Annotated in this window: 100 protein-coding genes (2 of these 100 cut by a window edge); 80 read left to right on the plus strand and 20 right to left on the minus strand. The window is 67.2% G+C overall.

The features are described from left to right. The 19 genes from C7I84_RS12920 to C7I84_RS13010 form a co-directional block, all read left to right on the plus strand. Positions 1-361 carry the 3' portion of an HAD-IIB family hydrolase gene (locus tag C7I84_RS12920; RefSeq protein ID WP_106772610.1) on the plus strand. 455 nt of this gene lie to the left of the window's left edge, so 361 of the gene's 816 nt are visible here — the last part of the coding sequence; the start codon falls outside the window, past its left edge; it ends in the stop codon at positions 359-361. Then, the gene (gene glpD, locus C7I84_RS12925) at positions 358-1896 is read left to right on the plus strand and encodes a glycerol-3-phosphate dehydrogenase (RefSeq protein WP_106772611.1); all 1539 of its coding nucleotides are present in this window, start codon (positions 358-360) and stop codon (positions 1894-1896) included. The genes C7I84_RS12920 and glpD overlap by 4 nt, the downstream gene beginning before the upstream one ends. Positions 1897-1995: 99 nt before the next feature. Continuing rightward, positions 1996-2883: a carbohydrate ABC transporter permease gene (locus C7I84_RS12930; RefSeq protein WP_106772612.1), complete on the plus strand. Its 888-nt coding sequence runs from the start codon at positions 1996-1998 to the stop codon at positions 2881-2883. Position 2884: 1 nt separating this feature from the next. Then, positions 2885-3766, plus strand: a complete 882-nt coding sequence (locus C7I84_RS12935; RefSeq protein WP_106772613.1) for a carbohydrate ABC transporter permease — start codon at positions 2885-2887, stop codon at positions 3764-3766. A gap of 80 nt (positions 3767-3846) precedes the next feature. Further along, the gene (locus tag C7I84_RS12940; protein WP_106772614.1) at positions 3847-5346 is read left to right on the plus strand and encodes an ABC transporter substrate-binding protein; all 1500 of its coding nucleotides are present in this window, start codon (positions 3847-3849) and stop codon (positions 5344-5346) included. A gap of 226 nt (positions 5347-5572) precedes the next feature. Then, a complete protein-coding gene (locus tag C7I84_RS12945) occupies positions 5573-6298 on the plus strand; it encodes an SDR family oxidoreductase (protein WP_106772615.1) in 726 nt (241 codons plus the stop codon). A gap of 47 nt (positions 6299-6345) precedes the next feature. Beyond that, entirely contained in the window at positions 6346-7410 is a 1065-nt protein-coding gene (locus C7I84_RS12950) for an ABC transporter ATP-binding protein (RefSeq protein ID WP_106772616.1), read from the plus strand. Between the two features lie 249 nt (positions 7411-7659). Then, on the plus strand, positions 7660-8703 hold the full coding sequence (locus C7I84_RS12955; RefSeq protein ID WP_106772617.1) for a glycerol-3-phosphate dehydrogenase: 1044 nt from the start codon (positions 7660-7662) through the stop codon (positions 8701-8703). A gap of 163 nt (positions 8704-8866) precedes the next feature. After that, positions 8867-9655, plus strand: a complete 789-nt coding sequence (locus C7I84_RS12960; RefSeq protein WP_165816063.1) for a FadR/GntR family transcriptional regulator — start codon at positions 8867-8869, stop codon at positions 9653-9655. A 1-nt stretch (position 9656) separates the two neighbouring features. Next, on the plus strand, positions 9657-10643 hold the full coding sequence (denD, locus tag C7I84_RS12965) for a D-erythronate dehydrogenase (protein ID WP_106772618.1): 987 nt from the start codon (positions 9657-9659) through the stop codon (positions 10641-10643). 9 nt (positions 10644-10652) lie between these two features. Then, positions 10653-11909 carry a 3-oxo-tetronate kinase gene (gene otnK, locus C7I84_RS12970; protein ID WP_106772619.1) on the plus strand — a complete coding sequence of 419 codons (1257 nt, stop codon included), beginning with the start codon at positions 10653-10655 and terminating at the stop codon, positions 11907-11909. Beyond that, positions 11906-12541 (plus strand): 3-oxo-tetronate 4-phosphate decarboxylase, encoded by a 636-nt coding sequence (gene otnC, locus C7I84_RS12975; protein ID WP_106772620.1) that lies wholly within the window; start codon positions 11906-11908, stop codon positions 12539-12541. Before otnK ends, otnC begins: the two co-directional genes overlap by 4 nt. Before the next feature lie 7 nt (positions 12542-12548). Next, positions 12549-13322 carry a hydroxypyruvate isomerase family protein gene (locus C7I84_RS12980; RefSeq protein WP_106772621.1) on the plus strand — a complete coding sequence of 258 codons (774 nt, stop codon included), beginning with the start codon at positions 12549-12551 and terminating at the stop codon, positions 13320-13322. A 24-nt stretch (positions 13323-13346) separates the two neighbouring features. Continuing rightward, complete coding sequence (locus C7I84_RS12985) at positions 13347-13757, plus strand: GlcG/HbpS family heme-binding protein (protein WP_106772622.1); 411 nt, start codon at positions 13347-13349, stop codon at positions 13755-13757. A 963-nt stretch (positions 13758-14720) separates the two neighbouring features. Beyond that, a complete protein-coding gene (locus tag C7I84_RS12990; protein WP_106772623.1) occupies positions 14721-16244 on the plus strand; it encodes a sugar ABC transporter ATP-binding protein in 1524 nt (507 codons plus the stop codon). Between the two features lie 13 nt (positions 16245-16257). After that, entirely contained in the window at positions 16258-17328 is a 1071-nt protein-coding gene (locus C7I84_RS12995; protein ID WP_245428423.1) for an ABC transporter permease, read from the plus strand. A gap of 205 nt (positions 17329-17533) precedes the next feature. Next, positions 17534-18529, plus strand: a complete 996-nt coding sequence (locus C7I84_RS13000) for a sugar ABC transporter substrate-binding protein (RefSeq protein ID WP_106772625.1) — start codon at positions 17534-17536, stop codon at positions 18527-18529. Between the two features lie 87 nt (positions 18530-18616). Further along, positions 18617-19852, plus strand: a complete 1236-nt coding sequence (locus C7I84_RS13005; RefSeq protein ID WP_106772709.1) for an LVIVD repeat-containing protein — start codon at positions 18617-18619, stop codon at positions 19850-19852. A gap of 173 nt (positions 19853-20025) precedes the next feature. Continuing rightward, positions 20026-21408, plus strand: coding sequence for an FAD-dependent oxidoreductase (locus C7I84_RS13010; RefSeq protein WP_106772626.1), 1383 nt, complete (start codon positions 20026-20028; stop codon positions 21406-21408). 684 nt (positions 21409-22092) lie between these two features. On the opposite strand, the gene C7I84_RS13015 is transcribed toward C7I84_RS13010, so the two are convergent. From C7I84_RS13015 to C7I84_RS13065, 11 genes are all read right to left on the minus strand, one after another. Next, a complete protein-coding gene (locus C7I84_RS13015; protein ID WP_245428424.1) occupies positions 22093-23898 on the minus strand; it encodes a CoA-transferase in 1806 nt (601 codons plus the stop codon). Beyond that, positions 23895-24695, minus strand: a complete 801-nt coding sequence (locus C7I84_RS13020; protein WP_106772627.1) for an enoyl-CoA hydratase/isomerase family protein — start codon at positions 24693-24695, stop codon at positions 23895-23897. The genes C7I84_RS13015 and C7I84_RS13020 overlap by 4 nt, the downstream gene beginning before the upstream one ends. Before the next feature lie 2 nt (positions 24696-24697). Continuing rightward, positions 24698-25900 carry a CaiB/BaiF CoA transferase family protein gene (locus C7I84_RS13025; RefSeq protein ID WP_106772628.1) on the minus strand — a complete coding sequence of 401 codons (1203 nt, stop codon included), beginning with the start codon at positions 25898-25900 and terminating at the stop codon, positions 24698-24700. A 30-nt stretch (positions 25901-25930) separates the two neighbouring features. Beyond that, positions 25931-26716: an SDR family NAD(P)-dependent oxidoreductase gene (locus tag C7I84_RS13030; RefSeq protein ID WP_106772629.1), complete on the minus strand. Its 786-nt coding sequence runs from the start codon at positions 26714-26716 to the stop codon at positions 25931-25933. Between the two features lie 10 nt (positions 26717-26726). Then, a complete protein-coding gene (locus C7I84_RS13035; RefSeq protein ID WP_106772630.1) occupies positions 26727-27728 on the minus strand; it encodes an ABC transporter permease in 1002 nt (333 codons plus the stop codon). Next, complete coding sequence (locus tag C7I84_RS13040) at positions 27712-29235, minus strand: sugar ABC transporter ATP-binding protein (protein WP_106772631.1); 1524 nt, start codon at positions 29233-29235, stop codon at positions 27712-27714. Before C7I84_RS13040 ends, C7I84_RS13035 begins: the two co-directional genes overlap by 17 nt. After that, the gene (locus C7I84_RS13045) at positions 29225-30211 is read right to left on the minus strand and encodes an ABC transporter permease (RefSeq protein ID WP_106772632.1); all 987 of its coding nucleotides are present in this window, start codon (positions 30209-30211) and stop codon (positions 29225-29227) included. Before C7I84_RS13045 ends, C7I84_RS13040 begins: the two co-directional genes overlap by 11 nt. A 62-nt stretch (positions 30212-30273) precedes the next feature. After that, complete coding sequence (locus C7I84_RS13050) at positions 30274-31305, minus strand: sugar ABC transporter substrate-binding protein (RefSeq protein WP_106772633.1); 1032 nt, start codon at positions 31303-31305, stop codon at positions 30274-30276. Next, the gene (locus C7I84_RS13055; RefSeq protein ID WP_106772634.1) at positions 31302-32168 is read right to left on the minus strand and encodes an IclR family transcriptional regulator; all 867 of its coding nucleotides are present in this window, start codon (positions 32166-32168) and stop codon (positions 31302-31304) included. The genes C7I84_RS13050 and C7I84_RS13055 overlap by 4 nt, the downstream gene beginning before the upstream one ends. Then, positions 32165-33334 carry an ABC transporter substrate-binding protein gene (locus C7I84_RS13060; protein ID WP_106772635.1) on the minus strand — a complete coding sequence of 390 codons (1170 nt, stop codon included), beginning with the start codon at positions 33332-33334 and terminating at the stop codon, positions 32165-32167. The genes C7I84_RS13055 and C7I84_RS13060 overlap by 4 nt, the downstream gene beginning before the upstream one ends. Positions 33335-33527: 193 nt before the next feature. Continuing rightward, positions 33528-34478, minus strand: a complete 951-nt coding sequence (locus tag C7I84_RS13065; RefSeq protein ID WP_106772636.1) for a LysR family transcriptional regulator — start codon at positions 34476-34478, stop codon at positions 33528-33530. A 98-nt stretch (positions 34479-34576) separates the two neighbouring features. Here C7I84_RS13065 and C7I84_RS13070 point away from each other — a divergent pair, with 98 nt between their 5' ends. From C7I84_RS13070 to C7I84_RS13120, 11 genes are all read left to right on the plus strand, one after another. Next, positions 34577-35458: a dioxygenase family protein gene (locus C7I84_RS13070; RefSeq protein WP_106772637.1), complete on the plus strand. Its 882-nt coding sequence runs from the start codon at positions 34577-34579 to the stop codon at positions 35456-35458. Between the two features lie 69 nt (positions 35459-35527). Continuing rightward, complete coding sequence (locus C7I84_RS13075; protein WP_106772638.1) at positions 35528-36475, plus strand: VOC family protein; 948 nt, start codon at positions 35528-35530, stop codon at positions 36473-36475. Positions 36476-36486: 11 nt separating this feature from the next. Continuing rightward, positions 36487-37164 carry an alpha/beta hydrolase gene (locus C7I84_RS13080; protein ID WP_106772639.1) on the plus strand — a complete coding sequence of 226 codons (678 nt, stop codon included), beginning with the start codon at positions 36487-36489 and terminating at the stop codon, positions 37162-37164. Then, positions 37161-38228, plus strand: coding sequence for a maleylacetate reductase (locus C7I84_RS13085; RefSeq protein WP_106772711.1), 1068 nt, complete (start codon positions 37161-37163; stop codon positions 38226-38228). Before C7I84_RS13080 ends, C7I84_RS13085 begins: the two co-directional genes overlap by 4 nt. A 25-nt stretch (positions 38229-38253) precedes the next feature. After that, positions 38254-39555 carry an ABC transporter substrate-binding protein gene (locus tag C7I84_RS13090; RefSeq protein ID WP_106772640.1) on the plus strand — a complete coding sequence of 434 codons (1302 nt, stop codon included), beginning with the start codon at positions 38254-38256 and terminating at the stop codon, positions 39553-39555. Positions 39556-39734: 179 nt separating this feature from the next. Next, positions 39735-40454, plus strand: a complete 720-nt coding sequence (locus C7I84_RS13095) for an ABC transporter ATP-binding protein (protein ID WP_106772641.1) — start codon at positions 39735-39737, stop codon at positions 40452-40454. Beyond that, positions 40454-41161, plus strand: a complete 708-nt coding sequence (locus C7I84_RS13100; RefSeq protein WP_106772642.1) for an ABC transporter ATP-binding protein — start codon at positions 40454-40456, stop codon at positions 41159-41161. Before C7I84_RS13095 ends, C7I84_RS13100 begins: the two co-directional genes overlap by 1 nt. A gap of 367 nt (positions 41162-41528) precedes the next feature. Continuing rightward, positions 41529-42392 (plus strand): branched-chain amino acid ABC transporter permease, encoded by an 864-nt coding sequence (locus C7I84_RS13105; RefSeq protein WP_106772643.1) that lies wholly within the window; start codon positions 41529-41531, stop codon positions 42390-42392. Positions 42393-42687: 295 nt separating this feature from the next. Then, on the plus strand, positions 42688-43773 hold the full coding sequence (locus C7I84_RS13110) for a branched-chain amino acid ABC transporter permease (protein ID WP_106772644.1): 1086 nt from the start codon (positions 42688-42690) through the stop codon (positions 43771-43773). Next, positions 43766-45520 (plus strand): FAD-dependent oxidoreductase, encoded by a 1755-nt coding sequence (locus tag C7I84_RS13115; RefSeq protein ID WP_106772645.1) that lies wholly within the window; start codon positions 43766-43768, stop codon positions 45518-45520. Before C7I84_RS13110 ends, C7I84_RS13115 begins: the two co-directional genes overlap by 8 nt. A gap of 9 nt (positions 45521-45529) precedes the next feature. Beyond that, on the plus strand, positions 45530-46423 hold the full coding sequence (locus tag C7I84_RS13120) for an intradiol ring-cleavage dioxygenase (protein ID WP_106772646.1): 894 nt from the start codon (positions 45530-45532) through the stop codon (positions 46421-46423). Between the two features lie 8 nt (positions 46424-46431). Here C7I84_RS13120 and C7I84_RS13125 read toward each other — a convergent pair whose 3' ends face one another. Then, positions 46432-48096: a XylR N-terminal domain-containing protein gene (locus tag C7I84_RS13125; RefSeq protein WP_106772647.1), complete on the minus strand. Its 1665-nt coding sequence runs from the start codon at positions 48094-48096 to the stop codon at positions 46432-46434. A gap of 327 nt (positions 48097-48423) precedes the next feature. Here C7I84_RS13125 and C7I84_RS13130 point away from each other — a divergent pair, with 327 nt between their 5' ends. From C7I84_RS13130 to C7I84_RS13285, 31 genes are all read left to right on the plus strand, one after another. Then, positions 48424-49242 carry an SDR family NAD(P)-dependent oxidoreductase gene (locus C7I84_RS13130; RefSeq protein WP_106772648.1) on the plus strand — a complete coding sequence of 273 codons (819 nt, stop codon included), beginning with the start codon at positions 48424-48426 and terminating at the stop codon, positions 49240-49242. 71 nt (positions 49243-49313) lie between these two features. After that, positions 49314-50615, plus strand: a complete 1302-nt coding sequence (locus C7I84_RS13135; protein WP_106772649.1) for an ABC transporter substrate-binding protein — start codon at positions 49314-49316, stop codon at positions 50613-50615. Positions 50616-50633: 18 nt separating this feature from the next. After that, positions 50634-51362, plus strand: a complete 729-nt coding sequence (locus tag C7I84_RS13140; protein WP_106772650.1) for an ABC transporter ATP-binding protein — start codon at positions 50634-50636, stop codon at positions 51360-51362. Beyond that, positions 51359-52087, plus strand: coding sequence for an ABC transporter ATP-binding protein (locus C7I84_RS13145; RefSeq protein ID WP_106772651.1), 729 nt, complete (start codon positions 51359-51361; stop codon positions 52085-52087). The genes C7I84_RS13140 and C7I84_RS13145 overlap by 4 nt, the downstream gene beginning before the upstream one ends. Further along, positions 52074-52931: a branched-chain amino acid ABC transporter permease gene (locus C7I84_RS13150; protein ID WP_106772652.1), complete on the plus strand. Its 858-nt coding sequence runs from the start codon at positions 52074-52076 to the stop codon at positions 52929-52931. The genes C7I84_RS13145 and C7I84_RS13150 overlap by 14 nt, the downstream gene beginning before the upstream one ends. A gap of 4 nt (positions 52932-52935) precedes the next feature. Then, positions 52936-53973, plus strand: coding sequence for a branched-chain amino acid ABC transporter permease (locus tag C7I84_RS13155; protein WP_106772653.1), 1038 nt, complete (start codon positions 52936-52938; stop codon positions 53971-53973). Continuing rightward, positions 53970-54983: a zinc-dependent alcohol dehydrogenase gene (locus C7I84_RS13160; RefSeq protein WP_106772654.1), complete on the plus strand. Its 1014-nt coding sequence runs from the start codon at positions 53970-53972 to the stop codon at positions 54981-54983. Before C7I84_RS13155 ends, C7I84_RS13160 begins: the two co-directional genes overlap by 4 nt. A 21-nt stretch (positions 54984-55004) precedes the next feature. Further along, a complete protein-coding gene (locus C7I84_RS13165) occupies positions 55005-55784 on the plus strand; it encodes an alpha/beta fold hydrolase (RefSeq protein ID WP_106772655.1) in 780 nt (259 codons plus the stop codon). 43 nt (positions 55785-55827) lie between these two features. Further along, positions 55828-57054, plus strand: a complete 1227-nt coding sequence (locus tag C7I84_RS13170) for an acyl-CoA dehydrogenase family protein (RefSeq protein WP_106772656.1) — start codon at positions 55828-55830, stop codon at positions 57052-57054. A 68-nt stretch (positions 57055-57122) separates the two neighbouring features. Then, on the plus strand, positions 57123-57662 hold the full coding sequence (locus C7I84_RS13175; RefSeq protein WP_245428425.1) for a flavin reductase family protein: 540 nt from the start codon (positions 57123-57125) through the stop codon (positions 57660-57662). 136 nt (positions 57663-57798) lie between these two features. Continuing rightward, entirely contained in the window at positions 57799-59253 is a 1455-nt protein-coding gene (locus tag C7I84_RS13180; protein ID WP_106772658.1) for an aldehyde dehydrogenase family protein, read from the plus strand. 837 nt (positions 59254-60090) lie between these two features. Beyond that, positions 60091-61104: a substrate-binding domain-containing protein gene (locus tag C7I84_RS13185; RefSeq protein ID WP_106772712.1), complete on the plus strand. Its 1014-nt coding sequence runs from the start codon at positions 60091-60093 to the stop codon at positions 61102-61104. Between the two features lie 142 nt (positions 61105-61246). Beyond that, on the plus strand, positions 61247-62779 hold the full coding sequence (locus tag C7I84_RS13190; RefSeq protein WP_106772659.1) for a sugar ABC transporter ATP-binding protein: 1533 nt from the start codon (positions 61247-61249) through the stop codon (positions 62777-62779). After that, complete coding sequence (locus C7I84_RS13195) at positions 62772-63788, plus strand: ABC transporter permease (RefSeq protein WP_106772713.1); 1017 nt, start codon at positions 62772-62774, stop codon at positions 63786-63788. Before C7I84_RS13190 ends, C7I84_RS13195 begins: the two co-directional genes overlap by 8 nt. A gap of 11 nt (positions 63789-63799) precedes the next feature. Next, entirely contained in the window at positions 63800-64771 is a 972-nt protein-coding gene (locus C7I84_RS13200; protein WP_106772660.1) for a sugar-binding transcriptional regulator, read from the plus strand. A gap of 4 nt (positions 64772-64775) precedes the next feature. Next, a complete protein-coding gene (locus C7I84_RS13205; protein WP_106772661.1) occupies positions 64776-65765 on the plus strand; it encodes an aldo/keto reductase in 990 nt (329 codons plus the stop codon). Positions 65766-65781: 16 nt separating this feature from the next. Next, entirely contained in the window at positions 65782-67557 is a 1776-nt protein-coding gene (locus tag C7I84_RS13210) for a glycerol-3-phosphate dehydrogenase/oxidase (RefSeq protein WP_106772662.1), read from the plus strand. Next, positions 67499-68344 (plus strand): class I fructose-bisphosphate aldolase, encoded by an 846-nt coding sequence (locus C7I84_RS30345; protein WP_106772714.1) that lies wholly within the window; start codon positions 67499-67501, stop codon positions 68342-68344. Before C7I84_RS13210 ends, C7I84_RS30345 begins: the two co-directional genes overlap by 59 nt. Next, a complete protein-coding gene (locus C7I84_RS13220; protein ID WP_106772663.1) occupies positions 68341-69867 on the plus strand; it encodes an FGGY-family carbohydrate kinase in 1527 nt (508 codons plus the stop codon). Before C7I84_RS30345 ends, C7I84_RS13220 begins: the two co-directional genes overlap by 4 nt. Next, on the plus strand, positions 69842-71464 hold the full coding sequence (locus C7I84_RS13225) for a GMC family oxidoreductase (RefSeq protein ID WP_106772664.1): 1623 nt from the start codon (positions 69842-69844) through the stop codon (positions 71462-71464). The genes C7I84_RS13220 and C7I84_RS13225 overlap by 26 nt, the downstream gene beginning before the upstream one ends. A gap of 278 nt (positions 71465-71742) precedes the next feature. Next, positions 71743-72429 (plus strand): helix-turn-helix domain-containing protein, encoded by a 687-nt coding sequence (locus tag C7I84_RS13230; RefSeq protein WP_106772665.1) that lies wholly within the window; start codon positions 71743-71745, stop codon positions 72427-72429. After that, the gene (locus C7I84_RS13235; protein ID WP_106772666.1) at positions 72426-74033 is read left to right on the plus strand and encodes an ABC transporter substrate-binding protein; all 1608 of its coding nucleotides are present in this window, start codon (positions 72426-72428) and stop codon (positions 74031-74033) included. Before C7I84_RS13230 ends, C7I84_RS13235 begins: the two co-directional genes overlap by 4 nt. 64 nt (positions 74034-74097) lie before the next feature. Then, entirely contained in the window at positions 74098-75123 is a 1026-nt protein-coding gene (locus C7I84_RS13240) for an ABC transporter permease (protein ID WP_106772715.1), read from the plus strand. Positions 75124-75577: 454 nt separating this feature from the next. After that, a complete protein-coding gene (locus C7I84_RS13245) occupies positions 75578-76411 on the plus strand; it encodes an ABC transporter permease (RefSeq protein WP_106772667.1) in 834 nt (277 codons plus the stop codon). Continuing rightward, positions 76408-77298 (plus strand): ABC transporter ATP-binding protein, encoded by an 891-nt coding sequence (locus C7I84_RS13250; protein ID WP_106772668.1) that lies wholly within the window; start codon positions 76408-76410, stop codon positions 77296-77298. Before C7I84_RS13245 ends, C7I84_RS13250 begins: the two co-directional genes overlap by 4 nt. A gap of 223 nt (positions 77299-77521) precedes the next feature. Beyond that, positions 77522-78337, plus strand: a complete 816-nt coding sequence (locus C7I84_RS13260) for an ABC transporter ATP-binding protein (protein ID WP_245428426.1) — start codon at positions 77522-77524, stop codon at positions 78335-78337. After that, positions 78324-78824: a GAF domain-containing protein gene (locus C7I84_RS13265; protein ID WP_106772670.1), complete on the plus strand. Its 501-nt coding sequence runs from the start codon at positions 78324-78326 to the stop codon at positions 78822-78824. Before C7I84_RS13260 ends, C7I84_RS13265 begins: the two co-directional genes overlap by 14 nt. Before the next feature lie 2 nt (positions 78825-78826). Continuing rightward, positions 78827-80902 (plus strand): hydantoinase/oxoprolinase family protein, encoded by a 2076-nt coding sequence (locus tag C7I84_RS13270; RefSeq protein WP_106772671.1) that lies wholly within the window; start codon positions 78827-78829, stop codon positions 80900-80902. 11 nt (positions 80903-80913) lie between these two features. Then, positions 80914-82590, plus strand: coding sequence for a hydantoinase B/oxoprolinase family protein (locus C7I84_RS13275; RefSeq protein WP_106772672.1), 1677 nt, complete (start codon positions 80914-80916; stop codon positions 82588-82590). Positions 82591-82867: 277 nt separating this feature from the next. Then, positions 82868-83677, plus strand: a complete 810-nt coding sequence (locus tag C7I84_RS13280) for an aspartate/glutamate racemase family protein (protein ID WP_106772716.1) — start codon at positions 82868-82870, stop codon at positions 83675-83677. 187 nt (positions 83678-83864) lie between these two features. Further along, complete coding sequence (locus tag C7I84_RS13285; protein WP_106772673.1) at positions 83865-84965, plus strand: M24 family metallopeptidase; 1101 nt, start codon at positions 83865-83867, stop codon at positions 84963-84965. A gap of 84 nt (positions 84966-85049) precedes the next feature. On the opposite strand, the gene C7I84_RS13290 is transcribed toward C7I84_RS13285, so the two are convergent. From C7I84_RS13290 to C7I84_RS13305, 4 genes are all read right to left on the minus strand, one after another. Beyond that, positions 85050-85712, minus strand: coding sequence for a hypothetical protein (locus tag C7I84_RS13290; RefSeq protein WP_207770999.1), 663 nt, complete (start codon positions 85710-85712; stop codon positions 85050-85052). A 26-nt stretch (positions 85713-85738) separates the two neighbouring features. Further along, entirely contained in the window at positions 85739-86479 is a 741-nt protein-coding gene (locus tag C7I84_RS13295; RefSeq protein ID WP_106772674.1) for a hypothetical protein, read from the minus strand. A 108-nt stretch (positions 86480-86587) separates the two neighbouring features. After that, a complete protein-coding gene (locus C7I84_RS13300; protein ID WP_245428428.1) occupies positions 86588-88318 on the minus strand; it encodes a glycerol-3-phosphate dehydrogenase/oxidase in 1731 nt (576 codons plus the stop codon). A gap of 1 nt (position 88319) precedes the next feature. Continuing rightward, complete coding sequence (locus C7I84_RS13305) at positions 88320-89357, minus strand: alcohol dehydrogenase catalytic domain-containing protein (protein ID WP_106772675.1); 1038 nt, start codon at positions 89355-89357, stop codon at positions 88320-88322. 267 nt (positions 89358-89624) lie between these two features. Here C7I84_RS13305 and C7I84_RS13310 point away from each other — a divergent pair, with 267 nt between their 5' ends. From C7I84_RS13310 to C7I84_RS13330, 5 genes are all read left to right on the plus strand, one after another. After that, the gene (locus C7I84_RS13310) at positions 89625-90596 is read left to right on the plus strand and encodes a carbohydrate kinase family protein (protein WP_106772676.1); all 972 of its coding nucleotides are present in this window, start codon (positions 89625-89627) and stop codon (positions 90594-90596) included. 125 nt (positions 90597-90721) lie between these two features. Then, positions 90722-91669, plus strand: coding sequence for a substrate-binding domain-containing protein (locus C7I84_RS13315; protein WP_106772677.1), 948 nt, complete (start codon positions 90722-90724; stop codon positions 91667-91669). Positions 91670-91732: 63 nt separating this feature from the next. Next, positions 91733-93223, plus strand: coding sequence for a sugar ABC transporter ATP-binding protein (locus tag C7I84_RS13320; RefSeq protein ID WP_106772678.1), 1491 nt, complete (start codon positions 91733-91735; stop codon positions 93221-93223). Positions 93224-93238: 15 nt separating this feature from the next. Further along, positions 93239-94231: an ABC transporter permease gene (locus tag C7I84_RS13325; RefSeq protein ID WP_106772679.1), complete on the plus strand. Its 993-nt coding sequence runs from the start codon at positions 93239-93241 to the stop codon at positions 94229-94231. 70 nt (positions 94232-94301) lie between these two features. Then, positions 94302-95303, plus strand: a complete 1002-nt coding sequence (locus C7I84_RS13330) for a sugar-binding transcriptional regulator (RefSeq protein ID WP_245428429.1) — start codon at positions 94302-94304, stop codon at positions 95301-95303. A gap of 25 nt (positions 95304-95328) precedes the next feature. Here the strand turns inward: C7I84_RS13330 and C7I84_RS13335 are convergent, their stop codons facing one another. Continuing rightward, positions 95329-96354 carry a sugar-binding transcriptional regulator gene (locus C7I84_RS13335; protein ID WP_245428430.1) on the minus strand — a complete coding sequence of 342 codons (1026 nt, stop codon included), beginning with the start codon at positions 96352-96354 and terminating at the stop codon, positions 95329-95331. 181 nt (positions 96355-96535) lie between these two features. Here C7I84_RS13335 and C7I84_RS13340 point away from each other — a divergent pair, with 181 nt between their 5' ends. The 4 genes from C7I84_RS13340 (at position 96536) to C7I84_RS13355 (ending at position 101374) form a co-directional block, all read left to right on the plus strand. Continuing rightward, complete coding sequence (locus C7I84_RS13340) at positions 96536-97867, plus strand: NAD(P)H-dependent oxidoreductase (protein ID WP_106772681.1); 1332 nt, start codon at positions 96536-96538, stop codon at positions 97865-97867. A gap of 63 nt (positions 97868-97930) precedes the next feature. Beyond that, positions 97931-98959, plus strand: a complete 1029-nt coding sequence (locus C7I84_RS13345) for a thiamine pyrophosphate-dependent dehydrogenase E1 component subunit alpha (RefSeq protein WP_106772682.1) — start codon at positions 97931-97933, stop codon at positions 98957-98959. 24 nt (positions 98960-98983) lie between these two features. Next, positions 98984-99982 (plus strand): alpha-ketoacid dehydrogenase subunit beta, encoded by a 999-nt coding sequence (locus C7I84_RS13350; RefSeq protein ID WP_106772683.1) that lies wholly within the window; start codon positions 98984-98986, stop codon positions 99980-99982. Positions 99983-99985: 3 nt separating this feature from the next. Continuing rightward, positions 99986-101374, plus strand: coding sequence for an acetoin dehydrogenase dihydrolipoyllysine-residue acetyltransferase subunit (locus C7I84_RS13355; RefSeq protein WP_106772684.1), 1389 nt, complete (start codon positions 99986-99988; stop codon positions 101372-101374). A gap of 84 nt (positions 101375-101458) precedes the next feature. On the opposite strand, the gene C7I84_RS13360 is transcribed toward C7I84_RS13355, so the two are convergent. Then, complete coding sequence (locus tag C7I84_RS13360) at positions 101459-102124, minus strand: HAD family hydrolase (protein WP_106772685.1); 666 nt, start codon at positions 102122-102124, stop codon at positions 101459-101461. 225 nt (positions 102125-102349) lie between these two features. On the opposite strand from C7I84_RS13360, the gene C7I84_RS13365 reads away from it, so the two are divergent. The 5 genes from C7I84_RS13365 (at position 102350) to ptsP (ending at position 106980) form a co-directional block, all read left to right on the plus strand. After that, a complete protein-coding gene (locus C7I84_RS13365) occupies positions 102350-102700 on the plus strand; it encodes a transcriptional regulator GutM (protein WP_425351340.1) in 351 nt (116 codons plus the stop codon). 42 nt (positions 102701-102742) lie between these two features. Beyond that, the gene (srlA, locus tag C7I84_RS13370) at positions 102743-103477 is read left to right on the plus strand and encodes a PTS glucitol/sorbitol transporter subunit IIC (RefSeq protein WP_106772719.1); all 735 of its coding nucleotides are present in this window, start codon (positions 102743-102745) and stop codon (positions 103475-103477) included. A 25-nt stretch (positions 103478-103502) separates the two neighbouring features. Then, positions 103503-104504 carry a PTS glucitol/sorbitol transporter subunit IIB gene (gene srlE, locus C7I84_RS13375; protein ID WP_106772687.1) on the plus strand — a complete coding sequence of 334 codons (1002 nt, stop codon included), beginning with the start codon at positions 103503-103505 and terminating at the stop codon, positions 104502-104504. An 86-nt stretch (positions 104505-104590) separates the two neighbouring features. Continuing rightward, entirely contained in the window at positions 104591-104971 is a 381-nt protein-coding gene (locus tag C7I84_RS13380; RefSeq protein WP_106772688.1) for a PTS glucitol/sorbitol transporter subunit IIA, read from the plus strand. Between the two features lie 26 nt (positions 104972-104997). Further along, positions 104998-106980 carry a phosphoenolpyruvate--protein phosphotransferase gene (gene ptsP / locus C7I84_RS13385; RefSeq protein WP_106772689.1) on the plus strand — a complete coding sequence of 661 codons (1983 nt, stop codon included), beginning with the start codon at positions 104998-105000 and terminating at the stop codon, positions 106978-106980. A 46-nt stretch (positions 106981-107026) separates the two neighbouring features. On the opposite strand, the gene C7I84_RS13390 is transcribed toward ptsP, so the two are convergent. Together C7I84_RS13390 and C7I84_RS13395 are read right to left on the minus strand one after the other, a co-directional pair. After that, positions 107027-107863 (minus strand): FadR/GntR family transcriptional regulator, encoded by an 837-nt coding sequence (locus C7I84_RS13390; protein ID WP_106772690.1) that lies wholly within the window; start codon positions 107861-107863, stop codon positions 107027-107029. A 230-nt stretch (positions 107864-108093) separates the two neighbouring features. Beyond that, entirely contained in the window at positions 108094-109488 is a 1395-nt protein-coding gene (locus tag C7I84_RS13395; protein ID WP_106772691.1) for an amidase, read from the minus strand. A 282-nt stretch (positions 109489-109770) separates the two neighbouring features. Here C7I84_RS13395 and C7I84_RS13400 point away from each other — a divergent pair, with 282 nt between their 5' ends. The 5 genes from C7I84_RS13400 to C7I84_RS13420 form a co-directional block, all read left to right on the plus strand. Beyond that, the gene (locus C7I84_RS13400) at positions 109771-111264 is read left to right on the plus strand and encodes an ABC transporter substrate-binding protein (protein ID WP_106772692.1); all 1494 of its coding nucleotides are present in this window, start codon (positions 109771-109773) and stop codon (positions 111262-111264) included. A gap of 115 nt (positions 111265-111379) precedes the next feature. Then, a complete protein-coding gene (locus C7I84_RS13405; RefSeq protein ID WP_106772693.1) occupies positions 111380-112324 on the plus strand; it encodes an ABC transporter permease in 945 nt (314 codons plus the stop codon). Beyond that, positions 112321-113172 (plus strand): ABC transporter permease, encoded by an 852-nt coding sequence (locus tag C7I84_RS13410; protein WP_106772694.1) that lies wholly within the window; start codon positions 112321-112323, stop codon positions 113170-113172. The genes C7I84_RS13405 and C7I84_RS13410 overlap by 4 nt, the downstream gene beginning before the upstream one ends. Next, a complete protein-coding gene (locus C7I84_RS13415) occupies positions 113169-114821 on the plus strand; it encodes a dipeptide ABC transporter ATP-binding protein (protein ID WP_106772695.1) in 1653 nt (550 codons plus the stop codon). The genes C7I84_RS13410 and C7I84_RS13415 overlap by 4 nt, the downstream gene beginning before the upstream one ends. Further along, positions 114818-115343 carry the beginning of a serine hydrolase domain-containing protein gene (locus C7I84_RS13420; protein ID WP_106772696.1) on the plus strand. It continues 716 nt past the right edge of the window, so 526 of the gene's 1242 nt are visible here — the first part of the coding sequence; it begins with the start codon at positions 114818-114820; the stop codon falls past the right edge of the window. The genes C7I84_RS13415 and C7I84_RS13420 overlap by 4 nt, the downstream gene beginning before the upstream one ends.

Raw genomic sequence — 115343 nt, forward strand, 5'->3', positions numbered from 1 at the left:
GGTCCGCATCCGCGAGATCTTCGAGGAAGAGGGCGCCGTCGCCAAGATCTCCTCCATCCATGTCAACGGCTGGTTTGGCCGCTACGACAAGCTGACGATGTCGCGGCGCTTCGCCGCCGACATTTTAGCCATCGACATCGACAGGGATCGCGACAAGATCGTCTTCGTCGGCGACAGCCCCAACGACGCGCCGATGTTCGGCTTCTTCCCCAATGCCTGCGGCGTCGCCAACGTGCTGGCATTCCGCGGCGAGATGGAGGCCGAACCGGCTTACGTCACCAAACGCGAGGGCGGTTTCGGTTTCGTCGAGGTGGCCGACCGGCTGCTCTCGGCGCGTGCCGCGAAGGCTGGTGCCGCATGACGGGCGTCCATGACCTTGCCATCATCGGCGGCGGCATCAACGGATGCGGCATCGCCCGCGATGCGGCGGGGCGTGGACTGAGCGTGTTTTTGTGCGAGCAGGGCGACCTCGGCTCGGCGACGTCTTCTGCCTCGACCAAGCTGATCCATGGCGGGCTGCGCTACCTCGAACATTACGACTTCAAGCTGGTGCGCCATGCGCTGGCCGAGCGCGAGCGGCTGTGGGCGATCGCGCCGCACATCATCTGGCCGCTGCGTTTCGTGCTGCCTCACCGCAAGGGTCTGCGCCCGGCCTGGCTGCTGAGGCTCGGCCTTTTCATCTACGACCATCTCGGCGGCCGCAAGCTGCTGCCGGCGACCCGCACTTTGCGGCTGGCCAGCGATCCGCTCGGCGCGCCGCTGCACGACGTGTCGTCGGTCGGCTTCGAATATTCGGACTGCTGGGTGCAGGACAACCGGCTGGTCGTGCTCAACGCTCGCGACGCCGAATCCAAGGGCGCCGACATCCGCCCGCGCACCCGCTGCACAGCCGCCAAACGCGAGGGCGGGCTGTGGCGGCTGACCCTTCAGGACGCCGACGTCGGCCCGGCCTACACCATCCAGGCGCGCGCCGTCGTCAACGCCGCCGGCCCGTGGGCCGAGCGCGTGCGGTCCTCGGTCGTGCAGGTGGAGGCGCCAGGTGCGCTGCGGCTGGTGCAGGGCTCCCACATCGTGGTGAAGCGCCTTTACGAGCACGATCGCTGCTACATCTTCCAGAATCCGGATGGGCGCATCTTCTTCGCCATTCCCTATGAGGAAGATTTCACCCTCATCGGCACCACCGACCGCGATTTTGCCGGCGAGCCGGGCGCGGTGCGGGCCTCGAACGAAGAGATCGCCTATCTCTGCGATGCGGCGTCCTCCTATTTCCGCAAGGCGGTGACGCCGACCGACGTCGTTTGGAGCTATTCGGGCGTGCGCGCCCTGTTCGACGACGGCGCGGCGAACGCGCAGAAGACCACACGCGACTACGTGCTGGCGCTCGACGCCGGCAGGGATGAGGCGCCGCTGCTGTCGGTGTTCGGCGGCAAGATCACCACCTATCGCTGCCTTGCCGAGGACGCGCTGGAGAAGCTGGCGGCGGTGTTCCCCGACTGGCGGGCGCATGCGGGCTGGACGGCGACGAAACCGCTTCCCGGCGGCGATTTTCCGGTGGACGGCGCCGAGACGCTCGCCCGCCACCTGCGCCAGGACTATCCTTTCCTCGGTGAGCGCGCAGCGCGGCGGCTGGTGCGCCACTACGGCACCGAAGCGCGCATCATCCTCGGCAAGGCAAGGAGTGCGGCCGATCTCGGCCGCGATTTCGGCGGCTCGCTCAGCGAGGCGGAAGTGCGCTTCCTGATCGCTCATGAATATGCCGCAAGCGCCGAGGACATAGTCTGGCGGCGCACCAAGTCGGGCCTCACCATGACGGCCGGAGAGATCGCCGCGCTCGACGCTTGGCTGGAGGATTTCAGGAAACAGACGGAGGCATCGCTGTTGAAGCAGGCGGGCTGAGACGGATGAGCGGGCGGCGGCAGGCCACCCTGAGGAGAAAGAACGCCGGACGCAAACCCCAGGAGGGGGGCCGGCGGTTGTGGAGGAGCAAAAAGCGGGATGAGCGTCGCACAGGTCAAGCGCATCTCGATCTCGGATTCGCCGATACCCTGGCTGCTGCCGCTGGTCAGCCTGCTGGTGGTCTTCACCATCTATCCGCTGATCTACAATATCTGGCTGTCCTTCCACGAGTTCGTGCCGCGCAAGCGGGCGCTGCAGTTCGTCGGCGTCGATAACTGGGTGCAGCTGTGGAACGACGCGCGCTTCTGGAGCTCGCTCGGCGTCACCTTCGCCTATTTCGCCATCGCGCTGGCGTTCGAGCTGGCCCTCGGCATGGCGATCGCGCTGCTGCTCGACGCCGAATTGCCCGGCTTCGGCGCGTTGCGCGCCATCCTGTCGCTGACGCTGGTCATCCCGCCGGCCATCGCCGGCATGATGTTCTTGCTGATGGAGGACCCGCAGTTCGGGGCGCTGACCTACATCCTCAATTCGCTAGGTCTGCTCGACAAGTCGATACCCATCCTCGCCACGTCGTCCACGGCGCTCGCCGGCGTGCTGCTCGCCGAGATCTGGCAATGGACGCCGTTCATGGTGCTGATCTTCCTCGCCGGCCTGCGCTCGCTGCCGACCGAGCCCTACGAGGCGGCGATGATCGACGGCGCCTCGTCGTTCCAGATGTTCCGCCGGCTGACCCTGCCGATGATGTCGCGGGTCATCGCGGTGGCGGTGCTGCTGCGCGGCATCGACCTGTTCCGCGTCTTCGACTACGTCTTCGTCATGACCTCGGGCGGGCCGGGCACCGCCACCTACAGCCTCAGCCTCTATGCCTGGCAACAGACCTTCAGCTTCATCAAATGGGGCTACGGCGCCACCCTCAGCCTTGTCAGCCTGGTGATCATCATGGTGCTCGCCAACATCTTCATCAAAGTCTTCAAGGTGAGGTGGTGACATGCATATGAGCGCCGGCCAGCGGACGCTGCGCACCATCGCCGGGTGGGCGGTGGTCGGGCTGTTCTTCTTCCCCATCTACTTCTGGACGTCGGTCGCGTTCCGCGACGCCAAGGACATCTTCTCCTGGCCGCCGAAATTCTTCGAGTTCCCGCCGACGGTGCGCAATTTCGAGCAGGTGTTCGGCATCTCGCTCGGCTTCGGCTTCGGCAACCAGGACGTGGTGACGCCGGGCGGCGGCAATTTCTACATGGCGCCGCGGCTGTGGGACTCGATCGTGATTGCCTCGATGTCGACGGTGCTGGCGATCGTGGTGGCGACGCTCGCCGCCTACTCGCTGTCGCGCATGGATTTCCGCGGCCGCCACCATTTCGTCAACTGGGTGCTGTCGACGCGCATGATGCCGCCGGTGGCGGTGGCCGTGCCGATGTTCTTCATCTTCAAGCAGTTCAACCTGCTCGACACCTATACCGGCATCATCCTGGTGCACGGGCTGATGAACCTGCCGCTGGCGGTGCTGCTGCTGAAGAGCTTCTTCGACGACATTCCCGCCGAGATCGACGAGAGCGCGCTGCTCGACGGCGCGTCGCGCTGGACCATCTTCCGGCGCATCGTGCTGCCTATGGCCAAGGGCGGCATCGCCGCCACCGCGGTGCTGTGCTTCATCTTCTCGTGGACCGAGTTCCTGTTCGTGCTGACGCTCACCCAGACCAGCATCAAGACGGTGCCGGTGGTGTCGTCCACCTTCGTTACGTCGATCGGCACGGCCTGGGGCAACATGGCCGCCCTCGGCGCCGCGGCGATCGTCCCCGCATTCATCGTCATCATGCTGGTGCAGCGCCATCTGGTGCGCGGCCTCACCATGGGATCGCTGAAGCAGTGATCCGGCGGACATCCGTCCGCCGGCGGAGTTGAAAGAACCGGGAGGCGAGGTCGCCGCCCGAAAAATGGAGGAGAAGAAGGATGAAAGACAAGGACAGAAAGCTCTATCTGTCCTCGCTCACGGACAAGCTCGTCCGTGGCGAGATGGGGCGCCGCGACTTCCTGCGGCTCTCCGGCAAGCTCGGCCTCGGCGCCGGCGCGCTCGGCATGGGCCTCGGCCCGCGGCCGTATTTCGGCGTCTCCAGCGCGCAGGCGCAGGAAGCCGTGCAGCCATCGGCGGACGTCATCGCCTGGCTGAAGGAGGTCGGAAAACCGTTCGCCGGCACCACGCTGAAGCTGGCGACGGAATCGACGCCGCCGTCCAACGCCATCAACTCGCAGCTCAAGAAGTATTTCGAGGAAGCGACCGGCATCAAGGTCGAGATCGAGGTGCTGCCGCTCGAGCAGGTGCTGCAGAAGCTGACGCTCGACGTCGCCTCCTCGCTCGGCACCTACGACCTCTATTACATCGACCAGAGCTGGGCGGCGAGCTTCAGCCAGGACGTGTTCGACCCGCGCGAGCAGATCTCGGCCAAGCCCGACCTTGCCATGCCGAACTACAACATCGACGACTTCCTGCCGGCGCTGGTCGACGGCATCGCAATGTACGAGGGCCGCATGGTCGGCGTGCCCTACGACATCCCGATCTTCATCATGATCTACCGCAAGGACGTCTATGAGGAACTCGGCCTGAAGGCGCCGACCACCTTCGACGAGCTCTACAACAACTCCAAGGCGATCACCGACAAGAAGGGCCCGGACCTCTTCGGCTATGCCGGCCAGATGAAGTCGGGTCACTACGCGCTGGAATGCGAATGGACCTCGATGCTGTGGGGCCATGGCGGCTCGATCTTCCGCAGCGACGGCACCTTCTCCGGCAATGACGAGCAGGGCATCGCGGCGCTCGATTACTACACCAAGCTGCGGGCGATCATGCCTCCGGGCGTCGACGGCTGGACCTGGGACGGCCAGGGCCAGGCGGTGGCGCAGGGCGTCGCGGCGTCGATGCTGTCCTGGGGCGAGTTCTTCCCCTATTTCGACGACCCGACGCAGACTAAGGTGTCGGGCCTGTGCGAGGCGGTCATCCCGCCGCAACCGATCGCGCTGCGCACCGTCAAGGACACCGGCTACGGGGAAATCCCCGGCGTCGGCCACCAGGGCGGCTCGTCGCTGGCGGTGTCGAAATACTCCAAGGCGCCGGACGCCGCCTGGCTGTTCATGCAGTGGGCGACCTGCGCCGACACCCAGGCGCTGATCACCGTGCTCGGCGGCGGCACCGGCCCGACCCGCGCCAGCGTCTATGACGATCCGCGCGTCAAGGCCAATGCCCGCGTCGGCGCCGGCACCACGCGCCACCTGCCGGTGGTGCGCGAGACCATCGCCAAATACATGGGCTCGGAGCCGGACCTGCCGGAATGGGCGCAACTCTCCAGCGACACGATCCCGGTCGGCCTCGGCAAATATTTCGCCGGCGGCTACGGCTCGTCGAAGGAGGCGATGGACGACATCGCCGGCCAGGTGGCAGCGGTGCTCAAGGGCTGACATACGGGCAAGATGGGCGGCCGGCATTCCTGCCGGCCGCCCGTTCGCCCCACCCGCCTCGCTTCGCCCGGCACCCTCCCCATCGAGGGGAGGGAGTGGCGCCAAGCTCGCCGGCCTCCTCCCCCTCGATGGGGGAGGTGGCCCGCAGGGCCGGAGGGGGTGAGACGGTCAACCACAACGGCCGCTGCTATAAGAAGAACAACTACGGAATGCCGAGGAGGAAGATTTGGACAGGAAACCACTGATCGCGATCACCGGCGCCAGCTCCGGCATAGGCGAGGCGACGGCGCGCGCCTTCTCGGCCGCGGGCCATCCGGTGCTGCTGATGGCGCGAAGGCTCGAGCGGCTGAACGCGCTGGGCCTGCCCGATGCCGTCATCCGCCAGGTCGACGTGCGCGACCGCGCCGCGCTCGCCGCAGCCGTGGCCGATGCGGAGGCGGAGCACGGGCCGGTCGACATGATGTTCGCCAATGCCGGCATCGCCCGGCTGGGCGACATCGGCCGCCAGCCGCCGGAAGACTGGGACGAGATGATCGACATCAACACCAAGGGCGTGATGAACACCGTGCACGCCGTGATGTCGGGCATGATGGCGCGCCGGCAGGGCACGCTGGTGATGATGAGCTCGATCGCCGGCCGAAAGGTCTATCCCGACCACACCGTCTATTGCGGCACGAAGTTCTTCGTGCACGCCGTGTCGGAAAGCCTGCGCGAATACCTCGCTCCGCACGACGTGCGCGTTATCGTGGTGTCGCCGGGCATCATCGACACGGAAGTGCTGGACGGGGTGCGCGACGAGACGACGCTAGCCAACTACAAGGCCAACAAGCAGGCGATCGGCGGCGGCATCTCGGCCGATGTCGTCGCAAAACTGATCCTCGACGCCTACGAACTGCCGCAGCGGACGATCGTCCAGGAAATCGTCATCACGCCGACCAGGCAGAAATATTGATCCGTCGGCCGACAGGCCGGCGACAGACGACGGGTGGAGCGCTTTTCATGGCGACAGTGGAATACAAGGGCATCGGAAAATCCTTCGGTGCGGTCAACATCCTGCGCGACGTGTCGTTCCGCATCGAGGACCGCCAGTTCGTCGTGCTGCTAGGCCCGTCGGGCTGCGGCAAGACCACGCTGCTGCGCATGACCGCCGGCCTGGAGAGCGTCAGCGAGGGCGACCTGTCGATCAACGGCAAGCGGGTCAACGACGTCCACCCGCGCGACCGCGACATCGCCATGGTGTTCCAGAACTACGCGCTCTATCCGACCATGAAGGTCTACGAGAACATCTCGTTCAGCCTGGAAGTGGCGAAGATGCCGGTGGCCGAGATCAAGCAGCGGGTCGAGCGCGCCGCCGAGATTCTCAATCTGACGCCGTATCTGCAGCGTTATCCGAAACAGCTTTCCGGTGGCCAGCGGCAGCGTGTGGCGATGGGGCGCGCCATGGTGCGCGAGCCCTCGGTGTTCCTGTTCGACGAGCCGCTCTCCAATCTCGACGCCAAGCTCCGGGCGCATATGCGCACCGAGATCAGGCAATTGCACAACCGGCTGAAGACCACGACCATCTACGTCACCCACGACCAGGTCGAGGCGATGACCATGGCCGACGTCATCGTCGTCATGCGCGCCGGCAAGATCGAGCAGATCGGCTCGCCGGACGACGTCTACGACCGGCCGGCCAGCAAATATGTCGCCGACTTCATCGGTGCCTCGGCGATCAATTTTCTGCCCGGCACGGCCGCGAGCGGGGCGGGCGTGCCCGCCGTCGACACGGCGAGCGGTCGCATCCTGCTGGAGGAAGGCTCCGGTGTAAAACCGGGGCAGCGCGTCGTGCTCGGCCTGCGGCCGACCGACGTTACCGTGGCGGCCGACGGGGCGATTGGCGCCCGCGCCGTGCTTTTGGAACGTCTCGGCCACGATGCGCAATTGTTCTGCGAGGGCCCGGACGGTCGCTTCGTCGCGGTCGTCGACAAGGGGCTGCGCTTCGAGGAAGGCAGCGAGGTCCGCTTCGCCATCCCGCCCTCCAAGGTGCATGTCTTCGACGCCGAGACGGAGGCGCGCATCTGAGGCCCGGCAGGAACCTCTTGGCGGCAAGGCAAGTGCATATGAAATACCCCCACCCCTAACCCCTCCCCACAAGGGGGAGGGGGACTCTGCGGCCTTCCTGCCAAGTAAAATCGCCGACGGTTGGCGCCTAGCGGAGATGCAAGCCAGTCCCCCTCCCCCTTGCGGGGAGGGGTTAGGGGTGGGGGTATTTGAGGTTGTCGGTTACCCGAAGCCGCAGTCGCAAACATGAGAAAATCGTAGGAGCCGCCAATGGCAACGATCCTGATCCTCGGCGCCGGCGTGATGGGCAGCGCGCTGGCCGTGCCCGGCGCCGACAACGGCAACGACGTGCTGCTTGCCGGCACGCCGCTCGATGCCGCGGCGGTGTCCCGCATGAAAACCGCCGGCGGCGTGCACCCGAAACTGGATCATCCGCTGCCCGGCCGGGTCACGCCGTTGGCCGAGGACGAACTCACCGGCGCCCATGTCGAGGCGGCCGACGTCATCGTGGTCGGGGTCAGCAGCCCCGGCATTCCCTGGGCGGTCGAAAAGCTCAACACGCTGATGACCCGCGAGCGGCCGGTCGCCTTCGTCACCAAGGGGCTCGACAGGGTAGGGCCGTCGCTGACGACGCTGGCCGAGTCCTTGCGGCCGCAACTGCCCAAGATGAAGACCTTCATCGGCATCGGCGGCCCGTGCATCGCCCGCGAGCTCGCCAACCGCAACCCGACGGCCAGCGTCTATGCCTCGGCCGACGGCCAGTCCGCGGCAAAGGCTTTTGCCGCGCTGATGGCGACGGAGTATTATCGCCTGTCCACCACCGACGACGTCACCGGCGTCGAAGCCTGCGCGGCGCTGAAGAACTTCTACGCCATCGGCGTCGCCGCCATGCAGACGCGCTATCCCGACGCGACCCGTCCCGACGGCCAGTCGAAGAACCCGACGGCGGCCGCCTTCACCCAGGCCGCGCTGGAGATGGCGCGATTGTGCGAGCGCTTCGGCGGCCGGCGCGACACCGCCTTCGATCTCGCCGGCATCGGCGACCTGCACGTCACTGTCGGCGGGGGGCGTAACAGCAGGCTCGGCCATGGCCTCGGCCTCGGACGCACGGTCTCCGACATGATGGCCGGGGAATTGGCGGGCGAGACGGTCGAAGGCATCGACACGGCCCGCATGCTGTCCGCCTGGCTGGAGCCGGCGCCCGGCCTCGCCGCGCTCGAGCGCGCGCGCTTCCCGCTGGCGCTGGCGATCATCGACGCCGTGTTGCGGGACGAGCCGTTCGCGTTCGATTTCGGGGGCCTCACGGTTTCCTGAGGAGCGCAATCGCATATGGGATTGCCGGAAACCGGAGGACGCGGAAGGTGCCCGGCCCTCGGCGCCTCCCCAGGCCCCAAACACCCCCGGCAAAATAGCGCGTGACAGCGAAATCAAACTGCGCTAACTGGACTACTTAACAGTCCAGTTGACCGGTGACTCGATGGCGATACCGCTCTCTCCGCTGAACGAGGCGATCCACAAGCAGACGGCGAAGGAGATCATCCGCGACAAGATCGTGTCGCTGATCGCCTCGGGGATTCTTCAGGTCGGCGACGAGCTGCCGAGCGAGCGCGAGCTGGCGACCATGCTGGCGGTCAGCCGCGAGACGGTGCGCGGCGCGGTGCAGCGGCTGGCCGGCGAGGGCGTCGTCCAGGTGTCGCAGGGCGCGCGCACCCGCGTCGCCAACGTCAAGGTCGACGTCGGCAAGCAGCGCATCGGCGTCACCGACCCGTCCTCCATCAACGGCTACAGCCTGGAGGCCGTGCACGCCGCCCGCCTGCTGGTCGAGACGGCCGTGGTGGCCGACGCGGCCCGGCATCTGAGCGAGGAGGACATTAGGCGCCTCGACGATTCCATCGACGCGCAGGAGCAGGCCGCCAACGATCCCGTACGCTTCCTGATCTGCGACCGCGAATTCCACCTCACCATCTACTACGCCTGCCAGAACCGGCTGCTCGCCGACTTCGTCGTCGACCTCTACACCTACATGCTCGACCACCGGCGCATCGCCATGGGCAGGCCGGGCGCCATCGAGAAGAGCCTCGAGGACCATCGCTTCATCGTCAGGGCGCTGAAGATGCGCAATCCGGAGGCGGTGGCGGCGGCCTTCTCCGAGCACATCCTGCGCATCCACGACACCAGCCGGGACGTCAACGAAGGCGGGGCGGACATGATCCTGAAGGCCGCCGGCAAGGCCGAGGCCTCGGACGGCGAGAGGGAGCAGGCCTGACATGAACATCCTCGTCGTCGGTGCCGCCGGCATGCTCGGCCGCAAGCTCGTCGCCGCCCTGATCCAGCGCGCGGCCCTGCGCGGCCGGCGCATCGAGACCCTGACGCTGGCCGACATCGTGGAGCCGCAAAGGCCGGACTTCGGCGGCAGGGTCGAGACCGTCGCCGTCGATCTCGCCGCTCCCGAGACGGCGGCGCGGCTGGTTGCGTCGCGGCCCGACGTGATCTTCCATCTCGCCGCGGTGGTATCGGGCGAGGCCGAAGCCGATTTCGACAAGGGATACCAGGTCAATCTCGACGGCACACGCTCGCTGTTCGAGGCGGTCCGCCGGGCTGGCGCCGCCGCGCCCTATTGTCCGCGCGTCGTCTTCACCTCCTCGATCGTGGTGTTCGGCGAGCCGCTGCCCGAGGTGATCGCGGATTCGCACTGCCTGACGCCGCTCACCAGCTACGGCACGCAGAAGGCGATCGGCGAGCTGCTGCTGGCCGACTATTCGCGCCGCGACTTTCTCGACGGCGTCGGCATCCGCCTGCCGACCATCTCGATCCGGCCGGGCAAGCCCAACAAGGCCGCTTCCGGCTTCTTTTCCAGCATCCTGCGCGAGCCGCTGATCGGCCGGGAGGCGGTGCTGCCGGTGGCCGAGACGGTGCGGCACTGGTTCGCCAGCCCGCGCGCCGCGGTCGACTTCATGCTGCACGCCGCCGAGCTCGACTCGGCGCCGCTCGGATCGCAGCGGACCATCACCATGCCCGGCCTGTCGGCCACGGTGGCCGACCAGATCGAGGCGCTGCGCCGGGTGGCAGGCGAGGGCGCGGCACGGCTGATCCGGCGCGAGCCCAATCCGGTGATCGCCGGCATCATCGCCGGCTGGCCCCGCAGCTTCGATGCCCGCCGCGCCGAGGCGTTCGGCTTCCGCGCCGAAAAATCCTTCGACGACATCATCCGCGTCCATATCGAGGACGAGCTTTCCGGCGTCGAGCCGGCTTGAGGCGCGGCCATGCTGCTTGGAGCCGTGGCCGACGACTTCACCGGTGCCAGCGACCTGGCCAACACCCTGGCGCGCGGCGGCATGCGCACAGTGCAGTTCGTCGGCCCTTCGCAGGACAGCGCACCCGCCGACTGCGAGGCCGGCGTGGTGGCGCTGAAGACCCGGTCGATCGAGCCGGGTGAGGCGGTGCGACAGTCGCTTGCGGCGGCGCGCTGGCTGCTCGACCAGGGCTGCCGGCAGATCCTGTTCAAATACTGCTCGACCTTCGATTCGACGCCTGCCGGCAATATCGGCCCCGTCGCCGAGGCGCTGCTCGACCTCACCGGGGCGGAGCTGGCGGTGGCGTGCCCCGCCTTCGCCAAGACCGGGCGGCGGCTGTTCATGGGCCATCTCTTCGTCGGCGACCGGCTCTTGAGCGAATCCGGCATGGAAAACCATCCGCTGACGCCGATGACCGACCCGGACATCCGCCGCTGGCTGCGCCGGCAGACGCAAGGCGAGGTCGGGCTGATCCCGCTCGACACGGTTCGTGACGGCCCGGAGGCGGTCGCCGCCGCCTTCGAGAGCGAGCGCCGCGCCGGCCGCCGGCTGGTGGTCGCCGATGCGACGTCGGACGACGATCTGCTTGCGCTGGGCAAGGCATTGGCTGGTCACCGGCTGATCACCGGCGGATCGGGCATCGCGCTCGGCCTGCCCGACAATTTCCGCGCGCAGGGGCTGCTGTCGGATCGGCCGGCCGAGCTGCCGGTGCCCAGGGGGCCAGGGGCCGTTCTCTGCGGCTCCTGCTCGGCCGCCTCGCGACGGCAGGTGGAAGCCTATCTCGAAACGGTGCCGGGGCTGGCGGTCGAGCCCGCCGACCTGCTGTCGGGCGGCATGTCGGCACTCCAGGCGGCCGACTGGGTGGAGAGCCGGGAGGGCGCAGCGCCGATCGTCTATTCGACCGCCGATCCGACTGTCGTGGCAGCCGCGCAGGCCAGCTTCGGCCGGGCCGAGACCGCGGCGGCGGTCGAACGTTTCTTCGGCGACCTCGCCCGGATGCTGGCCGACCGCGGCGTCCGCCGCATCGCCGTCGGCGGCGGCGAAACGTCCGGAGCGGTGGTCGAGGCGCTCGGCCTGAAAAGCCTCGCCATCGGCGCGGAAATCGATCCCGGCGTTCCGGCGCTGGTCGCCGAACGCGACGGCCCGCTCGGGCTGGCACTCAAGAGCGGCAATTTCGGCGGGCCGCATTTCTTCGCAAAAGCCCTCGACGCAATAGGTTCACCATGACCGACCCCAAGCTCCACGACGCCATCGCCCGCTGGGGAAAATCGCTGTTCGAACGGGGCTTTACCGCCGGTTCCTCCGGCAACATCTCGGTGCGCACCGACGACGGTTATGTCGCCACGCCGACCAATTCCTGCCTGGGATTCCTTGACCCCGGCCGCTTGTCGATCCTCGACGGCGAGGGCCGCCATGTCGCAGGCGACGCGCCGACCAAGGAACTGCCGCTGCATTTCGCCTTCTACCGCAATCGTCCCGAGGCCCGGGCGGTGGTGCATCTGCATTCGACCTACGCGACCGCGCTCTCCTGCCTCGCCGACGTCGATCCGGCCGACGCGGTGCCGCCGATCACGCCCTATGTCGTGATGCGCGTCGGCACCGTGCCGGTCGTCGCCTATACGCGGCCCGGCTCGCCCGAAGTGGCGCCGCTGATCGACGCGGTCGCGCCGCGCCACGCGGCGGTGCTGCTGGAGAATCACGGGCCGGTGGTGTCGGCGTCCTCGCTCGACGCGGCGGTCTATGCGATCGAGGAACTGGAGGAGACGGCGAAGCTCGTCCTGCTGACGCGCGGCATGGCGGTTCGTCTGCTCGACGCTGAAAAAATCGCCGATCTAAAGCAGAATTTCGGGAAAAAGTGATCGCTTTATGCCGCGCTTCTCCGCAAATCTCGGCTTCCTTTGGCCCGATCGACCACTTTTTGAGCGCATCGACGCGGCCGCGGCCGTCGGATTCAGGGCGATCGAGCTGCATTGGCCCTACGACATTCCCGCCGAGCCCTTGCGCGAACGCTGCGAAAATCATGCGCTCACCGTGCTCGGCCTCAACACGCTGATCGACCCCGGAAAGGGCGAATTCGGGCTGGGCGCGGTCGAGGGCCGGCAGGCGGATTTCCAGGCCGGATTCGCCCGGGCCGCCGCCTATGCGCGGGCGATCGGCGCGGGTTCCGTGCATGTGATGGCCGGCGACGTCGCGCCGGATCGCAAGGCCGCTGCGGCCGAACTGTTCGCCGACAATCTGCGCTGGGCGGCCGGGCAAGCGCCGGATCTCACGCTGCTGCTCGAGCCGCTCAATGCGCGCGACCGGCCGGGCTATTTCTATGCGACCGTCGGGGAGGCGGCAGGGGTGATCGCCAAGGTCGGCGCGCCGAACATCAAAATCATGTTCGACGCCTATCATGTCGGTGTCACCGAGGGCGGCGTCGTCGAAAGACTGGAAAGATACCTGCCGCTGGTCGGCCACGTGCAGATCGCCGCGGTGCCGAGCCGCGCCGAGCCGGACGAGGGCGAGGTCGACTACGCCGCTTTCTTCAGGGCGCTGGACCGGCTGGGCTATGGCGGCTGGGTCGGCTGCGAATACCGGCCGCGCGCCGGCACGGACGAAGGGCTGGGCTGGCCGTCCACGCTCGGCGTCGCTTTGTAAAGTCGGAAATTCGGGGGAAGAAAAATGCTCGCAACCAAGACGGCGTTAACCATCGAGGCGGCCAAGGCGATCGCTACGGCCTGTGAAAAGGCGGCGAAGGAACGGAATTTGAAGCTGGTGATCGCCATCGTCGACGACGGCGGCCATCTGGTGCTGCTGCACCGCGACGACGGCGCGCAGGTCGGCAGCGTCGAGATCGCCACGCTCAAGGCGCGCACCGCCGTGCTGTTCAAGCGGCCGACAAAGGCGTTCCAGGACGTGGTCGAAGGGCAGGGGCGCTACGCGCTCTTGTGCATCCCCAACGGCATCCCGCTCGACGGCGGCGTGCTGCTCGAGGCCGGCGGCGAGATCATCGGCGCGATCGGCGTCAGCGGCGAGAGCGACGAGGAAGACGGCGACATCGGCCGCATCGGCGCTGCCGTGCTGGAGGGGTGATCCCAAGGCGTCGAATTCTGGCCGTGCTCGTACCGAGCACACTCCTCTCCGTCTCTCCCTGCCCTGCATGGCGATCGCGCATGGAAATTCTGGAAGCGTCGGCCGGCGCGGCACCCCCACCCCTAACCCCTCCCCTCAGGGGGGCCCTCAAGGGGGAGGGGGACTTTGCGGCCACTATGCAACGCATAACCGTCGACGATTAGTGCTCGGCGGGGACGCCAGCCGGTGCCCCTCCTCCTTGTGGGGAGGGGTTAGGGGTGGGGGTAAACGCATATGCGATATCCCTGCCAGCAATCGCCGTGGCAGCGCCGGCGCTTACCAGATTGGGTTCCTCGCCCTCGAGAGGTGGCGAACTCGAGGGGGAGACGGAGAGAGGGCGTTTATCGGTCAGGTCTACGCCGGCAGAGTTTTGTTCCGCAGCCGACATAGCGCTGTCCGGCAGAATGGGGAGCCAGGCAACGGAAACAGCCAGGCTCCCCCTCCAATCCCTGCGATAGCCCACCGCCCCGCCAGAGAATCCCGGTAGGCGTTGCGGCTGCCTAAGCCGATCGTCGCCGGCGAAGCGGTGCATGTCGACGGCTTCGACGCGGTGGTGGCGGTGATCGGCGCTCGCGCGAGGACCTTTCCATCAATGCCGCGCCCTGCCGGCGCTCGCCAAAAATCCCGGTCGAGCGGGTCGGCGACTGCGCTGCGCCGCGGCTGATCGAGAGCAACATCGCGCGGCCCACCAGCTCGGCCTCGACTTGTAGGAGAAAATCGACTGGTACGGTGTCTCTACCAGTTGACAAGTTTTTTGGAGGCGACTAGCGTGTCCGAACGTTGGGGAGCCAAGGGCGTCAGTTCCTTCCCCGTTGCCGGCCGCCCAAGGCCGGCGGAGGACGTGGGGGGAGGAATGCACGGACAATTGCCGCATGCATTGTCGACCGCCGGTTGCGCCGGGAAGGCGCGCCCGGAGGTTGCGCGATGAGCGTCGCCGAGGTCCTGCGGCCGGATGAGCCCGCGGCCGCCGAATGCCGGCAGGTGCTGGTGGCGCAGGGCATCACGAAGTCATTCCCCGGCGTGCTCGCCCTCGACAATGTCGACTTCGACGTGCGCTCCGGCGAGGTGACTGCGTTGCTTGGCGAGAACGGCGCCGGCAAGTCGACCCTGATCAAGATGATCGCCGGCTTCTATTCGCCGGATCGCGGCGACATCTCCGTCGACGGCGTGCCGCTGCATGCAGACCCGGCCTCGGCGCACCGCATCGGTGTCGCCACCATCCACCAGGACGCGCATCTGGTGCCGGCCATGTCGGTGGCCGAGAACATCATGCTCGGCCGCTGGCCGACGCGCTACGGCTGGCTTTCGGTCGGCCGGCAGCGGCAGCGGGCGCTGGCCGCGCTTGCAAAAGTGGCGCCGCATCTCAACCCGTCGACGCCGGCCGGGCGGCTGTCGCCGGCCGACCAGCAGCTGGTCGAGATCGCCCGCGCCATCTCCGAGGATTCCAAGGTGCTGGTGATGGACGAGCCGACGACATCGCTGTCGCCGCCGGAGATCGACCGCCTGTTTGGCGTCGTCGACGACCTCAAGGCCAAGGGCCTCGGCATCGTCTTCGTCTCGCACTGGCTGGAGGAGGTGTTCCGCATCGCCGACCGCGTGACGGTGCTGCGCGACGGGCGGCTCGTCGGCACGCGCCCGATCGCCGAGCTCGACCACGACAAGGTCATCCGCATGATGGTCGGGCGCGAGGTGCGCGACACGGTGGCCGACACCAGGCCGATCGGCGACGTCGTGCTGTCGGTGAGCAACCTCAGCCGCGCCAATGTGCTCAGCGACATCTCCTTCGAGGTGCGCGCCGGCGAGATCGTCGGCATGTCCGGCCTGGTCGGCGCCGGCCGCAGCGAGCTGGCGGCCTGCATCTTCGGCATCGATCCCTATGACGGTGGCAGCGTCACGATCGCCGGCGAGGCGATCGCTCCCAACGATCCCAAGGCGGCGATCGAGGCCGGCATCGGCCTGGTGCCGGAGGACCGCCGCAAGCAGGCGCTGGTCAGCCTGCTCAGCGTGCGCACCAATGTGACGCTGAGCCTGCTCGACCGCCTGACGAGTTGGGGCCTGCTGTCGACGACGCGCGAGGAGGAGATCGCCGAGCGCCAGATCCGGGCGCTCGCAATCAAGACGCCGTCGTCGAAGACCCGCGTCTCGACGCTGTCCGGCGGCAACCAGCAGAAGGTAGTGCTGGCGCGCTGGCTGGCGCGGCGGCCGAAACTGCTCATCCTCGACGAGCCTACCAAGGGCATCGACGTCGGCGCGAAGTCGGAGATCAGCGAGCTGGTGATCCGGCTCGCCCGCGAGGGCATGGCGATCCTGCTGATCAGCTCGGAGCTGCCGGAGATTCTGGCGCTGAGCGACCGCGTGCTGGTGATGCGGTCGGGCCGTATCTCGGCGTCCCTGTCGCGCGAGCAGGCGACCAGCGAAACGATCATGAGCTATGCGACGACCGGTTGAGGAGACGAGCGACGTGACCTTGGAAAATCCGACCATGACGCAGCGCGCGCCGACGCAACCGGGCGGCCTGGCCGCGCTACGCGGCAAGATCTCCTTCATCGACCTCATGCAGAGCGCGGGGCTGATGGCGGTCATCCTGCTCGGCTGTGCCGTGATGAGTTTCCTCAGCCCGGTCTTCGCCACGGTGCGCAACATCGAGAACGTGCTGCAGTCGGCGACCATCATCGCCGTGGTGGCGATCGGCCAGACCTTCGTCATCCTGGTCGCCGGCATCGACCTGTCGGTGGCGTCGGTGCTGGTGCTGTCCTCGGTGCTGTCGGTCGGGCTGGTGCAGTTCCAGGGCTGGCCGCCAGAGCTTGCCATCCTCGCGGCGCTCGTCGCCGGCCTCGTCATCGGCCTGGTCAACGGGCTCGCCGTCACCAAGCTGAAGATCCCGGCCCTGATCGCCACGCTGGCGACGATGACGATCGCACGCGGGCTCGCCTACATCTATTCGGGCGGCACCAACATCGCCCCGGTGCCGCGCATCTTCGTCGACCTGCAGGCCAGCCGCATCTTCGGCGTGCCGGGCGTCATCGTGCTGACGCTGGCGCTGGCGCTGATCGCCCAGATCGTGCTGTCGCGCACCCAGTTCGGCCGCTCGGTCTACGCCACCGGCGGCAATCCGCTGGCGGCGCGGCTGGCCGGCATCAAGACGGAGCGGGTGATCATCGCCACCTTCATGATCTCGGGCCTGATGGCGGCGATCGCCGGCCTCCTGATCACCGCGCGCTTCGAGGCGGGCGCGGCGACGGCGGCGCAGGGCATGGAGCTTGCCGTCATCGCGGCGGTGGTGATCGGCGGCGTCAGCCTGTTCGGCGGCGAGGGCAACATGGGCGGCATGCTGCTCGGCGTGCTCCTGCTCGGGCTGGTGCAGAACGCCGTCAACCTGCTCAACGTGCCGCCCAACTGGGACTCGGTGGTCAGCGGCCTGGTGATCGCGGCGGCCGCCGCGCTCGACGTCTACCGCCGCAACTATCTCGAGGCAGGCATGCGCAAGAAGGTCATAGCAGCAAAGGCGAGCAAACCGGCCAAGCAGCCCTGACGCAGCAAGCCGCGGCCGCAAGCCGGCCGCGCGGACGAACACGAGACGACCTGCCAAGCGAGCGCCTTCCGGCGAACGGGAGAATTTTTGCGCGCGCGCTCGCCGAGCACAGCGACGGCCGCGGCTCGCGCCGCGACGACTGCCGGGGCGGCCGCTGGCCGCGACGGAGCAATGCCCAACCACGGTCCAACAGGGAGGAGACACCATGGACATCCGCAACAGACTGAAAACGACACGCCGCAACCTGCTCGGCCTTGCCGCCGGGGCGGCGGCGCTCGCGATCGTGCCTTTCGCCGCGCAGGCCGAGGACGGCGTGCTGAAAGGCAAGAACCTCGCCTACATCGCCTTCGGCCTGCAATACGAATACCAGGTCACGCTGGTGAACCGGGTGAAGGAACTCGCCGCCGAGAAGGGGATGAGCATCTCCGTCTATGACGGCAAGGGCGACCCGAGCACGCAGACCACGCAGCTTCTCGACGTGGTCAGCAAGCAGCCCGACATCATCCTGCTCAATCCGGTCGACGCAAAACTGCTGCAGGGCGGCGTGCGCAAGGCCAACGAATCCGGCATCCCGCTGTTCATGCTGGAGAACCTGCCGCCGGAAGGCGAGTGGGTCGCCTACAACACCTTCGACGACGTGGCGGGCGGTGCGGCCGGCGCCGACGCCATCGCCAAGCTGATCGGCGGCAAGGGTCTGGTGCTGGAGGTGCGCGGCGCCATCGGCTCCGGCCAGTCGGAAAAGCGCTACAAGGGTTTCCATGACCAGGTGGCGGCGAAATACCCCGACATCAAGGTGGAGACGCTGAAGGCCGAGTGGACGGCCGACAACGCCCACACCCTGGTGCTCGACGCCTTCACCCGCGACCCCAACGTCGCCGGCATCTGGGCGCACAATGACGAGATGATCCGCGGCGTCGTGTCGGCGCTGCGGCAGATCAACCGGCTGAAGCTCGCCGGCGAGGAAGGCCATGTGCCGACCGTCGGCTTCGACGGCACGCCGCTCGGGCTCGAGCGCATCCGCGAGGGCACACAGGACGCCGATGTCGGCCAGAACCCGTTCTCCATGGCCGAGTCGATCGTCGGCGAGATGGAGAACCATTTCGCCGGCAAGCCGGTCGCCAAGGAGACGCTGATCCAGCCGGTGATGATCTGGAAGGAGAACGTCGACAGCCCGGACAACTGGGGCAACCGCGTCAACTGAGACACATCCTCCCGAGGGCGCGCCGCTTGCAGCGCGTCCCCAGCTGCGACCAACCGAAAGCGAGACCAGCACGTGACCACCGACATCATGAAGCCAGACCACGCGCGCAACATGCGCCTCATCGGCCATAGCGACCAGGGCGGCCTGAGGGACGGCATCCAGGTCATGGTCGAGAACGGCTTCGCCTATGTCGGCCATCTGTTCAGCCAGGGCTTTTCCATCGTCGACGTGCGCGATCCGAAAAACCCGAAGCCGGCCGGCTATGTCGCCGCACCGCCGAACACCTGGAACGTGCATCTGCAGGTCGCCGACAATCTCCTGCTGGTCATCCACGGTAAGGACGTCTTCGCCGATGCGGCGTTTGCCGACGAGGCGAGCTACTACAAGGCCTCCGCCGGCGCCGCGCTCGGCACGGCGATACCCACGGCGGAAAAGACCTGGGATGCCGGGCTTGCCGTCTACGATATCTCGAAGCCGGGCGAGCCGCGGCGTATCGGCTTCATGCCGGTCTCCGGCGGCATCCACCGCATCTGGTGGACCGGCGGGCGCTGGGCCTATGTCTCGGCGCTGCTCGACGGTTTTACCGATTTCATTTTCATGACGGTCGACATGTCCGACCCGGCCAATCCGCGTGAGGCCGGGCGCTACTGGCTGCCCGGCATGAACCTCGCCGCCGGCGAAACGCCGAGCTGGCCGGCGAGCGCCAAATTCGGCCTGCACCACGCGATCGTGCATGGCGACATCGCCTGGGGCGCTTGGCGCGACGCCGGCCTCGTGGTGATGGACGTGACCGACCGCAGCGAGCCTAAGCTGATCGTCCACCGCAACTGGTCGCCGCCGTTCCAGGGCGGAACCCACAACTGCCTGCCGCTGCCCGACCGCGATCTCCTGGTGGTGCTCGACGAGGCGGTGCTCGACGATTTCGAGGACGGGCTGAAGAACATCTGGATCTTCGACGTGAAGGACCCGGCCAATCCGGTCCCCGTCGCCACCATGCCGATTCCAGTCGATGCCGACTATGCGCGCAAGGGCGCGCATTACGGGCCGCACAACATCCACGAGAACCGGCCGGGCACGTTCCAGAGCTCGTCACTGATCTTCTCGACCTGGCAGAACGCCGGCGTGCGCGTCTTCGACATCTCCGACCAGTACCGGCCGAAGGAGGTCGGCGCGCTGGTGCCGCCGCCGCCCGCCGGCATGATGGACAAGCGGCCCGGCAAGAAGCCGATCATCCAGTCCTGCGACATCTTCGTGGAGAAGAGCGGGCTGATCTACGTCACCGACTACAATGCCGGTCTCTATGTGATGGAGTTCAACGGGTGAATATCATGGGCCTCAACGGATGAAGCACCCCCTCACCGACCCTTCGGGCCACCTCTCCCCCCCGGGCAGGGGGAGAGGTGGCCCGAAGGGCCGGTGAGGGGGTGATTGACAACATTTCCAAAGGTCGGAGTTCAAGACCTTCGACTGACCTCGGCTGATTGAAAGGAAACACCATGAACCTGTTCGGTTCCTATGACGTCGTGGTCACCGGCGCGGGCTCGTCCGGCATCGTCGCCGCGATCCGCGCCGCGCGCGAGGGCGCCAAGACCCTGCTGCTCGAAGGCACCGGCTTTCTCGGCGGGCTGATCACCGGCGGGCGGCTGACCAAGCCGACCGGCCTCATCAACTCGGCGATCTTCCACGAGATGCTCGACCGCTGCGTCGGCTACCGCGGCGCCGACGGACGCGTGCGCGAGTCCTACTGGGGCAAATACACCGGCACGTTCGACGCCGAGGTGATGCAGCGCGTCATCATCGAGATGGTGGAGGAGGCCGGCGTCGAGGTGCTGCTGCGCGCCAGCGTCGTCGAGACCGTCATGAAGGACGGTGCGCTGCACGGGCTGATCATCCGCACGAAATCCGGCGAGAGCCTGGTGCTGGCGAAGAGTTTCGTCGATGCATCGGGCGACGGCGACGTGGCGGCACTTGCCGGCGCGGAATTCATGCTCGGCCGCGACGGCGATGGGCTGACGCAGCCGATCACCTCCTATTTCCGCGTGCTCAACGTCAACGTCCCGGCGCTGATCGCCGACTGCAACGCGCATCGCGACGACATGTGGGAGGTCGTCTATCCGAAGGAGGCCGGCGACCGCAACGAGGACTATGCGATGGCGGTGCTGCTGACCGGATTCCAGCAGCGCATCAAGGACAAGGTGGCCGAGGGGTTCGACTGGATCATCCCGAAGGACCACATCACCATGAAGACCGGGCTCATTCCGGGCGAAATTTCCGTCAACGTCACCCGTTTCCAGGGCAACGGGCTCGACGACCGCGATCTTTCCCGCGCCGAGATCGAGATCAGGAAGCAGGCCTATTGCGCCTTCGACTTCCTGCAGCGCTATGTCAGGGGTTTCGAGGACGCCATCTTCCTTGAAGTCGCGCCGAAGCTCGGCATCCGCGAAACCCGCCGCGTCACCGGGCAATATGTGCTGACGGAGCAGGACGTGCGCGGCAACCGGCGCTTCGACGACGCGATCGGGCTGTGCAACTCGCCGGTCGACGTGCATGAGCCCGGCGGCGGCCGCGCCATCATGGATCATGTCGGCATCGGCTACGGTATTCCCTATCGCACGATGATCCCGCTTTCCGTCGACAACCTGATCATGGCCGGGCGCTGTATCTCGGTCGACGCGATCGCCTTCGGCTCGACCCGCAACGTGCCGGCCTGCACCATGACCGGCGAGGCGGCGGCGATCGCCGCGACGTTTGCGGCGCGGCGCGGGGTGGCCGTCTCGGCGGTTCCCGTCGGCGACGTGCAGGCGCGGCTGAAGGAACTCGGCGTCTGGCTGGGCACGCCCGGCGAAGAAGTGCCGGAGGTCTTGCGCAAGGCGGGCTGAGAGCAAAGCGCCAAGGGGACGGTTTATTTTCTTTCCGTAGAAAAGCGGTGCCGCCTCAAGGCTGGTGCTGGCGGAAAAAAGTAACTGTCCCCGGCACTTACCCGCTTTCGCCGCAATCCCGGCGGCGGGCGAGAGACGCGTTTCCGCCGATTTTCATCCCCGCCCTTCCCGCTTCCTCCATAATCCCGGCAGTTCCTCCCGCGGGAACACCGGTCGCGACGGTGGTTTGGTGGGGAGGGACCGGCGCCTCCGGTGCGGGAAGACGTAGCCCGCGCCCGGGGAGGCCCGTCCGAAGGTTCCTCCTCCGCAACTATGTGCGGGGCGCACTGGACGAGTGCTGCGGCATGGCCAGCCGAGGCGACGCAAGAAGCCGGAGCCGGAGCTATAGCGAAGCGGAACGGGACGGTGCCCGAAATCGCCGGCGGGGCGCGAAGACCGCGCCATGTTTTTACTAAAGAGGCTCGGCCCAGCGCCCCGCTTCCCGACTTCTCCCTCCGCGGCAGGGAGCGCTCTTTGAACAACGGCCAGACTGCGAAGGCAGGGCGTGGCGAGGATGAGGCGCGGCTTCTCTTCTCTCGATGGGTGGCCGCGAAGCGCGAGACGGTGGCGTCGACACGCCCGCGGCGCGACATCCTTGATGGTAGCCATGATTCTCCGCGCCGGATTTCTTCCGGCCGCACTACGCTACGGCTGCTCGCGCGCCGCAAGCGCGTCGACCACCGCCCGGTCGGCCGCCAGGATTTCGGCGATGAGCACGCCGCGCTCGCGCGCTCCGACGAATTCGAGCCGGCGCAGCCCGAGCGGGTCGATGCGGCGGCGCAGGATCTCGATCGTCTCGCCATCGGGTGCTGCAATCTCGCCGCAGCGCTCGGCGAAGCGGACGGGGAAGCCGGTCGCCCGGCTGACGGTGTCGCGGCCGACGCCGGGCATCAGCTCGGTGACCACCAGTTCGCCGCTCGCCGGGTCGAGCTCGAACACGCAGAGGTCGGTGAACAGTTTTGTCCCGCTGGTGCGGTAGCCGTGCCTCGCCCGCTCCTCGGCATCGAGCAAGCCGCGCGCCGAGCTGACGATGTCGACCTCGGCGACCAGCGACAGCGGCGAATGGCGGGTGACGTAGAGCACGCAGTCGCGGTGCATGTTGGCGACGTCGGCCATGCCGCCCTGGCCGGGCAAGCGGATGAAGCCGCCCTTGGCGCGGCGGATGGCGATGTTGTTGACGCGGGCGAAGCGGTCGACCTGGGCGGCGGCGATGATCTCGTGGGTGACCGCGCCGGCCTGGTAGAGCGCCGAATAGGTGTCGTCCCCGCCGGCATGCGCGGCCGCGGTCTCCGCATCGAAAACCTCGATCAGCGACAGCAGCAGGGGCGACGGCGCGACGTCGATATGGCCGCAGCTCATGGTGGCAATGATCATGCCGGGGGCATGCGTCGCCTTGGCCAGCCGGTAGGCGACATTGGCGAGCGGCGACACCGCGCCGGCCGAGGCGAAGCTGTCGTTGTCGAGCTCGGCCGCGAGCCGCACCGCCATGACCTCGTCGACCGTTGCCGGCGCGGGTGCGGCATGCACGGCCGGCAGCGGCATGTGGGCGGCGGCAGCGGCGCTGATCCCAGCGGCCTTGCGCAGGCGGATGGGGACACCGTCCTTCGGCAAGGCAAGCCCGTCTGCAAGGGAGGCTCCGCCGGCCAGGACGGAAGCCAGAGCTTCGTAGTCGGTCACATAGTGCGGCAGGCAGGAGGTCGGCCAGGCGCCGCCGGGCACCTTCGCGATGGCGCTGACCTGGTTGCGATAGATCACCGTCTGGCGCCCCATGCCCGCAAGTATGCCCACCGGCACGATCTCGTCCACGGTGACCAAGACCTTGTGCGCCGCGCCGGCCATGGCGAGGTCGAGGGCGCGGGCGCCGACGATCTGCACATTGCCGCTCTCGTCGGCGCGCGGGGCGTGCAGCAGCAGCGTGTCGAGGACGAGCGGCGGGACGGCGCCGACCGGCTCGCCGGTGAGCGGGTCGGCGACGCTGCGCGCCGTCGGCATGCGCTCCATCATCGCCGAGCCCCGCGGCAGCTGGAAGGTGCGGCTGGGCAGGTTCTGCTGGGCGGCGCGCAGCGCCTCGATCATGGCGAGCGCCGTCCAGTCGCGCACCGGCAGGCGCTCGGCCTCCGCCGCCGCCCGGAAGCGCGGCGGCAGGCCGAAAATGTCGAGGCTGGAAAAGCAGATGTCGATCGAGGCGACGGCGTCGGCCTCCAGCAGGATCTCCAGCGGCAGCCCACCCGCCCAGGCGCAGTAGCGCAGGTCGCGCGCCTTGCCACCGGCAACGGCGCGCAGCAGCGCGATCGGCAGCCGGGCGAAATGATGGCCGCCGACGCCCAGCCGGTCGCCGTCCGCGACCATGGCCGCCAGCCCGGCGAGATCGGTGAAGACAGGACGGTTGGGTTTGGTCAGATTTCCGGCCGTATCCCGGTGGGAAGCGCCAGGTTCGCCGGCGCCGGTCACGGCCTGGCTCCCGCCGCCTTCTCGGCCGCCCGCGCCGCGCTCTTCGCGGCAAACTCCCGGACCCGGCGCTGGCCGGTCTCGCCGCGGTAGAGTGTTGCGAGCAGCGCGCGTTCTTGTTCCAAGCCGGCTGCGAGATCGCCGCCGGTGGCGATGGCCGTCAGCCGCTTCATGCCCTCGACCGCCTCGGCCGGCTCGCCGGCGATGGCCTCGGCGATTGCCACCGCCCGCGGCATCAGCTCTTCGGGCGCCACGACGTCATTGACGAGGCCCGGAGCGACAAAATCGGCGGCCGGCACGATGGCACCTGTCATCAGCAGAAAATTGGCGCGGTTGCGGCCGAGCTTGACGACGCTGCGCTGCGTGCCGCCGCCGCCCGGCACGAGGCCGAGCTTGATCTCCGGCAGGCCCATTCTGGCCAGAGAAGAGGCGACGACGATGTCGCAGCACAGCACCAGCTCGAAGCCGCCGCCCAGCGCGAAGCCGTTGACGGCGGCGATGACAGGCTTGCGGCAGCCTTCGATGGCCGCATACATCGCGGTGCCCGCGGCCTGGAAGGCGTCGAACTCCGCCCCGGTCTGCGCGGCATATTCCTTGATGTCGGCGCCGGCCATGAAGGCGCGGCCTTCGCCGGTGACGACGACGCAGCCGACATCGGCATCGCCGGACAGGGCGATGAAGGCGGCAGTGATCTCGGCCTGCATGGCCTTGTTCATGGCGTTGAGCTGGTCGCCGCGCCGGAACGTCACCACGGCGACGCGGCCGTCTTTTTCAACCGACAGCGTCCGGTAAGAGGTCACGGTCAGGCCTCCGCGACCGTCATGTCGCCGGCCGCCTCGAGCGCGGCGATCTCGTCGGCGGGCACGCCGAACTCGGCAAGGATCTCGCGGCCGTGCTGGCCGACCAGCGGCGCCGGGCGGTCGATGGTCGCCGGCGTCTCGCTCATCCTCACCGCGGGGCCGATGACCTTCACCGTGCCGGCCTTCGGATGCTCGTAGCTGGCGATCAGGCCGAGATGGGTGACCTGCGGATCCTCGGCGGCGGCGCGGATGTCGTGGACCGGAGCGCACCAGATGTCGGCGTCCAGCAACTTCTCCAGCAGCTCGCCGCGGCGATATTTGCGCGTCTCGGCATTGACCTTCTCCCACACTTCGTCACGCTTGGCGAAGAGCGTCTCCAGGTCGTCGTAGACGGCGAGATGCGGCGCCTCCAGCACCTGGTAGAGCGTCTTGAACGGGCTCATGGCGATGGTGACGTAGCCGTACCTCGTCTCGTAGACGCCGAACGGCGCCTGCATGCCGGGATGGCCGATGCCGGAATTCGGCCGCACGAAATCCTCGCCGAGATTGAGCACGCCGACATATTCCTGGCCGAGATGGGCGAGCATGCCGGCGAGCAGGTTCACCTCGACCTTCTGGCCCTTGCCGGTCTTTTCGCGATAGTAGAGCGCGGACAGGATGCCGTAGACCATGTTCATGGCGCCGATCTGGTCGGCGAGCCCGGCGCCGGCCGGCACTGGCGCGGCGTCGCCGCGGCCGGTGTTGGCGATCAGCCCGGCCAGGCCCTGGATCAGCATGTCCTGCCCGGGCCGGTCGACATAAGGACCGTCCTCGCCATAACCGGAGCCGGAGCAATAGATGATGCGCGGGTTGACGGCCTTGAAGTCCTCGTAGCCGTAGCCGAGTTTCGCGAGCACGCCGGGGCGGAAATTCTGGACGACGACGTCGGCCTGCTCGGCCATCCTCATCACCAGGGCATGCACCTTGCGGCTTTTCAGATTGAGCGCGATCGACCTTTTGTTTCGGTTCCAGGCGAGGAAGTTGGGGCTTTCCGAGCCACCCACCCATTTGGCGAAGAAGGTCATCGAGCGGAACATGTCGCCGGCGCCGGCGCGCTCGACCTTTATGACGTCGGCGCCCATGTCGGCGAGCAGCTGGGTGGCGAACGGCCCCTGTAGCAGGTGGCTGAAGTCGAGGATCTTTACGCCGGATAGGGCCTTGTCCATGGTCTTTCTCGTGGTTGTCGGTGGCGCCGGTCAGACGAGATCCGGCACGAAGCGGGGCGCGGCGGTGAGGCCGCCGTCGACGCGCAGGTCGGTGCCGGTGGTGAAGCCGGCGGCGTCGCTCGCCAGGTAGACGGCGGCTTCGGCGATCTCGGACGGCCTGCCGATGCGGCCGAGCGGGTGCATCTTCACCCAGGCGCGGGCGATGTGCTCGCCGAGCTCGGCGATCACTTGGTCGTTCATCGGCGTGGCGATAGTGCCGGGCGAGATCGAGTTGACGCGCACATTGTGGGGGCCGAACTCGACCGCCATCTGGCGGGTCATCGAATGGATCGCGCCCTTGGCGCCGGCATAGGCGGTCCAGCCGTCGAGGCCGATATGGCCCTGCGCCGAGGCGAGGTTGATGATCGAGCCGCTCTTCTGGCCGATCATGTGGGGCAGGGCGAACTTGCAGCCGCGGAAGACGCTGGTGAGATTGACCGCGATCAGCCGGTGCCACTGCTCGTCGGTCATCTCGTAGACCGGCATGCCGCCGATCGAGATCGCCGCGTTGTTGACCAGCACGTCGAGCCGGCCGCCCTTCTTCACCGCGGTCTCGATCAGGTTGCGGATGTCGGCCTCGACGGCCACGTCGCAATGGACGTAGTCCGCCGCAAGCCCCTGGCTTCTCAGCCCGGCGGCGAAGGCCTCGCCCTTGGCGTCGGCGATGTCGCTGGCGAAGACATGAGCGCCTTCGCGGGCCATGGCTTCGGCTATGGCGTGGCCGATGCCGTCGGCAGCGCCCGTGACGACCGCGATCTTGCCGTTGAGACGTCCCATGAAATCCTCCTCAGATGCGCCGGCGCTTGAATTCGTCGAAGGCGACGGCGGCGATGATGATGCCGCCGGTAACCACGAGCTGCCACTCGGTGGCAAGGGCCAGCATGCCGAGACCGTTGGATAGAAAGGACAGGATCAGCACACCGAGCGCCATGCCGAACAGGCTGCCGATGCCGCCCGACAGGCTGACGCCGCCGAGCACCACGGCCGCCACCACCTGGAACTCGAAGCCGAGGCCGGCGACATGCACGGCCGAGCCGAGGCGGGAGGCGAGCATGATGCCGGCGACCGTGGCGAGCAGGCCGCTGATGATGAAGCAGGCGAATTTCACCCGCTTGACGCTGTAGCCGGCGAGCCGCGCCACCTCGGGATTGCCACCGACGGCATAGACCTGGCGGCCGAAGGGCCGGTGGCGCATCACATAGGCGAAGGCGAGCAGCAGCACGAAGGCGATCAGCGCGGGGTAGGGGAGCAGGCCCAAGAGCCGGCCGTTGCCTATCTGGAAGAAGCTTTCCAACATCGCTTCGTCGGGGATCGCCGTCTGGCCGGTGTAGAGATAGACGCCGCCGCGGAGGATGAAGAGCGTGCCCAGCGTGACGATCAGCGAGTTGATGCCGAGATAGGCCGAGAGATAGCCGTTGACGGCGCCGACGACGAGGCCGAGCGCCAGGGCCGCGGCGATGCCGAGGAAGAGCGATTCCGTGGCGTTCATGACGACGATCAGCGGGATCGCCACCGCCGCCACCAGCGAGCCCACCGACACGTCGACCTCGCCGGAGATGAAGACGATGGCGACGCCGATGCCGGCCGTCATGGCGAGCGCCGACTGGCCGAGGACGTTGGCGATGTTGCGCGTCGTCAGGAAGGTGTCGGAAGCGATGGAGAAGAAGGCGATGACGACCAGCAGGGAGATCAGCAGCGGGATCTCGCTGCGCCTGAACAGCGCCTTGAGCATGGCCGCCGCCGGAGCGGGCGGCGGGACGGGATGGGCGGCGTCAAGCGATTGCGGCATTGAGGATATTCTCCTGGGTCGCCGCGTCGCGGTCGAAGACGGCGGTGATGCGGCCCTCAGCCATCACGGCGATGCGGTCGGACAGGCCGAGCAGTTCCGGCATCTCGGACGTCATCATGACGACCGCCAAGCCTTCGTTGGCGAGCCGGTCGAGCAGCGCGAAAATCTCGGACTTGGCGCCGACATCGATGCCGCGCGTCGGCTCGTCGACGACGATCACCTTCAGCCCGCGCATCAGCCAGCGGGCGAGCAGCACCTTCTGCTGGTTGCCGCCGGACAGGTTCTTGATCAGCTGGTTGAGCGACGGCGTGCGGACGCGGAACCGGTCGACGAAGCCCTGCACGGCCGCCTTCTCGCGGGTTTCGTCGACGAAGCCGGCGCGGCTGAAGGCGCCGAGCGCGGCGAGGCTCATGTTCTGCTGGACCGAAAGCTCCAGCATCAGGCCCTCGCCCTTGCGGTCCTCGGTGAGCAGGCCGATGCCGAGGCCAGCGCCGGTGCGCGTGTCGTGCGGCTTTAGCGGCCGGCCTGCGACTTCGATCGTGCCGGCGCGGATCGGATCGAAGCCGACGATCGCCTTGGCCAACTCGGTGCGGCCGGCACCCATCAGGCCGAAGAAGCCGAGCACCTCGCCGGCACGCACCTCGAAGGAGACGTCGTCCAGCTTCGCGTCTGTCGACACGCCCTTCACCGACAGCGCGATGTCGCCCTTGGCGTGGCCGCGCGAGCGCGGAAACAGATTGTCGATGCGCCGGCCGATCATGTCTTGGATCAGCGTGTCGTGCGTGTGCTCGCCGATCGGCCTGGTCGAGATGTGGCGGCCGTCGCGCAGCACCGTGACCGTGTCGGCGATCTCGAACACCTCGTCGAGCTTGTGGGTGACGTAGAGCACGGCGATGCCGAGATCGGTGAGGCGGCGGATCACCTTGAACAGCAGCGCCACCTCGTTGGGCGTCAGCGAGGAGGTCGGCTCGTCCATGACGACGATGCGCGCCTCGTGCGCCAGGGCCCGTGCGATCTCGACCATCTGCTGCTGGCTGACCGGCAGGTCGCCGGTGCGTGCCGCCGGGTCGACGTCGAAGCCGATGCGCTCGAACAGCGCCGCCGATTCCGCGCGGATCTTCTTCCAGTCGATCGAGCCGGCGCGCCCGACCGGATGGCGCTCCAGGAAGATGTTCTCCGCCACCGTGAATTCGGAGATCAGCGCGATCTCCTGGAAGACCACCTTGATGCCTTCCGCCAGCGCCTCGCGCGGGTTGCGCAACGCGACCTCGCGGCCGCCAATGTTGATCGAGCCGGCATCCCTGCCATAGACGCCGGCCATGATCTTGATCAGCGTCGACTTGCCGGCACCGTTCTCGCCCATCAGGGCGTGCACCTTGCCGCGGGCGAGCACGAGGTCGACCTCTTCGAGAGCGATGACGCCTGGAAACCGCTTGCCGATGCCATGCATCTCGATGGCGGCACCCGTATGTGCGCCGCCGCGCTCCTGGACCAGTTCAGCGTGCATCGGCGCGCCTCCTGACGATGTCCAGCCAGGTCGCCAGGATGATGACGATGCCGGGCACGACCATTTGCAGGTCCTGGTTCCAGCGCAGGATGATGATGCCGTTGTCGATGACCTTGAGCACCAGCACGCCGAGCAGGGTACCGATCAGCGTGCCGCGGCCACCGGACAGGCTGGTGCCGCCGAGGATGACGGCGGCGATCACGGTGAGCTCGAAGCCGCGGCCGGCGGTCGGCTGGCCGGCATTCATCAGCGAGGCGAGGATCATCCCGGCGACGCCGACCAGCAGGCCGGTGACGACGAAGGCGATCAGCTTCAGCCGCTCGGCGCGCAGGCCGGAGAGCCGCGCGGCGTTCTCGCTGGCGCCGACGGCGTAGAGATAGCGGCCGAAAGTGGTGTAGCGCAGCGCGACGAAGGCGACGACGAAGACGATCGCCGCGATGATGACGGGGATCGGCAGCGGGCCGATATAGCCGGCACCGAGACCGGTGAAGGAAGGCAGGTGGTGGTGGTTCTGCACCGCTTCGCGTGTGTAGAGGAACACGCCGCCCTGCAGCATCATCATGGTGGCGATGGTGCCGATCAGCGAGTTGACCCGCAGGCGGGTGGCGACGATGCCGTTGAACAGCCCGACGGTTCCGGCGAAGGCGAGCGCCGCCAGCACGCCGAGGGTCAGCGACCCCGTGCGGTTGATGACGTCCATGCCGATGCAGCCGACGAATGCCAGCGAGGCGCCGACCGACAGGTCGACCTCGCCGCAGATCAAAAGCATGGTCATGCCGGCGGCGACGATCAGCACCAGCGCGCACTGGCGCAGGATGGCGATGACGTTGGCCTCCGAATAGAACTGCGGCGCGGCGAGCGAGATGGCGATGCACAGCGCCGCCAGGATGCCGATCAGCACGATCTGGCTCCTGTCGGCGAACAGGCCGAAGGCCGTGCCCGGTTTGCGCGTCGATGATAGGGATTCGCTGGTCATGTCGCGGTCCGCGCTTGGCCGGGGCGTCTGACGCCCCGGCGAGACGTTGTCGGCAGCCTACCTTACTGCTTCAGATCGGCGGCGGTCTTCATGCACTTGTCCGGCGCCTGGACGCCGTTGATGCCGTCCCAGTTGACGCTGCGCGTCGTGCCTTCGACGGAATAGAACTTCTTCCAGTCCTCGCCGAGCATCGGCGCGGTCGGGCTGACGATGTGCTCCGGCACTTCCTCGCCGTTGAACACCTTCACGGCCGCGTCGACGGCGGTGAAGCCGACCTTTTCCGGGAACATCGCCGCCTCGATCTTGTAGGACGGCTCGTTCTGCATGGCGTTTATGAAGGCAAGGCCCTCGCCGCCGGTGCCGACGACCAGCAGGCCGTCCTGCGACTTGCCGGCCGCCTTCCATGCCTGGAGGCCGCCGAGCGAGGAGTTGTCGTTGATGCCGTAGATGATGTTGATGTCGGCATTCTGTGCCAGCGCGGCCGACGACACTTCCAGCGCGCGGTCCGGATTGCCGCCGCCATCGAGGTCGTGCACCATGGTCGCGTCGGCGATCTCGGTCTTGATGCCGTCCATGAAGCCCTGCGAGCGCAGCACGGTGGCCGACAGCAGCGGCAGGCCGACATTCATCACCTTGGCGGTGCCGCCGAGATGCTCCTTGGCGTATTTGCCGGCCGCAACGCCGGCGTGGTAGCCGGTGTCGTAGTCGCAGATCGCCACCATGGTGGTCATGCCCTTGACCGGATTGCCTTCCAGCACCAGCGGCATGTTGTCGGCCTTGGCGCGGCGGATCAGTGGCGCGACGCCCTCCTCGTTGACCGGCGTAATGATCAGCACGTCGACACCCTGCGCCATGAAGTCCTCGGCGAACGAGACCTGCTTGGCGACGTCGAGATTGGCGTCCTTGACCTCGATCTCGATACCGAGCTGCTGGCCGCGATCCCTCATGCCCTTGATGACGTTCTGGTACCACTCGTGCGTGGCGTAGTTGACGACGTAGCCGATCTTCTTCGGCGTATTCTGCGCCAGCGCCGTACCGGCGAGCGCACCGAGCGCCACCGATGCCGCGAGCGTGGTCTTCAGCAATTTTCTCATGTCTTCCTCCCTTTGTGACCCGGGCGTTCCGGGTCTTGGTCCGATGGTCTGTCGCCTGAAACTCTTGCCCGTCCCTCGGCGGCTCCCAGGCTGCGCGAGATCTCGATCGCCGCGATGGCGGCCTCCTCCAGCACGGCGAGGCGGTCGAGCCGCGCCTGCTTCTGCGGCAGGTAGGGGACGGTGAGCGCGGCGATGGTCGCGCCGGTATGGTCGCGGATCGGCACGGCGATGTTGGTGCAGCCCTCGACGGCGAGCGAAGCGCGCATCTCGTACCCGTTGGCTAGGATATCGGCGATGCGCTGCTCGACCGCGTCGCGCGGCATCTCGGCCTCGCCGGCCGCCACCAGCCGGTCGACCAGCGCGGCGCGTTCCTGCGGCGGCGTGAAGGCGAGCAGTACGGCGCCCGAGCTGGTCTCCAGGATCGGAAAGTGCGAGCCGAGTGCCACCGAATAGCGCATCGGCAGCGGCGAATCGACCTGCAGCACGATCAGCACGCTGGAGCCGCGCAGCACGACGAGGTGGCAGCTCTGGTTGGCACGCGCGGCAAGGTCGCGCATCACCGGCAGCGCCACGTCGACCAGCCGGTTCACCGGCGGGTGCATATGCGCCAGCTCGAACAGCTTCAGCGACAGCCGGTAGCGATCGGATTTCGTGCGGATCAGATAGCCGCGCCCTTCGAGCAACTGGATGATGCGGTAGACCTCGTGGATCGACCGGCCGAGCGCGGCCGAGATCTCAGTCTGCGTCACGTCCTCGCGGCAGGCGGCCATGAACTCCAGGATGTCGAGCGCCTTCTCGGCGGCCGGCACCTTGTAGTCGCGGCGCGCGATCTCGACGTCGTCATTGGCGGGCTCGACGCTCATACGGCTCTCCGGTCCGGCTGGGCGCCTGCCAGGGACAGCGCGTAGCGGCGATCCAGCCAGCCGGCGAGGGCGGCCGGCGCCATCTCGCCGTCGATGGCGGCAACGATTTTGTGCGTCGCCTCGCGAAAGAAGTCGACGAAACCGGGATGCGTCGGCCTGAGATAGGAGCCGTCGAGGGTGGCGAGCGTATCGCGAAAGAAGCCACGGGTCTGCTCGTTCACGGCGTCGTCGAGCCACGCGGCGCGCGAGCCCGGCTGGCCGCCATGAGCGACGTAGTCGCCGCGCTGGTAGGTTTCGGAGCACAGGAACAGCGCGTATTCGGCCGCCGCATCCGGATGCTTCGAGAAGGCGCTGACGCCGATGCCCGCGCCGCCGAGCAGGGCGCCGCGCGGCGGGCTGCTCGGGACGTCGCCGAAGGCAAGCGCCGGTCCTTCGTGGCGCGCCGCGTAGTTCACATAGCCGAAGGCGTAGGGGACGTAGACCGTGTCGTCATGCGTGACCATGTGGTCGAAGCAGCGGATCGGGTTCCATTCGCGAGAGCCCGGGTGGGCGAGGGCGGCGAGCTCCCGCAGCTCGCCGACAATGCGCTCGACGCTTGTCCGCGGCAGGAAGCCGCCGTTGGCGCCGATCGTCTCGCCGGCGCCGGCGGCGAGCGAGAGCACCAGGCACATGGCGTCGGTCGGCACCAGCGGCAAGGCGATCCACTTGCCGTCACTGCGCAGGTTGCGGGCGAGGTCGAGCACATCGGCATAGCTCGCCGGAAAGCGCTCGGTATAAGCGGCAAGGAGATCGGGGCGGCAGGCGGCGACCTGCGCGGCGGCATCGATCGGCAGCGCCCATTGCCGGCCGAGCGCCTGGTAGGAGCGCCAGGAGGGGCCGACGCTGTCCATTTCGAAGCGCCGCCGCTCGGTTTCAGACAGACAGGCGTCGAAAGGCACCATCAGCCCGGCGGCGGCGATGTCGCCGATGAAGGGATGGTCGAAGATGACGAGATCGTAGCGGCGGACGACCTCCTCAATGCGGCCTTCGCCGAACTCGAACAGGCTGCGGCGATCCCAGGAAATCCGGATGTCGGGATGGCTGGCGCGATAGGGCGCGACACTCGCGTCGAGCGGTCCCCAGCAGCGCCTGTGATCCCAGGCCAGTCCGCGCAGTTCGATTGCCATTCCATCCTCCCGCCCGGCTTTCGCCAGGCAGTCGAACCCTATAGGCCTTTTGCAGATATGCAAATCATTTTTTTATGTGCTGAGCGCAAGCGGCAACTTTCGGTGGCGAAGAGACGCTGTCATGCAGATGAACAGGCCGGCTGGGGAGGCAGGCAGACTAGTGGGCAGGCAGAACGGAGCGGAACCCTAACTGCTACGCGCCCCAGACCACCGCCTGCTCGTGGCGCTTGATCAGGTGGCGCAGCGTCGCGAAGCTGTTGCCGACATGCGCGGCGAAGGCGTCGACCGCCGGCGCGCGCGGCGCGGCGGCCAGCCTGAGCAGCCCGAGCGCGCGTTCCGGCTGCGGGAAGTCGAAGGGCAGCGCGGTGATCGCCTTGTCCCTGCGCAGCGCAAAGACGACGCTGTGCGGCAGCACGGTCAGCGCGTCCGTCGCCTTCATGTAGTTGACGACGCTGAGCGGCGAGCCGCCGGAATAGCGGACGCGGATTTCGCTGACGCCCAGCCACAGCAGGATGCGGTGCAGATCGCTGAGCAGCGGGCTGCCCGACGGCGGCGCGATCCACGGATAGGCGACGAGGTCGGCGGCGGTGATCTTGCGCTTCAGGAGCAGCGGGTGGGTGATGCCGCAGGCGATCACATTGTGCGCCGGCAGGATCTCCTGGAAAGTGAGGCCGGAGCCTTCGTCGAGGATGTCGATCGGGCACACTCCGATATCGATGCGGTCGGCGAGGATGGCGGCGCTGAGGTCGGGCAGGTAGCCGTAGCTCTGGTCGATGCGCACGCTCGGATGCGCATGCTGGAACTCGGCGATCATGCCGGCGATCAGCGCGTCCATGAAAAACGGCACGCCACCGAGCCGCACCACGCCGCCCTGGCCGTGGCGGAAATCGTCGACCAGTTCGGAAGCCTTGCGCGACGCCGCCAGCATGACCTGGCCGTGGTCGGCGAGGGCGCGGCCAAGCGCCGTCGGCTCGAGCGGCCGCCGCCCCTTGTGGAACAGCGGCTCGCCCAGCCGTTTCTCCAGCATGGCCAAGGTGCGCGACACCGCCGGCTGGGTCAGCCCGATCAGCGCCGCGCCTTCGGTGACGCTGCCGGTCTGCACCACGGCGGCCAATTGCACGAGATGGCGTTCGTCAAGCTTCATAGCGATTTGTTATATCGGCCATGCATCAAATCATCAAACGATGAAATCTCCGGTGCTAGTCTTCCAGCCACAAGGTGAGAGGACCTTGGGGAGGAACCATGCCGTCGCAGATCGCCACGCCGACTTTCGGCGAGGAGACGTCGTTCGACATCGTCGCGCAGCGCCTGGCCAAGGCGGATGCGGGCCGGCTGTCGAAAACGCTGATCTCCGCGGTTGCGCATCTCCATCAGCTCGTGCGCGAGATGCGGCCGACGCCGGCCGAGTGGCGCGGCATCGTCGCGTTCCTAACCGAGGTCGGCCATGCCAGCGACGACAAGCGACAGGAATGGGTGCTGCTGTCGGATCTGCTCGGCGTGTCGGCGCTGGTCGAGGAGATCAATGCGCGGCGGCCGCGCGGCGCGACGCCGAACACCGTGCGCGGCCCATTCTACCGGGCCGACGCCCCGCGCCTGCCCAATGGCGCCAATATTTCCCTGGACGCCGCCGGCGAGCGGCTCACCGTGCGTGGAAAGGTGCTCGACCTCGACGGAAAGCCGGTCGCCGGCGCCGTCGTCGAGACGTGGCAGGCAAATGACAAGGGTTTTTACGAGAACCAGCAGCCGGACCTGCAGCCGGAGTTCAACCTGCGCGGCGTCTTCACCACCGACGCCGGCGGCGCGTTCACCTACGCGGCCGTGAAGCCGGCCGGCTATACGGTGCCCGACGATGGACCGGTGGGACGGCTGCTGCGCCTGGTCGGCTGCCCGCTCAGGCGCCCGGCGCATCTTCATTTCGTCGTCAATGCCGAAGGCTTCGAGACGATCACCACGCATGTGTTCGACCGCACCGACGCCGAACTGCACGAGGACCCGCTGTTCGGGGTAAGGCCGGAACTGCTCGGCGACATAAGGCACGAGACCTGCAAGGGCGGGAAAATCGCCTGGGGACTGGATTTCACCTTCGTCATGGTGCGCGCCAGGCCAGGAAGGCGGACGGCATGATCGCAACGAACTTTGCCGGCCGGCAATGGCCGCGCCATCGCTAAACGGTTCAAGCAAAGGGAGGAACCAATGGCCCTGATCAACGGCTACCACCATCTCACCATGAGCGTCGACGGCGCCCAGGAGGACTTCGACTTCTTCACCAAGACGCTCGGCCTGAAATCGGTGAAGAAGACGGTGCTGTTCGACGGCACGACGCCGGTCTATCACCTCTATTACGGCAACGCCGCCGGCGATCCTTCCACCATCGTCACCACTTTCCCGTTCCGCAAGCCCGGCATCTTCGGCCGGCGGGGCACCAACCAGACCAAGGTCATCCAGCTCGCGGTACCGCCCAAAAGCCTGGATTTCTGGGAGGACCGCCTGAATAAGGCCGGCCGCAAGGCGAGCCGGATCGAACGCTTCGGCATCAGGCGCGTCGCGCTCGAGCATCCCTGCGGCATCCCGATCGAGTTGGTGGCGGCGGAGAACGACACGCGCGAGCCGATCATCGCCGACGGCATCAGCGCTGAGAACGGCATCAAGGGCATCTACGGCGTCGGCATCGCGGTGTTCGACAAGACCTCGATGGACGATTTCCTGACCATCGGCATGGGCATCGAGAAGCTCGGCGAGGAGGCTTCGGCGCTGAAGTTCAAGCTGCCGGGCTCCGGCCCGATGGCCTCCGTCGAAGTGCTGCATGAGCCGAACAAGCCGCAGGGAACCTGGACGCTGGCAGGCGGAACCATCCACCATCTCGCGCTCAACACCGGCAACGAGGAGAACCAGCTCAAGCTCAAGGCGCATCTGGAAGGGCTCGGCTTCACCGACGTATCCGACCAGAAGGACCGCAACTACTTCAAGTCCTGTTACGTGCGCTCGCCCGGCGGCGCCCTGTTCGAGATCGCCTGGTCGGTCGAGAAGGGCTGGGCCGTCGACGAGCCGGAGGGCAAGACCGGCCAGACGCTGGTGTTCCCGCCCTGGTTCGAGGACCGCAAGGCCGAAATGGTCGCCGGCCTCGAAAAATTCGAGTGGTAGGAGCGACCAGAATGGCCGCCGTCGCGACACATGGCGCCGCGCTGAGGCTGGGGGCGATGCCCGCCCATGCCGATGCGCTGTGCGTCTTCGTGCACGGCCGCGGCCAGTCGCCGGAGGAGATGGGCGAGCATGTGATCGCCCGTCTGCGCAACGGAAGCACGCATGTCGTGCTGCCGCGCGCCGAAAACTCCGTCTGGTACGACGCGCGTGCCATCGATCCGCTGACGGAGCGGACGGTGGAACAATTGCAGGCGGGGCTGGACGCCATCGACGCGGCGATTGCGCTTGCCGTTGCCGACGGCGCGCCCGGCGACCGGGTGGTGCTCGCCGGCTTCTCGCAGGGGGCATGCCTGGCGCTCGAATACGCGATGCGACGACCCGGCCGGCTGCGCGGGCTGGTGGCCTTCACCGGCTGCCGCGTCGGCGGCCCGTCGCGCGTCGCAGCATCGCCGCTCGCCGGCCTGCCAGTTTACCTCTCCAACGGTGATGCCGATCCGTGGATCCCGCTGGGCGCCTTCCTCGAGGCGGCAGGGGACGTCGCCCAGGCGGGCGCGGCGCTGCGGCTGGAGGTTTTTCCCGGCCGCGTGCACGAGGTGCTCGATGCCGAGGTTTCCGCGCTCGACGCGATGCTGGAGACGGTAGCCGGCGGCCGCGCGGCCTCATGGCCGGCAAGAGGAGCTCCGGCATGACCGCGATAAAATCCTTCGTCTTTCCGGGGCTGCGCTCGCGTGTCGTCTTCGGCCACGGCACGATCGCCGAGACCGGCGCCGAGATCGAAAAGCTCGGTCGCGGCCGCTCGCTGGTGCTGTCGACGCCCAACCAGAAGGCGGACGCCGAGGCGCTGGCCGGCCAGATCGGCGGCTTGTGCGCCGGCCTTTTCACCGACGCCACCATGCACACGCCGGTCGAGGTGACCGAACGGGCACTCGCGGCATTCAAGCAGAGCGGTGCCGACTGCGTCGTGGCACTGGGCGGCGGCTCCACCATCGGACTCGGCAAGGCGATCGCGACGCGCACGGGCGCCGACCAGGTGGTCATCCCCACCACCTATGCCGGTTCGGAGATGACCGACATCCTGGGCGAGACTGCCGGCGGCGAGAAGACGACGCGGCGCGATCCGTCCATCCTGCCGGAAACGGTGATCTACGACGTCGACCTGACGCTCACCCTGCCGCCGGCGCTCACCATCACCTCCGGCCTGAACGCCATGGCGCACGCGGCCGAGGCGCTTTATGCGCGCGACCGCAATCCGATTATCACGCTGATGGCGGCAGACGCGCTCAAGGCGCTCGCCGGTGCGCTGCCGGCGCTGGCGAAGGACGCCGGCGACCGCAAGGCGAGGGCAGGGGCGCTGTACGGCGCCTGGCTGTGCGGCACGGCGCTCGGCGGCGCCTCGATGGCGCTGCACCACAAGCTCTGCCATACGCTCGGCGGCTCCTTCAACACACCGCATGCCGAGACTCATGCGATCCTGCTGCCGCACACGGTCGGCTTCAATTCGGTGGAGGTGCCGGACCTGCTCGCGCCGGTCTCCGACGCGCTCGGCGGCACGCCGGGCGCCGCCCTTTTCGACTTCGCCGGCTCGCTCGGCGCGCCGACGAAGCTCAGGGATTTCGGCCTGACTGAGAGCGATCTCGACCGCGCCGCGCAGATCGCGACCAAGAATCCCTACTGGAATCCACGGCCCTTCGACCGGGAAAGCATCCGCGCGCTGCTGCAGGATGCGTGGGAGGGCCGGCGCCCGCCGCAATGAACGAAAAGCAGCTTGGGAGGAAGCAATGACAAGACTCATTACACAGAGACTGAGCAGAAGGACGCTGCTGAAGAGCGCCGCCGCGACCAGCCTGATCGCCGGCGCATCGGGTTTGCCGATGCCGGCCATCGCCCAGGCGAAGGCGGTGAAGCTCGGTTATGTCAGCCCGCAGACAGGGCCGCTGGCTGCCTTCGCCGAGGCCGACGCCTTCGTGCTGGACGGCCTCAAATCGGTCACCCAGTCGCTCGGTCTCGACGTCCAGGTGATCGTCAAGGACAGCCAGTCCAACCCGAACCGCGCGGCGGAGGTGGCCAAGCAACTCATCGTCGACGACGAGATCAATATCATGCTGGTCGCCTCGACGCCGGAGACGACCAATCCCGTCGCCACCACCTGCGAGGCGGAGGGCATGCCCTGCATCTCCACCAAGGCGCCATGGCAGCCCTGGTTCATCGGCCAGCAGGGCAATCCCGCCGATCCCGGCAGCTGGAAGCCGTTCGACTACGCCTACCACTTCTTCTGGGGGCTGGAGGACGTGATCGCCGTCTTCACTAACATGTGGGCGCAGGTCGAGACCAACAAGAAGGTGGGCGGGCTGTTCCCCAATGACGGCGACGGCAACGCCTGGGGCGACAAGCAGGTCGGCTTCCCGCCGGTGCTGACCGAAAAGGGCTACACGCTCACCGACCCCGGCCGCTATCAGAACCTCACCGACGATTTTTCGGCGCAGATCAACGCCTTCAAGTCGGGCGGCGTCGAGATCATCACCGGTGTGATGATCCCGCCGGACTTCACCACCTTCTGGAACCAGGCCAAGCAGCAGGGTTTCACGCCCAAGGTGGCGTCGATGGGCAAGGCGATCCTGTTCCCGCAGGCGGTCGAGGCGCTCGGCAACCAGGGCAACAACCTGTCGTCGGAGGTCTGGTGGTCGCCCAATCATCCGTTCAAGTCGTCGCTGACCGGCGCCTCGGCGAAGGAACTGGCGGACGGCTTCACCGCCTTCACCAAGCGGCCGTGGACGCAGCCGATCGGCTTCATCCACGCGCTGTTCGAGGTGGCGATCGACGTGGTCAAGCGCGTCGACGACCCGACCGACTCGGAAGCGGTCGTCGAGGCAATCGCCGCGACGAAGCTCGACACCATCGTCGGGCATGTCGAGTGGAACGGTGCCAACCTGCCGCCCTTCGCCGCCAAGAACATCTGCAAGACGCCGCTGGTCGGCGGGCAGTGGCGGCTGAAGGAGGGCGGCGGCTACGACCTCGTCATCACCGACAACCAGACCGCGCCGGAGATTCCGACGGGCGGTAAGATGGAGCCGATTGCGTAAGGCGCAGGCGCCTCCCTCCCCCTTGAGGGGAGGGTGCCGAGCGAAGCGAGGCGGGTGGGGTCCTCGCGGCCAAACTCCACGCCGCTTTGCGCCGGAGCACTGCCGCACTGACCCCACCCCCGGCCGTCGGCCGGACCCTCCCCTCGAGGGGGAGGGAGACGCACACCATCAGGAGAACCATGCCCATCCTCGCCCTCCAAGACGTCTCGAAATCCTTCGGTGCCCTGAAAGTCGCCGATGCGGTTTCGTTCGACCTTGCGGAAGGCGAGGCGCTGGGCATCATCGGCCCGAACGGCGCGGGGAAATCGACGCTGTTCAACCTGATCACCGGCAATATTTCCGCCGACGCCGGCAGCATCCGTTTCGCCGGCGCCGAGGTGACGCGCCAGCCGCCGATGGCGCGCTGCCTCGCCGGCATCGGCCGCACCTTCCAGATTCCGCAGCCATTCGAAAAACTGACGGTGTTCGAGAACCTACTGGTCGCCGCCGCCTTCGGCTCGCGCAAACGCGAGGCGGAGGTCACCGATCGCTGCGCCGACATTTTGGTGGAGACCGGCTTGGCCGAGCGCGCCAACCAGACCGCCGGCAGCCTCGGCCTGCTGCAGCGCAAGCGGCTGGAGTTGGCCCGCGCGCTGGCGACCGACCCGAAGGTACTGCTGCTGGACGAGATCGCCGGCGGGCTGACTGAAGGCGAATGCGAGGCGCTGGTCGGGACGATCCGCGCCGTGCATGGGCGCGGCACCTCCATCGTCTGGATCGAGCATGTGCTGCATGCGCTGAACGCCGTGGTCGGACGGCTGCTGGTGCTCAATTTCGGCAAGGTGATCGGCGTCGGCAAGCCCGACGACATCATGGCCTCGCGCGCGGTGCGCGAGATCTATCTCGGGATCGAGGTCTGATGGCGCTGCTCGAAATCCGTGGGCTGACCGCGCGCTACGGCGACTTCCAGGCGCTGTTCGGCGTCGACATCGCGCTGGAGGCCGGCGAGACGCTCGCCGTCATCGGCGCCAACGGCGCCGGCAAGACGACGCTGATGCGTTCGATCTCCGGCGTGCTCGCCAACGCGCCCGAGCAGATCATGTTCGGCGGCGAGCCGATCGGCGCGCTGGCCGCCCCCGACGTGATGGCGCGCGGCATCGCCATGGTGCCGGAAGGGCGGAAGCTGTTCCCGTCGCTGTCGGTGGAGGAAAACCTGCTCATCGGCAAATATGGCCGCGCCGTCGACGGGCAGTGGTCGCTGGACACGGTTTTCGCCCTCTTCCCGATCCTGAAGGAGCGCCGCAACAGCCCGGCCACGGCGCTGTCGGGCGGCCAGCAGCAGATGGTGGCGATCGGCCGGGCGTTGATGTCCAATCCGCGCGTGCTGCTGTGCGATGAGATCAGCCTGGGGCTGGCGCCCGTCGTCATCCGCGACATCTACGCCGCCTTCCCGGCGATCCGCGCCGCCGGCGCGTCGATCGTCATCGTCGAGCAGGATATCTCGCAGGCGCTGAAGGTGGCGGACCGCGTCTACTGCATGATGGAGGGGCGCGTGACGCTGTCCGGCGCACCGGCCGCGCTGACGCGCGAGGCGATCCACGCGGCGTATTTTGGGGTGCGGGGATGAAGTTCGCACTCCTTCACACCGCCCTCTGTCCTGAGCCCGACGAATGGGCCGGACATCTCCTTCTTGAGGACAGGGCAATCGCATTTGAAGGTACCCCCACCCCTAACCCCTCCCCACAAGGGGGAGGGGGACCTGCTTGCATGCCCGCCGAGCAACAGTCATCGGCGGTTTCGCGGGGCAGGGCCGCCGCAAAGTCCCCCTCCCCCTTGTGGGGAGGGGTTAGGGGTGGGGGTAAGGCGGCGCCAAATTTCGCGCCATACGACATACACGATTGCCCTACCCTTGAGGGGGAGATGTCCGGCCCATTCGACAAGCTCAGGACAGAGGGGGGGCTGCAGCGCTCCAGCCTTGCTTGCGAGGCCGGCCCATGAGCCTGCTCGACACCATCGTCCAGGGCGTCCTGCTCGGCGGGCTCTACGCCCTGTTCGCGGCGGGATTGTCGCTCGTCTTCGGCATCATGCGCCTGGTCAACCTCGCGCATGGCGACCTGATCGTGCTCGCTGCCTTTCTCATCCTGGTGCTGGTCACCGCGCTCGGGCTGAACCCGTTCGTGGCAGCACTCGTGGCCATGCCGCTGATGTTCGCGGCCGGCTGGCTCTTGCAGTCGCAGCTTTTCAACCGCACGCTTGGCCCCGACATATTGCCGCCGCTGCTGGTCACCTTCGGCCTCTCCATCGTCATCCAGAACGCGCTGCTCGAAGGCTTTTCCGCCGACAGCCGCCGCATCTCGGCCGGCGCGCTGGAGACCGCGTCGCTCAAGCTCGGCACGGTCAACGTCGGCGTCATGCCGCTGCTGACATTCCTGTCGGCGGTGCTGGTCATCGTCGGGCTCAACCAACTCTTCTACCGCACCGCGCTCGGCCGCGCCTTCCGCGCCACCTCCGACGACACGGTCACCGCCGGGCTGATGGGGATCAGGCCGCACCGCATCTTCGCCGCCGCCACCGGCATCGCCATGGTGGTCGTCACCATCGCCGCGCTTTATCTCGGCACGCGCGCCAATTTCGACCCGACCATCGGCCCGGCGCGGCTGATCTACGCCTTCGAGGCGGTGATCATCGGAGGGCTTGGATCGCTGTGGGGCACGCTGGCCGGCGGCGTCATCATCGGCGTGGCGCAGACGGTGGGCGCGGCGATCAATCCGGAATGGCAGATTCTGGCGGGGCACGTCGCTTTCCTGGTCGTGCTGCTGATCCGGCCGCGCGGGCTGTTTCCGCGGGCGGTGGATTGAGGATGGCGATGTTTGCACTTCGTCGCACCCCCCTCTGTCCTGCCGGAAGCGAGATGTTTGGCGACACGGTTGAAGGCCTCTGGCGCGGCTTTGACACCCCCATCCCCCTTGAGGGGAGGGGTATGGGGTGGGAGTGCGGCGGATACAGTCGCTCAAAGAGAAATCTGAGCCTTTCGGTACCTCGGGAGGTTTCGCGCGCTCCCGACCCCCACCCCATACCCCTCCCCTCAAGGGGGAGGGGGGCATCGGCGTTGGCGCCCTGCCTTGGTACGACACTTCGAAGCGGGGCGTGGTGATGGACGCCTCGCACCGCCCCTGGAAAGTCGAGACCCGCACCAAGGCCTCCAGCGCCTTTGCGGTCGCTGCCGCCATCGTCGTCGTCGTCGCCATTCTCGCCCCGCTGTTCATCTCGCGCGGCCTGCTCCAGGACCTGTTCTTCATCCTCACCATGCTGACGCTGGCGCAGAGCTGGAACCTGCTCGCCGGCTATGCCGGCCTGGTCTCGGTCGGCCAGCAGGCCTTCGTCGGCTTCGGCGCCTATGCGATGTTCGCCTGCGTCATCCTGCTGGGGCTCGATCCTCTTTCCTCGATCTTGTTGGCCGGCTTTGCCGCCGCGCTGCTCGCCATCCCGACAGGCTTCTTCGCCTTCCGCCTGCAGGGCGCCTATTTCGCCATCGGCACCTGGGTCGTCGCGGAGGTGGTGCGGCTGCTGCTCGCGCAATGGAAGGCGCTGGGCGGCGGCACCGGCACCTCGCTGCCCTCCGGCACGACCCGCGACATGATCGGCGTCGGGCTGGTCGGCGACCTGTTCGGCATGCGCGCCGCGCACGCTTCCGATGTCGTCTGCTACTGGCTGGCGCTGCTGCTTGCCGTCGCCACCATCGGCTTCGTCTACCGGCTGCTGCGCTCGCGCCAGGGGCTGGCGCTGGCCGCCGTGCGCGACAACCAGGAGGCGGCGCGCTCGGTCGGCGTCGATGCGCGCCGCGTCAAGACCTATGTCTATCTGGCCGCTGCCTTCATCACCGGGCTCGCCGGCGCGCTGATCTATGTGCAGAAGGCGCGCATCTCGCCGGACGCGGCCTTCTCCGTCATCGACTGGACGGCCTACGTCATCTTCATCGTCGTCATCGGCGGCATCGGCACCATCGAGGGGCCGATCGTCGGTGTCATCGTCTTCCTGCTGCTGCAGAACATGCTCGCCGACTACGGCTCCTGGTACCTGCTGGTGCTCGGCCTGATCGGCATCGCCATCATGCTGTTCGCGCCGCGCGGCTTGTGGGGCCTCATAGCCGATCGCACCGGACTCCAGTTTTTCCCTATCCGCCGCCGGCTCAGCGGCGGACCCATCAGCTTCACGACCAAGGGAGCGCCGCATGGCTGATATCGATACCGACGTCCTCATCATCGGCACCGGGCCGGCCGGCTCGGCTTGCGCGGCGCTGCTCGCCAGCTACGGCGTCGAGAACATGGTGATCAACCGCTACCGCTGGCTGGCCAACACGCCGCGCGCCCACATCACCAACCAGCGCACCATGGAAGTGCTGCGCGACCTTGGCCGCGAGGTCGAGGACGAGGCCTACATGTTCGCCACCGAACAGGACCTGATGGGCGAGAACATCTTCTGTACCTCGCTGGCGGGAGAAGAAATCGGCCGCATGCGGAGCTGGGGAAAACACCCGCTGTCGCGCGCCGAGCACCAGCTCTCCTCGCCCAGCCACATGAACGACCTGCCGCAGACCTTCATGGAGCCGCTGCTGTTCAAGACCGCCTGCTCGCGCGGCACGCAGGCGCGCATGTCGACGGAGTACGTCTCGCACGAGCAGGATGCCACGGGGGTCACCACCACCTGCTACGACCGGCTGACCTGCAAGGAGTTCATGGTCCGCTCCAAATACCTGGTCGGCTGCGACGGCGGCAATTCCAAGGTCGCCGAGCATGCCGGGCTCACCTTCGAGGGCAAGATGGGCGTCGGCGGGTCGATGAACATCCTGTTCAAGGCCGACCTGTCCCGTTACGTCGCCCATCGCCCGTCGGTGCTCTACTGGGTGGTGCAGCCCGGCGCCGATGTCGGCGGCATCGGCATGGGGCTGGTGCGCATGATCCGCCCGTGGAACGAGTGGCTGATCGTCTGGGGCTACGACATCAACGGCCCGGAGCCGAAGGTCGACACCGCCTTCGCCACCAAGGTGGCGCGCGACCTGGTCGGCGATCCGGAGCTGGAGGTCGACATCCAGTCGGTCTCCACCTGGACCGTCAACAACATGTACGCGACGAAAATGTCGAACGGCCGCGTCTTCTGCATGGGTGACGCCACCCACCGCCATCCGCCGTCCAACGGGCTCGGCTCCAACACCTCGATCCAGGACGCCTTCAATCTCGCCTGGAAGCTGGCCTATGTCCTGAGAGGCACGGCCGGGCCAAAACTGCTGGACAGCTTCAACGTCGAGCGCGCCCCGATCGCAAAACAGATCGTGACGCGCGCCAACCAGTCGATCGAGGAGTTCGGGCCGATCTTCAAGGCGCTCGGCCTGCTCGATTCCATCGACCCGGTGAAGATGCAGCAGAACATGGATGCGCGCTGCGACGACACGCCGGAGGCGGAGGAGCAGCGCAGGAAGATCCGCGAGACCATCGCCTTCAAGGTCTACGAGTTCGACGCGCATGGCGTCGAGATGAACCAGCGCTACAGGTCGGACGCGGTGGTCACCGACGGGCAGCAGGAACCGGCTTTCGAGAAGGACGCCGAGCTGCACTACCAGCCGACGACCTGGCCGGGCGCGCGGCTGCCGCATGTCTGGGTCTTCGACAATCACGGCGGCAAGGTCTCGACGCTCGACCTCGCCGGCAAGGGGCGTTTTGCGCTGCTCACCGGCATCGGCGGCCAGGGCTGGATCGAGGCGGCAAAGATCGTGGGCAGGGAACTCGGCCTGGACGTCGCCGCCCATGTCATCGGCCCACGCCAGCACTGGCAGGACTTCACCGGAGATTGGGCCCGCGCCCGCGAGGTGCGCGACAGCGGCATCGTGCTGGTGCGGCCCGACCAGCATGTCTGCTGGCGGCGTGAGACGGCCACCGACGATCCCGTGGCTGAGTTGCGGCGAGTGTTCAAATCCATCCTGGCTGTGTGAGGAACGATCATGGAAGCTCACGAAAAAGGGTTCTTCACCGAGGAAAACTCGGTGGACGTCGTCACCGGTCGCAACGTCAACGCCAAAAATGAGCGGCTGAAGCAGGTGATGGAGGTCATCACCCGAAAACTGCACGAGGCGGTCAAGGAGATCGAGCCGACGCAGGACGAGTGGATGCAGGCGATCCTGTTCCTCACCCGCACCGGTCATATGTGCAACGACTGGCGCCAGGAGTTCATCCTGCTGTCCGACGTGACCGGCGTCTCCATGCTGGTCGACGCCATCAACAACCGCAAACCGTCCGGTGCCTCCGAAAGCACCGTGCTAGGTCCGTTCCATGTCGCCGACGCGCCGCAACTGCCGATGGGCGCCAACATCTGCCTCGACCAGAAAGGCGAGGACATGGCGATCTCCGGCCTCATCCTCGACACAGCAGGCAAGCCGATCGCCGGCGCCGTGCTCGACGTCTGGCAGGCCAATGACGAAGGTTTTTACGACGTGCAGCAGAAGGGCATCCAGCCCGACTTCAACCTGCGCGGCGTGTTCCGCACCGGCGCGGACGGCCGCTATTGGTTCCGCGCGGTCAAGCCGAAATTCTACCCGATCCCCGACGACGGCCCGGTCGGGCAACTGCTCGGGGCGCTCGGCCGCCATCCCTACCGGCCGGCGCATCTGCACTTCATCATCAAGGCCGACGGCTTCGACACGCTGGTCACCCACATCTTCGACCCCGACGATCCGTACATCAACTCGGATGCGGTGTTCGGCGTGAAGGAGAGCCTGCTCGCCGAGTTCAGACGGGTGGACGATCCGGCGCGGTCGAAGGAACTCGGCTTCGACGGCTGGTTCTGGGACGTGGAGTACGACTTCGTGCTGAGCCGCGAGAAGGAGGCGGCCGCCTGATGCGGAGGCTACGCCCGATCATCCTGCGCGCCGAGCCGATAGGCGAGCTGCGGCCGGGTGAGGCCGAGCAGGCGCGCGGCGGCGGAGAGGTTGCCGCCCGCCCGGTCCACCGCGGCCGCGTAGGCCGATCGTTCGAAATCCTGAAGAGACATGCCGCCTTCGTCGAAAATCCGGTCGAGCAAGGCACGCACGTCGCTGCGGGGCGCGGAGGGCGGGGACATGTGATGGCGCGTACGAAGCAGCTCGGTCGCGATCTCGGCGGGCAAGACGGGCTCGTCGCCCCTGCCGGCGGCCAGCAGGGCGCCGAGCACGGCGCGCATCTGCGGCAGGTTGCCGGGCCAGTCCGCGCTGTCGATCGCCTCCGCCGCGCGCTGGTCGATGGGGCGTGGGGGAAGGCCCATTCTGGCTGCAAGTACAGGCATCACCGCCGCAGCGAGGGCACTCTTGTCTTTGCGTTCGGCGAGCGCTGGCATGCGGACGGTCAGGGCCGACAATGCGTACCAGAGATCGGGCGGTATCGCCGACGCCTCGCCGTCGGCGGCAACGGGATCGAAGCCCGCGAGCGCCAGGATGCGCGGGCCGCCCGCAACAACCCCTTCCTCGACGGCGCGGACGAAATGCGCCTGGACCTCGGCCGGAATGTTCTCCGTTCCGTCGATCACGATCGTTTCGGCGCCGCCGCGTCGCCCACCCCTGTTGCGGCGCGCGATCTCGGCGCAGAGGTCATGGTCAACCTGGCCGCCGAAGACCTGCCGCAGGTCGCCGCGCCGGCCGCAAGCGTCATGCAGAAACCGTGCCGCGCGGCTTCGGCCGGTGCCCGGCAGGCCCATGATCAGGACGGGCAGCCGCATCGGCGCGAAGCTCTCGAGCCGGTCGACGACGGGCGCCAGAATGCGGCGGTCGAGATCGGTCAGGCCCTGTGCGGGCGTGCGCGCCGTGGCTGCTCCGGCCTGTACGGGTTGAGCGCCGTCCTGCTGGACGATGACGCGTTCGCAGAACAGCGCGACTTGCGGGTCGTCTGGGCCCCAGCCTTCCGCCGGCTTGCCGACCACGCGGCAACACGCGTGCCCCATAGCTGCGCATTCGACCTCCTTGTAGATGATCGGGGTGTCAAGGAACTCGCTCGCATAACCCGAGGCATAGCCGAGCTGGGTCCAACAGACGGGCTCGGCCGCCTTCAGGCCGAGCCGCACGAACTCGGCGGCCTCGACGCTGTCGTTCCAGATGAACTCGCCGGCAAAACGTTTCCGGCGGAAGTCGAAGTCGTTATAGACGGTCTCGACGCGAACCACGCCGCTGAAGGTGTGCAGGCGGGTGCCGGCGGTGAAGGCGTCGCCCGGATCGAGGCTCGGCCAGTTCCTGCGGACGAAGCGGGCGTCCGCCAGCCCCGAGAAATAGCCCAGCCGCATCAGGAAGACGCGCGTTTCCTGCGGGCCGAGCAGGCGGATCAGCTCGCGCCGGAGCTCCACGCCGACCGCCGCGCGCTGCATGACGATGCGGTCGCCGTTGAGGCGGATGGTGCCGTCCGTCGGATTGAATGCGAGGCCCGACAAGAGCTCGCGGACCGTCGGCTTGCCGCCGCGGTCGAGCACTTTCGACGGTTCGAACAGCGTCTTCATATTTCCCTCGGACGGCCTCTCACGGACCGTCATTGCACGGGCGCAGGATTTCATCAAATAGTAAAACGGGTTTATTCATTTCATGAAGGCTGCGCCTCCCTCGCCTCGCTTGAGCGTTTTGCCGCGAAGCAGTTAATTCAGCAAATTCAACTCGTTGTTATTAATCCAACGTCGTGTCGAAATTTTCGCGACCGCCGATTTGACAGGCGGCCGACACGTCCCCCAAATCCGCAGAACGCGCTGCGCCCCTTGCTGGAGGAGGGGCGACGGCCAGTCTGCACATCGACGATCCGACCACGTCGCGCCGCCAGGCGCGGCGAGGGCGGCGGTTTGCCGACTGCGAGCCACAGCCGGGACAACCGTCGGAGCCAGGGAGGAACAATGGCGACGCTGCAACAGATGTTCGACGTTCACGGGAAATCGGTCATCGTGACCGGAGGCGCGAGCGGTATCGGGAGGGCCTATGCCGAGGTCATGGCGGAGCACGGCGCGCGCGTCTGCATCCTCGACCTCGACGCCCAAAACCTCGACAAGGTGGTGGCCGAGATGGCGGCCGACGGCGCCGACGTCTGGGGCCAGGCGATCGACGTCTCCGACCGCCCGAAAATGGCCGAAGCCTTCGACAAGGTCGCCGAGCGGCACGGCAGGATCGACGTGGTGTTCGCCAACGCCGGCATCGATGCCGGGCCGGGTTTTCTGTCGACCGAAGGGGAGCGCATTGCGGACGGCGCCATAGACGTGCTCGACGACCATCACTGGGACCGCGTCATCGAGGTCAATCTGAGTTCGGTCTACACCACTGTGAAGCACGCCGCCCGCCACATGAAGCGTAGCGGCGGCGGCCGCATCATCGTCACCTCGTCGATCGCCGCGCAGATCAACGAGGCGATCGTCGGCACGCCCTACATGCCGGCCAAGGCGGGGGTGGACCATTTCGTGCGCCAGATGGCGATGGAACTCGGCGCCTTCGGCATTTTGGTCAACTGCATCTCGCCCGGCCCGTTCATGACCAACATCGCCGGCGGGCGGCTGAAGATTCCGGCCGACCGCAGGGCGTTCGAGGCACAGTCGCTGATCGGCAGGATCGGCGACACCGAGGACATCAAGGGCCTGGCGCTCTACCTGGCATCGCCCTGCTCGTCCTACGTGACGGGCAGCCAGATCGTCATCGACGGCGGGTCGATGCACCGTATCAAATAACCGAAACCCGGCGCCGCCACGGAGGAAAGGGCGGCGCCTGTCGAGTGGGACATGCACCAAGGGAGGAGAACATGGTGGAACTGAAGAGCAGTCTCGTGCGGCCGTCGCGGCGTACCGTATTGAAGGGTTTCGGCGCCGGGCTGGCGGCCTCGACGCTGGGCATGCCGATGGTGGCGCGCGCGCAGTCGAAGGGCACCATCAAGGTGGGCTTCATCACGCCCTCGACCGGCCCGCTGGCGCCGTTCGGCGAGACCGACGGCTGGGCCGTCGGCAAGGTCAAGGAAGTGCTGGCGAAGGGGCTCGAGACTGCATCCGGGCACTACGACGTCGAGATTCTCGTGCGCGACGGGCAGTCCGATCCCAATCGCGCGGCGGAAGTCACCGGCGACCTGATCCTCAACGATGAAGTGCATCTCATCGTGCCGGCCTCCACGACCGACACGGTGAGCCCGGCGGCCGACCAGGCCGAACTCTATGAATGCCCGTGCCTGTCGACGGGCGCGCCCTGGCAGGCCGTCATCTTCCCGCGCGGCGGCGCCGACAAGCCGTTCAACTGGACCTACCATTTCTTCTGGGGGCTGGACGAGGCGTTGAACACCTTCGTCGGCCTGTGGAACACGCTCGACACCAACCGCAAGGTCGGCATGCTGTTCCCGCAGAACGCCGATGGCGAGACCTGGGGCAACAAGGAGTACGGCCTTCCCGTACCCACCCAGAAGGCCGGTTTCGAGATCGTCGTGCCGGGCTACTTCCAGCCGCGCACCAACGACTACACTGCCCAGATCAACGCCTTCAAGCAGGCTGGCTGCGACATCGTCGGCGGCATCACCTATGTCGACGACTTCAAGACCTTCGTGAACCAGTGCGCCCAGCAGGGTTACAAGCCGAAGGCGATGACGGTGGCGGCGGCGCTGCTGTTCCCGTCCGGCGTTCAGGCGCTGGGGCCTCTCGGCGACGGCATGTCGTCGGAGGTCTGGTGGACGCCGGCCTTCCCGTTCAAGTCGACGCTGACCGGCCAGGTGAGCCGCGACATCGCCGACCAGTGGGAAAGCGAGACCAAGAAGCAGTGGACGCAGCCGCTCGGCTATAGCCATGCCATCTGGGAGGTGGCTATCGACGTGCTGAAGCGCTCGGCCAACCCGCTCGACCGGGCCGCCAACCGCGACGCCATTGTCGCCACCAACATCGACACGCTGATCGGCAACGTCAACTTCGCCAAGGGCCCGCACGCCAACGTCTCCACCACTCCGATCTTCGGCGGGCAGTGGGTGAAGGGCGAGAAGTGGCCCTACGACCTGAAGATCGTCGACAACACGGTCAACAAGCTGTTCGAGCCGGAAGCGAAGATGAAGCCGCTGCCCTGGTCGGCCTAAGTCGGAGGGCGGCTGCGCATGGGAAACGACGTGCTGCTGCAGGCGCGCGGACTGAGCAAGTCCTTCGGGGCGGTCCGCGTCCTGCACGAGGTCAGCCTGGATGTCCGGCCGGGCGAGGTGCTGGGCATCCTCGGGCCGAACGGCGCCGGCAAGACGACGCTGTTCAACCTGATCAGCGGCGACCTCAAGGTCGACGGAGGAGAGCTCGTCTTCTCCGGACGGCCGCTCAGGGGCGAGCCGCCCTACCGCCGGTGCCAGATGGGCATCGGCCGCACCTACCAAATCCCGCGTCCCTATGGCGGGCTGACCACCTTCGAGAACCTGCTCGTCGCCGCGTCCTTCGGCGGCGGGCGCTCCGAAAGCGCCAGCTATGCGCTGTGCGCGCGGATCCTCGGTGACTGCGAGTTGTCGGGCAAGGCCAACCGGTCCGCCGGCTCGCTGACGCTGCTCGACCGCAAGCGGCTGGAACTGGCTCGCGCGCTTGCCTCCGACCCGAAGCTGCTGCTGCTCGACGAAATCGCCGGCGGCCTGACCGATGAGGAGGGCAAGGAGCTGGTGGCGCTGATCCGGCGCATCCGCGACCGCGGCGTCACCATCGTGTGGATCGAGCACGTGCTGCATGCGCTGCTGGCGGTGGCCGACCGGATCATGGTGCTCAACTTCGGCGAGAAGATCGCCGAGGGCGCGGCGCAGGACGTGATCAAGGACCCCGAGGTTCGCCGTGTCTATATGGGGATCGAGGTATGAGCGCGCCGCTGCTTTCCACGCACGGCCTGGTCGCCCGCTACGGCGATTTCCAGGCGCTGTACGGGGTGGATATCGAGGTCGCCGCCGGCGAGATCGTGGCGCTGATCGGCGCCAACGGCGCCGGCAAGTCGACGCTGCTCAAGTCGGTGATGGGGCTGCTGCCGGTCGCGCCCGACATGGTGCGCCTCGACGGCAGGCCGGTCGGCGGCTCGCAGCCTTACCGCATGGTTTCCGCCGGCGTCGCCATCGTGCCGGAGGGCCGCCGCCTGTTCGCCGGCATGTCGGTGGAGGACAATCTGCGCGTCGCCGTGGACCACGCCGCCCGCGCCGAAGGCGGGGGCTGGACGCTGGACAAGGTGTTCGGCCTGTTCCCGATGTTGAGGGAGAAGCGCTCCACGCCGGTGCAGTCGCTGTCGGGCGGGCAGCAGCAGATGGTGGCGATCGGCCGCGCCCTGCTCAACCAGCCGCGCCTGCTGCTCTGTGATGAAATCAGCCTCGGGCTGGCACCCAAGGTGGTGCGCGAGATTTATCAATCGATCCCGTCGATCTCGCAGGCCGGCACTGCCATCATCCTGGTGGAGCAGGACGTCGGCCTGGCGCAGTCCGCCTCGGACCGGCTCTACTGCATGCTGGAAGGCCGCGTCACCCTGACGGGCCGGTCGTCGGAGACCAGCCGCGACGCCATCGGCGCAGCCTATTTCGGGGCCTCCCATGCAGTGGCTTGACGGGCTGATCCAAGGCATCCTGCTGGGCGGGCTCTACGCTCAATACGCGCTCGGCATGGCGCTGATGTTCGGCGTCATGCGCATCGTCAACATCACCCATGGCGACCTCATGGTGCTGCTGGCGCTGATAGGCATCAGCGCCGCGGCCTCGTTCACGCTCGGACCGTGGACGACGCTCGCCATTCTGGTTCTGATCGGCGCTTTCATCGGCTACGCGCTGCAGCGAGTCATCCTCAACCGCGTGGTCGGTGCCGACCCGCTGCCGTCGCTGATCGCCACCTTCGGCCTGTCGATCGCGCTGCAGAACGCCATGCTGCAGATCTGGTCGGCCGACACGCGCTCGCTGCCCGGCGGCGAGATCACCCAGGCGTCGTTCCAGATCGGGGCGATGTTCGTCGGCGTGCTGCCGGTGATCGTGCTGGTCACGGCGACCGTGCTGACCGGCGGGCTGGATGCCGCGCTGCGGTTCACGCGCTTCGGGCGGGCGCTGCGGGCGGCGGCGGCGGATGTGGAGGCGGCGGCGCTGACCGGGGTTAATCCCAAGACCGTCTATGCCGCCTCGACCGCCATCGCCGTGGCGATACTCGGCTTCGCGGCGGTGTTCCAGTCGATGCGGGCGACGGTTGCTCCCGCTGATGGCCCGTTCCAGCTCATCTACGCCTTCGAGGCCGTCATCATCGGCGGCATGGGCTCGATCTGGGGGGCCTTCCTCGGCGCCATGGTGCTGGGCATCAGCCAGTCCATCGGTTTCCGCATCGACCCGGGCTTCGGCATCCTCGCCGGGCATCTGGTCTTCCTGATCGTTCTCGCCGTCCGCCCGCAGGGCATCTTGGGAAAGGGTTGAGGCCATGAGCGAAGCTGTCGCAACCGGCCATGGCGCCACCGTCCCGACTCCTGCCGTGCGCGTGCAGCGGCAGACGGTTTCCGGCATCATCGCCATGGCGATCGGCATTGGTGTGCTGATCACCATCGCCTCGATGCCGTGGTGGGCGAGCCAGGGCCTGATCCGGAACGTCGTCGAGCTGTGCTGCTACATCGCCGTGGCGCAGATGTGGAACCTGCTCGCCGGCTATGCCGGACTGGTCTCGGTGGGGCAGCAGGCCTTCATCGGCGTTGCCGCCTACATGATGTTCGTGCTCGCCCAGCTCTGGGGCATCAACCCCTTCCTGGCGGTGCTGCTGTCGCTGATCGCGCCTGCCATCCTGGCGGTGCCGACCTACGGGCTGCTGCACCGGCTCGACGGACCCTATTTCGCCATCGGCACGTGGGTGGTGGCCGAGGTGATGCGGCTTGCCACGTCGACCTTCACCTATGTCAACGCCGGCGCCGGCATGAGCCTGCGCGTCATGACCGGCTATTCCGCCGACGAGCGCGCGGTCGGCGTGTCGCTGCTGTCGGCGCTGCTGCTGCTGGTCACCATCGGCGGCAGCTACTGGCTGCTGCGCTCACGTTACGGCCTGGCGCTGACGGCGGTGCGCGACAACCCGGTGGCGGCGGCGAGCCAGGGGGTCAATGTGGGGCGCCTGCGCTTCCTCGTCTGGATCGCCGCGGCTGTCGGCACCGGGCTGGCCGGCTCGATCTACTTCCTGGCGCAACTGCGCATCACGCCGCCCTCCGCCTACGACCCGAACTGGGCCAATATCGCGATCTTCATCGTCATGGTGGGCGGGCTGGGCTCGCTGGAAGGGGTGCTTATCGGCGCGCTCATCTACTTCTTCGCTGACCGCTGGTTCGGTGAATACGGCGCAACCTACCTCGTCGTGCTGGGCCTGCTCACCCTGTTCATGGCGCTGTTCGCCAGGGGCGGCATCTGGGGCCTGATCTGCAAGGTGGTCGACGCCCCCTGGTTCCCGACACGGCGCATCCTGCTGGAGGACAAGCGATGAAGGCCGCGATCTTCGACGGCGTCGGCAAGCCGCTGCGCATCGCCGATCTCGACCGGCCCGAGCCGGCCAACGACGAGGTGCTGCTGCGGCTCGCGGCCTGCGGCATCTGCGGGTCGGACCTGCACATGACGGAGGACCCCGCGACCTTCGGCATCGGCGAAGGTTTCGTGCTCGGCCACGAGTTCGCCGGCGAGATTTTGCGTTGCGGCGGCGGCGTTACCGGGCTGAAGCCGGGCGACCGCGTGGCCGTCGCGCCGATGTACGGCTGCGGCCGCTGCGACAGCTGCCGTCGCGGCGAGCCGGCCTGGTGCGCCGAGATGCGGCTGATCGGCGGCGGCTATGCCGAGTTCGCGACCGTGGCGGCGCGGCAGTGCCGCGTGCTGCCCGACGATCTGCCGACGGCCGAAGGCGCGCTGGCCGAGCCCATGGCGGTCGGGCTCCATGCCGTCATGCGGTCGCCACTGAAGCCAGGCGACCATGTGCTCGTGCTCGGCGCCGGGCCGATCGGGCTGCTGGTCGCCTTCTGGGCGCGGCGGCTCGGCGCCCGCCACGTCGTCGTCGCGGACGTCAACCGCCACCAGGAGGAGCGGGCGCTGGCGATAGGCGCCACGGGCTTCGTACTGTCCGGCCCCGGTCTCGCCGCCGAGGTCAGGGAGCGCATGGGCGGGCTGCCCGACATCGTTTTCGAATGCGTCGGCAAGCGCGGGCTGATCGACTTCGCCTGCAGCCTGGTGCGGGTGCACGGCACCGTCGTCGGGGTCGGCCTGTGCGTCGGCGGCGACACATGGGACCCGTTCGCGGCGCTCTCCAAGGAAATCCAGGTGGTTTTCGCCGCCTTCTTCTCGATGGCCGAGTTCGAGGCGGCGCTCTACGCCCTCGGCCCCGGACAATTCCGTCCGCAGGCGCTGGTCACGGAACGGATCGACTTCGGCAGGATACCGGAGACCTTCGAGGCGCTCAGGCGCCGCACGACGCAATGCAAGGTGCTGATTTCGGCCGACGCCGGCTGACCGGCAATTTGGGAGGACACGATGGATTTCGAGACGATTACCCTGGACATCGACGGCGTTCGCACGGTCGTGAAGGCGAGCGGCAAGGGGCCTGCGGTGCTGGCGCTGCACGGCGCGGCCACCCTGGAGGGCTATGACTGGGCGCGCGAGCTGGCGGAGCGTTTCCGAGTCTACCTGCCATTCCATCCGGGATTCGGCGAGAGCGATCCGGCGCCGCATCTCAACGGCATGCAGGACCTGATCGTCCACAATCTCCGGCTGGTCGCGGCCCTCGGCATCGACCGCCCGCATCTGGTCGGACATTCGATGGGCGGCTGGATGGCGGCCGAGATGGCGGCCGTCGCCGGTGAGCGGTTCGGAAGGCTGGTGCTCAACGCGCCGGCCGGCCTGAACCATCCGGATCACCCCGGCGCCGACCTGGCCACCATCGGTCCGGAAGCACTGCCCGGCTACCTCGCGCATAACGTGGACGTGGCGCTGCGCTATTTCCCGGGCGGCTCGCACTGCCCGCCGCTGGAGGAATTCCTCGCCGCCCGCGGCAAGGAAGGCGAGGCCCTGCAATCGATCCTCAAGGTCCACGGCATGGGCCACCCCAATCTCGGCCGCTGGCTGTCCCGCATCCCCAACGAGACGCTGGTCGTCTGGGGCGAGGAGGACCGCATGCTGCCGGCCTCGCAGGCGCCGCTCTGGGTGGAGCGCATCCCCAATGCGCGCCTGCTGATCATTCGGGGTGTCGGCCACTTCGCCATGCAGGAAGCGCCCGCCACCGTCACCGCCATCGGCGACTTTCTTGCAGCCTAGGCGCTGCTGAGTTCCAGGAACCATTTTCAAGGAGGAGAAGACGATGAATATTTCAGTGCGGCACGGGCAGGGATACTGGGGCACGAAGACCGACTTCGCGGCCCTGCTGGAGCATGTGCGCAAGATCGGCCCGGTGCTGGAGGAGAACGCCGAGGAGAACGACCGGCTCGGCCGGCTGAACGATGCCACCTTCGCCGCGCTGAAGCCGCTGCGCATGTCGCACATCTTCGCCGAGGAAAAGATCGGCGGCGCGCAGCTCTCGCCGACGCAGGGGCTCGAACTGATCGAGGCCATCACCTACCACAGCGGCGGCGCCGGCTGGGTGTCGATGGTGCATGCCTGCATCGGCGCGATGTCGGCGGCCTTCCTGCCCGACAGCGCCATCGGCCGGCTCTACGGGCCGGACACGGAGAACCGCTTCTCCGGGCAGGGCACGCCGACCGGCATGCTGAAGAAGGTCGACGGCGGCTATCTTCTGAACGGCAAGTGGTCCTATGCCAGCGGCATCCATCACGCCACCTTCACCCATACCGCCGCCCTTCTCGACGACGGTGACGGGCATCCGGCCAAGGACGAGAACGGCGACGTGATCGTGCTCTGCGCCCACGCCCCGGTCGAACAGTTCGACCTTTTGGGCAACTGGGACGTGCTAGGTCTCAATGCCACGGGCAGCATCGACTACGGAGCCAAGGACGTCTTCATCGCCGAAGACATGGTGTTCCCCATCCTGACGGCGGAGCCGCAGCGGCTGAAGGAGTTTTTCAGCCTCGGCGTCGTGGGGCTTGCGGCAATCGGCCATTCCGGCTGGGCGATCGGCGCGTCGCGCCGCATCCTCGACGATGTCGCCAAATTCGCCCGCGCCAAGACCGGGCGCGCCGGCCTGCTCGGCGAAAGCGAGAAATTCTGGTACGATTTCGGCCGCAACGAGGGGCGCGTGAGGGCGGCGCGCGCCTTCCTGTTCGAGGTGTGGCGCGACGTCGAGAAATCGATCGAGGCAGGCGATCGCGTGTCGACGCGGCAGATCAGCCTCGTCCACCTCGCCAAGTCGGAAGTGCACGAGGCCGGTGTCGACGCTTGCCAGTTCGTCTACCGCGCGGCCGGTGGCGCTTCCCTGCGCAGAGGCGTAATGCAGCGCATCTATCGCGAGATGCTGACGGCGGCCAACCACTTCACCATCAACGCGAACATCGTGACCGCCGCGGGTCGTGAGATCGGCGGCATCTGGAGCGATCGCAAATGGCAGTTCTACGACCTGATCGAGAAGAAGTGATGGCTGGACCGACGAGGCCCGCCCCCGCGGCGGGCCGCGGAGGCGACGCGGCGGATGAGGCGGCATCGGTGGCGAAAGCCTTTCTCGCCGCCTTCCGCCACCATCCGGCCGGTGTCGCCATCATCACCGGCGATGCCGGCGACGGACCGGCGGCGCTGACGATCAGTTCGCTGATCTCCGTCGGCGTCGAGCCGCCGACGGTCGCCTTCTCGCTGTCGGAGGCCTCCTCCAGCGCGCGGGTGCTGGCGCGCTGCGAGACCGTGGTCGTACATTTCGTGCGACGCACGAACATGCAGCTGGCGCGGCTCTGCGCCACCAGCGGCTCCGGCCGCTTCGGCCCCGGCGTGGACTGGAGCCGGCTCGCCACCGGCGAGCCCTATTATCCGCAGGTGGAGACGTGGTTCCGCGCCGCGATCCGCGGGCGGCTGGCCGCGCCGGGCGCGCTGCTGGTGAGCGCCGAACTCGTCCTGGCTTCGACCGTGCCGCAGCCGGCCGCGAGCGACGACGCGCTGGTCTATGCCGACCGGGCCTGGCACGGGCTGCGCCCGGTGGCCGACGCGGCCAGGGCACCGCTGCTGCTGTGGCCGGACGATTCGGCGACGTTCTGACGGATGCCCGACTGCCGGGCGGCCGGTTTCCTATGATCGAGTCACACACGCGCGGCATCTTGTGTTAACACCTGCCCGTCGTCGCGATCCCGGATCGTTACGACAAACCAATGTTGGAATTCGACTGGAGGCGCCCGTGTCCGCACAATCAGCAGAGAAGCTTCACAAGAACTATGTGAACGGCGAATGGATCGGTGGCGACGGCGTGGAGAACATCAACCCGTCGAACACCGCGGACGTGGTCGGCCTTTACGCACGCGCCACCGTCGAGGAGGCGAATCAGGCGATCGCGGCGGCCAAGGCGGCGTTTCCGCGATGGTCGCGCTCCGGCATCCTCGAGCGGCACGCGGTGCTGCGCAAGGCTGCCGACGAGATTCTCGCGCGCAAGCAGGAACTGGGCGAGCTGCTGAGCCGCGAGGAGGGCAAGACCCTTCCGGAGGCGATCGGCGAAGTCACCCGTGCCGGCCAGATCTTCGACTTCTTCGCCGGCGAGGTGCTGCGGCTGTCCGGTGAGGTGCTGCCCAGCGTTCGCCCCGGCGTCGGCGTCGAGGTCACGCGCGAGCCCGTCGGCGTGATCGGCATCATCACGCCATGGAATTTTCCGATCGCCATCCCTGCCTGGAAGATCGCACCGGCGCTGGCCTACGGCAACACGGTGGTCGTCAAGCCGGCCGACCTGGTGCCGGGATCGGCCTGGGCGATCGTCGACATCCTCGACCGGGCGGGGCTGCCGAAAGGCGTGCTCAACCTGGTGATGGGCAAGGGTTCGGTCGTCGGCCAGGCGCTGCTCGACAGCAAGGACGTCAACGCCGTCACCTTCACCGGTTCGGTCGGCACAGGCAAGCGCGTGGCGCTCGCCTCGATCGAGCACGGCCGCAAGTTCCAGCTGGAGATGGGCGGCAAGAACCCGACGATCGTGCTCGATGACGCCGATCTCGCCGTCGCGGTCGAGACGGTGGCGCAGTCGGCATTCTTCTCGACCGGCCAGCGCTGCACCGCCTCCTCGCGCGTCATCGTCACGGAGGGCATCCACGACCGCTTCGTCACCGCGCTGGCCGAGCGCACGCGAGCGCTGCGGGTCGGTGATGCGCTCGACAAGAACACCGAGATCGGGCCGGTGGTCGACGCCGGGCAACTGAAGCAGGACGTCGACTACATCGAGATCGGCAAGTCGGAAGGTGCGCGGCTCGTGACCGGCGGTGACCGGCTGAAGCGCGACACCGAAGGTTTTTATCTCCAGCCCGCTCTGTTCGTCGACGCCACCAACCAGATGCGCATCAGCCGCGAGGAGATTTTCGGACCGGTGGCCTCGGTCATCCGGGTCAAGGATTATGAGGAGGCGCTGGCCACCGCCAACGATACCGATTTCGGCCTGTCGGCAGGCATCGTCACCACCTCCCTCAAATACGCCACGCATTTCAAGCGCAACGCGGAAGCAGGCATGGTGATGGTCAACGTGCCAACCGCCGGCGTCGACTTCCACGTGCCGTTCGGCGGCCGCAAGGGCTCGAGCTTCGGCCCGCGCGAGCAGGGACGGTACGCCGCCGAATTCTTTACCACGGTCAAGACCGCCTATACGGCGGCGGGCTAGGACGTTGTCGGGAAGGCCGGCGAACGCTCTCACCGGAATGAAGGCATTCCGGTGACGCCGTTCGGACTGGACGGCTGCATCGAACCCAAAAGCTGAACCGATCGTCGACAGGACGATCGGCGCCGGCGTGCGTCCGCTGATCTCCAACGGCCGGCGCGGGCTATGGCCTTGTGAGGAGGCGAATGCTTGGAGCGGTCTAGCCTGGTCAACGGGTGCCATCCGCCGCCTGCCAGCTCGGTCGAGCAGGCAAGGGGCGCGCTGAACGCGCGGTCGACCCGACGCCTTCGGCGGAGCGCGGCGGATGCCTTCCAGCCCGCCCCTTTGAGTTGCTTGCTTATCCGGCCCTGAAGCGGAACCGCCTCCGTTGCCAACGGCCGTCCGCCCCATCGACCAAGGGCAAGGCCCCAAAGTTTACGAACCTGCATCCGGAGTCTGCGGGAGGTGATGTGGCCGAGGAAATCCGCTTGCCTCGCCACTGTGAGCATTGGCGCAGTCCGTCGGGATCTCCAGAATCGGGCGTGACTTCCTGTAACCGGTCTACCGGCCGCCGGTGAACGCGGCTCGAACTCGGCATCGTCAGCGCCCCGGCTCAGCGAACGCTGCCTACTTGCGCCCAACTCCTGTCCCAGCCGGCTGTGCGGACCACGACACCGCACGGACGACGGCCAACAGCCGCGCCACACCGTACGTCCGTCAAAAACTTCGCCCGCCATTGACAGGCCTCTGCGGGTTCAATATGCAGTGCATGAAATAGATGTCATAGAGTGAAATTTATTTCAAACTTGATCAGCGGCCGCGGAGAAACAGGGCGGCGCGAACCGGGAGGTGGACATGCGCATGAAGAAATGGGCGATGACGTTGGCGATCGGCACGTCGCTGCTGGCGACGACGGCCCAGGCCGAAAGCAAGTTCCAGTGCGAGGAAGGCGAGACCTATGTGATGAACGTGATGGTCTCAGGCGTGGAATACTGGTTCCCCGTCTACGAGGCGTTCAAGCAGGCCGCGCAGGCGATGGGCTGCAAGACGGCCTACACCGGCACGCCGGAATATGACGTCAACAAGCAGATCGCCAGCTTCGACCAGGCGCTGGCCAAGCAGCCGGCGGGTATCCTGGTGCATCCGATGAACTCCGATCCGTTCATCGAGCCGATCAACCGCGCGGTCGATTCCGGCGTGGCGGTGGTGACCTTCGCGGCGGACTCGCCGAACAGCAAGCGCACTTCCTACGTGACGTCCGACAACGATCGCGAGGGCGCCTATGCAGCGGACGTCATCGCCGAGGCGCTGGGCGGCAAGGGCGAATACGGCATCCTCGAGAATCCGGGCCAGGACAACCACGACAAGCGCGTGGCCGCCTTCGTCGCCCGGATGACGGAAAAGTACCCCGACATCAAGCTGGCCGGCCGCGCCGCCACCAACCAGGACGCCAACAAGGCCTATCAGGCGGTACTGTCAATGGCGCAGGCCAACCCGAACCTCGGCGCCCTGTTCATGCCGGAGGCGAACTCGGCGCTCGGCGCGGCGCAGGCGGCCAAGGAGCTCGGTGGCACCATCAAGATCATGAATGCCGACGTTAACGGCAAGATCCTCGACATGATCAAGGCCGGCGAGGTGTTCGGCGCGGTCAATCCGAACCAGGGCATCCAGGGCTATATGGGCTTCATGCTGCTGTTCATGGCCAAGCATCCGGATCTCATCGACCCGATGAACGACTGGAAGCGGGCGGCCTATAATCCGATGAGCGTTCCCTTCGTCGACAACGGTTTTGCCGTGGTCACAAAGGACAACGCCGACGATTTCTACTGGGATGCCTATCTGAAGCGTCGCGGCACCAAGGGCATCGAGGAATAGCCTGTCGAAGCGCGTGGGCGGGCCTCCTTCGAGGCTCGTCCACCCAAGGTTTCGTTATTCTTTGCAGCCTGTTGCGGGTCGGCACCTCGGGATGAGGACCGGCGTGCCCGCACCATCATCATCGAACAAAAAGGCGAGGGTCATGTCGGAGCCGCTGGCGCTCGAAGTGCGGGGTGTGAGCAAGGCCTATGGCGCGATCCAGGCGCTGAAGGACGTCGACTTCAACCTGCGCAAGGGCGAGATACATGCGCTGGCCGGCGAGAACGGCGCCGGCAAGTCGACGCTGATGAACGTCGTCGACGGCATCGTCAGCCCCGACAGCGGCGAGATACGCATCCGCGGCGAGGGGGTCGCCATCACCTCGCCGGAGCGGGCGCAGGCGCTCGGCATCGGCTTCGTGCACCAGGAGATCGCGCTGTGCGGCGACGTCTCGGTGGCCGAGAATATTTTTATGGCGGCGACCAACCAGCGCCGCGCCTTCTTCATGAACTACCGCCAACTGCGCGAGAAGGCGCGCGGCGTGCTGAAGAGCTTGGGCGGCATCGAGCCGGACAGGCTGGTGGGCGACCTGACGATCTCGGAGCAGCAGGTCGTCGAGATCGCCAAGGCGCTGACGCTGGACTGCTCGATCCTGATCCTCGACGAGCCGACGGCGGCGCTGACCGAGCACGAGTCGCGCAAGCTCTTTGCCATCATGGCGCGGCTCAAGGAACGCGGCATCTCGATCATCTACATCAGCCACCGCATGGCCGAGATCTTCGACAATTGCGATCGCGTCACCGTGCTGCGCGACGGCCGTCATGTCTCCACCGACGACATAGCCGCCATGACGCCCGACACGGTCGTGCGCAAGATGGTCGGCAGGGAACTGGGCAACCTCTATCCGCAAAAGAACCCGCAAGCGGCCGATGCGCCGGTGCTGCTCGAAGTGGAAGGACTGGATGATGGCGCCCGCTTCCGCGACGTCGGCTTCGCGCTGAGGCGGGGGGAGATATTGGGCGTCGCCGGGCTCATGGGCGCGGGCCGCACCGAGATCGCGCTCGGCATCTGCGGGCTGGCGCCGCGCGCCGCCGGCCGGGTGAGGCTCGATGGCCGCGACGTGACGCCGGCAAGCTATGCGCAGAGCATCGCCAACGGCATCGTCTACCTGTCGGAGGATCGCAAGGGCTCCGGCGTGTTCCTCGACATGCCGATCGCCGCCAATGTCTCGGCCCTTGACCTCGACCGGGTGTCGACGCCCTACGGCTTCGTCGACCGCTCGGCCGAGGAGGCGCAGGCGGCGCGTCTGGCGGATTCGCTGAGGCTCAGGCGCGGTTCGCTGGCCGCCGCCGTCTCGACGCTGTCCGGCGGCAACCAGCAGAAGGTGGCGATCGCCAAGATGCTGTCGATTGGGCCGAAGGTGATCATCCTCGACGAGCCGACGCGCGGTGTCGACGTCGGCGCCAAGGTCGAGATCCACCGCATCCTGCGCGATCTCGCCAACAACGGGACGGGCATCATCGTCATCTCGTCCGAGCTGCCGGAACTGATCGGCTTATGCGACCGCGCGATCGTCATCCACGAAGGCCGGATCGCCGGCGAGGTCAGCGGCGACGGCATGACGGAGGACAATCTGATCCGTCTCGCGTCGGGACTGGGAACAGCGCCGGGAGGAAGGCATGTCGGTCATGGGTGAGCTTGCGGCAGGAAGCGGCGAAGGCGAGGGACGGCGCGGCGGCTGGCTGCGCGGCCTCGGCAATATGCGCGAAGTCGGCCTCCTCATCATCATCCTGGTGCTGTGCGTGGCGATGAGCTTCGCCTCGCCCTACTTCCTCACCTGGACCAATTTCCGGGCGATGCTGCTGTCCTTTTCCATCGAGGGCATCGTCGTCGTCGGCATGACCGTGCTTCTGATCGTCGGCGCCATCGACCTGTCGGTCGGGTCGGTCGTCTGCTTCGCCATGGTGATCGGCGGCTATCTGTTCCTGGCCGGCTTCGATCCATGGACGGCGAGCCTCATCGCCATCCTGGCCTCGTCGGGCATCGGCGTGCTGATGGCGCTCGCCGTCACCCGCATCGGGCTGCATTCCTTCATCGTGTCGCTGGCCTTCATGGTCATCGTCCGCGGGCTCTGCCTGGCGATCACCGGCGGCACGCCGCTGTCGCTGTTCGCGCTGCCGCCGAGCTTCAAGTTCATCGGCCAGGGCTCGATCCACGGCGTGCCCGTCGTCATCCTGATCTTCCTCGCTGTCGTGCTCGTCTTCGATATTCTGCTGCGCCGGGCGACCTTGTTCCGGCGCGTCTTCTACACCGGCTCGAACGAGCGGGCGGCGGCCTATTCGGGCATCCGCACCGACCGGGTGAAGTTCTTCTGCATCGTGCTGTGCTCGACGCTGGCCGGCCTCGCGGGGGTCATCTACATGTCGCGCTTCGGCGCGGCGACGCCGACCTTCGGCATGGGCATGGAACTCAACATCATCGCCGCGGCGGTGATCGGCGGTGCCAGCCTCAATGGCGGGTCGGGCACGATCCTTGGGGCGATCCTGGGCATGGCGTTGCTCTCGGTGGTGTCGAGCTCGCTGATCCTGCTCGACGTGTCGCCCTACTGGCAGGACACTATCCGCGGCCTTATCCTGTTCGCCGCGGTGGCCTTCGACCACCTGCTCCACAAGCACCGGCAGGCAACGGGCCGCAAGACCTCCTGAGGACCTTTCCAATGGCCGTATCCCCAGAGACTGGCGATCACGAGCGGCTGCGCAGGCTGCACCGTGTGCTGGTCATGCACTATGCCGAAGGGCTTTCGCAGGCCGAGGTCGCCAAGCGCACCGGCCTGTCGCACCCGACCGTCAACCGGCTGGTCAAGGAAGGCCACGAGCGCGGCTACGTGCAGATCACCATCCGGTCGCCGCACCAGTCGCTGTTCGAGATCGAGAAGGGGCTGTGCGACGCCGCCGGCCTGCGCGAGGCCATCGTCGTGCCGACCTCTTCCGACAACGACGAAGTCAACCTCCAGATCGCCGGCCGCTCAGTTGCCGAGTTCATGCTGGCCAATCTCAAGGATGGCGACACCATCTGCGTCTCCGGCGGGCTGGGCGTGAGCGCGGTCGTCAAGGCGATGGCGCCGAGTCGCGCCTACGACGTGACGGTGGTGCCGGCGACCGGCGGCGTCCAGGGCAAGCACTTCATCGACGTCAACCATGTCGCCGCGCAGCTCGCCGCCAAGCTCAAGGGCAGGGCCTATCAGATCCATGCGCCGATCTTCGCGGCATCGCCATCCGAGCGCGACGTGCTGATGTCGCTGCAGTCGGTTGAGGACGTGCTTGCCAAGGCGCGCAAGGCACGGATCGCGCTGGTCGGCGTCGGCTCGGTGCTGTCCGACCGGTCGACCTACTACAGCCTCCAGTCGAACGGTTCCGGAGAGCTTCCGCCGCTCGACCGGAGCGGCGCGGTGGGCGAGCTGGTCGCCCATCTCATCGGGCGCGACGGGTCGCTGTGCGACTATCCCCTGAACGAGCGGGTCGTCGCGCTCACCCCGGACGAGATCCGCGCCATACCGCTGACGATCGGCATCGCCGCGGGCGCCCGCAAGGTCGCGCCGATGGCCGGCGTGCTGCGCGGCAGATACCTCGACGTGCTGGCAACGGACGAGAGCACCGGAACCGGTGTTCTGGCGGAATTGAGAGAGTAGACCGATGAGTGTTTCGGCAAGAAAAATAGGCAGCTCCGACGTGGCGGCCGGCCCGATCGGCCTCGGCACCTGGGCCATGGGCGGCTGGATGTGGGGCGGCCAGGACGATGCCCGCTCGCTCGAGGCGATCAGTGCTTCGCTGGACGGCGGCGCCACGCTGATCGACACCGCGCCGGCCTATGGGCTCGGCCGCGCCGAGGAGATCGTCGGGCAGGCCGTCAAGGGCCGGCGCGGCGAGGTGCTGATCGCCACCAAATGCGGCCTCAACTGGCACCACGGCAAGGGCAACCACTTCTTCGACGAACTCGGCCGCAAGGTGCACCGCTATCTCGGGCGCGACGGCATCCTGCATGAGATCGACGAGAGCCTGCGGCGCCTGCAGACCGACTACATCGACCTCTACATCACCCACTGGCAGGATCCGACCACGCCTGTCGCCGAGACGATGGAAACCCTGCTCGACCTGAAGAAGGCCGGCAAGATCCGCGCGATCGGCGTCAGCAACGTCACGCCTGAGGACCTCAACGCCTATCTGACCGTCGGGCCGGTCGACGCCATCCAGGAGCGCTACAGCATGCTCGACCGCGAAATCGAGCGGACGCTGCTGCCGATCTGCCGGGCGAACAACGTCTCGACGCTCAGCTATTCCTCTCTCGCGCTCGGCCTGCTGACCGGCCGGATCGGTCCGGAACGTGTGTTCGAGGGCGACGACCTGCGCAAGGACAATCCGCGCTTCTCCGTCGCCAACCGCGCGCGCGTGGCCGGTTTTGCCGCGGCGGTGGAGCCGATCGCGCGAAAGCACGGCGCCAGCGTTGCGCAACTGGTGATCGCCTGGACGATCGCGCAGCCCGGCATCACCTACGCACTTTGCGGCGCGCGCGATGCGAGGCAGGCGCGGGAGAACGCGGCCGCCGGAACCCTGCCGCTCTCCGCGTCCGAGCTGACGGAGATCGACCGGGCCGTCGCGACGCATCTCGCGTCGGTCGACGCGTGATCCTCCGCCGCGCCAGATGACCTGCGAGACCCGACAGAAGCGGCTTGACGCCCTCCGTGCCAGGCAGCGCGTCGCCGTGCTGGTGGTCGGCGGCGGCATCAATGGCATCAGCACGTTCCGCGAGCTGGCGTTGCAGGGCATCGACGTCGTCCTGGCGGAGCGGGGCGACTTCATGTCGGGCGCCAGCTCGGCGCCCTCGCGCATGATCCATGGCGGCCTGCGCTATATGGAAAACGGCGAGTTCGCGCTGGTCCGTGAATCGCTCAACGAGCGTAACCTGCTGCTGCGCAACGCGCCGCATTATGTGCGGCCGCTGCCCACGGCCATTCCCATCACCGACCGCCTCTCCGGGCTCTTCGCCGCGGCTCGTCGCATCCTCGGCGGCAACCCGCCGCCGGGCAATCGCGGCGCGCTGGTCGTCAAGATCGGGCTCACCCTTTACGACTGGTATGCTGGCCGGAGAAGCCCCCTGCCGCGGCATCGCTTCTTCGGGCGCCGCGAGACCGGGCGGCGCTGGCCGGACCTGGCTGCACCGTTCCGCTTCGTCGCGCTCTATCACGACGCGGCGATAAGCTATCCCGAGCGCCTCGGCGTCGAGATGGTGATCGATGCGGAAGCGGCCAGCAGTTCCGCGCTCGCGATCAACCATGTCCGCTTCGATGGCGTTGAGGATGGCAAGGCCGTCCTGACGGACACGGTCACCGGCGAGCGATTTGCGCTCGAGCCGGACGTCATCGTCAATGCGACGGGCGCATGGGTGGATCTGACGAACCGGCTGGTCGATGCCGGCGCCCCGTCACTGATCGGCGGCACCAAGGGGTCGCATATCGTCCTCGACAGTCCGCAACTGGCGCGGGCGTTGGGCGACACCATGATCTATTTCGCCAATCGCGATGGGCGCGTATGCATCGCCTTCGTCCATTTCGGCATGGTGCTGGCCGGCTCGACCGATATTCCTGTGGTCGATCCGGACGCCATCCGCTGCGAACCGGAGGAGGTGGACTATATCCTTGGGTCGATCCGCGAGATATTTCCGCGGATCAATGTGGAGGAAAAGGACATCGTCTACCGCTTCAGCGGCGTGCGGCCGCTGCCGCGCAGCGCGGCGGACGTCACCGCGCGCATTTCGCGCGATCACAGCGTGGAATGGATGCCTGGGACCGTGCCGGTGCTCAACCTGGTCGGCGGCAAGTGGACCACCTTCCGTGCCTTCGGCGCCGAAGCGGCGGATGCGGTGCTGGCGCGACTCGGCAGGACGAGGAACCGTTCGACCGAGACGCTGGCGATCGGCGGCGGCAAAGACTTCCCGTCCGGCGAGGCGGCGCGCGCCGAGTGGCTGGAAGCGCTGGCGCCTTCGCTGCAGGCGACGCCGGCCGTGGTGAATGCGCTGGCAACCCGCTACGGCAGCCGCGCAGCCGATCTCGCGCCCGTCCTGCCGAGCCCGCCGCTTGTCGCCCTGCCGGACTACAGCTGCGCCGAGATCGCATGGATGGCGACCAACGAGCACGTTGTGACGCTCGAGGATCTCGTGCTGCGGCGCATGTCGCTGCCCTTCAGCGGCACGCTTTCGATGGCCGGCATCGAGGAGATCGCAGCGATCGCGGCGCCGGTGCTAGGTTGGACAGCCGCCGAAACCCGCCGGCAGATCGACCGGCTCGCCGAGCATCTCGCCACCTGTCATGGTCTCGACGCCCAGTCGCTGACCGACCGCAATACAATCCGGAGCGACCAGCATGTACCAGTCCAAGAAAGTCCGCATGAACCGCCTGTTCGGCAACGGCAAATGTCTTGACGTCGCCATCGACCACGGGGTCTGCAACGAACCATCCTTCCTCGCCGGACTGGAGGACCTGGGCAAGATCCTCCGCCTGCTGGCGGACGCCGGGCCGGACGCCATCCAGATGAATTTTGGCCAGGCCGGCCTGCTTCAGGAGCTTCCCGGCAAGGCCAAGCCCGCGCTGGTGATGCGCATCGACATGGGCAATCCCTACAACAGGACTCGCCATCGCGAGATGTGGGCGGTGCTGCAGAACGCGCACGATCCGATCGCGCCGGCATTGCGGATGGACGCGGCCTGCGTGGTCGTCAACCTGTTCATGCTGCCGGACGAGCCGGGATTGTTCCGGCAATGCGTCGAGAATATTTCGCGCGTCGCCCAGGACTGCGAGCGCTACGGCATGCCGCTGATGATCGAGCCGCTGGTGATGCAGCCGAACAGCGAGCGCGGCGGCTATCTGGTCGACGGCGACGCGGAGAAGATCGTCACGCTGGTGCGGCTGGCCCGCGAAATGGGTGCCGACATCGTCAAGGCCGATCCGACCGACGACCCCACCGACTTCCACCGGGTGGTCGAGGCGGCGCGCTGCCCGGTGCTGGTGCGCGGCGGCGGCAAGGCGGACCTGCGCCAGGTCTTCGCCAACTCGTATGCGCTGATGAAGCAGGGCGCGCAGGGCATGGTTTATGGCCGCAACATCTACCAGCACGACAATCCGGGGCGCGTCGTCCGGGCGCTGATGGCGATGATCCACGACGGCGTCGACGATGCGGAGGCCTGGCGCATCTACGAGGCCGCCGCGTGAGCCGCTATCTCCTCGGCATAGACGCAGGCAACACCGTGGTGAAGGCGGTGCTGTTCGACCGCGACGGCATCATGCTGGCGCGTGCCGCGACGAACGGTGCGTCCAGCCAGCCGGCGCCCGGCCATGTCGAGCGCGACATTGCCGACCTGTGGCGCAACGCCGCCGCCGTCATCCGCGAATGCCTGCGCCAGGCGGGCGTCGAGGGGCGGGACGTCGCGGCGGTCGGCACGGCAGGGCACGGCAACGGCCTCTATCTCCTCGATCGCGACCGGCGGCCGCTGCTGGGTATCCAGTCGATCGACAACCGGGCCGCCGCACTGGCCTCGTCGATGCGCGGCGGCGAAACCGGCGACCACCTTTACCCGATGTGCCTGCAGCGGCCTTGGCCGGCGCAGACAGCGACCCTGCTCGCCTGGGTCAAGCAGAACCGTCCCGACCTCTATGCGAAGACCGGGACGGCGCTGCTCAGCAAGGACGTCATCACGCTGATGCTGACCGGCAACCGCGTCAGCGACTATTCCGACATGAGCGGCTGCGGACTGCTGCGGCTGCCCGAACGGCGATACGACCGAAAGCTGCTGGAGGCCTACGATCTGGCCGATGCGGAGGCGATGCTGCCGGCACTGGTCGAGTCGGAGGCGATCGCCGGCCACGTCACCGGCGAGGCGGCGCAGGCCACCGGGCTCGCGGCGGGAACACCCGTCGCCGCCGGATTCTTCGACATCATCGCCTCGATGATCGGATCGGGCGTTCATGCGCCGGGGCAGGCGGCGATCGTCGCCGGCACCTGGGGCATCAACCAGGTGGTTCGTGAAACGCCGCTGGTCGACGAGCGCATCTTCCACGCCTCGACCTGGAGGGCGGACCGCTACGTCGCGGTGGAGTCCAGCGCCACCTCCGCGGTCAATCTCGAATGGTTCGTGCGCGAACTCGCGCCGACGCACGACGCGTCCGCGTTCGAGGACTGCAACCGGCTGGTCGAGCAGGTCCGCCCCGCCGCCGAGAACCCGCTGTTCCTGCCGTTCCTGTACGGCTCGGCCACGCATGCCGATGCGCGCGGCGCCTTCGTCGGCCTGTCGGGCTGGCATGGCAGGGCCGAGATGCTGTCGGCGCTCTACGAAGGCGTGGTGTTCGAGCATCGCCGCCACATAGACCGGCTGAAGGCGGCCGGAGCGGCCTTCGAGACGGCGGCGCTTTCGGGCGGCGGGTCGCGCAGTGCGGCCTGGTGCCAGATGTTCGCCGATATCGTCGGCGTTCCCGTCACCGTCGCAGAATGCCAGGAGACGGGCGCGCTGGGCGCCGCGATCGGGGCTGGGGTCGCGGGCGGCATGTTCGGCTCCATCGAAGCGGGCGTCTCGACTATGGTAAGGACGAGTCGCGTGCATGCGCCCCAGGCGGAGCATAGGTATCTCATCGAGGCGCGGTACCGGCTCTATCGTTCGCTGGGGGAGGCGATGCCGGCACAATGGCACGGCTATCTGCGGGACAGCGGAACACATGAACGATCGCAAGCGGGCCAATGATCGCATCGACCTCGGCAGCTACGACTATATCGTGGTCGGCGCCGGATCGGCGGGCTGCGTGCTGGCAAACCGGCTGAGCGCCGATCCCTCCAGGCGCGTCCTGCTGCTGGAGGCCGGCGGGTCCGACAATTACCACTGGATCCACATCCCGGTCGGCTACCTCTACTGCATGGGCAATCCGCGCACTGACTGGGGCTATTCGACCGTCGCCGAGCCCGGCCTCAACGGCCGCTCGCTGGCCTATCCGCGCGGCCGGGTGATGGGCGGCTGCTCCTCCATCAACGGCATGATCTACATGCGCGGCCAGGCCGCCGACTACGATCACTGGCGCCAGCTCGGAAATGTCGGCTGGGGCTGGGACGACGTGCTGCCGCTGTTTCGCAAGTCGGAGAACCATCATGCGCTGGACGGTCCCTATCACGGCCAGGCCGGCGAATTGCGGGTGGAGCGCCAGCGGCTTTCCTGGCCGATCCTTGATGCGGTGCGCGAGGCGGCCGAAGAGCTCGGTGTGCCGAAGATCGACGACTTCAACGCCGGCGACAATGAGGGCTCGTCCTATTTCGAGGTGAACCAGAAGGCCGGCTTCCGCTTCAACGCGGTCCGCGCCTTCATCGCGCCGGTCCGGCACCGCAGGAACCTGCGCATCGTCACCGGTGCGCAGGCAGAGCACATCCGTTTCGAGGCCGGCCGCGCCGCCGGCATCGACCTCCGCCTCGACGGCCGCCCGGCCCGTGCCGCGGCCTCGGGCGAGATCGTGCTCGCCGCCGGCGCGATCGGTACGCCGCAGCTGCTCCAGCTTTCCGGCGTCGGTCCGGCCGAGCTGCTGCGCAGGCACGGCATCGACGTTGTCAGGGACATGCCCGGCGTCGGCGCCAACCTGCAGGACCATTTGCAGATCCGGACGGCGTTCCGCATCCGCGGGGCGCGGACGTTGAACGAGTGGCAGGCCTCGCTGCTCGGCAAGGCGCAGATCGGCCTGCTCTACGCGCTGAAGCGCTCCGGACCGATGGCGATGGCACCGTCGCAGCTCGGCATCTTCATGAAGTCCGATCCGCGTTTCGGGACGGCGAACATCGAATTCCACGTCCAGCCGCTGTCGTTGGACAAGTTCGGCGAGCCGCTGCACGCGTTTCCGGCGATCACCGTCTCGGTCTGCAACCTCCGCCCGGAGTCGCGCGGCACGGTGAACATCGTGGCGAACGATCCGATGGTGCATCCGGCCATCGCCCCCAACTACCTTTCGACCGACGCGGACAGGGCGGTGGCCGCGGATTCCATCCGCGCCGCGCGCCGGCTGATGGCGACCGGGCGGATGGCGGAATACGGGCCGGAGGAGTTCAAGCCGGGCACGCATATCCAGTCCGTCGAGGATCTGGCGCGGGCCGCCGGCGACATCGCCACGACGATCTTCCATCCGGTCGGCACGGCCAGGATGGGGACGGACGACATGGCGGTGGTCGACCCGCAGCTGCGTGTGCGCGGCATTCATGGCTTGCGCATAGCCGACGCCTCGGTGATGCCGACCATCGTGTCCGGCAACACCCATGCGCCGGTCGTCATGATCGCGGAAAGGGCGGCACAACTGATGGCGGGCTGACGCCATCGGTTTGATAGTCCGAGGGTGCTGCCAGGCCATGGCCCGCGAGCCGAGGCGGTTCGCGGATCGCCGAGACCATTGCCTCGCCTGTATCGCGCGTCATCCACCCACCAAAGGTCGTCCTGCCGAGCGCTTCGAGCCGAAGCCGCCGCTCCCGCGTTTCCTGCAAAAGTGCCTGCCTGGCGGGCATGTGACGGAATTGCCGCTCGATCACGCAGATTCCACTTGACGACGTTTTAGTCCTGCTACAATTTTAGTCCTACTAAAATGGAGAAGGCATGAGCCAGGCTGCCGACACGACCGGCGTGAACTCGGCCGAAATCCCGCTGGGCCAGAGGCTCCGGGATCGCCGGCTGGCTCTCGACCTCACCCTCAAGGACGTGGCCGACGGCGCCGGCCTGTCGGTCGGGTTCATCTCGCAGATCGAGCGCGGCATCACCATTCCGTCGCTGACCTCGCTGATCAACGTCTGCCGGGTGCTGGGCTCCGACGTCGGCGACTTCCTGGCGCAGCCGCGCGGCGACAAGCCGGTGACCCGCCACGACCAGCGGCCGGTCTACGCGCTCGGCAGCAACGCCGTCACCTACGAGCGCCTCTCGGCGTCGTTTCCGGGCAACGTGCTGCGCAGCGTCATCTTCCACGAGCCGCCGGGTTTTCGCAGCGAGCCGATGTCGCATGAGGGCGAGGAGATATTCTTCATCCTCGAAGGCGCGCTCACGATCGAGATCGACGGCGAGCGGACGATCCTGGAGACCGGCGATTCCGTCCATTTCCCGTCCACCCGGACGCATGCGACGTGGAATCACACCACGTCGTCGACGACCGTGCTGCACACCTGCACGATGGACGTCTTCGGTGACGGGGCGCCGGCGGGCCGGCCCGAGACCAGCATGGCCGTGTCGCGCGCAACGAGCCGCAAAAGTGCACCAAAGCCGCTGAAAATACTGAAGGGGAAAACACAATGAAAAGCCTGCTCAAGCCATTGGCGGCGACGCTTGTCGCCGCCACCTCGCTCGCCGGCCTTGCGGTCGTCGCCGTGACGCCTGCCGCTGCCGAAACCGTGCTGCGCCTCGATGAGGTCGCCGTCGGCGAACTCGATCCCGGCAAGGCTACGGACTATGCCGACTCGATCCTGATGTTCAACATCTACGACACGCTGGTGCTGGCCGCGCAGGGCGGGCCGGGCGTCGTGCCGCATCTCGCCGAAAGCTGGGAGACCGACGGCAAGACCTACACCTTCAAGCTGCGCTCCGACGTGAAATTCCAGAGCGGCAATCCGCTGACGGCCGAGGACGTGGTCTTCTCGCTCGACCGCATGAAGGCGCTGGGGCAGGGGCTCTCCTATCTCTTCGCCAATGTCGAGAAGGCGGAAGCCGTCGATCCGGCCACCGTCAGATTCACGCTGACCAGCCCCTATTCGCCCTTCCTGTCGGCGCTGCTGCGCCTGCCCATCGTCGACAAGAAGCTCGTTTCCGAGAACCTCGGGGCAGGCGACGGCGACATGAAGGACTGGGGGCAGGGCTATCTCTCGACCCACGCCGCCGGCAGCGGCGCCTACAAGGTCGTCTCGCACAATCCGCAGGAAGAGACGGTGATGGCCAGGAACGCCGACTATTTCCTCGGCGTTCCCGCCAAGGCGCCCGACACGGTGCGGCTGCGCTACGGGCTGGAGGCCGCCACCGTGCGCACGCTGATCGCCCAGGGCGAGCACGACATCACCTCGCAATGGCTGCCGCCGGAGGTGCTGAAGGCGCTGGCCGCCGGCGGCGCGCAGCTGCTCGTCGAGACCGGCGGCTCCGGCTTCTACATCAAGATGAACACCACCAGGAAGCCGCTGGACGATCTGAACTGCCGGCTGGCGCTCACCTATGCCTTCGACTACGCCGCCGGCGTCAAGATGGTGGCGATCACCGACGAGGTGTCGCAGGGCAGCCCGGCCTCCGGCCCGCTGCCGGCCGGCATGCTCGGCGCGCTGCCGGCCTCGGAAGCCTATGCCCGCGACCTCGACAAGGCGAAAGAGTACCTTGCCCAGTGCAAGTACAAGCCGGAGGACTTCACCCTCGAGCTGTCCTGGGTGGGCGAGGTGCCGCTCGAGGAGCGTTACGCGCTGCTGATGCAGGCGAATTTCACCGAACTCGGCATCAAGTCGGAAGTCCGGAAGATCCCGTGGGCGCTGTTTTCCGAGCAGGTCACCAAGCCGGAGAACACGCCGAACATCAGCCAGGTCTTCGTCAACGCCGTCACCGGCGATCCCGACACGCTGATCTACGGCATGTATCATTCCTCGGCCGCCGGCACCTGGCAGTCGCCGGAATATCTGAAGGACGCCAAGGTCGACGAACTGCTCGACAGGGGCCGCACCGAGACCAGCGACGAGCAGCGCGCCGCCACCTATACGGAGGCCGGCAAGCGGCTGAAGGAACTCGCACCGACGATCTTCGCCTATGACCAGAACGCCGTGTTCGCGGCGAGCAAGCGCGTCTCGGTTCCGGCGCTCACCGACAGGAGCAAGGCGTTCGGCTTGACCGGCATGGCCTTCACCTTCCGCCTGATGGAAATGAACGAATAGGCTGATTTTGCTGGCCGGTGGCTATCTTTGCCGCCGGCAAACCGCCCGACGAACGGAACCGATGATGCTGCCTGTCGTCCGCCTCCTCGCGAAGCGGCTGGGAACCTCGCTGATCGTGCTGATCGGGGTCTCCATGCTGATCTTCGCCATCGCCCGGGTGATCCCCGGCGACCCGGCGCGCATCGCGCTCGGGCCGAACGCCTCGGCCGAGCAGATCGCGGCGCTGCGCGAGCGGCTGCATCTCGACCAGCCGATCGTCGTCCAATACGGCCACTTCCTGTCCGATCTGGCGCGCGGCGACCTCGGCGTCTCGCTTTACACCAACCGGCCGGTGATGACCGATATCGCCCAGTTCCTGCCGGCGACGCTGGAACTGGTGCTCGTCTCGGGTCTGATGATGGTGCTCATCGGCCTGCCGCTCGGCATCCTCTCGGCGCGCTACCGCGACAGCTGGATCGACAACCTGATCCGCCTGGTCACGCTGCTCGGCGTCTCCGCCCCGGCCTTCGTCTGGGCGGTGATCCTGATGCTGCTGTTCGCTTATTTCCTGCCGCTCTTCCCGATCGCCGGACGCATCTCCGACAGTTTTACCATCCCGCCGGCCACCGGCTTCCTGCTGGTCGACACGCTGATCGCCGGAAATGTCCGTGCCTTCGGCAATGCTGCCTGGCATATCGTGCTGCCGGCCTTTGCGCTGGCGCTGTCGGGCATCGGCCAGGCGGCGCGGCTGGTCCGCTCCAACATGGTCGAGACCTACGAAAAGCCTTACATCGAGATGGCGCAGTCCTACGGCTTTCCCGGCAGGCGGATCGCCCGAAAATACGCGTTCCGGCCGTCTATGATCCCGTCGCTGACCATCATCGGCCTCGATTTCGCGGCGATGCTCGGCAACGCCTTCCTGGTCGAGGCGGTGTTCGCCTGGCCGGGCCTGTCGCGCTACGGCGTGGCGGTGATCCTGCGAAAGGACTTGAACGCCATCATCGGCACGGTGCTGATCATCTCGGCGATGTTTTTGATCGTCAACGTTATCGTCGACCTGCTGATCGCCTTCATCAACCCGCGTATCCGCTATTCGCAGAGGGCGGGGTGATGGAGAGGCTCACGCGAAGCGCCCCCTCCACCGCCTTCGGCGGTCCCCCTCCCCCGCTTCGCAGGGGAGGACCCTCCGTTGCGGCCGGCTACGCCGTCGATCCTCCCCCGTTTACGGCAGGGCTGTCCGGGGAAAATTTTTGGGCAATGCAGACGAGTCCTCGGACACGGGTTTGCAACCCAAGATGGGCGAGGCGCGTATTGTTTCCGACTGCCAGCCGCTGCAAGCATCGTTGCGGGAGCGTCGAAGGACCTTCCAAATTGCGAAAATGCAAGCAGTGCGAGTCGTCGAAGGCTGGGTTTGCAACCGAAAACCGTTCCCCGGACAGCCCTGCGTTTACGGGGGAGGGGGACCACGCGAAGCGTGGTGGAGGGGGCGCCCGGGAAGCCGAAACGCATTTGGCCGGCAGGCCAGAGGAGGGCGTCGCTGGTCACACCATCTCGCGAGTGTGCCCATGAACCGCACCCTCGCCATCCTGTTGCGCAACCCGCTGTCGCTGCTCGGCCTGGCACTGGTCGCGCTCGTCGTGCTGTCGGCGATCTCCGCCGACTTCATCACGCCCTTTCCGGAGCATGCCGGAGCGGTGGTCGACTTCGCCAATTTCAACAAGGCGCCGGAATGGCCCTACATCATGGGCACCGACCTGGTCGGCCGCGACCTCTTCACCCGCATCGTCTACGCCTACCGCATCTCGCTGATCCTCGGCGTGGTGGTGCTGGCGATCGCGGTGCCGATCGGCGTCACCATCGGCCTTGTCGCCGGCTATTTCGGCGGCTGGGTCGAATATGTGCTGATGCGGGTCACCGATGTCTTCCTGTCGATCCCGCCGCTGGTGCTCGCCATGTCGATGATGGGTGTGCTGGAGCCGACGCTGACCAACGGCATGATTGCGGTGACCGCCATGTGGTGGCCCTGGTACACGCGGCTCGTCTACAATCTTGCGCGCTCCGAGAAGGAGGAAGGCTACGTCCTCGCCGCCGAGGTGATCGGCGCGTCGAAGGCGCATGTCATGTTCCGCGAGATCCTGCCGAATTGCGTGCCCTCCATCCTCACTAAGATGACGCTCGACCTCGGCTTCGTCATCCTGATCGCCTCGTCGTTGTCCTTCCTCGGCCTCGGCGTGCAGCCGCCGACGCCGGACCTCGGCTCGATGGTGGCGGACGGCGCGAAATACCTGCCGGACTCGTGGTGGCTCACCGTCTTTCCCGGGCTCGCCATCCTGGTCGCGGTGTTCGGCTTCAATCTCGTAGGCGACGCATTGCGCGAGATTCTGGGAGCCGAGCAATGAGCGCGCCGACGCTGCTGATCCGCGACCTGAAACTCGGCTTCCGCAGCTATGCGGGCATGCTGGAGGTGCTGCACGGCATCTCGCTGCACATCGCCAAGGGCGAGCGCGTGGCGCTGGTCGGCGAATCCGGTTCCGGCAAGTCGGTCACGGCGCGCATCGTGCTCGGCCTGATCCAGTCGCTGCGCAGCGCCCGCGTCTCCGGCCTGGTCGAGTTCGAGGGCCGCGATCTGGCGAAGCTTTCGGAGCGGGAACGCCACGCGCTGCGCGGCACAAGAATGTCGATGATCTTTCAGGATCCGACCTCCTCGCTCAATCCGGTCTACACGATCGCGACGCAGTTCCACGAGGTGCTGCTGCGCGGCAGCCCCGGCATCTCGCAAGCCGAGGCGCGTCGGCGCGCGGTGGCGGCGCTCGACGACGTGGCAATCTCCGAACCGGAGCGCGTGCTCGATTCCTATCCGTTCCAGCTTTCCGGTGGCATGAACCAGCGTGTCATGATCGCCATGGCGCTCGCCAACGAGCCATCGCTGCTGATCGCCGACGAGCCGGGCACGGCGCTCGACGTCACCGTGCAGGCGCAGACGCTCACGCTGATGCGCGACCTCACCGAAAGACACCACACGGCGGTGCTGTTCATCTCGCACAATCTCGGCGTGGTGCGCGAGTTCGCCGACCGCCTCTACGTCATCTACAAGGGCCGCATCGTCGAGCAAGGACCGACGGCGGCCTTGTTCGACGACCCGCGCCACCCCTATACGCGGGCGCTTTTGCAGGCCGTGCCGCGCATCACCGGCGGCGGCATTCCCGAGATCGAAGACGCATCGGAAGCCTATTTCGCGCCGCTGGTTGTGCGTGAGGGTTTCGGCGAGCCGGGGAGGGCGGGATGATGATCGTTGCTGGTCGTGCTCCTTCGCACCCCCCTCTGTCCTGCCGGACATCTCCCCCGCAAGGGGGGAGATTGGCTGTCATCAATGGTTTCGCCAATCTTTCACGTCGAAGGTTGGCGAAGCCAAAGCGGCCGGCCAATCTCCCCCCTTGCGGGGGAGATGTCCGGCAGGACAGAGGGGGGTGCGAAGGAGCACGGAGCCTCATATGCGGGAGCCATCCCGCGTGACCCGACCGCTGCTCTCCCTTCGCTCCGTCTCGAAAACCTTCACCACCGCCGGTCGCATGGTGCGGGCGGTCGACGACGTCTCCTTCGATGTCGCGAAGGGCGAGTGCCTGGCGATCGTCGGCGAGTCCGGCTCCGGAAAATCGACCGTCGCCCACATGATCCTCGGCATTTATCCGCAGAGCGCCGGTGAAATCCTGTTAGACGGCAGTCTACTGCCGGCGCGGCGTGCGCTCATCCATCGCCGCGCCATCCAGCTCGTGCAGCAGAACCCGCTCTCCTCGCTCAATCCCAAGCGCAGCATCGGCGCCTCGCTCAGGCTGGCGCTCGACGTGCACGGCATCGGCGAAAGGAGCGCGCGCTGGGACCGTGTCGGTCAGTTGCTTGAGGAGGTCGGCCTGCCCGCGGACTTCCGCTCGCGCGCGCCGTCGACGCTGTCCGGCGGGCAGCGGCAGCGCGTGGCGATCGCCCGGGCGCTTGCCTGCCAGTCGGAGCTGGTGGTGCTCGACGAGCCGACCTCGGCGCTCGACGTGCTGGTGCAGGCGCGCGTGCTCAAGCTGCTCAACGAGCTGCGGGCTCAGCGCGGGCTCACCTACGTCTTCATCACCCACGACCTGTCGGTGGTGCGCAACGTCGCGACCCGCGTCGCCGTGTTCGAGAAGGGCCGGCTGGTCGAGCTTTCCCCGACCGAGACCGTATTCACCAATCCGAAGCATCCCTACACGCGCCGGCTGATCGGCGCCGTTCCGGTCGTCACGGCGCAAGAGGCTGAACTGCGCGGTCGGCTCATGGAGAAGAGCAATGCAAGTGCCTGACTACTCCGCTTTCACCAAGGCCGTCGCGGCCGCCGGCGCGACGCCCGAGACGGCGTTCGCGGCACTCTGGGCGCTGACGCGCGACGTCGTCGGGGTCAAGCTGTTCACGGTCATGACCCATGACGGCCGCAGCGGCATGGCGCAGCGCATCTATTCCAACATGCCCGACGCGTATCCGGTCTCGGGAACCAAGCCTGCCAACGAGACCGACTGGTCGCGCCAGGTGATCGGCGAGAAGCGCACCTTCGTCGCCAACGACATCGACGGCATTGCCGCCGTCTTCTCCGATCACGAGCTGATCCGGTCGCTCGGCTGCGAGAGCGTCATCAACGTGCCGATCATCGTCGCCGGCGAGGTCAAGGGCACCATCAACTGCCTGCATGAGGCCGGCTTCTACACGCCCGAGCGGGTCGAGGCCGCCGAGGCGCTGAAGCTGCCCGGCGCGCTCTGCCTGCTGCTCAACGAACTGTCTGCCAAGGGAGATTGACGATGGCCGGCAAGACGATCCGCGTCGCCACCGATGTCGGCGGCACCTTCACCGATCTCGTCTGCTTCGAGACCGACCACGCCACCGGCGAGCAGCGCATCGTCACCGCCAAGTCCGACACCACGCCGCCCGATTTCGAGCGCGGCGTGCTCAACGTGCTGGAGAAGGGCGGCGTCGATCCGCGCTCGGTCGATTTCCTCGCCCACGGCACGACAGTTGTCATCAACGCGCTGACCGAGCGCAAGGGCGTCAAGGTCGGGCTGATCACCACCGAGGGTTTTCGCGATTCGCTGGAGATCGCGCGCGGCAACCGGCCGGACTTCTTCAACCTGCATTACGAGAAGCCGAAACCCTTCGTGCCGCGTTACCTGCGCCGCGAACTGCCCGGCCGCGTCTCCTACAAGGGCGTCGAGATGAAGCCGCTCGACCTCTCCGGCCTGCCGGCTATCGTCGCGGATTTCCGCAAGGAGGGCGTCGAGGCGGTCGCCATCTGTTTCATCCATTCCTATGCCGACACCAGCCACGAGCGGGCGGCGCTGGCCGAACTGAAGCGGTTGTGGCCGGAGGTTTCGGCCGTCGCCTCGCACCAGATCACGCGCGAATGGCGCGAATACGAGCGCTCCAACACTGCCGTGCTGTCGGCTTACGTGCAGCCGGCCGCCGAGCGCTACCTGTCGCGCCTGCATGCCGGGCTGAAGGACAAGGGGTTTTCCAAGAGCCCCTACATCATGCAGTCGAACTGCGGCGTCGACTCGCTGGAATCGGTGTCGAGGATCCCGATCACCATGGTCGAATCCGGCCCAGCCTCCGGCTTCTGGGGCGCGGCGGAGCTGGGAAAACTGATCGGCGAAAAGAATGTGCTGGCGCTCGACATCGGCGGCACCACGGCAAAGTGTTCGCTGATCGAGGACGGCGAGGTCAAGATCAAGACCGACTACTGGATCGAGCGCGACCGTTTTTCCGCCGGCTATCCCATCATGGTGCCGGTGGTCGACCTGGTCGAGATCGGCAATGGCGGCGGCTCGATCGCCTGGGTCGACGATTTCGGCAAGCTGCATGTCGGCCCGCAATCGGCCGGCGCCGTGCCGGGGCCGGCGGCCTATGGCCGCGGCGGCGTCCACGCCACCACCACCGACGCCAATCTCTGGCTCGGCCGCATCAACAGGGACTATTTCTGCGGCGGCGAGGTGGTGGCCGACATGGCCGCGACGAAAGCCGCGATCGAGGCGGTCGGCCAAAAGCTCGGCGTCTCCGCCGACGAGGCGGCGCGCGGCATCGTCCGCATCGCCAACAACAACATGGTCAACGCGCTGAAGCTGGTGTCGCTCAACCGCGGCCACGATCCGCGTGAGTTCACGCTCGTTGTCTTCGGCGGCGGCGGTGCCATGCATGGCGTAGCGCTCGGCATGGAGCTTGGCGTGCAAAAGGTCGTAGTGCCGGCCGGCGCCGCGGTCTTCTCCGCCTGGGGCATGATGATGTCGGATCTGCGCCGCGACTATTTCGTCACGCGCCTGGCCGACCTGAAGCCGGGCGCGGCTGAAGGGATCGAAGCGGTCTTCGCCGAGAGCGAGGAGCAGGCGCGCAGCCAGTTCGCCGCGGAGGGCGTCGACGCGGCCAAGGTGCGCTTCCTGCGCTACGGAAAATTCCGCTACCAGAACCAGGAGCACACGACCGAGGTGCTGATCGCTTCCGGCGAGATCAACGACGGGCGCCTCGCCGAGATCGAAGCCGCGTTCCACGAGACCTACGAGCGCGAATATACCTACCGGCTCGACGCGCCGGTCGAGATGGTCGGCATCCATCTCGTCGCCTCGGCGGAGGTCGGCAAGCTGACGATGCGCAAGCGCGAGACCACCGGCGCGCCGGCCGAGGCCGCGCTGAAGGGGCATCGCGACGTGGACTATGCGCTGGAGGGTATTCACAGCGCGGCGATCTACGACGGCACGAGGCTGGAGCCCGGCATGAGCTTCACCGGTCCGGCGATCGTCGAGGATCCCGGAACCACCGTGGTCGTCCATCCCGGCAACCGGGTCGAGATCGACGGCTACGGCAACATCCACATCCACCTGGCGGCCTGAGGGAGACGACGATGCCGACTACGGCAAAAAACGATCCGATCACGCTGGAGATCATCCAGAACTCGCTGCAGGCCACCGCCGACGAGATGTTCGCGGTGATGAAGAAGACGGCGATGAGTTCGATCATCTACGAGGTGCTCGACATGGGCACCGGCATCACCGACGCACATGGCGCGCTGGCCTCGTCCGGCGCCGGCATTCCCGGCTTCATCGGAGTGCTCGACAAGTCGGTGAAGGTGCTGCTGCAGAAATTCGGCAAGCCGGGCGACATCGAGCCCGGCGACGTCTTCATCACCAACGATCCCTACTACGGCGGCGTCACCCATCTCAACGACCTCGTCGTCTGCATGCCGGTGTTCGCCGACGGCCGCATCATCGCCTGGACGGCCAACATCGCCCACAACTCGGATGTCGGCGGCAAGTCGCCCGGCTCGCTCTCCGCCGACGCAACGGAGATTTTTCAGGAGGGCCTGCGCCTGCCGGCGATCAAGATGATAGCGCGGGGCGAGCCGATCCCCGGCATCTTCGACATCATCACCGTCAACTCGCGCATGCCGGATTTTCTGAAGGGCGACTTGTGGGCGGCGATCGCCTCCGTGCGCATAGGTGCCAAGCGGCTGGCGGAGCTGGCGGAGAAATATTCGGTCGCCACCTTCGAGGCGGCGATGAAAAGCTTCATGGATCATGGCGAGAAGATCGCGCTGGCAGAACTCGCCAAATTGCCCAAGGGCACATTCGAGCTGACCGAGGAGCAGGACGATGGCCGCTTCTTCAACGTCAAGGTGACGATCTCGGACACCGAGTTCGTCATCGACCTCAGGGACAATCCCGAACAGGATGCCGGACCCTCGAATGCCGGCCGCGACGACACGCTGGTCAGCATGCAGGTCATCTTCAAGGCGCTGACCGACCCGACCTCGCCGGCCAACGAGGGCTCGTTCCGGCCGCTCAAGGTGCTGACGAAGGAGGGGACCACCTTCCACGCCAGGGAGCCGGCGGCCGTCGGCTTCTATTACGAGATCGGCATTCGCGGCTATGACCTGGTCTGGCGCTGCCTGGCGCCGCATATGCCGGACAAGCTGCCGGCCGGGCATTTCTCCTCGATCGCAGGAACCTTCATCGGCGGCATCCATCCCGACACCGGCCGGCAGTACACCATCATCGAGCCGCAGATCGGCGGCTGGGGCGCCTCGCCCGGGCGCGACGGCAATAGCGCCATCTTCTCCGGCGTGCATGGCGAAACCTACAACTGCCCGGCCGAGATCTCCGAGGCCCGGAACGGTCTGTTCGTCGACCGCATGGAGCTCAATACGGATCCCGGCGGCGAGGGCCAATGGCGTGGCGGCCAGGGCATCCGCATGGACTACCGCATCCGCCGCGACAACTCCTTCCTGACGCTGGGCTACACGCGCTCGCGCATCCTGCCGTGGTCGCTCGACGGCGGCAACGAGGGCTCGGCCAACTATGCGCTGGTGCTGCGTACCGACGGCTCGAGCGAACGCTACGCCTTCGGCTCCGGCATCCGCGTCGACACCGACGACGTCATCCGCATCGTCACCGGCGCGGGCGGCGGCATCGGCGATCCGAAGCAGCGCGACCGCGCTCTGGTCGAGGAAGATATCCGCAACGGCCTCGTCACGCCCGAGCGGGCGCGGGAGGTGTACGGGATCGAGTTAGCGAAGGCATAGCGGCAGTCGTTCTTCTCCCGCGAACGGAAGGGCAATCGCATATGAATGCACCCCCACCCCTAACCCCTCCCCACAAGGGGGAGGGGGACTGGCTGGCATCTCCGCCAGGCGCCAATCGTCAACGGTTCGCCCGGGCATGGCGGCAGCAAAGTCCCCCTCCCCCTTGTGGGGAGGGGTTAGGGGTGGGGGTGCGAGGCCACCCAATTCCTTGCCGGTTGCCATATGCGACAGCCCTGCCATGAACGGGGAGAAGGGAACGCCGAACGAGGAGAACAGCATGCCCGGACATAAACCGCTCAAGATCATGTTCCTGAGTCCGGTCGGCTACGCCGACAGCGATCCGATCTTCGCCGCCATGGCCGCGGAGCACAAGCTTCCGGGAACGGAAGTGCATGTCACCTCGCTGCCGGCGAGCGAGGGCGGCTTCACTCATATCGAATACCGCTCCTACGAGGCGATGGTGACGCGCGGCATCATCCGCGCCACGCGGGCCGCCGCACGCGAAGGTTTTGACGCGCTGGCGATCGGCTGTTTTTACGACACGGCGCTGCACGACGCGCGCGAAGTCTCGGAAGGCATGATCGTCACCGCGCCCTGCGTCGCCTCCTGCGAGATCGCCGCCAGCCTGTCCAACCGCTTCGGCATCATCGTCGGGCGCAGGAAGTGGGTGCACCAGATGCAGTCGACGGTGCGCGAGCATGGCCATGAGCACCGGCTGTCGGGTTTTTACCACGTCGAGCTCGGCGTGAACGATTTCCAGAAGGATCATGCCGAGACCGAGCAGCGGCTGATCGGGGCCGGCCGCAAGGCGGTCGAGGAGGATTTCGCCGAAGCGCTGATCCTCGGCTGCACCATGGAGGTCGGCTTCTACCGCGACCTCGAAAAAAGGCTCGGCGTGCCAGTCATCGACCCGTCGATCGCAGCGCTGAAGCGTGCCGAATATGCCGCGATCCTCAAGCGTCAATGCGGCTGGGTACCGTCGCGCAAATGGTCGAGCGAGGCGCCGCCCGAGGACGAGATCGCCCGCTTCGGCCAGTTCGACACCGGCGAGCCGTTCGGCAACAGGATCGTCGTCGAGGCGGCGTGAGGAAAGATTCCCCCTCTCCGTCTCGCCCTACGGGCTCGCCACCTCTCCGAGGCGAGGAACCGCTGCCGCGATGCCGGCGCTTCTCTCCAGCTTGGGTTCCTCGCCCCCACGCAGTGGGGGAGAGGTGGCAAGCCCGAAGGGCGAGACGGAGAGGGGGCGAGGTCACGGACAACATGAGAGGAAGACAATGAAGGTCGACACCCAAAAGAGGCTCGAAGCTCTCCGCAAGAAAATGAAGGATGCCGAAGTCGACCTCGTCGCGCTCGGGCCGGGATCGCACATGCAGTGGGTGACGGGCTTCCACCCGCATGCCGACGAGCGGCCGTGTCTGCTGCTGGTCGGCCCGGAGAAAGAAACCTTCCTGATGCCGGGGCTCAATGCCGAAGGCTCGCGCGAGGAGACGGATATCGAATTCCACACCTGGGCCGACGAAACCGGCCCGGACGCCGCGCTTGCCGACGCGCTCGCGGCGATCAAGGCGACGGAAGCGAAGCACGTGGCGCTCGACGAGACGATGCGCGCCGATTTCGCGCTGCTGCTGCTCGGCGCGCTGCCGGGCGCAAAGCACAGCTTCACCGACGCCACCGTCGGCGCGCTCCGGATGCGCAAGGATACTGCTGAGTTCAAGAAGCTGAAGATGAATGCCGGCATCGCCGACCGCACCATGCAGAAGGCGTTCGCCTCGATCAGGCCCGGCATGACCGAACTGGAGCTTGCCGCAGCGATCAAGGATCACTTCTCGTCCGAGGGTGCGACGCCGCAGTTCTGGATTGTCGGCGCTGGCAGCAACGGCGCCTTCCCGCATCATCAGACCGGGTCCCGCAAGCTGGCGGAAGGCGACGCCATCGTCATCGACATCGGCGGCCGCAAGGACGGTTTTCCCAGCGACATCACCCGCATGGCGGTCGTCGGCAACCCGCCGGAAGGTTATGGGCAGATCCACGGCATCGTCGAAAAAGCCGTGCAGGCGGCGCTGAAGACGGCGAAGCCGGGCGTGCTCGCCAGGGAAGTCGACGCCGCGGCGCGGCGCGTCATTGCCGATGCCGGCTATGGCGACTATTTCGTCCACCGCACCGGCCACGGCATGGGCATTGACGGCCACGAACCGCCCTACATCACCGCCACCTCGGAGACGGTGCTGGAGGAGGGCATGGTCTTCTCCATCGAGCCCGGCATCTATATCCCCGGCCGCTTCGGTATCAGGCTGGAGGAGATCGTCATCCTGCGCGCGGACGGGCCGGAGATTCTGTCCGCCCTGCCGCGCGACCTGTATGTGGCGAGGACCTGAGCGGCGGAACTGTGCCGTCGCCATCATTCGGTAGTCGTCGTTCCCCCGACGGGATGGCGCGCCCGATCGCCGGCAGACCGGCGTCTACGAACCCGGGGTGTGGCGGAGGGGGTCTGCACCGTCTTCCACGTTGCCGGGTTTCTCCTGAGCCGCCATGCTCTCGATTCCGGTTTGCGCCCGCGACATCGGGAACATCCAGTTCGGCGTGATGCCGAGGAATTGATCCAGGAAGGCGATGGAGATGTCCGGATCCTCGGAGGCGTTCTCGCGATACGACCACCAGGTCCGCAGGTCGTAGGCCGCCTGGTCGAGCGGCCGGGGCTCGCCGAACTCCTGCTCATGCACCGCGACGATCGAGCAGATGCAGAAGTTGGTGTAGATGAAACCCTCCGGCCATGCATGGGCGATCCGCGCTGTCGGATCGGCGTCATCCGCCGTCGTGCCGTCGTCCGTTGCGAGAACCTCCACGGAGCGCGTGCGCAGCAGTTCGCGCAAGGCCAGGCCGCCCATGAAGACGATGCGGTCGGCCTTGTCGAGGGTGTGGTCGTGCTCGATCGCGCCGATGGCCGCCACCCAGTCGAAGAAGGTCTTGTGCAGACGGCGGTCGTCGACACGGGCGGCGATGTTCAGATGCGCCGCCACGAACGCGCTGTTCTGCTTGAAGGCGCGGTCGAACCATCGCAACTGGCGCAGCCGCTTGCGCAACTGCGGCGTCTCGATCAGCTTTTCCTTCAGTGCCAGTTCCACGCCGGGCGCTCCACTATCGCGGCATTTCAGGGAAGGTGCGGGGCGATCTCTGCAAGAAGCCCGGCAAGGGCCGTCAGGTCGTCCGACCCTCGCATGGCCTCGGCGAAATCGTCATAGCGGATGTCCACCGCGATCGCCGCGGCCTCATAGATGCCCTCGTCGGCGGTCAGGTCGTCGTTGATGCTGACGACCAGCATGGAGAGCGCCAGGATCGCGGCGACGACCAGATTCGCGTCCTGCTGCGTGCTGCCCTCCGAACCCGACAGCGCTGCGGGGGAGGCGACGGGCTGAGCCCCCACAATCGCCACGGCAACCTGCGCGGCGTGGCGGCTTGGCGCGGAAGCGTCTGCTTCCCTGTCGTCATCCCCGATCGCCGCCGCCGCCAGCTCGTAGGCCTTGGCGAAGGCGAGCTCGCTGACGCTCGGATTGTGTACGCCTCTTGCGATCAGAAGCGCCTTGGCGGCGGCATAATGGGTTCGCGCGACGAGCTCGGCGTTTTCGGCGGTCGGCTTGGCAAGCAGGGCCAGAGGCAGCGCGACGACATGGCCCGCATGGGCCCGCGGGTCGGCTGAGGCGATGCTCAAGGCAAGGCTCTCCAGGCGGCTGAGTGCCTTGTCGGAGAGTTCGGCAAGCGCCCGCGCGGTTTGCGGCAGACCTTCCCCGTCGCGTCCCAGCCTGTCCAGCGAACCCTTGACCTCGCGCGCCAGGAAGCGCGCGTTGCGCATGTTCTCCTTGATCACCGTCCGCAGCGAGGCATGGTTGGACATCGTCGGCTTCCTCGAAGGCATTGTGCTCTGGCGGCACACGCTACCCGAATTTAGGGGGTACGGACGTTTCCGCCAATAGCCTTGTCTCGGGCCGGGTGCGATACACTGCTAGCCTGTCGGTCGCATGACATCGGCCTCCTCGAAGCCGACGCCATGCCGCCGGGCCTCCCGGATTACCGCGGCGATCTGCGCGTCGCGCGTCGCATCGTTCCAGCCCAGCGCAGCGGCGGCGATGCCGCCCACGGCTTCGATGGCCGCGCGCGACAATCTGCCGGAAAGCGCGATGTCGGTGCGGCGGAAAAGAAGATCGGCCAATCTTGCGACCGCCTCGGTGCGGCAGAGAAAGGCGATCTCGCCGGTGGAGTAGTCCGGCAATGCCGGCAGCGGTTCATCTGTCCCCTCGAGAGCGGCCGCCAGAACCTTCGCATAAGTGCCGTACCGGTCGAACAGCGTTGCGGCGCGCGCGCGGTCGCCGCGCACCCGCCCGGCGAGGTCGGCGATGAAGGTCTGCCGCGCCGAGGCGCTTTGCGGAAAATCCCTGCCGCCGCCGATCGGCATCTCGCGCGTGTGCCGCCGGCGCGCGCGCCCGAGCCTGCCGAGGACGAGGTCGGCCGCCTGTTCGGAAAAGCCGCGGAACGTCGTCCACTTGCCGCCGATCAGCGAGAGGATCGGCGTATCGCTGCTCGGCAGACGGTCCTCGGCGATGTGGTGGTCGCGGCTGACCGCGCCGGGATCGAGGCCGTCGGCGCGCGGCAGCGGCCGCACGCCCCAATAGGTGAAGACGACATCGGACCGGCCAAGCGGTATGTCCGGAAAGATCTCCGACACGACGCCGAGGAGATAACGGATTTCGATCTCGTCGCAGCCTGCTTCGTCCGGGTCGGCGACCGGGATGTCGGTGGAGCCGATCAGCACGTTGCCCATCAGCGGATAGAGCAGGTTCACGCGCCCGTCGCGGGTGCCGAAGTAGATCATCCGGCCTTTCAGCGCATCGAGAAGGCGCTGGTTGCGGACGATCACATGCGCGCCCTTGTTGCCGCCCATGTGGCTGCTGTCCACGCCGAGCGCGGCGTTGACCTTGTCGATCCAGGCGCCGCCCGCATTGACGACGATGTCGGCGCGCACGGCATGGGTGCGGCCGGTCGCTTCCTCCGCAAGCAGGAGCGTGCCGCCTTCGCCGCGTCCCGTGGCCGGCATGTAGTTGCGGGCGACGCTGCGCTCGTTCAGCGCGAGACCGTCGCGCACCAGTTCGAGGCCTAGCCGCTCGGCGTGGGTGACGCGGCCTTCGTAGTAGATGCCGACCGATCCGATGCCCTTGTCGAGGTCCGGCATCTCACGCCTGAGCGCGTCGCCGCGCAGGAAGCGGTGGGAGGGCATGGTCTGAAAATGGCGGCCATAGAGATCGTAGAGCGTCAGCCCGATCTTGGTGATGATCTGGCCGCGATCGTTGAGCTTGGAGGGCCGGCGGAAAAAGCGCTGCGCCGAAGCCCAGATGCCGCCGAACACCGACCGGACGGGCAGCACCGTCTCCAGCGGTTTTACATAATGGGGCGCGTTGCGCAGCAGCAGGTTGCGCTCCAGCGCGGATTCCCTGACCAGGCGGAACTCGCCGGTCTCCAGATACTTGATGCCGCCGTGGATGAGCCGCGAAGGTGCCGCGCTGGCACCCGAGCAGAAGTCGCCGCGGTCGACCAGCAGGCAGTCCACGCCCTGGGCGGAGAGGTCCCGGAACAGGCCGCAGCCGTTGATCCCGGCGCCGAGGATGACCACCGGATAGTGGGAGCGGATCGGCCGCGCGAACGGGCCTGCCGCCGGATCGGCCATGCCGGAAGTCGCCATCTCAAGCGTCCAGGATCGCCACCTTGATCGCCGAGCCCTGCTCGGCAGTCGCCAGCGCCGCCGAAATCTCGGCAAGCCCGAAGCGGTGCGTCAGCATGGAATCGACCTCGAAGCGGCCACTGGCGATCAGCTTCAGCGCCTGCTCGAACTGCAGCCGCGTCAGGCCGAAGGCACCTGTGACCATCACCTCGTTGTAGTGGATCGCATTGACGTCGAGCTGCGCCTTCTCGCCGGCCGAAAAGCCCGCGAACAGGCTCACGCGGCCGCGGTGGCGGGCAAGCGCCAGCGCGTCGTCGGCAAGCGCCGGGACGCCGATCGCGACGATCACCACATCGGCGCCGAGCCCATCCGTCTGATCGCGCACGATGGCCGGCAGATCCTCGGCAGTCGGGTCGACGGCGAGGTCGGCACCGGCTGCGCGCGCGGCCTCGCGCCGCAACGGATTGGGCTCGCTGACGATCACCTTGTGGGCGCCGGAATGGCGCGCCAGCTTGACGTGCAGGATGCCGATCGGCCCCGATCCCAGCACGACGACCGTATCGCCGCGATAGACGCCGACACGCTCCTGGCCGTTGATGACGCAGGCGAGCGGCTCGGCGAGCGCCGCCTTGTCATAGGTCAGACCCTCGGGAAGGGCGAACACGTTGCCGCGGGCCAGACCCGCCGCTGGGATGCGGATATATTCGGCGAAGGCGCCGTCGATCTCGTAGCCGATGGCCTGCAGGTTCTGGCAGAGGTTTTCGTAGCCGCGGACGCAGTGCTGGCAATGGCCGCAGGCGATTGCCGGGCAGACGCAGACCGCCTGGCCGGGGCTCCATCCGCCGGCTTTGCCCCCGGCCACCACTTCGCCGGCGAACTCATGCCCGAGGATGGAGGGATAACGCACGCCCATGGTCTTGCGGCCGCGGAATATGCGGATGTCGGTGCCGCAGACCGTCGCCGCCTTCACCCGGACGAGGAGGTCCCCCGGTGCAAGCTCCGGGTCGGGCACGGTGTCGAACGACAGCACATTAGGTGCCGTGAGAACGCCAGCCTTCATGGCGAGTCCCTCCTGTTTTTCCCCCAACTTTGAACATTTGTGATTTTGTATGTCAATACGTGCGAACTGGTGATCGCAGGTTTAGGGGGCGGCGGGCTCCGGAAGGCCGCAGGCCGTCAAACTATTAGTCTCCTGCATTCACATGACGGCCCCAACTTATGATCATTCATTGGAATGAATGTGCAGAAAAGTGCTTGACGGCCTGCGGATCGCATTGCACACTTCATCTGCATATGGCACAAAAGTGCAAACGCTGTGGGAGGCAGTATGGTGGCCGACTGGCAATATGACTACGCCTCGATGGGCTTCTACACCTTCGACTGTCTGGGCTGGCCGTTCCAGACCGTGCCTCCTGGCGGCGGCACGGTGCTTCTCCAGGAGATCGCGATGGCCGTGTCGGGCGCGGCCGGCGTGGCGGTGATCGCAGCGGCCAAGATGGGCCTGAAGAGCCTCGCCGTCGGCGGTGTCGGCGACGACTTGATGGGCGATTGGGTTCTGGAGCGCATCGCGCATTTCGGCGCCGACATAAGCGCCCTGCAGCGCATTCCGGGCTCAAAAACCTCCTCCTCGATCGTGCTGACCCGCCAGGACGGCTCGCGCCCGGCGCTGCACATGAAGGGCGCCACCGGGGATTTCGTCATCAGGCCGGAGGCGTTTGATACCGTCACCGATGCGCGGGTCTTTCACCTCGGCGGTGTCGGGCTGATGGATGCGATGGACGGCGAGGCCAACGCGGCGCTGATGAAGCACGCGCAGGCGCGCGGCTGCGTCACCACGGTCGACATCTTCGCCGGCTCGGCGGCCGATCTTCCCGATGTCGACGCGGTGCTGCCCCACACCGACTATTTCATGCCGTCGATCGACGAGGCGCGGGCGCTGAGCGGCCTCGAGTCGATCGATGACTGCGTGAAGTTCTTCCTGGATCGCGGCACAAAAGCCTGCGTCTTCACGCTCGGCGAGGACGGCGCCCATTACGGCGATGCCGAGGGCGTCTCCTTCCGGGTGCCTGCCTTCGACATCGAGGTCAAGGACACCTGCGGCTGCGGCGATGCCTTCGACGCGGGTTACGCGGTCGCGCTCTGCCGTGGTCTGGATGCCGAGACGGCGGTGCGTTTTGCCCAGGCGACCTCGGCACTCAATGCAACGGGACTGGGCTCCCAGGCCGGCGTCCAGTCCTTCGACCATACGTGGGATTTCATGGAGAAGACGCCCGTGAAGCGGGCTCTCCGGGCGGCCTGACGGCTCGTTCTTACGCCTGTTTCGCGAATGCCGCCGGCGGGATGCGCCGCCGGGCTGGAGGATGGTGCGCGCGGCGGCGCGCGCAAATCTGGTCGACAACAATCTGTTAGTGTGAGGAGAAAACCATGATCCTGAAATCCTTCGCCGCGCTCTGCGGCCTGGCGACCGCCTGTCTCGCCACCGGCGCGTTCGCGCAGAACCAGGCGGACCTGATCAAGCCGGTCGACAAGGAACTGACCTTCGTGTTCATCCCGAAGGTTATCCACCCCTGGTACGACGTGGTTGCCGAAGGCAGCAAGTTCGCGGCCGAGGAGATCGCCAAGGAAGGCATCAAGATCAACGTCATCTGGGACCAGCCGCCGCAGGCCGACGTCGCCGACCAGAACCAGCGCATCGAGGCCAATATCGGCAAGAAGCCCGACGGCCTGGCGGTTGCCTGCCTCGACCAGGCGACCAACGTGCAACTGCTGACCGAGGCGAAGGACGCGGGCCTCAACGTCTACACGTTCAACTCCTTCTGCGACGAGAAATTCCCCTTCGTCGGCCAGAAGAACAGCTATCAGGACGGCTACGATCTCGGCGAGTTCCTGGCCAAGCATCTCGACGGCAAGGGCAAGGTCGGCATCCTGGCCGGCAGCCTGACGGCCACCGACCATGTCGAGCGCATCCAGGGCTTCAAGAAGGCGCTGGAAGCGCATCCGGACATGCAGATCGTGTTCGAGCAGCCGGACAACGACGTGCTCGAGGAGGCAGTGACGCTCACCGAGAACGCCCTGCAGGCGCATCCCGACATCGCCGGCTTCTTCGGCTCCAACGCCTCCAACCCGATCGGCGCGGCACGCGCCATCAAGAACGCCGGTCTCACCGGCAAGGTGGCGGTCGTCGGCATGGACGATCTGCCGGAGGCGGTGGACTTCGTCTGCGACGGCACCATCACCGCGCTCAAGGCGCAGCGCCAGTGGGACATCGGCTACTGGGCCGTCCGCTACATGCTGGCGATGAACCAGAACCACACCTATCCCTGGGACCACAACACCGGGTCGCGTTTCATCACCAAGACTGACTGCGAGTAATCCGGTCGGACCGCAGAGCGGGACGCGCGCGGAAGCGCGCGTCCCAGGCCGCGGAGCGAGCTCATGAACCACTTTGCCTTCGAAGCCCGCAGTGTCTCGCGTTCCTTCGGCGTCGTCCAGGCGCTGAAGGACGTGTCGATCGGCATTCGCCCCGGCGAGATCCATGCGCTGATCGGCGAGAACGGCGCCGGCAAGTCGACGCTGATGAACATCTTCTGCGGCAAGCTGCAGCCTTCCGAAGGCGAGCTTTTCCGCAACGGCGCGAAGGTCTCCTTCCATGCGCCGATCGATGCCCAGCGGGCAGGGGTGGCGATCACCCCGCAGGAAGTCAACCTGGTGCCGAACCTGTCGGTCGCCGAGAACATCATGCTCGGCGCGCATCTCACCAGGGGTATTGCCATCGACTGGCGCGCGACGCGCAAGGCGGCGATCGACCATCTTCATACCGTCGACGACACGATCGATCCGCGCGTGCCGGTGTCGACGCTGTCCAAGGCCCATCAGCAGCTCGTGCAGATCGCCCGCGCGGCGGCGACCGACGCCAAAATCCTGATCTTCGACGAGCCGACGGCGGCGCTCACTTATCGTGAGACGGAAAAGCTCTACGCCTATCTCAATGCTTTCCGAGCGGCCGGCGGTTCCGCCTTCTACATTTCGCACCGGCTCGACGAGATTCTTGATCTTTCCGACCGCATCTCGGTGCTGCGCGACGGCCGCTTCGTTGGCGAGCTCGATCCCAGCCAGGCTTCCAAGGACGACATGGTGCGGATGATGGCCGGCCGCCTCGTCGGCAAGGGCAACGCGGCGCCGCGCCTGATGCCGGACGGCGCCGAAACGGTGCTGAAGGTGTCGAGCCTCACCCGTCGCGGCGAGTTCGAGAATGTCAGCTTCGAACTGAGGAAGGGCGAGATTCTCGGCGTTTCCGGTCTTGTCGGCTCAGGCCGCACCGAGGTGGCGAAATGCATCTTCGGCCTGACCCGCAGCGACGCCGGCGACATCGAGCTCTATGGCCGGCCGAGCGGCATCGGCGCGCCGGCCGACGCCATCCGCCAAGGCCTCGTCTACCTGCCGGAGGAGCGCAAGCAGGAAGGCATCTTCCCGCTGCTCAGCATCGCCGAGAACATGGCGCTGCCCAATCTCGGCCGCTTCCGTGGCATTGCGCGCATGCGCAGCGGCGAAATGTTCGCCGAGGTGCAGCGTTTGGTCTCCGACCTGAAGATCAAGATCGGTCACCCGAGGGATCGCATCACCTCGCTGTCGGGCGGCAACCAGCAGAAGGTCATCATCGGCCGCTGGCTGATGAAGAATTCCAGGATCCTGATCATGGACGAGCCGACCCGCGGCATCGACGTCGCGGCGAAGTTCGAGATCCAGCGCCAGCTGCGCATGCTGACCGAGAGCACCGGTCTGTCGATCATCTTCATCTCGTCGGAGCTGGAGGAGGTGCTCGACGTGTCGGACCGCATCCTGGTGATGCACGAGGGCAAGGTGAAGGGAATCTTTCCGGCCGGCGAGGCGACGCAGGAATCGCTGCTTCAGGCGGCGATGAGTTGAAGAAGGAAAAGAGCCATGACTGCCGAGAGCCACAGCGCCGCACCGGCCACGACGTTCCGCCCGCGGCCCGGCCTAGTCGCCCGCTTCTGGCGCTGGGAGGCGAGCGGCATTCTCGTCGCGCTGATCGCGCTGGTGGTGGTGCTGTCGCTCTCCACCGACAACTTCCTGTCCTCCTACAACATGTCCGTGGTGGCGCGGCAGGCGGCTTTCGTCGGGCTGGTGGCGCTCGGCCAGACGCTGGTGCTCCTTGTCGGCGGCATCGATCTTTCGGTGGGGGCGGCGGCCGGACTGTCGGCGATCGTCGGGTCATTGCTCCTGACGATGTTCGGGGTCCATCCCTATCTGGTCATTCCGCTGACCATGGCGTTCGGGCTGATGCTCGGCCTCATCAACGGCGCCTTCATCGCCGGCTTGCGGCTCAATCCCTTCATCGTCACGCTGGCGACCTGGGAAATCTTCGCCGGCATGACGCTCGTCATCACCAAGGGTTATCCGATCCGGCCGCTCGGCGAGACATTCGCGGTCTTCGGCAAGGGCGAGATTCTCGGCGTGCCGGTGCCGGTCGTCATCTTCCTCGCCGCCGGGATCATCCTGATCTGGATGCTCACCCAGACGCGGCTCGGCCGCAACATCTTCGCCGTCGGCGGCAACCGCGACGCGGCGGTGCTGGCCGGCATCCGCGTCAAATATGTCGAGCTCACAGCCTTCGCGCTCGCCGGCATGTTCGCCGCGCTCGCCGGCATCCTTTTCGCCAGCCGCATGGATGCCGGCCAGCCGTCGGTCGGCGAGGGCTGGCTGATGGGCGCCATCACCGCCGCCATCCTCGGCGGCACCAGCCTGCGCGGCGGGCAGGGATCGATCGTCGGCACCATGCTCGGCGCGCTGCTGCTGGCGGTGCTCGCCAACGGCACGGTGCTGCTCAACGTGTCCGGCTTCTGGCAGCGCGTCATCGTCGGCTGCGTGGTTCTGATCGCCGTGCTCGTCGATCTCTTCCGGCGGCGCGACTGACGCTGTGGGAAAAAGCGGTTCCTGACAAGTTTAGCTTTATCGGTTCCGTGGAAGCGCTATGAAAAACGGCGTGAAACGGAGCCGATCGACGCCGGTGCAGGACAATCCGGGAAAGCCGTCAAGGCCGGGCGAGGCGGAGCTGGGTGCCGACATCAAGGCGCGCGTCGCCTGGCTCTACTACATGGAAGGCATGACCCAGGACCAGATCGCCCAGGAAGTCGGGCTGCACCGCACCCGCGTGCTGCGCATGCTGTCGGCCTCGCGCCAGGACGGCACGGTGCAGATCCGGGTCACGGCCAATCTGAGCCGCTGCGTCGAACTGGAGCGGTGCCTCGAAGCTACATACGGCATCGAGCGCGCCATCGTCATTCCCGAGCCGCGCGAGGCGGCGCAGGTCTCGCAGACGATCGGAGCGGTGCTCGGCGCCTATATCGCCGACAACCTGACCGACCGCATGACGATCGGGCTGGGCTGGGGACGCACGCTCAGCTGCGCCCTGCCGGCGATCGTCAACAACGGCCATTCCGATATGACGGTGGTGTCGCTGCTCGGCGGCCTGACCAAGGTCAGCACCGTCAACCCGAGCGAGTTCGCCTGGCGCATGGCGGATCGGCTTTCGGCGAGCTGCTACATGCTGGCAGCACCCGTCTTCGCGCCGGACGCCCGCACGCGCGAAGCGCTGATGACGCATCCCGGCATCCGCGAGATATTCCACCGGGCCACGCAGCTCGACATGGCGATTCTCAGCGTCGGCGACCTGTCGCCGCAATCGACCTTCGCCGAATACGGCCTGCTGGAGCGCGACGAGCTGGCCTCGCTGCATCGCGCCGGCGCCGTCGGCGACATCCTGTGCCGGTTCATTAATGCCGAAGGCGAGGTGATCGACCATCCCGTCAACGAGCGGGTGGTTGCGGTCGATCCCCGCAACCTCACCGGCGCGCGCAAGCTCGTTCTCGCCTCCGGCGGATGGCATAAATATCAGGTGATCCTGGCGTCGATCCGCCTGTTGCGGCCGCATGTGCTGGTCACGGACGAGGTCGTCGCGGAGCGCCTTGTCGAGACGACGGGCTGATCCCCGTTTCCGGAGGCCGTCCGGATCAGTCCGCCTGGGCCAGCAGGGCGCGGGCGCTCGCCTCGTCGGTGATGAACACCGTCGGGCGCACGAGGGCGATGCCGCCGCGCAGCGAGTCGATCTTTTCGGGGCCGCCCGACGCCAGGATGCGCTCCTTGGCCCTGCACACCCGGTCGATGCCGACGGACATGACGAGGTCGTTGAACGGATGGTCGACCATGCGTCCATCGCGGTCGAAATAATGGAACAGCAGGTCGCCGACCGCGCCGGCCTCGATCAGCGACTTGCGAAGCTCCTCCGACAGGTAGCCGACGCGGAACGTGGTGCCGGCGCCCTGGATCGCGCCGACGCTGAGCACGGCGAGGTCCAGCTCGCTCGCCATGTCCATGACGGTGCCGAGCCCGCACTTCTCGATCAGCGTCTTCTTGGTCTCGACGCTGTCGACTACCGCTGGCGCGGCGAGCAGATAGGCGTCGCCGCCAAATATCTGGGCGAACCGCCAGACGAATTCGGTCGGGTTGAAGCGGCGGACCTGGGCGACGCCGCCGAGCAGCGAGATAACCCTCAAATTGTCCAGCGAGCGTTCGCTCATGAAGGGCAGGGACTGCAGCAGGGTGCGGCCCCAGCCCAGCCCGACCACCGTGTCCGGGCGCACGATCTCCGACAGATAGGCTCCGACCGTGGCGCTGATCGCCGGGACCGGATCCCGCTCCGGCTGCGACAGCGGTGCCACGATCACCCGCTCGATACCGAAGCGCTGCTCGAGGCCGCGCTCCAGCTCCGTCAGCTCGGCGAGCTGGCCGACCACGGAGACGCGCACCTCGTGGCGCGCACGCGCATCCGCGAGCAGCCGCACCACCGTGACCCTGCCGATGCCCAGCGCATCGGCGATCTCATTCTGCGTCATCTCCTCGACATAATACATCCACGCGGCGCGCAGCCTGAGCCGCTCCGACTTGCCGGTCGAAATCGGTGTGTCGGACGCCGGCGACGCCGTCGCACGATCGTCTTGCCGCCTGCCTTTCGCACTCTTTCCGTCGCGCTCGCTCAACCCCGGACTCCCGAACTCTTCCCCTTCCTGTCATCACCGAATCCGTTCGCCCATGCAACGAAAAATGGAGATCGAAATGAACAAATGTCTTGTTAGTAAGCGTAATGTTCTATAAGACGAAAGGTAACGACATTGCAGTGCGCGCGGCGTCAGCGCCGTCGCGCAAGGAGGAAAGAAGCGCATGACAATCGCCAATGTGGGCTTCGCGGCCGAGCTGGTCGCGCGTGCCGAAAAGCATGGTCCGGTGACGATCGGCCTTGCCGGTGCCGGCCAGATGGGCACTGACATGGTGGTGCAGATGTCGCTCATTCCCGGCGTTCGGCTGGGCGCGCTCTCGGAAGTCAACATGCAGGCGGCACGCGACGCGCTGGCGCTGGCCGGCCACGCGACGTCGGACATCGTCGAGGCGAGCTCGGCCAATGGCATCGATGCGGCGATCGAGGCGGGCAGGGTGGCGCTCACCGGCGACTTCAAGGCGCTGTGCGCGGCCGGCCGCATCGACGTGGTGATCGACGCCACCGGCAATCCGAACGTCGGCACGCTGATCGCATTGGAAGCATTCCGCAACGGCAAGCACGTCGTCATGCTGAACGTCGAGGCCGACATCACCATCGGCCGTCATCTGAAGGCCGAGGCGCGCAAGGCCGGTGTCATCTACACCGGCGCCGCCGGCGACGAGCCGGCCGCCACGCTGGAGATCATGGGTTTTGCCCAGGCGCTCGGCTTCGAGATCGTCGCCGCCGGCAAGGGCAAGAACAACGCGCTGAAGTTCGACGCGACGCCCGACGCCTACGAGGAGGAAGCGCGACGCCGCAACATGAACGCCCGCATGCTCGTCGAGTTCGTCGACGGCTCGAAGACGATGATCGAGATGGTCGCCGTCGCCAACGCCACCGGCCTGGTGCCGGACGTGCCTGGCATGCACGGTCCGGCCGCGACACGCGACGAGCTTGCCCAGGTGCTGTGCACCAAGGCGGACGGCGGTATCCTGTCGAAGAGCGGCGTCGTCGACTACTCGATCGGCAAGGGCGTGGCGCCCGGCGTCTTCTGCATCGTCAAGCCGCGCCATCCGCGCGTGCTGGAGCGCATGACCGACCTCAAGGTCGGCCCAGGCCCTTGCTACACGATCTTCCGCCCGTATCACCTGACCAGCCTCGAAGTGCCGCTTTCGGCGATCCGCGCCGTCACACACGGCGTTCCGGACATGGAGCCCGTCGACCACCCCGTCGCCGAATGCGTGGCGCTCGCCAAGCGCGACCTCAACCCCGGCGACACGCTCGGCAAGATCGGCGAATACGACTATCGCGGCTTCGCCATGACCTGGCAGGACGCCTCGAACGAGCGCGCGCTGCCGCTCGGGCTGGCGGAGCGCGCCACGGTGACCAGGCCCGTCAAGGCCGGCGAGCGGCTCACCTATGCGAACTGCACGCCCGACGACAGCCTGGTCATCACCCAGATCCGGCGCCGGCTCGACCAGACCGACGCGGTCTACGCCGGCGGCGCTGCCGCCTGAGGCGGCACCGGCCGGCCGGGCGCCGGCACACACATCGTCGTTTCTGAACTGGAGGTTTGACCCATGGCCAAGGCTCAGGCGCAAGCTGTTGCCGATTCCGTTCGCGGCGACAACCGCCCGTTCGCGCTCAGCCACTTCGAGCCGGCGGTGCTCGAGGATGCGCTGCGCCAGATGTACCTGATCCGCCGCTTCGAGGAGGGGGCGGAAGAAAGCTACATGCGCGGCCTGGTGCACGGCACCATGCACCTGTCGATCGGCCAGGAGGCTTCGGCGGTCGGCATCTGCCTGCCGCTCACCGATGCCGACATGATCACCTCGACCCACCGCGGCCACGGCCATTGCATCGCCAAGGGCGCCGAGGTGAAGCGCATGTTCGCCGAATTCTTCGGCAAGACCACCGGCTATTGCAAGGGGCGCGGCGGCTCGATGCACATCGCCGACGTGTCCAAGGGCAATCTCGGCGCCAACGGCATCGTCGGCGGCGGCATACCCATCGCGGTGGGTGCCGCGCTCTCGATCCGGATGCAGAAGCGCAACGACGTGGTCGTCTCCTTCTTCGGCGACGGCGCCAACAACGAGGGCGCCTTCCACGAGGCGCTCAACATCGCGGCGGTCTGGAAGCTGCCGGTGATCTTCGTGTGCGAGAACAACGGTTACGGCATGTCGACCTCGACGGCGCGCTCGACCGCCGTGCCTAACGTCGCCGACCGCGCCGCCGCCTATGCCATGCCCGGCGTTATCGTCGACGGAAACGACCTGTCGGCGGTGGCGGAAGCTTCGGTCGCGGCTGTCGAGCGGGCCCGGGCCGGCGAAGGCCCGTCGCTCATCGAATGCAAGACCTATCGCCATCGCGGCCACTCCAAGAGCGACCGCAACCGCTACCGCACCAAGGAAGAGATCGAGGCCTGGATCGCCAGGGATCCGATCGGCCGGTTCGAGAGCCAGCTCGTCGAATACGGCATCATGACCCGGGATGCGGTGGAGGCGCTGCGCGAGAACGTCGAGCGCGAGATTGCCGACGGCATCGAGTTCGCCAAGGCGAGCCCTATGCCGCTGACGCAGGACGTCGCGATGTACGTCTACACCGACTGACCGACGGCAAGGCAAGAAGAGCGCATGACGATGACCACCCGTGAACTGTCCTATGCCCAGGCCATCCAGGAGGCGATGGCGATCGCCATGGAGGCGGACGAGCGAGTCTTCCTGATGGGCGAGGACATCGGCGTCTATGGCGGAGCCTTCCAGGTCACCGGCGACCTGGTCGAGCGCTTCGGCCCGGAGCGCGTGCGCGACACGCCGATCTCCGAGCTCGGCGGCGCCGGTGTCGCGGTGGGCGCGGCCGTCACCGGCATGCGGCCGATCTTCGAATTCCAGTTTTCCGATTTCGCCACGCTCGCCATGGAGCAGATCGTCAACCAGGCGGCCAAGATGCGCTACATGCTCGGCGGCGAGGTGTCGGTGCCGGTGGTGATGCGCTTTCCCGCCGGCTCGGGCACCGGCGCCGCCGCCCAGCACAGCCAGAGCCTCGAGGCGTGGTTCGGCCATGTGCCCGGCCTGAAAGTCATCCAGCCGGCGACGCCGCATGATGCCAAGGGCATGCTGCTCGCCGCGATCGCCGATCCCGACCCGGTGATGATCTTCGAGCACAAGCTGCTCTACAAGATGAAGGGCCCGGTGCCGGAGGGCCACTACACCGTGCCGATCGGCAAGGCCGAGGTGCGCCGCCAGGGCTCGCAGCTGACCATCGTGGCGACCGCGATCATGGTGCACAAGGCGCTGGAAGCGGCCGAGACGCTGGCAGCCGAGGGCATCGACGCCGAGGTGGTCGACCTCAGGACGATCCGCCCCATGGACAAGGACACCGTCATTGCCAGCGTCAAGAAGACGTCGCGGCTGCTGTGCGTCTACGAGGGCGTCAAGACGCTCGGCGTCGGCGCCGAAGTCAGCGCCATGATCGCCGAGAGCGAGGCCTTCGACTATCTGGACGGCCCGATCGTGCGGCTCGGCGGTGCCGAGACCCCGATCCCCTACAATCCGGAGCTCGAAAAGGCGGTCGTGCCGCAGGTGCCGGACATCGTCACGGCGGCGCGCGAACTGGTGAGCGGGAGGCGCTGACCGATGCCGACCGAAGTCATCCTGCCCAAGGTCGACATGGACATGGCGACCGGGCGCATCTCGCGCTGGTTCGTCGAAGAAGGCGCGGCGGTGAAGAAGGGCGACGTGCTCTTCGAGATCGAGACCGACAAGGCCGCCATGGAAATCGACGCACCCGCCAGCGGCACGCTCGCCAACGTCACCGGCCGGGAAGGCGTCGACATTCCCGTCGGCGAGGCGGTCGCCTGGATCTATGCCGAAGGCGAGACGCCGGCGAAGGCGGACGCGGCGCCGATACCTGCGGTGCCCTCCGTCCCTGGGCCGGCCGCGCCGCCCGCGCCTGCAGCCAATGGAGCCGCGCCGGCAGTGTCAGCTTCTCAGATTGAGCCGGTGGGTTCGGAACCCGTGGCCGGCATACGTGCCACGCCGCTGGCGCGGCGACTGGCACGTCAGCGCAACGTCGATCTCGCCGCCCTCGACGGCACCGGCCCCAAGGGCCGCGTGCAGGCGAAGGATGTGGAGCGGGCGGCGACGGTTGCCGCCGAAGCGAGAGAAAGGGCTCCTGCGGTCGTGCCGGCCGCCGGGCACACTCCAGCTCGTGGTGACGTGGAAGTCCGCGCAAGGGCGGTCGGACAGGCTACAGCCCCCATCACCCGCCAATCGTCGGCCGCGTCGACATGGCTGCGCCAGGGCGAGGGGACGCCGCTGGTGCTGATCCACGGTTTCGGCTCGGAGACCGCCAGCTGGCGGCCGCTGCTCACGGCGTTCGACCGAGCGATGCCGATCCTGTCGATCGATCTGCCCGGCCACGGCGCGGCCGTCGACCTGCCGGCCGGGGGCTTCGACGACCTGGTCGCGCATGTCGAGAGCGAGCTTGCCGCCCAAAACATCGGCGTGGCGCATCTCGCCGGTCATTCGCTGGGCGGCGCGGCCGCCGCCGCGGTGGCGGCCGGCGTCGCGGTCGAGGCGCGTTCGCTGTTGCTGATCGCGCCGGCCGGCCTCGGCCCGGAGATCAACACCGGCTTCACCGAAGGGTTTGCCGCTGCTCACGACGAAACTGCGCTGCGGACATGGATGCGCGAGCTGGTGGCCGATCCGGCGGTTCTTTCCGACGGCTTCGTCAACGCGACGCTGCGCGCGCGCGCCGACGGCCGCCTGCCGGCGGCGCAGACGCGGCTCGGTCCGCTGCTGTTTTCGCAGGCGACGCAGCGCTTTTCGGTGCGCGGGCTGTTCGAGCGCCTTGCCATGCCGGTCAAGGTCATTGCCGGCGGCGCCGACCGGATCATCCCGTCAAGGCATGTGCAGGGCCTGCCGGGCCATGTCGGCGTGCATCTCTTCGCCGGGCTCGGCCACATGCCGCAGCTGGAAGCGCGCGAGGCGGTCGCGAGACTGCTTGCAGAGATCGTCCGGTAGGGCATGATCCCGAAAGATTGCGGACGTTTCGGGCGAGATCGTCAAACAAGCAAAGATGCAGATGGATCGGCACTGGCCGGCCGGTCAGAGACCGTTGGCGCGCCGCCAGGCGGCGATGGCCGGCCAGCCGGCGAAGACGAGCTCTGCGCCGGCGGCCCTGAGCTGGGCGGCATGGGCGGGGCTCGAATGACCGCCTCCGGTGAAGCCGAGCACTGTCATGCCTGCCGCCACGGCCGCCTGCACGCCAAAGGGCGAATCCTCGATCACCACGCAATCCTGGGGCGCATAGCCGAGGCGCTCGGCCGCGAACAGGAACAGGTCGGGCGCCGGCTTGCCGCGCTTCACCATCGATGAACTGAAGATGGATCCTTCGAAATGAGGCAGGAGCTTCGTCAAGGTGAGGCTGTGCAGGATGCGCTCGATCGATGACGACGAGGCGACGCAACGCGGCCGGTCCAGCGTTTCGAGGAACTCGGTTATGCCCGGGGTCGGCTGCAGCTCCTCGGTGAATATATCCTTGGTCACCTTCCAGATGTCGTCCGCATGGGCGGCCGGAAACACCACCCCGGTCAGCTGCTCGATGCGGGTGAAGATATCGGCCTGCTTCATGCCGATGCATTCGGCGATCACCTCCGGCCCGATCGTCAGCCCGCGCCCTGCATAGGCATGAACATAGGCCTTGGCGGCGAGCGGCTCGCTGTCCACGAGCACGCCGTCGCAGTCGAAGATGAAGAGGCGTTCAGCCGCCATCAGGGTTCCTCCGGAGGTCCAGGTTCATGCGCGCCGCGGGGCGGCCAACACGACGACACTGTTGTGGGTGCGCACTTATACATATTGACATTCTGGAAGACAAATGTTCATTAGCCGCGATATCGGAGGAGACTAGGGAGGTACGCAGAGATGGCAATTTGGCAGTGGGCACTGCTTGCGCTCGGCCTGGTGTGGTTGATGCAGTCTATCGGCGTCTGGTTTCAGATGCGGCACTATGCCGACGTCTTCAAGGGAATTACCGGTCGCTTCCAGGACGGCTATGTCGGCGCGGGCCATGCGCGCGGCCGCTTGCGCAAGGGCACGATCGCGCTGCTCGTGGTGAGCCCGGATCTGGTCGTGCAGCGGCTACTCCTCATGACCGGCCGCTCGGTTTTCACGAAATTCCGTCGCGAGCGCGAGGTCGAGGGCATGACGCTGGCGGAATTCCGTGCCGGCCGCAACCCGGATGCCGCCGACAGCGAGGAAAAGGCAATCGCACTGGCCATCGAACAGGTCGACAAGATCCGCTCGAAGGCTGCTGCACCAGGCATCAATCAGGAATTCGCCGCCGCATGAGCGGGGGGAAGAGGGGAACGGAGGACTCGAATGCTGGCATCCATGTTAGCCGATTACGGCCATCTGAATTTACCCGATCTGGGCAGCGTCGCCACCGATGCGGCGCTGCACGGCAAGCTGGCGCTGCAGGGCGCGAGCGAAAAGCTCGTCGTCCTGGCACAGGCGGGCGGTGACATCACCGTCGACGAGTTCAAGCAGCGGCTCGATACGGTCGCCCAGGAAGAGCAGCTCGGCTGGCTCGCCAATATCGGCCGCTACTTCATCGGCATCTTCCAGAAGGGCGGCGAGGTCTTCGCCGGCTTCGTCACCGGCATCATCCCGACCCTGGTCGTGCTGATGACGGCGTTCTACGCGCTGACCGAGCTGGTCGGCGAGGAACGCGTCCACGGCATCGCCCGCGGCGCCGGGCGCATCGCGCTCACCCGCTACACGCTGCTGCCGGTGCTTTCGGTGTTCTTCCTGACCAACCCGATGGCCTATACCTTCGGCGCGTTTCTGGAGGAGAAGCACAAGCCCGCCTTCTACGACGCGGCGGTGTCCTACGTGCACCCGCCGCTCGGCCTGTTCCCCCACATCAATCCGGGCGAGTACTTCGTCTGGGGCGGCGTGCTGGTGGCGCTGCAGGAACTCGAGCGCAACGGCACCGTGCCCAACGGCTATCATATCCAGATGGCGATCTGGTACGCGATCGTCGGCCTGGTGGTGATCCTGCTCAAGGGGATGCTGACCGAACGCATCACCATGATCATGGCGCGCCGCCAGGGCGTGGAACTCTGACGTCGGGACCGGAGGAGGATCCACCATGGCAAAGACATACAAGTCCGTAAAAATCTCGCGCGGCAAGTCGGGCTGGGGTGGTCCGCTGGTCATCCAGCCGACCGAGCAGCGCAACAAGATCGTCTCCGTCACCGGCGGCGGCATTGACCCGGTCGCGCAGCGCATCGCCGACCTGACCGGCGCCGAGGCGGTCGACGGCTTCCGCGCGCCGCCCATCGAGAGCGAGATGGCGGTCGTCGTCGTCGACTGCGGCGGCACCGCCCGCTGCGGCGTCTATCCGCGCAAACGCATCCCGACCGTCAACCTGACGCCGGTCGGCCAGGCCGGGCCGCTGGCGCAGTTCATCACCGAGGACATCTACGTGTCGGGCGTGAGCGCGGCGAACATCGAGATGGCCGACGGCTCGGAAACACCGACGCAGGCTGCCGCCCCGGCGGCGGCTGCGGCAGCGACCGCATCGGCCAGGCCGGCGCCGGAGCCGGTGCAGGGTGGCGGTTTCGTCAACCTGATCGCCAGCATCGGCCGCGTCATGGGGCGCGTCGTCGGCATCTTCTTCAATGCCGGCCGCCGCACCATCGACCAGGTGGTCCGCAACGTGCTGCCGTTCATGGCGTTCGTGACCATGCTGATCGGCCTGATCCTCTATACCGGCATCGGCGACGTGCTGGCGCAGCCGATGGGACCGCTCGCCAACAACATCGTCGGCCTGCTGATCATCTCGGCGATCTGCGGCCTGCCGTTCCTGTCGCCGGTGCTCGGGCCCGGCGCCGTCATCGCGCAGGTGATCGGCGTCGCCATCATCGGTCCGCAGATCGCCAACGGCACGATCGCGCCGGCCATGGCGCTGCCGGCGCTGTTTGCCTACAACACGCAGGTCGGCTGCGACTTCGTGCCGGTCGGCCTGGCACTCGGCGAGGCCAAGCCGAAGACCATCGAGATCGGCGTCCCGGCGGTGCTGATTAGCCGCCAGATCATGGGTCCGGTGTCGGTGCTGATCGCCTGGCTGGTCAGCCTGGTCGTGTTCTGATCGTCGGGGCCGGCGGCGGTGTACGTCGCCGGCCCCAGTCTGCAATGCTGTAGTACCGGCGCAAGTGTGCCGGCAGGAGAATGCCGATGACCATGCACCTCAAGACGCGGATCACCGCGGTCGGACCGGAAGTGGCCGACCTTGCCGAAGGCGGGGTGCTGATCCTGTTCGCCGACGGCGCGCCGCCGGAGCTCGCGGAGGTGTCCGTGCTGCACAAGCCCGACGTCGACGCCGGCGAGGCTCCCGCGATCGGTGCTCCGATCGCCATCGGCTCGCTGGAGGCGACCATCACGGCGCTCGGTCCCACGGCCTGGAAGAAGGTCGCCGAGATCGGTCACGTCGTCGTCAACTTCAACGACGCCGTCGAAGCCGAGCGGCCGGGAGAGATCTGCGCCTCCGCCGTCGACGGCGCGGCGTTGAAAGCGGCGCTCACGGTCGGCGCCGTCATCACCATCGGCCGGCCGTAGCCGGGACGAAGGACGAGATTGCTACCATGGAACGCTCGACGATCGTGCGCGTGCACGAAGGCCTGCACGCGCGCCCGGCCACGCGCTTCGTGAAGCTCGCCAAGAGCTTCGACTGCGATGTCGAGATCGTGAGGGGTGCCAAGGCCGCGAGCGCCAAGAGCCCGGTCAAGCTGATGCTGCTCGCCGTCAAGGAGAACGACGAGGTGACGCTGCGCGCCGAAGGCGCCGATGCCGGACGGGCGCTCGACGCGCTGGTCGACTTCCTGGAAAACCCACAGGCCGGGTTGGACGCAGAGGGCGAGCCGACGACTGCCGCCGAGCCCGGGTCGGCCGCACCTGCTGCCGGAGCTGCCTCACCTCAGGCCGAGGCATCGCCATCTCCGGCCGGCGCCGTGAAGGGCATCGCCGCCAGCGAAGGCCTCGCGCTCGCCCGGGCATTCCATTACTTCCCGAAAACCTTCGCGCCGACGCATCGCCGCGTCGCTCCAGGTGAGGTCGAACAAGAGATCTCGCGTTTCCGCGCCGCAGTCGCCGCCGTGCAGGAGCAGATGCGTGCCGAGCTGGCGCGTGCCGACCTGTCGCAGACCGATCGGGCGATCGTCACGGCGCTCAGCGAGATCGTCGCCGACGCGGCGATCGTCGACGATGTGGAGGCGGCGATCCGTCAGGGCATGGATGCCACCGATGCGGTGCTGGCGGCGTCCGAGGCGACTGCGGCCGCCTTCACGCGCGTGCCCGACGCCTACCTCAACGCGCGCGCCGACGACGTGCGGGCCACGGCGCGGCAGCTCTGCCTGGCGCTGGCCGGCGAGCGCGACGTCGGTCTCGACGCGATCAGCGAACCGTCCATCATCGTCGCCGAGGACGTCGGCGCCTGGGATCTGGCGCGCGCGCCGCTGAAGCTGGTCAGGGGCGTCGTGTGCGCCCACGGCGGCGCCACCTCGCATGTCGCCATCATCGCACGCGCCCACGGCATTCCCGCCGTGCTCGGGCTGGGCGGCTCGATCGAGGCCTTGCGCAAGGCCGGCGAAGTTGCCATCGACGGCAACACCGGCGCGGTCCATCCGGATCCAGATGCGACGATCCGCGAACGCTTCGAGGCGGGCATCCACGCCGCCGCGCGCGAGGAGGAAGCACTACGCGCCTTCCGCGACCTGCGGCCACGCCGCGCCGACGGCACGCAGATCGAGGTCGCCGCCAATATCGGCTCCATCGAGGAGATCGATGCCGCGCGCGAAGCCGGGGCCATGGGGGTGGGACTGTTCCGCACCGAGCTGCTGTTCATGAAGCATGGCGGCTTGCCTACCGAAGATATGCAGTACGAGGTCTATGCGGAGGCCGCGCGCGCCTTTGCCCCCGATCCGGTCATCATCCGCACGCTCGACATCGGTGGCGACAAGCCGGTCGCCGGCGTCGTCTTCCCGCAGGAGGCCAACCCCTTCCTGGGCTGGCGCGGCGTGCGCATGTGCCTCGACCGACCCGACGTGTTCAAGCCGCAGCTGCGGGCATTGCTGCGCGCGGCGACGTTGGGCAACGTCAAGGTGATGCTGCCGATGGTCTCGACGCTGGACGAGGTGACGCGCAGCCGTGCGCTGATCGACGAGTGCAAGGCCGAGCTCGCCGCCGAGGGCAAGGCGTTCGCCGACTTCGCGCTCGGCGTCATGATCGAGACGCCGGCGGCGGTGTTCGTCGCGCGCAATCTCGCCCGCCAGGTCGACTTCTTCTCGATCGGCACCAACGACCTCACCCAATACGTAATGGCCGCCGACCGCCTGAACCCGCAGATCGCGGCGCTGAACGACGTCGCTAACCCCGCCGTGCTGGCGGCGATCGAGATGACCGCCAGGGCTGGCACGGAAGCCGGCATCATGGTCGGCATGTGCGGAGAGGCGGCCGCCCGCACCGACCTCGTCCCGAAATTCCTGGCCATGGGACTCACCGAACTCAGCATGAGCCCGGCGGCGATCCCACGCGCCAAGAAGTGCATCGCCGCCGAGCTCGGCGGGTAGCGTCCGGGTCCGTTTCACGGCCGGCCCGGGCGGATAGGGCAGCCGTCTAAGGACGATCGGCGATCAGCGTTTCCAGATATTTCGTCAGTCTCCGGCGAGCCGATTCGATGTGGGCGCGCATCGCCTCGCGGGCGGCCTCGCCGTCCCTCCGCCGGATCAGGTTCAGCACCTCGGCGTGCTCGGCGATCACGGCGGTGCCACGGGCGGACGGCTGAAAATGCACGAGATGGCGCAACAGCAGGCGCTCGTCGTCCGGCTGGTATTCCAGCGCGTGGATTGCCTCGACGAAGCGCGGGTTCGTCGCCGCCACGGCGATCGCCTCGTGGAAGAGGTAGTCGAAATGATGGGTGATGGCGCCGCTGGCATGCGCCTCCTCGAAACGTCTCAGCGCGGCCTCGATGCGCTGCATGTCGGCAGGGCTGCGCCGCAGCGCCGCCAGGCAGGCGGCTTCCGGCTCGATCACCAGGCGGAACTCCAGGTCGTCGAGAAGATGCTGGAGCTGCTGCGGCGAACTCGACCTGGAAAGTTTTTCCGCCAGCAGATCGTCGACGCCGATCACGTAGTTGCCAGAGCCGCGCAGCGACTGGATTACGCCTTCCTCGCGCAGGCGCACCAGCGCCTGCCGGACGACGGGACGGGACACCGAGAAGGTGGCGGCAAGTTCGGGTTCGGAGGGCAGGCGCGAGCCCTTCCCGAATTTTCCCGAGACGATCGCATGGACCAGGCTGCGGTAGACCCGCTCGTGCAGCCCGCCGGGGCGGCCGGTCTCGAACAGACCTCTCGTCGATTCCGGTGCGCCGGCCTGCTTGGGCTTCCTCCCGCGCCGGGGCGGCGTGGCGGCGGCCGAGCCGGCGGCGTTCTCGGTCAGGTCACGGCTCGGCATGGTTGGGTTTCCGGGCCGCAACGTGGCGAAAAGCCGACCGATCGTCGTGTCTGGCGCCGGCTCTCGGAACAGATGTATGCATATCGTAGCCAAAACGGGGAGGGGGTCTTTGCGGCCGCAATGCCGCGTGAAACCGTCGACGATTTGCGCCCGGCGGAGTTGCAAGCCAGTCCCCCTCCCCCTTGTGGGGAGGGGCTAGGGGTGGGGGTAAACTCATAGGCGGTTGCCCACTAGTTTATCGGGCGGCGCAGATGCCAGTCGGTCGCCTGCTGGAAGGCGTGGCCGGCCGCGCACAGCACGTCCTCGGCGGCATGCTTGCCGACGAGCTGCATCGAGATCGGCACGCCTGTGGTGGCGAAGCCGGCAGGCAGAACGACGGTCGGGTTGCCGGCGAGGTCGAAGGGCGCGGTGTAGCGGATCATCTGCAGCAGCACGTCGTCGTCGGCGCCGAACGCTTCCAGTTCCGGCAATGTCGGCGTCGGCGTGGTCATGGTCGGGATCAGCATCAAGTCGACGTCGGCGAAGGCGGCGGCAAGCCGCCCGGAGAATTCCAGCCGCTTCACCCAGGCATCGGCGACCTTCACCGCACTCACCGTGCGGCCGTGCTCGATCAGGCCGGCCATGCCGGAATGGTAGTCGGCGGCGCGCGACGGGTAGGTGGCGGCATGGACCTCGGCCGTCTCGGCGCCGCAAATGTCGAACCAGCCGCGCAGCGCGTCATAGGGCGAGGGGAAGCTGACCGGCAGGATGCGCGCGCCGAGTCCTTGCAGGACCTTGCGCGCCGCCTCCACCGCGGCGACGACCTCCGGATGAGTGCGCGTGCCGATAAAACTCTCGTCGACGCCGATGCGCAAACCGCGCACGCCGCGCGCGGTTGCCGCGAGATAATCCGGCACCGGCGCCTGGATCGCGGTCGGGTCGTTGGCGTCGGGACCGGCGATCGCAGTCAGCATCGCTGCCGCGTCCTCGGCGCTGCGCGCGAACGGCCCGACATGGTCGAGAGAATGCGACAGGGTGAAGACGCCGTGGCGGCTGACGCGCCCCCAGGTCGGCTTGATGCCGGTGATGCTGTTGCAGGCCGAAGGGAAACGGATCGAGCCGCCGGTGTCGGTGGAAAGCGCGCCATAGGCGAGACCGGCTGCGGTCGCCACGCCCGAGCCGTTGGACGAGGTGCCGGCCCAGTAGTCGGCGTTCCACGGGTTGACCGGCACGGGGAAGATCGGATGGTTGTTGGTGTAGGCGCCTTCGGTGAGCGTCAGCTTGCCGAGGATGATCGCGCCGGCGCCGTAGAGCCGCTCGATCACGGTCGCGTCGTAGTCCGGCACGAAGTCCTTGTGGATACTCATGCCGGCCGAGGTCGGCGCATCCTTGGTGTAGAACAGATCCTTGGCCGCCAGCGGCACGCCGTGCAGCGGGCCGCGCCATTGTCCGCGCAGCAGCTCGGCCTCCGCGACCTGGGCGCGGGCGAGCGCCTGCTCGCGCATGACGGTGATGTAGGAATGGAGAGTCCCGTCCAGCTTCTCGATGCGGTCGAGTAGCGCCTGCACCACCTCGACGGGGGAGATCTCGGTGCGCCGCAGCTTCTGCGACAGCTCGCCGATCGACCAGTAGTGCAATTCGCCCATGCTGCCCTCCTTCCGCCTCGCGCCTATTCGCGCGGGAACGCCCGTGCCTTGCCGTCCCTGGCAAAATCCCCGACGCTTCGAGAAAAAGCAATAAAATAATTTGACAACTTATTACTCGCCCCCATAGGCTTTCGCATGCGCTGGTCACAAGGCCGGTTCGGACAAGGCGCACCAAGAGGCGCCGCCGAATTTCGCGCAGCCCGGATTCGTCCGATCGGGAACACGGAACAAATTGGTTGGTCCGCCGGCACGATCGGCGGCGCTGTCTGGAGAATGGGAGACATGATCACGCAACGGACTGGCCTGCGCCTGGCGTTCGCCGCACTGGCGCTTTTCTCGAGCGTATCCTTCGCCGCGGCCAAGGATACGCTGACCCTCGGGCTGCCGGTCGAGCCGACCGGGCTGGACCCCACCATTTCGGCGCCCGTCGCCATCCGCGAGGTCACCTGGGGCAACATCTACGAAGGGCTCGTGACGCTCGACAAGGACGGCAAGGTCAAGCCGCTGCTCGCCACCGAATGGACGACCTCGCCCGACGGGCTGACCTACACGTTCAAGCTGCGCCCCGGCGTGACCTTCCACAACGGCACGCCGTTCGATTCCGCGATCGTCAAGTTCTCGCTCGACCGCGCCCGCGCCGCCGATTCGACCAACGCGCAAAAGCAGTTCTTCGAGCCGATCGAGGTGATCGAGACGCCGGACCCGATGACCGCCGTCATCAAGCTCACGCAGCCTTCCGGCCTGTTCGTCTACCACCTCGCCTGGGGCGACGCGGTGATGATCGACCCAAAGACCGTCGATGCCAACAAGACCGACCCCGTCGGCACCGGCCCGTTCAAGTTCAAGAGCTGGCAGCGCGGCAACCAGGTCGAGATGGTGCGCAACGACGGCTATTGGGACAAGGGCGTGCCGAAGCTGTCGGCGGTCACGTTCCGCTTCATCGCCGATGCGCAGGCGCAGGCCGCGGCGCTCCGGGCCGGCGACATCGACGGCTTTCCCAACTTCACCGCGCCCGAGCTGTTCGGCGAGTTCCAGGGCGACGCGCGCTTCAAGACCGTGGTCGGCGCCACGCCGCGCAAGCTGGTGGCCGCGCTCAACAGCGAGAAGCCGCCGCTCGACAACGTCAAGGTGCGGCAGGCGATGATGAGTGCCATCGACCGCCAGGCGATCATCGACGGCGCCTATTCCGGCTACGGCAAGGCGATAGGCAGCCACTTCGCCCCGACCGACCGCGGCTATGTCGACATGACCGGCGAGATTCCCTACGACCCCGAAAAGGCCAAAAGCCTTTTGACCGAAGCCGGATACGGGGATGGCTTCACGCTGACCATCAAGGCGCCGCAGATGAGCTACACGACGCGGGCGTCGGAGGTCATGCAGGCCTTGCTGGCCGAGGTCGGCATCACGCTCAACATCGTGCCGAGCGAATTCCCGGCGAAATGGATCGACGAGGTATTCATCAAGCGCGACTACGAGATGTCGATCATCGACCATGCCGAGCCGATGGACATCGATATCTATTCGCGCCCCGGCTATTACTTCAATTACAAGAATCCGAAGTTCGACGGGCTGATCGCTGCCGCCGACAAGACCGCCGACGACGGCGAGCGCGACAAGTTCTACGGCGAGGCGCAGAAGATACTCGCCGACGAGGTTCCGGCCCTCTATCTCTTCGACCTGCCGCGCCTCAACGTCTGGAGCGCCAGGCTCGAGGGCCTGTGGGAGAACGAGCCGATCTCGCAGGTCTATGTGCGGGACGCCTACTGGGCCGAATGAGCAATCTCGTCCTGCCGCGCCATGCCGGCGCGGCAGGACTAGCGGACTTTGTGGTGCCGGACATGTGCAACCTGCCTGACCCCGGAGCCCTCGCGGGCGGAGATCGGCCGCGCTGATGCTTCGGATCGCTTTCAGCCGGCTGGGCTCCTTCGTGCTGACGCTGTTCATCGTGTCGCTGCTGATCTTCGCGACCATGGACCTTCTGCCCGGCAACGCCGCCGCCATCCTGCTCGGGACGGCGGCGCGGCCCGACACCATCGCCGCGCTGGAGCAGCAGCTCGGCCTCGACCAGCCTGCCTATATCCGCTACCTCACCTGGATAGCCGGCGCCTTCACGGGCGATCTCGGCAGCTCGGCGTCCTACGGCGTGCCGGTGGCCGGGCTGATCGCCGAGCGGCTGCAGGTGACCCTGCCGCTGGCGCTGATCGCGCTGGTCATCGCGGTCGCCATCGGCGTCGGGCTCGGCGTCATGGCCGCCGCCCGGCCGCGCCAGGCTCCGGATCGGGCGGCTTCCGTCTTCGCCCAGGTCGGCATCGCCGTGCCGGACTTCTGGTTCGGCATCCTGCTCATCCTGCTGTTCTCGGTCACCCTGCACTGGTTCTCGGCCGGCGGCTTTCCCGGCTGGAGCGATCCGGTCGCGGCGGTCAAGGCGCTGCTCCTGCCGGCGATCGCGCTCGCCTTGCCGCAGGCTGCGGTGCTGACGCGCGTCACGCGCTCGGCCGTTCTCGACGTCGCCGACGAGGATTTCATCCGCACCGCCAAGGCCAAGGGGCTGACCGAGCGGCGCGTGCTGTGGCGTCATGCCGTGCGCAACGCGCTGGTGCCCATCGTCACCATCATCGGCCTGCAGTTCTCGTTCCTGATCGCCGGCGCCGTGCTCGTCGAGAACGTGTTCAACCTGCCGGGCATCGGTCGGCTCGCGTATCAGTCGCTGGCGCAGCGCGATCTCGTCGTCATCCGCAGCGTCGCCATGTTCTTCGCCGGCCTGGTGATCCTGGTCAATTTCGCCGTCGACCTCGCCTATCTCTGGCTCGACCCGAGACTGAGGGCGGCGCGATGACGAACGCCACCGCCACCGCGCCGCGCTTCGCCCTCGGGCCGCGCTTCGGCCTGCATCTCGGCATCGCCATCACGGCGCTGGTCATCGGCATGGCGGTGTTGTCGCGGTTCTGGACGCCGCAGGTCCCGACCCGCCTGCAGATCGCCAACAAGCTGAAGCCGCCGCTGACCTCCGGCCTGGCCGGTACCGACGCGCTCGGCCGCGACATCTTCTCGATGATCATGGCGGGTGCCTGGAACTCGCTGTCGATCGCCTTCCTCTCTGTCCTGCTCGGCCTGGTGGTCGGCGTCGGCTTCGGGGCTCTGGCGGCGGCGCGGCGCGGTTGGATCGAAGAGGTGATCATGCGCTTCGCCGACGTGGTCTTCGCCTTCCCCGCGCTGATCTCCGCCATCATGATCGCGGCCCTCATCGGCCCCGGCGGTGGCACCGCCGTGCTCGCCATCGGCCTGTTCAACATCCCGGTGTTCATCCGCGTGTCGCGCGGGGCGGCGCTGCGCATCTGGGCGTTGGACTTCTGCCTGGCCGCGCAGGCGGCGGGCAAGGGCAGGTTCCGCATTACCGTCGACCACGTGCTGCCCAACATCGCCGGTGCGGTCGCCGTGCAGGCGACGATCCAGATCGGCTTGGCGATCCTGGTCGAGGCCGGCCTGTCCTTTCTCGGGCTCAGCCTCGCCCCGCCGGCGCCGAGCTGGGGCCGCATGCTGAGCGACGCGCAGACCTATCTCGCCCAGGCGCCATGGATGGCGATCGCCCCCGGCGTCACCATCGCCATCGCGGTGCTCGGCCTGAACCTCGTCGGCGACGGCCTGCGCGATGTCCTCGATCCACGCTCGCGGGCCCGCTCATGACGCTCAACGTGCGTATCGATGCGATCAATCTGTCGCGCTGGCGCCTGCCGGCGAAGACGCTGGTGGAGGATGTCGCCTTCACCATTCCGGACGGAGGCACGCTCGGTATCGTCGGAGAGTCGGGATCGGGCAAGTCGCTGACCTCGCTCGCCATCATGGGCCTGCTGCCGCGCGGCATGAAGGCGCATGGCGGTATCGTGCTCGACGGCACCGATCTCCTGAAGCTCGGCGAGCGGCAGATGCAGCAGGTGCGCGGCGCCCGCATCGGCATGATCTTCCAGGAGCCGATGACCGCTCTCAATCCGGCCATGCGCATCGGCGACCAGATCGCCGAGGGCATTCTTGCCCACAAAGGGATGTCGCGCGCGGCGGCGCGCGCCGAGGCGCTGCGGCTGCTGGAGCGCGTCCGCATTCCCGAGGCGGCTCGGCGCATCGATGCCTATCCGCACGAATTGTCGGGCGGCCAGCGCCAGCGTGTCGGCATCGCCATCGCGCTGGCGCCGGGGCCGCGCCTGCTGATCGCCGACGAGCCGACGACGGCGCTCGACGTCACCGTGCAGGCGGAAGTGCTGGAGCTGCTGGGCGAACTGATCGCCGAGCTCGGCATGTCGCTGCTGCTGATCAGCCACGACCTCGGCGTCGTAGCCAGCATCGCCGAGCGCACGCTGGTCATGCGTGGCGGCCGGCCCGTGGAGAGCGGCGAGACCGAGCAGGTCCTGCGCCGGCCGTCGCAACCCTACACGCAGCGCTTGATCGGCGCGCTGCCGCGGGCCCAGAAGTTTGCACCGCCGGCCACAGGTGTCCGGCCGGGCGGCTCCACGCCGCTGCTCGAAGTCAGGAACCTCGAGCGCGCGTACCACAGCGCGTCCGGGCACGCGCTGAACGCCGTCGACGGCGTCAGCTTCTCGATCGAGCCGGGCACCATCCATGGCATCGTCGGCGAGAGCGGCTGCGGGAAGTCGACGCTGGCGCGCATCGTCATGGGCCTGGACCGGCCGACCGGCGGGCAGGTCCTGTTCGAGGGCGAGGACATTTTCGCCAAGTCGCGCGCCGAGCTTCTGCGGCTGCGGCGGGGCTTCCAAATGGTCTTCCAGGACCCGCAGGGATCGCTCGATCCCAGGCAGAGCGTGTCGCGCATCGTCACCGAGCCGCTGTTCCTCGATCCCGCCGCGCCGCGCGGCAAGGCGCGCGAGGAACTGGTCGGCGAGACGCTAGCCAGCGTCGGCCTGTCGCCGCCCGATGCCGCGCGCTATCCGCACGAATTCTCCGGCGGCCAGCGCCAGCGCATCGCCATCGCGCGCGCCATCATCGGCAGGCCCAAGCTGGTGGTGGCGGACGAGCCGGTGTCGGCGCTCGACCTGTCGGTGCAGGCGCAGGTGCTCGCGCTGATCCGCGACCTGCGCGACCGCTACGGCCTGGCCTTCCTGTTCATCAGCCACAGCCTCGCCGTGGTCGAGACCATCTCCGACCGCGTCGGGGTCATGTACCGCGGCAATTTCGTCGAGACCGGCACGGCGGCGGAGGTCTTCAGGAACCCGCGGCATGCCTACACCAGGAAGCTGATCGACGCCGAACCGGGCATCGACCAGCCGCGACGCTACGGCGTCGCCCGCACCGTTGTGGAAGAAACGAAAGCGAGGCTCGCATGAACAATCACGTCAGACTGGGCACGACCGTGGACGGAGAGCCGGTCGAGCCGTTCTTCCGCCGCCATCTCGCCGGCGATTTCCTGCTGTGGTCGCCCAACATCCAGGCCGAGGCGTTTTTGAACTGGGACCGCATCTGGGCGACCCGCACGATCAGAAGAGGCACGCCGAAGCCACTGCCGCAGGCAGCGCGGCCTCTGGATATCACTTTCGAGAGCCACGGGGCGACCCGCACCATCGACGATTTGATGCGCCGGGAGTTCGTCAGCGGCCTGCTCGTCGTCAAGGACGGCGAGATCAAGCTGGAGCGTTACGCCAAGGGCCTGAACCCGGAGCGCTGCTGGCAGTCGTCGTCGATGGTGAAGTCGCTCGCCGCCATACTGGTCGGCGCCGCCGTCCAGGACGGCGCGATCAAAAGCATCGACCTGTCGGTCGTCGACTACCTGGCGGAGCTCGAAGGCTCGGCCTACCAGGACGTGACCATCCGCCACCTGCTCAACATGGCCTCGGGCGTGTCCTGGGTCG

This window comes from Kumtagia ephedrae, assembly GCF_003012745.1.
In the GTDB taxonomy this organism is placed as follows: Bacteria; Pseudomonadota; Alphaproteobacteria; order Rhizobiales; family Rhizobiaceae; genus Kumtagia; species Kumtagia ephedrae.

Bases quoted from the DNA above. Each gene is read 5' to 3' on its own strand.
- srlE (WP_106772687.1), top strand. From the start codon at position 103,503: ATGGCAAAGACATACAAGTCCGTAAAAATCTCGCGCGGCAAGTCGGGC.
- C7I84_RS12990 (WP_106772623.1), top strand. From the start codon at position 14,721: ATGAGCGTCGCCGAGGTCCTGCGGCCGGATGAGCCCGCGGCCGCCGAA.
- C7I84_RS13070 (WP_106772637.1), top strand. From the start codon at position 34,577: ATGCCGTCGCAGATCGCCACGCCGACTTTCGGCGAGGAGACGTCGTTC.
- C7I84_RS13005 (WP_106772709.1), top strand. From the start codon at position 18,617: ATGAAGCCAGACCACGCGCGCAACATGCGCCTCATCGGCCATAGCGAC.
- C7I84_RS13225 (WP_106772664.1), top strand. From the start codon at position 69,842: ATGAACGATCGCAAGCGGGCCAATGATCGCATCGACCTCGGCAGCTAC.
- C7I84_RS13210 (WP_106772662.1), top strand. From the start codon at position 65,782: ATGACCTGCGAGACCCGACAGAAGCGGCTTGACGCCCTCCGTGCCAGG.
- C7I84_RS13360 (WP_106772685.1), bottom strand. From the start codon at position 102,124: ATGGCGGCTGAACGCCTCTTCATCTTCGACTGCGACGGCGTGCTCGTG.
- C7I84_RS13250 (WP_106772668.1), top strand. From the start codon at position 76,408: ATGAGCGCGCCGACGCTGCTGATCCGCGACCTGAAACTCGGCTTCCGC.
- C7I84_RS13035 (WP_106772630.1), bottom strand. From the start codon at position 27,728: ATGCCGCAATCGCTTGACGCCGCCCATCCCGTCCCGCCGCCCGCTCCG.
- C7I84_RS13155 (WP_106772653.1), top strand. From the start codon at position 52,936: ATGAGCGAAGCTGTCGCAACCGGCCATGGCGCCACCGTCCCGACTCCT.
- C7I84_RS13400 (WP_106772692.1), top strand. From the start codon at position 109,771: ATGATCACGCAACGGACTGGCCTGCGCCTGGCGTTCGCCGCACTGGCG.
- C7I84_RS12950 (WP_106772616.1), top strand. From the start codon at position 6,346: ATGGCGACAGTGGAATACAAGGGCATCGGAAAATCCTTCGGTGCGGTC.
- C7I84_RS13150 (WP_106772652.1), top strand. From the start codon at position 52,074: ATGCAGTGGCTTGACGGGCTGATCCAAGGCATCCTGCTGGGCGGGCTC.
- C7I84_RS13075 (WP_106772638.1), top strand. From the start codon at position 35,528: ATGGCCCTGATCAACGGCTACCACCATCTCACCATGAGCGTCGACGGC.
- C7I84_RS13275 (WP_106772672.1), top strand. From the start codon at position 80,914: ATGCCGACTACGGCAAAAAACGATCCGATCACGCTGGAGATCATCCAG.
- C7I84_RS13125 (WP_106772647.1), bottom strand. From the start codon at position 48,096: ATGAAATCCTGCGCCCGTGCAATGACGGTCCGTGAGAGGCCGTCCGAG.
- C7I84_RS13395 (WP_106772691.1), bottom strand. From the start codon at position 109,488: ATGGGCGAATTGCACTACTGGTCGATCGGCGAGCTGTCGCAGAAGCTG.
- C7I84_RS13205 (WP_106772661.1), top strand. From the start codon at position 64,776: ATGAGTGTTTCGGCAAGAAAAATAGGCAGCTCCGACGTGGCGGCCGGC.
- C7I84_RS13085 (WP_106772711.1), top strand. From the start codon at position 37,161: ATGACCGCGATAAAATCCTTCGTCTTTCCGGGGCTGCGCTCGCGTGTC.
- C7I84_RS13065 (WP_106772636.1), bottom strand. From the start codon at position 34,478: ATGAAGCTTGACGAACGCCATCTCGTGCAATTGGCCGCCGTGGTGCAG.
- C7I84_RS12940 (WP_106772614.1), top strand. From the start codon at position 3,847: ATGAAAGACAAGGACAGAAAGCTCTATCTGTCCTCGCTCACGGACAAG.
- C7I84_RS13000 (WP_106772625.1), top strand. From the start codon at position 17,534: ATGGACATCCGCAACAGACTGAAAACGACACGCCGCAACCTGCTCGGC.
- C7I84_RS13050 (WP_106772633.1), bottom strand. From the start codon at position 31,305: ATGAGAAAATTGCTGAAGACCACGCTCGCGGCATCGGTGGCGCTCGGT.
- glpD (WP_106772611.1), top strand. From the start codon at position 358: ATGACGGGCGTCCATGACCTTGCCATCATCGGCGGCGGCATCAACGGA.
- C7I84_RS13270 (WP_106772671.1), top strand. From the start codon at position 78,827: ATGGCCGGCAAGACGATCCGCGTCGCCACCGATGTCGGCGGCACCTTC.
- otnK (WP_106772619.1), top strand. From the start codon at position 10,653: ATGCTGCTTGGAGCCGTGGCCGACGACTTCACCGGTGCCAGCGACCTG.
- C7I84_RS12960 (WP_165816063.1), top strand. From the start codon at position 8,867: ATGGCGATACCGCTCTCTCCGCTGAACGAGGCGATCCACAAGCAGACG.
- C7I84_RS13160 (WP_106772654.1), top strand. From the start codon at position 53,970: ATGAAGGCCGCGATCTTCGACGGCGTCGGCAAGCCGCTGCGCATCGCC.
- C7I84_RS13245 (WP_106772667.1), top strand. From the start codon at position 75,578: ATGAACCGCACCCTCGCCATCCTGTTGCGCAACCCGCTGTCGCTGCTC.
- C7I84_RS13415 (WP_106772695.1), top strand. From the start codon at position 113,169: ATGACGCTCAACGTGCGTATCGATGCGATCAATCTGTCGCGCTGGCGC.
- C7I84_RS13405 (WP_106772693.1), top strand. From the start codon at position 111,380: ATGCTTCGGATCGCTTTCAGCCGGCTGGGCTCCTTCGTGCTGACGCTG.
- C7I84_RS13200 (WP_106772660.1), top strand. From the start codon at position 63,800: ATGGCCGTATCCCCAGAGACTGGCGATCACGAGCGGCTGCGCAGGCTG.
- C7I84_RS13230 (WP_106772665.1), top strand. From the start codon at position 71,743: ATGAGCCAGGCTGCCGACACGACCGGCGTGAACTCGGCCGAAATCCCG.
- C7I84_RS13170 (WP_106772656.1), top strand. From the start codon at position 55,828: ATGAATATTTCAGTGCGGCACGGGCAGGGATACTGGGGCACGAAGACC.
- C7I84_RS12985 (WP_106772622.1), top strand. From the start codon at position 13,347: ATGCTCGCAACCAAGACGGCGTTAACCATCGAGGCGGCCAAGGCGATC.
- C7I84_RS13045 (WP_106772632.1), bottom strand. From the start codon at position 30,211: ATGACCAGCGAATCCCTATCATCGACGCGCAAACCGGGCACGGCCTTC.
- C7I84_RS13145 (WP_106772651.1), top strand. From the start codon at position 51,359: ATGAGCGCGCCGCTGCTTTCCACGCACGGCCTGGTCGCCCGCTACGGC.
- C7I84_RS13105 (WP_106772643.1), top strand. From the start codon at position 41,529: ATGAGCCTGCTCGACACCATCGTCCAGGGCGTCCTGCTCGGCGGGCTC.
- C7I84_RS13090 (WP_106772640.1), top strand. From the start codon at position 38,254: ATGACAAGACTCATTACACAGAGACTGAGCAGAAGGACGCTGCTGAAG.
- C7I84_RS13190 (WP_106772659.1), top strand. From the start codon at position 61,247: ATGTCGGAGCCGCTGGCGCTCGAAGTGCGGGGTGTGAGCAAGGCCTAT.
- C7I84_RS13350 (WP_106772683.1), top strand. From the start codon at position 98,984: ATGACGATGACCACCCGTGAACTGTCCTATGCCCAGGCCATCCAGGAG.
- C7I84_RS13240 (WP_106772715.1), top strand. From the start codon at position 74,098: ATGCTGCCTGTCGTCCGCCTCCTCGCGAAGCGGCTGGGAACCTCGCTG.
- denD (WP_106772618.1), top strand. From the start codon at position 9,657: ATGAACATCCTCGTCGTCGGTGCCGCCGGCATGCTCGGCCGCAAGCTC.
- C7I84_RS12930 (WP_106772612.1), top strand. From the start codon at position 1,996: ATGAGCGTCGCACAGGTCAAGCGCATCTCGATCTCGGATTCGCCGATA.
- C7I84_RS13060 (WP_106772635.1), bottom strand. From the start codon at position 33,334: ATGGCAATCGAACTGCGCGGACTGGCCTGGGATCACAGGCGCTGCTGG.
- C7I84_RS13345 (WP_106772682.1), top strand. From the start codon at position 97,931: ATGGCCAAGGCTCAGGCGCAAGCTGTTGCCGATTCCGTTCGCGGCGAC.
- C7I84_RS13310 (WP_106772676.1), top strand. From the start codon at position 89,625: ATGGTGGCCGACTGGCAATATGACTACGCCTCGATGGGCTTCTACACC.
- C7I84_RS13390 (WP_106772690.1), bottom strand. From the start codon at position 107,863: ATGCCGAGCCGTGACCTGACCGAGAACGCCGCCGGCTCGGCCGCCGCC.
- C7I84_RS13025 (WP_106772628.1), bottom strand. From the start codon at position 25,900: ATGGACAAGGCCCTATCCGGCGTAAAGATCCTCGACTTCAGCCACCTG.
- C7I84_RS12980 (WP_106772621.1), top strand. From the start codon at position 12,549: ATGCCGCGCTTCTCCGCAAATCTCGGCTTCCTTTGGCCCGATCGACCA.
- C7I84_RS13185 (WP_106772712.1), top strand. From the start codon at position 60,091: ATGAAGAAATGGGCGATGACGTTGGCGATCGGCACGTCGCTGCTGGCG.
- C7I84_RS13010 (WP_106772626.1), top strand. From the start codon at position 20,026: ATGAACCTGTTCGGTTCCTATGACGTCGTGGTCACCGGCGCGGGCTCG.
- C7I84_RS13355 (WP_106772684.1), top strand. From the start codon at position 99,986: ATGCCGACCGAAGTCATCCTGCCCAAGGTCGACATGGACATGGCGACC.
- C7I84_RS13380 (WP_106772688.1), top strand. From the start codon at position 104,591: ATGACCATGCACCTCAAGACGCGGATCACCGCGGTCGGACCGGAAGTG.
- C7I84_RS13055 (WP_106772634.1), bottom strand. From the start codon at position 32,168: ATGAGCGTCGAGCCCGCCAATGACGACGTCGAGATCGCGCGCCGCGAC.
- C7I84_RS13320 (WP_106772678.1), top strand. From the start codon at position 91,733: ATGAACCACTTTGCCTTCGAAGCCCGCAGTGTCTCGCGTTCCTTCGGC.
- ptsP (WP_106772689.1), top strand. From the start codon at position 104,998: ATGGAACGCTCGACGATCGTGCGCGTGCACGAAGGCCTGCACGCGCGC.
- C7I84_RS13295 (WP_106772674.1), bottom strand. From the start codon at position 86,479: ATGTCCAACCATGCCTCGCTGCGGACGGTGATCAAGGAGAACATGCGC.
- C7I84_RS13100 (WP_106772642.1), top strand. From the start codon at position 40,454: ATGGCGCTGCTCGAAATCCGTGGGCTGACCGCGCGCTACGGCGACTTC.
- C7I84_RS13165 (WP_106772655.1), top strand. From the start codon at position 55,005: ATGGATTTCGAGACGATTACCCTGGACATCGACGGCGTTCGCACGGTC.
- C7I84_RS13315 (WP_106772677.1), top strand. From the start codon at position 90,722: ATGATCCTGAAATCCTTCGCCGCGCTCTGCGGCCTGGCGACCGCCTGT.
- C7I84_RS13365 (WP_425351340.1), top strand. From the start codon at position 102,350: ATGCGGCACTATGCCGACGTCTTCAAGGGAATTACCGGTCGCTTCCAG.
- C7I84_RS13040 (WP_106772631.1), bottom strand. From the start codon at position 29,235: ATGCACGCTGAACTGGTCCAGGAGCGCGGCGGCGCACATACGGGTGCC.
- C7I84_RS13325 (WP_106772679.1), top strand. From the start codon at position 93,239: ATGACTGCCGAGAGCCACAGCGCCGCACCGGCCACGACGTTCCGCCCG.
- C7I84_RS13285 (WP_106772673.1), top strand. From the start codon at position 83,865: ATGAAGGTCGACACCCAAAAGAGGCTCGAAGCTCTCCGCAAGAAAATG.
- C7I84_RS13120 (WP_106772646.1), top strand. From the start codon at position 45,530: ATGGAAGCTCACGAAAAAGGGTTCTTCACCGAGGAAAACTCGGTGGAC.
- C7I84_RS13305 (WP_106772675.1), bottom strand. From the start codon at position 89,357: ATGAAGGCTGGCGTTCTCACGGCACCTAATGTGCTGTCGTTCGACACC.
- C7I84_RS13235 (WP_106772666.1), top strand. From the start codon at position 72,426: ATGAAAAGCCTGCTCAAGCCATTGGCGGCGACGCTTGTCGCCGCCACC.
- C7I84_RS13195 (WP_106772713.1), top strand. From the start codon at position 62,772: ATGGGTGAGCTTGCGGCAGGAAGCGGCGAAGGCGAGGGACGGCGCGGC.
- C7I84_RS13280 (WP_106772716.1), top strand. From the start codon at position 82,868: ATGCCCGGACATAAACCGCTCAAGATCATGTTCCTGAGTCCGGTCGGC.
- C7I84_RS13135 (WP_106772649.1), top strand. From the start codon at position 49,314: ATGGTGGAACTGAAGAGCAGTCTCGTGCGGCCGTCGCGGCGTACCGTA.
- C7I84_RS12955 (WP_106772617.1), top strand. From the start codon at position 7,660: ATGGCAACGATCCTGATCCTCGGCGCCGGCGTGATGGGCAGCGCGCTG.
- C7I84_RS13340 (WP_106772681.1), top strand. From the start codon at position 96,536: ATGACAATCGCCAATGTGGGCTTCGCGGCCGAGCTGGTCGCGCGTGCC.
- C7I84_RS30345 (WP_106772714.1), top strand. From the start codon at position 67,499: ATGTACCAGTCCAAGAAAGTCCGCATGAACCGCCTGTTCGGCAACGGC.
- C7I84_RS13130 (WP_106772648.1), top strand. From the start codon at position 48,424: ATGGCGACGCTGCAACAGATGTTCGACGTTCACGGGAAATCGGTCATC.
- C7I84_RS13030 (WP_106772629.1), bottom strand. From the start codon at position 26,716: ATGGGACGTCTCAACGGCAAGATCGCGGTCGTCACGGGCGCTGCCGAC.
- C7I84_RS13110 (WP_106772644.1), top strand. From the start codon at position 42,688: ATGGACGCCTCGCACCGCCCCTGGAAAGTCGAGACCCGCACCAAGGCC.
- C7I84_RS13265 (WP_106772670.1), top strand. From the start codon at position 78,324: ATGCAAGTGCCTGACTACTCCGCTTTCACCAAGGCCGTCGCGGCCGCC.
- C7I84_RS12935 (WP_106772613.1), top strand. From the start codon at position 2,885: ATGCATATGAGCGCCGGCCAGCGGACGCTGCGCACCATCGCCGGGTGG.
- srlA (WP_106772719.1), top strand. From the start codon at position 102,743: ATGTTAGCCGATTACGGCCATCTGAATTTACCCGATCTGGGCAGCGTC.
- C7I84_RS13080 (WP_106772639.1), top strand. From the start codon at position 36,487: ATGGCCGCCGTCGCGACACATGGCGCCGCGCTGAGGCTGGGGGCGATG.
- C7I84_RS13300 (WP_245428428.1), bottom strand. From the start codon at position 88,318: ATGGCGACTTCCGGCATGGCCGATCCGGCGGCAGGCCCGTTCGCGCGG.
- C7I84_RS13410 (WP_106772694.1), top strand. From the start codon at position 112,321: ATGACGAACGCCACCGCCACCGCGCCGCGCTTCGCCCTCGGGCCGCGC.
- C7I84_RS13095 (WP_106772641.1), top strand. From the start codon at position 39,735: ATGCCCATCCTCGCCCTCCAAGACGTCTCGAAATCCTTCGGTGCCCTG.
- C7I84_RS13140 (WP_106772650.1), top strand. From the start codon at position 50,634: ATGGGAAACGACGTGCTGCTGCAGGCGCGCGGACTGAGCAAGTCCTTC.
- C7I84_RS13115 (WP_106772645.1), top strand. From the start codon at position 43,766: ATGGCTGATATCGATACCGACGTCCTCATCATCGGCACCGGGCCGGCC.
- otnC (WP_106772620.1), top strand. From the start codon at position 11,906: ATGACCGACCCCAAGCTCCACGACGCCATCGCCCGCTGGGGAAAATCG.